We start from the raw sequence: 110,298 nt of genomic DNA on the forward strand, positions 1-110,298 counted from the left end.
CTTCAAAACCTACTCCCAGTCCTAGAGGTTCACTGCCAAAACAATCAGATGATGAGCTTCCACAAGAATTAGATCTTGCACCAGAACCAATAACAGAATCTGATGATGAGGCAACTCCAGAGCAAATAGCTAGACTAGAACAATTAGAAAAACAACTTCAAGAATTAGAATCACTTTCTGTAGAGACACCAGAACCAGCAACTCCTTCAAAACCTACTCCCAGTCCTAGAGGTTCACTGCCAAAACAATCAGATGATGAGCTTCCACAAGAATTAGATCTTGCACCAGAACCAATAACAGAATCTGATGATGAGGCAACTCCAGAGCAAATTGCACAATTAAATGATCTTCAAGAACAAATTAATGAATTAGAAGATATGTTATCATCCATTATTTTCCCAGAAACAAAACCCTACGAAGACGATGAGGCAACTCCAGAGCAAATTGCACAATTAAATGATCTTCAAGAACAAATTAATGAATTAGAAGATATACTTTCTACAAAATTAAATCCTGATTCAATGAAATCTACAAAAAAAATTACTAAAAAACAATCAAAAAAAGTCAAACCACAAGTTGACACTTTTGAAGTTAGAAAGAAAATTATCCCTAGAATAAAAAAACAAAATAAAAAACTTGATTCTTTGGAGAAAAAACTACATAGTTCAACAATACAAGATAATGTATTAACAAATAATTCTCCTGAGGCTTATTGTGTAAAATGTAAAACTAAGAGAAAGATTAACACTCCTCGAGAAACTATTATGAAAAATGGAAGAGCTGCTACTACGGGATTTTGTTCTGAATGTGGATGTAAAGTTTTTAGAATTGGAAAAATGAAAAAATAATTCTAACTGTTTGGATTACATTTGACCAGATTGCCAGGCTTGGTTGAATTTTTTAATTGCTTCTTGATATGCCTTTATTGAATCGTCACCAGACGTTTTGAGAAATTTTTCCCACTGTTCATTGAATTTTTTGATTGATTCAATATTGGTTTCTTTGAAAATACTCTCTATCATCTTTGTTTGTTGTTTGATATATTCTGGTCCTATTTCTTGCCAAGTATTTTCCCAACTTGAACTAACTTTTTTTAATAATTCAGCATCTGATTCAATAGCTTTTTGGCAGGCATCATGATAAGTCATTAGTGTTTCATTAGTGGCTTTTTGCCATTGTGCTAGAGATTCTTTCCATCCCGTCAAGGCAGAATTATATTCTTTCCATGCTTTTTCAAATTCTGGTTTTTTTGATGGATTGCTAGTTTGTTTTTTTGGTTTTGATGTGGTCTTTTTTACTGGTTTCTTTTTTGTAGTGCTCTTTTTCTTAGCCATAATATTCTCTTAAAATAGTAGATGTTAAATCTTTCAAAAAGATTCAGTGTGAAATAACTTTTGAATATTTACTAAAATTTTGACGCCCGTGTAAAATTCACTCTGTGTTCTAGATCTTTTCCTTTGAATAATTTATAGTGGTTTTTACAAAGTTTTCTCGTTTCCCTAAAACTTATTTTTACAATTTCTATGGCTTGTTGTTTACACTCTGAAATACTACATTGCATCATTACAACTTTATTTTATTTCTTAATAAAACTTTGAAATTATGTAATTACCTGTGCTAACTTTTTATCTGTGATTTGAATGAAAAAATTATGAATGATGATGAGAAGGGTAAACGATTTTTAGAATTAATTGACGAACAAAATAATATCCAATGGGGCATAGTTGCTAAATTATCTTCTTTAATTACGTCTAATTGGAATTCCGAAGAAAGAAAAAAAGAACTTGAAGAATTAGTTGAACAACATTCTGTTATAACTAAAGAACTAAACAGTCTTGATGAGAAAAACAGTATTTTATAATGCAGAGTCTATCATTAATGCAATAAATAATACTGCTAAATATGGACTAGAAAACTTAAACAATGTCCATGAGGCCTTCTCCATTGGTTTTGCAATTACCCAAACAGAAAGTGCTATCATTAATGCCCCTGATGCAATTGCAGTCCACAAATAAACTCCTCCTACCATAGCTTCCCCGTTTTCTGTAGTGATAAAGAATGGAGCTAAAGAAAATAATACCATGACAACAGTTGAGCCGGCAATTGCTCTTGCAGATGTTTTCTCTGATTGTACTGCAGTTAACATTGGAACATTGACTTTATTGTAATCTTCTTTGAAATGTAATGTTAAAGCCCAAATGTGCATTGGAATCCAAATAAACACTAATCCTGCCATAGCTAATCCCATTGTCCATAAATCTGACATACTTACTGCAACCCATCCAATCATTGGGGGTGAACCTCCGCATAATCCTCCTAAAATTATATTTGTTCTTGAATTTCTTTTTAATGCATATGAATAAACAAGAATGTTATTTATCAATCCAAATGCAATGAATGTTGTAGCCCACAAACCCTGTTCTAATGTAGTGGTAAAAGAAATTGCAAAAGCTAAAACTAATGATATTCCTGCCAATGCTAATCCAAAGTTTCTTGCCTTCTCAGCAGGATGAATTCTTTTAGATGGTAGAGGTCTTCCCTTTGTTCTTTCCATTATTGCATCAATGTCTCTATCATGATAGTTAGTCAATGTGTTTGCTGCAGCAGAACCGGCAGCTACTGAAAATAACATCAAAACCCAAGTCGCTGGAGATATTTCAATTTCATAAATATTTGAGGCAGTTAAAGCTGCTCCAAATGCAGTAAAAACTAGTAAATACCAGATTTTTGGCTTTGTTAATTCATAGTATACTGCAACCCTGGACTCTGATTTTTGTTTCTGCACCGTTATTCACTATCCTTTGATGGCATATATGGCATTGCTTTCATTCGTGATTTCATTTCAATAAATGATTCTGAAGACTGAATTCCATTAATCCTACCTATTTTTTCAGAGATCATCTTATGCATCTGATCTAAGGATTTTGAATACATTGTTACTAAAATATCGAATCTTCCTGTAACTTCTGCTACTTCTCTGACTCCATCTATCTTAAACAACTCCTCAATAATGTGATCTCTTTTTTTTGTATCCATATTAATTCCAGTTAATGCTTTAACATTATATCCAAGCTCTACATCGTTTACCACAATTGTAAATCGTTCAATTAATTTTCTTTTAACTAGTCTTTTGATTCGTGAATATACTACAGATGAATTTACATTGATTTTTTTTGATAATCTTGGAACTGAAATTGAGGCATCATTTGATAATTCGGATAAAATCTGTAAATCTAATTCATCCACTTTTGCCGTTCAAAACACCTGAGTCGATCTAGATTTCTGGTTCTTATAAAGTTATTATTGAAAAAATTGCAAAAAAAATCTAAATCTTTCCTTTTTTGTATAACATTTCTGCTAATAGAACAGCACCTTTAGCTGAACCCATTTTTTTGTTATGTGAGAACAACATGTACTTTAATCCATGATCAAATAGTTCTTCAGTCTCCACTCTTCCAATTGTTGTCGTCATTCCATCCCCAACTGTTCTCTCCATTCTAGGTTGAGGTCTTGTAGGATCATCATGAAATGCATAATATTGTGCAGGAGCAGATGGTAATCCTACCACTGAACTATCCTTGTTATATTGATTGTATGTTTCTTTAGCCATTATGGGATCAATCTGTTGCGTTGTTTCAACAAAAACTGATTCTGTATGTCCATCAATTACTGGGACTCTTGTACAAGTACAACTAACTCTAATATCTGCATCAACAATTTTTCCATCTACTAATTTTCCCAAAATTTTTCTTGTTTCAAGTCGTACTTTTCCCTCTTCTTTTGGGATATATGGAATAATGTTATCTGTTATTCCCATAGCTGACACACCCGATTTTCCACCCCCTGATATGGCTTGCATTGAGGTCATCATTACTTTTTTTGCACCGTATTTTTCAAGTAATGGCTTTAGAGTGATAGCTAATCCAGTTGTAGTACAGTTTGGAAGTGGTGCAATCCAGCCTTTCCAATTTCTGTTCTTTTTTTGAATATCTAGTAAATCAGATTGTTCATCGTTAATTCCTGGAATAAGAATTGGAACATCATCTTCATATCTATATGCTGAACTAGTTGAGATTACTGGAAGATCTGCAGCCATTTTTGTTTCAATAGCTCTAGCTGCTTCAGATTCTACTGCAGAAAATACTAAATCCAATTTAGATACATCTAATTCATCAATTCTTTTTACAGTCATTTCTTTGATATATTCAGGAATTTCTCCACTTACATCCCAAGCAACAATTCCACTTGGATCTCTAATTGCATCAAGATATTTTTTCCCGGCAGAACGCTCAGATGCAGCAATTTGTGTTACTTCAAACCATGGATGGTTATTTAATGACTGAACAAATTCTTGCCCAACAGAACCTGTAACACCAATTATTGCAACTCTTTTTTTATCCATATTTTGATGAATGATCGCTTTCAATTAATAATCCTTTACTGATTTTACCAAAACATACTAAATCGGCTAATTCTATTTGGAACTGTGAAAATAACATCAAAATCTTCAATTCTCAATCATATTCCAGTCGAACATGGTGCCAGAATTCCATTAAATAATTCAAATTCTGTAATAGATTTTAGTTCAAATATCAATCCACTAGGAATGCCAAAATCTGTAAAAATGATTCTTCAAAAAAATTTGGAAAATATTCAAAATTATCCCGATTTTGGCTCTTCAATTGTTTTCTCAAGCCTAGAAAAATACACTCATTTACCCAGATCCAATCTTACGGTAGGAAATGGCGCAATCGAGATCATCTATAATTTTTGTTTCGCATTTTTATCCAAAAAAACATCTGTCTTAATTCCTATTCCAACATTTCAAGAATATGAAACTGCCTCAAAACTACATAATTCAAAAATTTTATTTTTAAAAACTATGAATCTTGCAGAAAATCTTGATTTATTTATTTCAAAAATTCCAAAAAATGGATGTGTGTTTTTATGTAATCCCAATAATCCAACAGGCAATCTCTTATCAAAAAACAAAGTACTTAAAATAATCAAATCTGCAAAAAAACTTTCTTCAATAGTATTTGTTGATGAATGTTTTATTGAATTAGTTCCAAATTATAATGAATCTGTAATATCTTATGTAAAGAAATATGATAATTTGATAGTTTTACGTTCCTTGACAAAATCTTATGGACTTCCAGGTATTAGAATTGGTTATGCAGCAGGATCTAAAAAAATTATTGATATATTGGAAAAAATAAAAATTCCATGGAGTGTAAATTCTTTAGCACAACAAGCCGCTAGTAATGCTCTGAGAAATAAACAACATCTAAAAAAATCTAAGATTCTAATTCAAAAAGAATTGAACTATCTTAATGATCAATTCTCAAAATTAAAGGGTTTTGAATATGTTGATTCATATACAAATTTTATTTTAATAAAAACAATTTATGATTCAACTAAATTACAATCAAAACTACTTAAACACAAAATCTTGATTAGAGATTGTAAAAATTTTAGAGGATTAAATAACCACTATATCCGAATTGCAGTTAAGTCACATAAGGAGAATCTAAAACTAATTCAAGCTTTGGAGAAAATAATATGAAATCATTAATGATACAGGGAACTTCTTCAGGTACTGGAAAAACCACACTAGTTGCAGGACTATGTAGAATTTTTTCTGATAAAGGATATTCTGTTGCTCCATTCAAATCTCAAAATATGTCTAATTTTGCCTATCTCACGCCTGATTTTGAGATATCTCGTGCTCAAGCAATCCAGGCTATTGGAGCTAGATGCAAAATAACTCCTGACTTGAATCCAATATTGCTCAAGCCCTTGGGGAATTACAACAGTATGGTGTATCTTAATGGAAAACGCTACAAGAAGATGCATGCCAAAGAATATTATGAAAAATTTGTCAATTCTAATGGAATTAAAATTGCAACTAAATCTTTGAAGATACTTCAGAAGAATTATGATTTAGTAATATTGGAAGGAGCAGGTTCTCCTGCAGAAGTAAATTTACAAAAATATGATATTGCAAATATGAAAATTGCAAAGGAAGCTAACGCTTCTGTTTTATTGGTTTCGGATATTGATAAGGGTGGTTCTTTTGCAAGTTTAGTAGGAACTATGGCATTGCTTGAGAAAAAATATCAAAAATTTGTTAAAGGATTTGTGTTTAACAAGTTTAGAGGAGACATTAATGTACTAAAACCTGGATATCAAAAATTAAAAAAAATTACAGGAATACCTGTAATAGGTACAATTCCATTAATTTCATTGAATTTACCAGAAGAAGATTCTCTAAATTGCAATCCTAAAGAATTTTCATGGAGTGATAAAAATATTTCAAAAATTGATAAAGAATTAGATGATTTGGCAAAAATTGTTAAATTAAATCTAAATATCAAATCTATTGAGGCAATGCTAAAATGATTATAGAATCAATATTGGTAATCTCTCTTGCATTACTTCTTGATATGAATTTAGGTGATCCAAAAAATAAATATCATCCAACGGCTTGGATTGGGAAACTTATTTCTGTTCTGACACCACTTGCAAAAAACCAATATTCTAAATTAGAAATTCTTGGAGGAATTGTCATTATTGTAATTAGTTCAGGCATTGTAATTCTATTAACATCGACATTAACAGTTGGGTTATCATTACTCTCACCAGATATTTTCTCATTAATACTAACTATAGTAATTAGTGGATTGCTTCTCAAAACAACAATTGCAATTCATGGAATGGAAAAACATGCTAATGCGGTACTAGAATCACTTGGTAAGAATAACCTTGATCAAGCAAGGGAGTGTCTATCTATGATTGTCAAACGTAATACTAAGAATTTAGACAAAAATCATGTAATTTCAGGCGTACTTGAGAGTATTAGTGAAAATACTGTGGATGGAATAACAGGCCCCTTGTTCTATTATGCGCTTTTTGGTTTACCTGGTGCGTTTATGTATCGAGTAGTAAATACTGCTGATTCTATGATTGGATACAAATCTCAAATTTTTAAAAATATAGGCTGGTTTGCAGCTTCCTGTGATACTATTCTTAATTATATTCCTGCACGACTTACAGGATTAGTTATGATTCTATCAGCAGCAATTTTACAAAACGATTGGAAAAAATCATTTAAAACTATGATTAGAGATGGTAAAAAAACTGAAAGTCCAAATGCTGGATATCCTATGGCTGCATTGGCAGGAGCTCTTCAAACTAAATTTGAAAAAATTAATCATTATCAATTAGGAAATGACGAAATTACATTGACAGAAGAGCATATCTATTCTGCAATTAAAATAATGAAGCTTACTTCGATTCTATTCTTTGGAATAATTACTATTCCGATAATTTCTATTTTATCTATTCTTGGATGGTGGATTCATGCTTAAGGAAATAGGATCAGTATTTTCTTTTTTGACAATATTTCCATCATCAAATGCAACATTAGAAACAATTGCAAAATACATGTTTGTATTTCCAATTGTTGGGATTGTAATTGGATTAATTATAGGTTCAATTGGATTAGGATTGTCATTCTTTTTAGATCCTTTACTTGTTAGCTTGTTAGTGGTAGCATCCATTGCAATTGTCACTGGAATTCATCATGCAGATGGTCTAGCTGATTTTGCAGATGGTCTTATGGTAAAAGATACTAAAGAAAAAAAATTACAAGCAATGAAAGATCTTTCTACCGGATCTGCAGGAATAGTCAGTATTGTTTTGTATTTACTTGGATTAATTATTACAATTTCATTAACAAGTGGATTTGAACTTTTTCGTGCAATCTTGATTAGTGAAATTTTAGCAAAATTTTCTATGGTGTTAATGGCAAGCCTAGGAAATTCTGCCTCTCCAGGCTCAAATTCTCCATTTGTAGCAATTATGAAGGATAAGAAAAAATTAGCTGCGGCATTTTTCATTATGATAATTCCAGTTATACTACTTGGAGAAACAACTGGTTTTGTAATGTTAGGTGTGACTGTGACTCTAACACTATTCATACTTGTATTATCTACTCGTAGTTTTGGAGGAATAACCGGTGATGTTCTTGGTGCAACAAATGAACTTACAAGACTAGCTTCTCTTATGGTGTTTGTTTCAATATGATCGGTCTTGTGATGGCCGGTGGTAAAGGCACACGTATGAAATCATCTGAGGAAAAATTATTACTCAAATACAAAAAACCAATAATTCTTCATGTATTTGATTCACTAAAAAATTCAAACTGTTTTTCAAAAATTATTGCAGTTACCAGTTCTAATTCACCTAAAACTAAAAGACTTCTTCAAGAAAATAATGTTGAGACATTTGACACGTCTGGAATAGGATATGTTGAAGATCTAAATTCAGTTTTAAAAATTTTTAATGATTTGATATTTGTTACATCTGGAGATTTACCATTGTTAGATAAAGAAATAATTCAAGGAATTGTAAATAGATGTGATTCTCAAAATGTTTGGATCAGTATTCTTGTTACAAATAAATTTCTTAACTCTCTAGGTATTACTTCAGATTATTCTGTAAATTTTAACGGTGAGAAATGTCATTACTCAGGAATATCTTTAGTGGATGCCAAAAAAATCTCATCATTAGATAAGGTTGATGAAAAATATGTTGTAATTGATGACAAGAGAATTGCTTTTAATCTAAATACTAAAAGTGATTATGATTTACTCAGCACTGCCTGAGACTTTACCATTTATTTGTGCTTTTGAGCCTGTTGGTTCTGCAATTGCATTTCCACATGAATTACATGATACTTGTGTTGATGCATGAGAGTATACTACTTGTAATTCACCACATTCATTACAATTGACTTTTTGGAATTTACTTGCTGGTTTTGGAATTTCGATATGATCTTTCTTCATGCTGCCACCAACTCAAATTTCTTAATTCTAACACCTTGTTTATTGTATTTCTTTTTGCAAACTGTACATGTCATAATGGGGGTAACTTTCTTGGTAACTTTTGCTGGCTTTGCTAATTTTGGGAATTTTTGTCCACCATACCCTTTTTTACGTTCTGCGTGCCTTCTTTCTCCTCTTGCAGAACCTCGTCTTTTTCCAGCTTTGTAAATGGAGACCTTTTGTTCAGTATGTGTTTTACATTTAGCACAATACTTTCGGATCACCTTTGGTATGTTCATATCAACAAAACCTTTTCAACCGTAATTTAAGCATTGAATCTATAATAGGTTCAAAATTTAATTAATTATCGTGATGTCGAGCCTAGCACATTCGATCTCTTCATTGAATTCTGTAGCAATGGGAGACAAAAAAGCCGATCTTGTTTTCAAAAACTGCAGTTTATTATCCGTTTACACAAGAGAAATTATCCCAAAAATTCAGATTGCAATAATCAAAGATAGAATTGCATATGTTGGACCAGATGCATCTCACACAATTAATTCTAAAACTATAGTCATTGATATAAAAGACAAGTATGTTTCTCCAGGATTTGCTGATCCTCATCTACATATTGATCAATTTGTTTTACCATCTGAATTTGCAAAAAAATCACTCCTATGTGGTGTGACTTCTCTATTCTCTGATCCTATTGATATTGTTAGTGCAACAGGTTTCAAAGGATTTCAGGAATTTCTTAAACTTGGAGAAGATCTACCAATCAGAATTTTTCAAGTTGTTCCTGGTGGTCTTCCTGTTGATGCAAAATTTAGTAATTGTAAAACTTTATCACCTTCACAAGAAAAATCTGCTATAAAACATCCACATGTTCTTGGAATGGGTGAAGTTTTTTCATGGACAAAAGTAACTCTTAGAGAACCTAAAACAATGAGATCACTTTCTACAATGCTAGAGTGTGATTGTATAATTAATGGACACACCGCAGGGGCTAGTGAAAAAAAACTTAATGCATATGTTTCATCAGGAATTCTCTCATGTCATGAGCCAATAAATTTTGATCAAGTTTTGGAAAGATTGCGTCTTGGAATGTGGATAATGATCAGAGAGGGTTCTATTAGACGTGATTTAAAAGAAATAATCCCACGTGTTTTATCTCATGGAACTTATCTTGATCGATTAATGTTTTGCTCTGATGGACTTGATCCACTAGATATTTTACATTTTGGTCACATTGATCATTGCATACGAAAATCAATTAACCTTGGATTATCTCCAATTGATGCAGTAACAATGGCCTCAAAGAATAATTTTGATTATTACAATATGGGTAAAGATCTTGGAGGAATTGCACCTGGAAAATTAGCTGATATTTTAATTTTTGATGATTTGAAATCATTCAAGCCAAACAAAGTCTTTGTTGGCGGAAAATTAGTAGTATCAAATGGAAAAATAGTAACTAAAATTAAGAAAAAACCTATCTCTCCTTGGATTAAAAAAACAGTAAAATTAAAAAAATTTTCAGAAAATGATTTTGAAATTAAATCAAAAAAGGACCAAGTTACAGCAAACACAATTTTTATGCAAACTGAAATTATCACTAAACTTGGATCAGCTAATTTACAATCTAAAGAAGGAAGCATTTCTGCATCTTTAGATTCTGATATTTGGAAAGTTGCTGCATTTGATAGAACTCAAGGAACCAATCATCATGCAATAGGATTTCTTGAAAATTTTGGTGCTGATATTGGCGCATTTGCTTCATCTTGGAGTTTTCATGAGAATAATTTGATCGTTATTGGTTCAAGTGATTCTGATATGGCACTTGCTTCTAATCATATTATAAAGAATCAGGGAGGTCTTGTAGTAGTAAAATCTGGAAAAATTCTTGCATCAATGCCATTGCAATTTGGAGGAATCATATCAACAGATTCTTTTGAAACTGTTTCGTCAAATTTTGAAAATATTACAAACTCAATTGTTGATTCAGGATGTAAATTCACAAGACCTCACTTAATTCCATTATTCTTGCCATTTTTGGCATTACCATCAGTAAGAATTCTAGCAGGCGGAATTGTTGATGTGAAAAAACGTTGTTACATTCCACCGATCATCTAAGTAATGTTAAAAAGGGGGATTCAGGGGATTGTAGCTGAACCTAAATGGCATCAATTCAACAAGGCCCAAATGGACCTGTATTAGTTCTCAAAGAGAGTGCATTACAGCAAAAAGGCAAAGATGCTCAACATAACAATATAGCTGCTGCAAAACTTGTAGCAGAATTGGTAAAAAGCAGTCTTGGCCCAAGAGGTCTTGATAAAATGCTAGTTGATTCTCTAGGTGATGTTACTATTACAAATGATGGTGCAACAATTCTCAAAGAAATTGATGTTCAACACCCAGCTGCTAAAATGATGGTTGAAATTTCAAAAACTGTTGATAATGAAGTTGGAGATGGAACTACTTCATCTGTGGTGTTTGGTGGTGCTCTTTTAGCTAAAGCAGAAGACCTGCTCAAAAAAGATGTTCATTCTTCAACAATTATTGATGGTTATCAAGCAGCTGCAGAAAAAACTCTAGAAATTTACTCTGAATTATCCAAGAAAATTAAACCTGATGATAAAGAATCTCTTCTTAAAATTGCCACAACAAGTATGCAATCTAAATTAATCTCTGAAGATAGTGACACGCTATCAAAAATTGTAGTTGATGCAATTCTAAGAATTGCAGTAAAGAAAGGAGAAGAATACACAGTTGATCTTGAAAACATTAAAGTTGAAAAGAAGGCTGGCGGTTCAATCCAAGACACCCAAATTGTTCAGGGAATTGTTTTGGATAAAGAAATTGTACATAGTGGAATGCCTACAAAAATTGAGAAAGCACAGATAGCATTAATCAATTCAGCATTAGAAATTGAAAAAACAGAAATGAGTTCTGAAATTCGAATTACTGATCCTACCCAAATGCAGATGTTCCTAGAGGAAGAAAATAGAATGCTAAAGTCTATGGTTGAGAAATTACATGATGTTGGTGTCAATGTTTTGATTTGTCAAAAAGGAATTGATGATATTGCACAGCACTATCTTGCAAAACATGGTATTATGGCAGTTAGACGTGTAAAAGAAAGTGACATGATCAAACTATCCAAAGCAACAGGTGGACGTGTTATTAATAATCTAGATGATCTTTCGGAAAAAGATCTTGGTACTGCAGATTTAGTTCATCAAAAGAAAGTAGAATCTGACAAATGGGTATTCATTGAGGGGTGTAAACATCCACAATCTGTAACTTTGTTGATTCGTGGTGGTTCTCAAAGAGTAATCGATGAAGTTGATCGTTCTATTCATGATTCATTAATGGTTGTAAAAGACGTAATTGAAAAACCAGAAATTGTAGCTGGTGGTGGAGCTCCAGAATCTTATGCTGCATCATTGCTAAAAGATTGGGCAGATAATTTTGATGGAAGAGAACAACTTGCCATTAAAAAATATGCTGAAGCACTTGAAACAATTCCATTGACAATTGCTGAAAATGCTGGAATGGATCCAATTGATACTATGGCAAATCTGAGAGCAAAACAATCTCAAGGTCGTAAATGGACTGGAATTGATGCACGAAACACAAAGATTGCAGATATGATGACCATAAACGTAGTGGAACCAATTGTAGTTAAAGAACAAATTATCAAATCTGCAACTGAAGCTGCATGCATGATTCTTAGAATTGATGATGTGATAGCCGTATCTGGTGGTTCAGGTGGCGGCGGTATGCCTTCAATGGGTTAAAGCAATTAACTTAAGCAATATTATTTTAATAATTATTTGATGACTAAGGTTGGAATAGATTTAGGTGGAACAAAAACTGAAGTAATTGTTCTAGATGATGCACTCAATGTTATAGAAAGAAAAAGAGTTTCAACTCCAAAAAATGATTATCAAGAAATTATCAAAACTATTTCAACACTAATTTCAGATGTAACAAAAAATATTTCTGATTTTACAATTGGTGTATGTACACCTGGTGCAATATCTAAAAAGACTGGGCTAATAAAAAATAGTAATACTCAATGTTTAATTGATAAACCTCTCAAAGAAGATTTAGAAAATATTTTAGGAAAAAGAATCTCCATGGGAAATGATGCTAATTGTTTTACAATTGCTGAATCTAACATGGGATCTGCAAAGGGCTTTGGTTTAGTCTTTGGAGTAATCATGGGAACAGGGATAGGTGGTGGTATTGTGTTTAATGGAAATTTGCATACTGGTCCAACAAATATTGCTGGAGAATGGGGACATCATACTCTACATCGAAATGGAAATGCTTGCTATTGTGGGAAAAATGGATGTGTAGAAACTTACATCAGTGGACCATCTTTGGAAAATCAATGGACCAAACTTACCGGAAAATCGTTAACACTCACAGAAATCCTTGGAAATATTGATGATGATGTTGGTAGAAAATGGAAAAATGAGTTTTTAGAAAATTTTGGATATGGATTAGCTAATGTAATTGATATCTTAGATCCCGATGTAATTGTTTTAGGTGGTGGATTATCAAACATAGATTTTCTTTACACTGAAGGAAAAGAATCTGTTTATTCTAAAGTTTTTTCAGATTCAATTGAAACCCCCATTTTAAAAAACAAACTAGGTGATTCTGCAGGTGTTTTTGGAGCATGCCTACTTTAAATAATTAATTCCATTTTGGAATCATTTTAACGTAAAAATGTCGATTATAGATATATCTTAACTAATCTTTAAAAAATTGACATATTGATTTCAAAGATTATTGGATTATTTTCCATTTTGATGTTATTGCAAATATCCTCAGTTTATGCAGCAGAGGATTTACCAATCATAACAATAGATTTTATTTCAGGAAATGTTATTGATTTAGATAAAGGCTCAACAATGATTAGAGCTAATATTCAAATTGAAAATTATGACCCTCAAGATGGATATCACTTTATGCAAATAATTAGATTAAGTGATGGAAAAATCATCAAGGATACTGAAATTCTACCCAAAGTAATTGAAGATGACTTATTTGGAGTTCAAATTTTACACTATCTTGATCCTGATCAAAATGAAGAAGAAATTTTAGGTGACTATGGCTTTAGAATTTACTCTGAATATGGAAGTAGTGAAACTGTATCGACATTTTCTATTATTAAATCAAGTATGCCATTAACTGTAACTCAAAATACTATTGAAGAATTAGAAATTCCTGAAGAAATAGTAGAATCAAATACTATTGAAGAACTAGAAATTCCTGAAGAGCCTGAATCTAAAATTCCTAGTTGGGTTCATGATGTTTTCATCTGGTATGCTGATAAAACCATTACCGAAAATGAACTACTTACTGCACTAGAGTATCTAATTTCACAAGGAATTCTTGATGTTAATTCTGATTAATTAAATATACCTGCAAATTACATATTTTAAGTTGGAAAATTCAAAAAACAATAATCCCTTACGTACGGTAGAGTGGAAAAACAATAAAGTAATAATGATTGATCAAACTAAATTACCAAATGACTTGGTATTTGTAGAATATGATGATTTTAATCAGGTAGCTAACGCAATCAAAACTTTGATAGTAAGAGGTGCACCTGCAATTGGTGTATCTGGTGCATTTGGATTGGGTTTAGCTGCCTTACAAAGCAAAGCGACAACAAAAGAAGAATTACTCTCAGATTTGGAGAATGCAAGAAAAATTCTCTTTGCAACAAGACCAACTGCAGTAAATCTTGGATGGGGATTAGAAAAAATTATGAATGTCGCTAAAACTGGCGAAACAGTTGAACAAATAAGAGAACTAGTAATCTCTACTGCCAAAAAAATGGCAGATGAAGATATTGAAATTAACAAAACCATGGGAAAAAATGGTTCTATTCTTTTTGATAATAATGATACCATAATGACTCATTGCAATGCAGGAGCATTAGCTACTGTTGCATATGGAACGGCATTAGGTGTAATTAGAGCAACAAGAGAAAGCGGAAAAAATATCAAAGTAATTGCAACTGAAACTAGACCTATTCAACAAGGTTCTAGATTAACTGCATTTGAGCTAAAACATGATGGATTTGATGTAAGTTTGATTCCTGATACTGCAGTTGGGTATTCAATGGCAAATGGTCTTGTAAATAAAGTAGTAGTTGGTGCTGATAGAATTGTCAAAACTGGTCATGTATTTAATAAAATTGGAACATATCAGGTAGCAACAATGGCCAAACAACACGGAATTCCATTTTATGTTGCAGCTCCATTATCAACAATTGATCTCAAAACAAAGGCTGAAGATGTTATTATTGAGATGCGTAAGGGAACAGAAGTTACGGGAATTGGTGATAAAAAAACTGCACCAGATGATATTGGAGTTATTAATCCTGCATTTGATATGACTCCTCCAGAATTAATTTCTGGAATAATTACTGAAAAAGGTGTGGCTACAGCCCCCTATGAGAAATCAATCCCAAAATTATTTGAAGCTAATAATTAGAAAGTTTTTATTGTTTTTCAAACTGCATTATACAATATGAGTACTGTTTCTGCACAAGCAATTGAAGATTCACTAAAACAATGCATGGATCCTGAAGTTCCACTAAACATTGTAGAAATGGGATTAATCTATGGAATTGATGTGGCAGAAAACAATGATGTTAATATCAAAATGACAATGACTACACAAGGATGCCCACTTCATGAAACCTTGGTTTCAGATGCAACCAGATATGTCAAAAAAGTTCCAGGAGTAAATAATGTCAAAATAGATATTGTATGGGAGCCTGCATGGTCGATGGATAAAATGTCTGAAGAAGCGAAAATGAAAATAAAGAATATGGGTGCTGCGATGAATACTCCTGCACCAATTAACTATGAAACTGCAATGCCACAAGGAGTTGGAAAACTAGTCCAACAGGAAGATGGTTCTATGGTATTAGCAAATGAACATGAGCAAGGATTCATGGTTAATCAGGCAATTGTAGACTTTTGGAAATCTTGTAATGGACAACGTAAAGTAACAGATCTCGTTGAAGTGTTTGCTCAGCAAACAGGACTACAAAGAAATCAAGTTGAAAAAGAAGTAATGCAATTACTACAGCAACTACGTGATGGAGGATTAATTGCTATTGCAGGTCAACCAGACACTCCAAATGTAGAATTTAAAAAATAATACTAAAAAATATAGTTTGAGTTTGCACCATCAAAGTTTATTGTAACACCTGATAGATACTTTATATTATTTTCAATTATTGATTTTACAAAGTTTCCTATCTCTTGAGGCTCTCCTAGTCTTTTCATTGGCAGCGATTCCTTGAATTGATCAACATTATCAATTAATTCTCTAGTTCTATCTGTATTAATTGGACCTGGTGCAATGTTTATGCAACTAATATTTTTTTGGGCATATTCTTTACTTAATACTTTGAATACCTCACTAAATGCCGCACGATACGCTGATGATATTATTAGTTTAGCATTTGGCTCTTTTATGACATTTGAGCTAATCAAAAAAATGTATCCTCCATCATTAACTTTGATATTTTGTAGTATGGTGCAAAATCCTAAAAATAATTGATTGTGATATAATTTCCAATCCTCTTCAGTAATTGTTGCAAATGGTTTTGGAGCAGGACCACCAGTGTTTAGCACAAGAATGTCTGTTTGATTGTGATTTTTTACAAACTCTCTAACACTGTTCAAATCCGAAGTATCAATGTCGCTTTTAGAGGCTGCAAAAACATCAATCTCGATTGATTTTAGTGAATCTGAAATTGCTTTTCCTATTCCTCTAGAACCACCAAGAATTATTGCTTTCATATTAGTTTCACAATAACACTTGATAATTAATTTTCTTTATTGAATTAAATTGAAATTCTGAAAATCTTTTCTTATACCTATTACTTTGCAATACTACTGATCTTTTCTGCCTGATGGTTATATACAATTTTGAGATTTCTCAATCATGCAAAAACTTTCAGGATTGTTCTTGTTTGCAGTATTGATCTCAGGAACATTCTCATCTGGGTTGGCTTTTGCTCAAGATCCAATAGCTAATGATGATTCTATTACTATTTTAGAAAATACACCAATCATCATTCCTGTATTAGCAAATGATGTTGATGTTGATGGGGATTTATTGACAATTATCTCTGTTATTCAACCATTTTCAGGCTCTGTTCTAATTTTGTCTAGCTCAACTCAGGTAGAATACACACCTAACAACAACTTTGTTGGAAATGATACTTTCTCTTATGTTGTATCAGATGGACAAGGTGGAAATGATACTGCAACTGTCACGGTAAATGTAGAACCAAATAATGATACTATAATTGAACAACTCTTAGCACAAATTCAAGATTTACTGGATAAAATTCTAAACTTGGAAAATGAAATTACAACACTACAAGAAGAGAACACTGCACTTGCTTTGAGAAATGCAGAACTTGAAGATATTATTGCTAATGGAACATCAACTAATGATGACAGTAATGATAAAGTAATTTTATGTCACAAAGGAAAGAACACTCTTTCAGTCTCTCAGAATGCAGTATCTGCACACCTCAAACATGGAGATGAGATTGGAAAATGTGATGATACAGAAATCTCTCCAAAAAAAGTGATTAAAAATGAGATTAAAGAATTAAAGTTCGAGTATAAAATTGCAGCAAAGGAACTAAAGAACGACTTTAAGGAACAAGAAAAAGACCTCAAAAAACAGTACAAAGATCTAAAGAAGGATAAAAAATCCGAAGACAAAAACCATGACGAAGATGATGAAGATTAGTCTGACACTTCATATCTAGAATCATTTTTAATTAGAAATTTTTTACTAAGGTATCTTGATAGTCTAAATACCACTCATCTAAACATACTAGTCAATTACCTGATCATCTGTTGATCACAAACTTTGAGTCACAGAATTATGAATCCACTTTATAATCACCCTCAGAATGAAATCCTACCTAGTTTTCTTATTGCCTTTTTTCTTACTCATGTTTAACCAAACCGTTTTTGGCTTAGATTCTTCTGTTCAAAACTCTACTGCTAATAATTCAACTTTAAACATCCCAATAGATTTAGCCCCTCACCAAATCACCAAATCATTTAATGAATTTACAGTGTTGATTAATGATCAAATCAGCAATAATCCATTATCTCTATTTATTTTACAAAACATGGAAAAGCAAAAACTAGAACAGTCACAACCCCAAAAAATCTCTCCAAAGGTTGATCCATTAAGTAATACAAGAAAACTTGCCAATGAAAATCTACAAAATGATCTTAGATCAATGGAAAAAGAATCAGTCTATAATTCTCCACAAGTAGCATTTTCACGATTTATCAATACTGTAGATAGTTCAGTAAAACCAATTTTTTGGGGACAATTTAATTTTACATCAAATTTACATGATGAGGGATTAAAAGCAAAATCTGTATCTCTCAAAAATGGGGGAACTTCCCTTGATGCTACAAAAGAATTTCAACGAAAGGCATCTAGTTCTAGATCTGAAATAATCCAGATTAATCAGGATTTAAACATGAAATATTCAAACTCATCAAAAATTATCCAAAGCCAATTTGATAAAAATGGAAAACTTCCTAGACCTAATGGTTAGATTCTACACTAAAATTTTGATTTAATTAGAAATTTTTTACTACTTAGATTTCTTTTATTTCTGTAATAGTTCCCAGAACTGAATCCATTTTGATTATTGCTCTCTTTTCATCCCAACCAAGTGCAACATACCAATCTCCAGCAGCATCATCATACTTTGTCTCTAATGTTTTAGTTTCTTCAGGTTTAATGTTGTATTTTTTAGCAATTCCAGATATTGCTAATGCAATTGCATCTTTTTCTTTCTCAAGACGTCTCTTCATTAATCCTATACCTGGACTCATAATTACTGTTAATTTTATCATCTAATATAGTTAATTCACAAAATTAGCCTTAATGTTGAATTTTTCTAATTGATATGCTTTACAATATTTCAAATAACCCAATCATTGTGAAATTAACATGAAATTAATTCAAAGAATTTCAAATTCGTCATTTGTAAAACCAAACTTTCTACTTTCATTTGTAATCATTCTAGCAGTGATTGGACCAGTTGTAGTGGTATCTGCTGGATTTTGGGATGCAATATCTCATTTACAAAAAGAACCTGAATTATTTTGGAGTCCATCACACATTGTAGTGTATACAGGAGTTTCAATGACTGCAATTGCTGCAATAATGGGTACCATTCTTTTGATTCAAAAATCAGTTCATGGTTCTCTTAAAACTGGAATTAAACTAGTGATGGTGGGTTCTATTCTTCAGATAATTTCAGGATTTGGCGATTCGCTATCTCATGAAGTTTTTGGAATTGATGGATTGATATCTTGGTCTCACCAACCACTTGAATTGGGTCTAGTTTTAGCATCATTAGGTGGAGTTTTAATTTTAAAAAATAGAGAAAACACCAAACTAAGAATTTTACTCCCCCTCTCAATTATAACATTTTTGTTCTTTACAACTTGGCTTGTCTTTAATTTGGTTCTAATTTTTGGACATACCATTCAATGTATTCCAGTCTATGAGATATTCTCATCAGGCTGCTCTATATTGTAATTTTTAATTTTAAAAAAGGCTATCACAATTACTGTTATTGCTCCAACAAATAACAAAACTCCTGCAGGAATCATTTGTTTTGAATTTGTATCTCCAAACTCTATTTGCAAATAAATTGGATTCTTTGAAATATTTGTTAGTTTTATAGTATAACTTCCATCTTTATCAAAGTCAAAATATCCTACTGACATCTTTGTTTGAATAGATTGTTCTTCTATTACATTATCATTAGTGTCAAGAATTTGCACAAATACCTCTTCTCCTACAAATTCAGGCATATAGACTTTGTAAAATCCAATATCTGCACCCATAAATTCTGATTTTAATTCAAATGAATTTGATTCTTTTAGAATTATTTCATCGTGAATCTTTTCAGTTTCTACAAAAATAACTCCTATCCAAATTGCACTAACTAAAACTAATGTAAATCCAATTTTTAATAGTGAAACCTTCAATGAATGAATTAGAAATTTTTTGCCTAATAAGATAATCTAAAGGGCTCGGAGGGCTTCGATCCCTCGACCTAGCGGTTCGAAGCCGCTCGCACTATCCAGGCTGTGCAACGAGTCCAAACAAGTAAGAATTTAACAGGCCTAAATATTTGTCTAGATACTTTGAAAGTATCAAAAAAAGTAGCAGGTGTAGAGTATGCAATTAGAGATATTGTTCTTGCTGCAAGAAAAGTTCAACAAAAAGGAATGCAAGTTGATTATCTAAATATTGGTGATCCTGTACAATTTGGATTTCAACCACCTGATAATGTACGACAAGCTTTGATTGATGCAATCAATAACGGTGAAAATTATTATTCATCCTCTGAAGGATTACTTGAATTACGTCAAGAGATTGCAAAAAAAGAAAATTCTAAAGGACTCTCAATTGGGGCTGACGAGATTTTAGTTACAAACGGAGTCTCTGAAGGACTAGACATGGTAATATCCTCAATTGTTGAAGAAGGCGACGAGGTACTACTTCCAGGTCCATACTATCCACCATATGCCTCATACGTTCGACTACACGGTGGAATTCCTGTAGAGTTTGCAGTTGATTTGAATAATTCAACTCCTGACATTGAGGATATTAAATCAAAGATTACTCCAAAAACTGTTGCAATTTGTTTGATTAGTCCTAACAATCCTACAGGTGTTGTATTTAATGAAAAATCACTAAAGCAATTAGTTGATATTGCAAATCAAAATAATCTATACATTATTTGTGATGAGATTTATGATCAAATAATTTTTGATGAGAAATTTGTAGGTATTGGTAAAGTTGCAGGAGATTCACCTGTAATTGTTTTGAATGGTTTCTCAAAAGTCCATCTAATGTCTGGCTGGAGAATTGGATACATTGCATTTAATCAATCTCCACAACTAGATGCGCTACGTGAGAATCTTCCAAAACTAGCTAGAGTAAGAATTGCAACTAGTTTGCCTGTTCAATATGCTGCCTTGGAATCGCTTCGTGGCCCACAAGACTACATTCATGACTTTGTATCAGAGGTAAAAAAGCGAAGAGACTTGGTTGTTAAACGTCTCAATGACATTCCAGGACTGTCTTGTCCTAATCCAAAAGGTGCATTTTATGCATTTCCAAAGATTGAAGACAAAAAATTTGGAACAGACAAAGAATTTGTCACCAATTTATTAGAATCAAAAGGTGTACTGACAGTTCACGGGTCTGGATTTGGAGAAAAATATGGAAGTGGACATTTTAGATTGGTGTATCTTCCAAGTCTACAAGTTTTAGATTCAGCAATGAATAAAATTGAAGACTTTGTTAGTAATTCCAAATAGAATACTTTGTTGGAGTAATCTCTATGATACAATCAGTATCATCTAGTAACTCTTTTGCTGATTTATTCTCTAGAGAATCAAAGTATCTTGCAAGTATTTTTTTTGCAATTCTTTTTACCTTAGAGTTTTCTAAAATTAATTTTGCATCTCCTTGACCCATGACACCATAGATATCAGGTGCATTGATTCCAACATCAATACAAAATGCTACTCTCTTTGATTTTTTTGCATTTTTTGCCTTTGTTGTCTTAGAATTTGTTCCTACATAGAACCTTTTTGTACTATACAAATACCAAACAGGCACAATATGTGGAGTTTTGTCTTTGCCGACTGTTGCAAGACGCAATACTTTTTGTGATTTTAAAAATTCATCTTTTTTGTTCATGCTTTCTAAATCCTAATGCTATCATAAATAACCCAAATGCAAGCATTGCCATTGAGACTTTTTCATTTGTAATTTCTCCATTAAACAAAAATTCCTCAAAAAAATCAATCCCCCAAACCAATAACTGCTGAATAATTACTATGCTGGCCATTACACAAAACAAAACACCTATTGCTGTAAACCAATTCTTGCCCCGTCTATAATATTCGTGACTCATGATAAATGAAAATACAGACTTAGATAATTTTGATTCCAGGATTTTTTATCTTGTTTTGAATCATTGCATTTAGCAATAATGGTGTGGACATTTCAGCAAGATAAGACAACTCAATTGGTCCCAAGTAAATTGATCTTAAACCCTTAATTTCATCAATCAAAGTGTTTACTTTGGCAACTGAATCTTTATCATCACCACAAACAAAAATATCATAATCTAATTCTAGTGTAGGATTCACTAGCTTTTTCTCAGAAATTACATGAAATGCTGATACTAGTTTTGATTTGTCTTTCATGTGGTTTGATACAAGCTTGTATGAGAATGGTTTGTTATCTTTAATTGCTACACATTCAAAGCCAACATCTGTCTTTATCATTGGAACTATTGGAGATACAACAACACAACTATCACTAACTTCTGGTAAAATTCCTGAGCATACTGAATCAATATTCTCATATGGAATTGATAAAATTAAAACATCACTTTGTTTTGCAACTGAAACATTATCATTTCCAGTTACACTTCCATTTATTTTTCCAAATGCTTCTTTTGCAAGATTTGTATATTCTGCTGCTGATTCAGATGCTCTTGCAGCATCTCTAGATCCAATAATAACATCATGATTTTGAGACCATCTAAGTGCAAATCCTTTACCCATTCCACCTGTTCCGCCAATTATTCCAACTTTCATGATATCTATCTGACAATCTTATTATTATCTCTATTTGAATTTCGATCAAGTTGGGACAGATCATTTTTCTAAGGCACGGTCAGGCCAAAAATAATACTGAAAGAATTTTAGCTGGAAGAACAGATGGTATACCATTAACTGAAACTGGAATTCAACAAGCAGAGCATACTGCTGAATTAGTTAAACACATGAATATCTCTGCAATTTATTCCAGTCCAATTCAGAGAGCAAAACACACTGCTGAAATTGTTGGAAAACATAATTCAATTGATGTTAAAATTGATGAAAGACTAATTGAACTTGATATGGGAAAATTTACCGGAATGCCATATGATGAAATTTTTAACAGCCATGGAAATGTCTTTATGAAATTCTATAATGGTGAGCTAGAAATTGCTCATAATGGTGTTGAGACCTTCGCTGAAGTCAAAAAGCGAGTTTTAGGAATAGTTGATCATGTAGTTGAAAAACATCCCGATGAAAATGTACTACTTGTTACACACATGGATCCAATCAAAGCAATGATATCTACAATAGTTGATCTATCACCGACAAATCTCTTTGAATTAATCATTGCAAATGCATCACTTAACATCTTCAGAGAAAAAGAACGAAAGTTCTCCCTTTCAGGACTTAACGTAATGCATCCGTCAAGATTCGATCAAGGTTGGTAGCTAATAATCTTGAAAACCCTTAAATAGAAATTATTGACCACGTCAGTCAATCGCTAATGAAGGGTATTGTAGGATTATTCTTAGTATTGGCAGTTTTAGTATTAATTCCAGCTTTAGATTCTGTATTTGCAGCAGGTGATGAACCAGGCGAATACCTTGATCGTAGAGTTATCATTTGGAATTTGTTTTTTAGAATGATGACAGTGGCTTTTACTGTGGGTGCAGTAGTTTCTGGAACAATTATCTGGCTTGTATGGAGATTCCGTGAATCCCATCCAAAAGCAAAACCAACACCATATGAGGGGACTGACTGGTAGACATGGGTGGACACTCAAATTGGCCTGAATGGATTTACGTTGCAGTAGTTATTGCATTAATGACTTGGGTTGGTGCAGAAGCTTGGGAAGCAGAAAGATTAGTTGAACATGTTCCTGAAGATGCTGAAGTAATCAAAGTAACAGGCCAACAATGGTTCTGGACTTTTGAACATGAGGATGGAACAAAAGAGATTGGTGAGCTACATGTTGAAGTTGGCAAGGCATACAAATTTGAAGTAATGTCAAAAGATGTCAATCACTCTTTTAACATTCATGATTATGTTGTTTTAATGGATGCAATTCCTGGTAGAGTAAACACAGTTTGGTTTGCACCAGATGCACCAGGTGTTCATGACATTCAATGCAGAGAGTATTGTGGTTTAATTCACTATAACATGCGTGGAACACTCTATGTGGAGGATCACAGTTGATAACGCTTTTATCACAACTCTCAATTGCTTTTTGTGAGGAGATTAACTAATGGTTCTAGAATTACAAAAGCCACGACCAATCTGGCAAATTATGTTCTCAACACACCACACTGATGTTGGTTTACTATATCTAATTACATCACTAGCATTCTTATTCTTAGGTGGAACTCTTGCACTAGCAATCAGAGCAGAACTGTTCTTGCCAGGATCACAAATCATTGCAGATTCTATGACCTTTAACAGAATCTTTACAGTTCATGGAACTACTTTGATCTTTTTGTTTATCATTCCATTTGCATCTGCAGTTGGAAACTATTACGTTCCAATCATGGTCAGATACAAAGACATGGCATATCCAAAACTTAATGCAATTGCATTTTGGATGATTCCACCTGCAGGTGCTCTTATCTGGTTAGGCTTTGCAGACTTTACATGGTATGCAACTCCACCATACTCTATTATCAGTGCTCCTGGTCCTGCTGCTGACATGTGGATATTTGGACTAAAGATTTTAGGAATTTCATCAGTACTTGGCGCAATTAATTTTATAGTAACTATTCTCAAATGTAAACATCCAGACATGTCCATTGGACAAGTGCCATTATTAGCTTGGTCATTTTTATCATCATCTTTGATTATCATTGTTGCAATTCCAACATTTGCAGCAGCACTACTCATGCTACTTACAGATAGACTTGGAGTTAGTGGGTTCTTCAATCCTGCAATGGGTGGAGATCCAATTGCATATGCTCACCTATTCTGGTTTACATTCCATCCTGAAGTGTATGTTTTGGTAATTCCAGCAATTGGTATGATGTATGAGATAATTCCAAGATTCTCAAGAAAACCAATCTTTAGCTACAACTCTGGAGTATTTGCATTTGTATTGTTATCTATTGTAGGATTCTCATCATGGGCTCATCATATGTATGCAACAGGAATGTCATTTACTGAGAAAACAGTCTTTATGGTAGGAACTCTTGCAGCAGTTCCAGCATCTGCAATGCACGTCTTTAACTTTATTGCAACAATGTGGAATGGCAGAATTAAATTCCTAACCCCAATGATGTGGTCAGTTGGAGGAATTGCTTTATTCTTTTCAGCAGGAGCCGGTGGTGTGGTTAACAGTGCAATGCCATTAGACTTTACAACACACGATACCTATTGGGTAGTTGGTCACTTCCATCTATTTGTGATGGGAACAATTGCATTTGGATCAATTGGTTATCTTTACTACATGTTCCCATATGTAACTGGAAGAATGTACAATGAAACTATGGGCAAGATTCACTTTATTTTATCATTTATTGGAACAGTACTGGTATTCTTCACACAACACGTACTAGGACTATATGGAATGCCAAGAAGAATTTTTGATTATCCACCAATCCCAGAATGGATTGCAATGAACCAAATCGCATCTGTAGGTGCAATGATTATTGGTGTAAGCATGGCGATATTCTTAGCAAACATGATCCACAGTTCTGGAAAAGGAAAACTTGCAGACATTCACGACCCATTTGGTCTTGGAGGCAAGTACTACTATCCATTTGAGGCAAAGAACCCATCCCACTAGGAGAAAAATGAAATGAGTCACGATAATTCCCAAACAGTTTACAGAACAACTACTACCAGAACCGGAAAGATGATGGCAATCATGCTTGGAATCTGTATTGTTGGTGGAGTGATCTTCTTTTCAATGTGGGACTATTGGATTTCACAACCAGCCCCAGTTGTGGGAATGATGAGTGAAACCATTGAGCATGATGTACAAGCAGCTTTTACTGGAGTTCATATTCCAGTTGAACTTTCATTTATAGAATCTCCGGACTTTAGAACTTTAGCGTTTAATGCATTACCTGGTGAACCAAATCACAATCCAACCATTACAATGGATGTTGGTGATGAAATTAATTTCTCTGTTGTTAATGAAGGTAAATCATTTCATGCATTTGGTGTTACAGCCGCAGATGAAGGGTTTGGAGGAATTATTCCAGGAAGTGAAATTGCAGCACCCTCTAATCCATTAAAACCAGGAGAAGGTGGAGAATCTAAATTTATTGCGGGTGAAGAAGGAGTATACTATTACATTTGTACAGTTCCTGGTCATAGAGAACAAGGAATGGTTGGTAGAATCGTTGTTGGAGGTGCTTCAGTTGAAGATCTAGTAGAGACCGCACCAACACCAGAAGTAATGAAAGAAATTGCAGCACCAGAAGTAATGAAAGAAATTACAGCATCAGTACCTGTAACATATGATGGAGTAATTTCTATTCCAGATGGTTCAGGAATTCCTGGTTGTGATGAAACAAACGAATGTTATCTTCCAAGTCATGTTGTAGTTTCAGCAGGTGAGGAAATTACTTGGTCCAATGATGACACAGCAGCTCATACGGTAACCAGTGGAACCCCTGCAGATGGTGCTGATGGAAAATTTGACAGCAGTTTGTTTATGGCAGGTGGTACATTTTCAGTAACATTAGATGAAGCAGGTGACTATCCATATTTTTGTATGGTACATCCTTGGATGACTGGTGTCATTACAGTTAACTAGAATCGAAAAATTTTGGCAATCCAATACTTAGCACTGGCAACAATGATAGTTTTGTATTCATTGATGTTTATTGGTGGATATATATCAGCAGCTGGACTTGGATTGACTTGTCCTGAATGGCCTTTATGTCCAAACGGTGTGATGCCTTCTGAAGAATATCTTATTGAATGGATTCATAGAACAACTGCTGCAACAACTGGAATACTAGTTGTTTCAACAATGATTGCAAGCTTGATAAACAAAAACTCTGATCTGAAAATAAAAATTACTAGCTCCCTTGCAACTGCCTTAGTAATTACACAAATTACACTTGGCGCTCTAGTCATTGATACAAAACTTCACGCAGTACTAGTTGCAGTTCATTTGGGAATTGGAATTTGGTTATTTGCAATGGTGTTGCTTACAACATTGTTTGCATTTAGAATCTCAAGAATTCCTCTAAAGACTAAAGTTTAGATTTTTTAAACATCTTTGGTAGGTAAATGTATATCATCATTCCTCCAAAACATAGAGCACCTACTGTAATTGCTGCAATGAAAATCATTCCAAATGGACTTTGAGTTCCCATGTTAAATGTATAAGTTAAAACTCCTGACTTTCCTCCCATATCATACAAATCTATCTTTACAATATGGTTTCCTTGATTTCTCCACACATAATCAAAATCCCAATGACCACCTTCAATTGATTTTGGTGGAATTGTATCTACTTGTTGTTCATTGAAAAAAACTCTGATTCCCATTGTAAATCTGTCAACTTCTTTAAAATCTGAATCAGTGACTCTTACCAAAAATTGTGATGGCTCGCCAATCTGTGGAAATTCTGGAGCAGTAGCTACCTGAACTCTATACCCTGCATAGAACTCTTCAGCTGAATTAAACATTGAATGAGCATATACATCATGAAATAATGGAATCAATAGTAGCAAAAACAAGATCAGAAATATTGATCGCTTTTTTGTCATCTCAATAATGTTGATTTTCGATGAATATATTGTAAATCAATTTCCTTTGGAAAATCTTCAAAACCTTTAAATCCTAATTGGCAAGACACAGAAACGTTGACACTCGTTTCAAAATCAATCGATATTAAAACACCTGTCGAGAATGTATTTACTTATTTTGCAAGACCAGAACACGTTTCTGACCAGATAAAATCTGATGCTGTAGGCATGACTGTCGTTCCTATGGATATTAAGGAAGGAATGGGCGTAGGTACAACCTTTAGAATTATCGGTGACTTTAGTGGTAAACGATTAGAGTGGGATTGTGAGACAACTGAATTTGTTAGAAACGAAAAGATTTCTGCAAAACAAATTGAGGGTCCATTTAAGAAATGGCAAATCACAAATGAATTCAAGGCATTAGGTGGTAATCTTACCAGAGTAACAATGTCCGTAGATTATGAGATGCCATTTGGCCCACTAGGTGCAATCTTAGATAAAGCAAAGTTTGCAAAATCAGCTGAGAAAGGAATGGAGACTGCTCTTTACAACGTTAGAGGGTTACTAGAAGGCAATGGTTCAATTCCAGTTTACATCACACTAGATGCATACCAAAAACTTTTAGCTGAAAAGAAAAAGATGAATGATGTTCCAGTTTCAACTGCACTTACTGCAATCTTAGAAAAATACAGCGAAATCGAAGCTAAAGCACAAAACTAGATTTTCTTTTATTTTATAATCTTAAGATTAATAACAACTCTGGGCATAGCTCCGTTGGTGGGTCTATGGCGCAGCCAGGTAGCGCACCGGACTCTTAATCCGGTTGTCGAGGGTCCGAATCCCTCTAGACCCGCTTAAAAATAATATCAAACTAATCTAAAATGTTTTGAGAAAAAACTAGTGTTTAACTTCTGTATACTTTTTTGCAAGAACAAGCAATTCATCAACACCTAATGGTTTTGAAATTACTTTGATTAATCCCTGTTTGACTGCTTCTTGATTTTTTGGTTCAAACTCTGAGAAACCAGTTACAATCACAACATTAGCATTTTTGTCAATCTCTTTGATTTGTTTGAATGCTTCATATCCATCAAGAATTGGCATATCTCCATCCATAATTACTAGGGATGGTTTTGACTGTCTGAATTTTTCAACGCCTTCTTGACCATTCATTGCAGTTTCAACATTAAACTCATGTAATTCCAAGATTTCTTTGTAAATTCCAATTAAATCCTCATCGTCCTCTACCACCAGTACCAATCTTTTCATGCCCAAATAATACTCTCATACTATCCTATTAAAGACTCCGTCTGTAGAAAATATTACGTATTGATGATTATGTATTATTTTTGTCAAGAATTTTTGAGGCAATAAGCGATTGAAGATTGATGAGAAGATATATCCATCTATAATAATAAAAAATATGATGTTAAGAGGTTTAGAAATTGCGTACTGATCTTGTAAGAAAAACTTCTGGAAATGAGAATAGATCAATTCTCATTGGTTTAGTTATTGTTTTGCTGATCTTTACTGCAATTTATCAACTAAGACCATTTTTGGATGATGAAGAATTCATGTGGATCTCTATTCCTACATATGCAATTACTCCTGCAGTGCTAACTGCATACTCTTCAATTCTTGCAGTAAAATTATTTAAACAAAAACATTTTCAGGCAAAAGCCTTTGCGCTATTTGCTATAGGGGCAGCATTTTGGTTTGTTGCTGAACAAATTTGGCAAGCATATGATCATGTTTGGGAAGGAGAACCATTCCCATCTGAAGCTGATATTTTCTATGTTGGCGCTTATCCGTTAATGATCGCATTTTTGTTCATGTCGTTAAAGCCTGCAATGAAATCTATCAAAAAACCTGTCTGGCTGTTTGCTATCGGATTATCATTTTCATTTTTAATTCCATCTATAATGGCTGCATATGATGATATGGAAGGAGAAGATCTATTTCCAACATCAATAGCTCTTGCATATCCAATTTTAGCTTCCATTCAGCTTGTTCCGGCAATTGTTGGAATAATGTTTCTAACTAAAAGAGGAGCAAACTTTTCTTGGATGCTTATTTTATTTGGATTTATAGTATACAATATCTCTGATACTTTCTTTTTATTCGCAGAATTAGATGGAAGCTACTATGATGGTCATCCAGTTGATCTAATGTATGTCTATAGCTTTGTTTTACTAATTTTTGCTTTTCATATACGTCTCCAAATTGCAAATAATCCAACTGAAGAAAATAGGGCAATGTTTTTTTCAGAAAATATTCAATTTGAGACAATTAGTAGATTTGGAATTCCGTTGACTTTGGCAATTGTTTGTATGGTGATTCTTATCTCTTTAGTTAATGCAATATTTCTAGAAACAGATGAGGATATCTCTGCTCAAAATTTGATGGTTGGAGTTGTAGCTATGTTAGCTGTTTTTGCAGTAATTGTAATTACAATTAACAAAAATCTTTCTCGTCTAGTTAGAATGAGAACTCAAGAGTTAATTGAACAAAGAGATAATCTTGAGGATCTTGTGGAAGAAAAAACTCATGAAATTCTCAAATCGGAAAGATTATCTGCTATAGGTGAATTATCTGGGCGTCTAGCACATGATTTGAGAAATCCATTATCTGTAATGAAAATGTCAATTGATCTTCTCAAACAAAATCCTGCTGATACTAAAATATCTGATGAAAAAGTAACTAAGAGAATTGATTTAATTGAGAAGAGCATTGATAGAATATCTCATCAAGTCGATGATGTTTTAGAATATGTTAGAAATTCTCCGTTAAAATTAATCTCACTTAATGTTAAAGAATTGATCCAAAGTTCTGCTGAAAAAGTTAACATACCTGATGATGTAACATTGAATATTTCTGGAAACGATGTAAAGATAAACTGTGATCCAATAAAACTCGATGCTGTATTCATTAATCTCATCATTAATTCGATTCAGGCAATGCATGAAGGTGGTAAAATTGACATAAAAATCTCTGAAAAAGAAAAATATGCAATAATTCAGGTTATTGATTCTGGGGAAGGAATATCTGAAGAGAACATGGCAAAAATATTTGAACCTCTATTTACCACAAAACAAAAGGGAACTGGTCTTGGATTGGCAAGCTGCAAAAATATTGTTGAGCAGCATGATGGTGAAATATCTGTAACAAACAACCCAACTACATTTACAATAAAAATCCCAACTACTCTTTCAGTATCAATTCCAAAACCTAAAACAACCTAAATTCTATAATTTTCTTAATAAGGTGAATCTACTCTTATCGGGATCAATTTCCTCATGCATATCCACATTGCTAACAATTTTTACGTTATAATCAAGCCACCTCTGTTTCATATTACGAAATTTATGGAACTCGTCAATTTGTTTTTCTGATTCTTCAAATTTTTCACAATTCATAATGTATTTTCTTGCAACTCTATGCATCTCTGAAACTCCTTTCTTTAGAGTCTCATCGTCAAGATAATTCAATAACTGGTGTGTAAAAACAAAATCTATTGATGAATCTTCAAATGGCAACTCTGCAATATTTCCAATTCTAAAAGTTGCATTTGGTTGCTTTTCTCTTGCAATTTCTAACGCGTTCTCATTTAGATCTATTCCATTTACATCAAAAGAATCAGGAAATAATCTTAGATCTATTCCTGTTCCACATCCAATCTCTAAAACACTAATGCATCGAAGTGATACTGCTAAATCTTTTGTAAATTTTGCAAATTCTTCATTATATCTTTCTTCATTTGCATTTGTATACTTGTCCCAAAATTCTTTGTTGTAAGTCATAAGATATTTTGATTATAGATGTATTTGATATTAGATGTTTAGTGCGTACATTTGCATGGCACAAGCTTTGTATCAAATGTACAATCGTGTGGGCCATCTGATTTTCCTTGGGTTGGAATCTCTTTCATACACTCATCATGTCTGCCTTTTCTGCAAAACCAGCAGATCTCCTCTGTATCCCCTGTTGCACAAGAGTCCATGAATAATTATCGTTATTTGGAGGTAAAAAACTTCGTGAATTAGACAAATGTCAACCATGGCAAGAATCTTTCATCTTTTGCCATTACTACATCTGTAAATGATTTTTGTAGTTGCTTTGTTATATTTCCCATATTTCCTGTTCCAATCTTTACCTTGTCAACTTGAGTCACTGATTTTACCTCAGCTGCAGTTCCCGTCATGAAAATCTCATCTGCTGTATAGAGATCATCTCGTTCCAAGTCTCGTTCAATTACAAAGCCACCATTTTCTTCTATTAATTGGATTATACTGTCTCTTGTAATTCCCTCTAGTCCTCCAGCTGATAGAGGTGGTGTTTGAATAATGTCATCTTTTACAACAAAGATATTTTCTGCACTTCCTTCTGCGATCTTTCCATGTGAGTTTAACATAATTGCCTCATCATACCCATTCTCTAATGCCTCCATTCTTGCAAGTGCTGCATTAGCATAGTTTGATGCAGCTTTTGCTTGCATTGGTTGAGATCTTGAATCAATTTTGATCCAACTTGAAACTTTGCATTTTGCACCAGAGAACTTTCCTGCCTTTGATTCTCCCATTTTCCATTCCCAACATGCAATGGAGACATCTACTTTATTCTCTGTAGGAGTAAGACCCATTGTTCCATATCCATAATATGCTAGTGGTCTGATGTAACACTCTTTGAGACCACTTGTCTTTACGGTTTTAATTATTGCATCTGAAATTTGTTTTTTTGTAAATTGCATTTTCATTGAATATAATTTTGCAGACTTGAAGAATCTGTCCACATGTTCTGGTAATCTGAAAATAACTGATCCTTTTGGAGTATTGTAACATCTAATTCCTTCAAAGATTGATGTGGAATAATGTAATGCATGTGTCAATACGTGAACTTTGGCATCTTTGAATGGTACTAGTTTTCCATTCATCCAAATTTTACCAATCTCCTTCATAGGAGAGGAAAAAAAACATGCTAATTTAAAGAATTATCTTTTGCAGGAATATCTTGGATGATTTGTAAAGTAAATAACTGATGAATGGGAAATTCTAACATGGAATGGATATTAGGCTTTGTAGCAATTGCATTACTAGTTGTAGGCTTGGTTGGACAGGCTTTTGAGATGAGAAAGATTCGAAAGTCAACATACAAAGACGATGAGCTAGCCTCAGCTAATATTTTTATGAATAAGAAGAATCTCAAGTGGTACGCATTACTTGGAGTTGGAATTGTTTTGTGGTACGCAGCTGAGCGTATGTAAAATGATCTATATAGATCAGGTCTAAATACTAGAAATTCTAACATATAATATCGCGTGTTTTGGGTAACGCCCGGACTAAATCTAGATAACGGTCCAAGAACAAACCCTTAGTGGTGATACTGGTGAAAACCGGTAAAACCACACTTATCCTAAATAAAATTAATCTCTAAAACTTCTTTGTGTACTGCACTGATTGCTTTTCTAATGTTGTCATTAGTATCTTCTACTACGATAATTATTCTTGATGTCTCTTCTTGTGCATCCATGTTTAGTATGTTTAATCCAGCTTGGCCAATCTTTGCACTAGTCCTTGATGCAACCTGCTGAACTCTCCACATCTCATCACCAATTAATGTAATTACTCCTCTGTTGTAGGTAATTGTAGCTAGAGAATCAAAACCTAGGAGATATTTTTCATTTCTCTTTACATATTCTCCATCAAGAAATAGAATTCTTGAGAAATCTATTCCGTCTTTTGCAAATGGTGATAGTATGATAAACTCGCTGTATCTCTTATCTTTCTCAAGTGATGTAAGTAGTCTTTGAATGCAATTAGTTTCAATTCTAAATATTGCGCAATTCTCTTTTCCTGTAACGATCTTAATTGGATGACCCTTTTGCTCATCTAAGACTCTCTTAATTGTTGTAGTCTTTGATGGATCTTTCATATTTGTAATCGTAATTGGCATGTCTACTCCGTTTTCAACTATCTCTTTGATAGCAATTGGATCTAGGATTTTCATTCCAAACATCCCAGCTAGTCTTGCCTCATTGTATGAGAGCTGCTCAACTTCGGTTAATCCTGACTCTACTATCTTTGGATCAGCTGATACTACTGAGCTATCCTTCTCAAAGTCTATGCTTGTTTGATATTTTTTGTAAAATAATATTCCAAGATCAGCTGCTGTTCTATCAGAGCCTCCACGCTCATATGTAGTCGTAACATTATCTACTGTCTTTCCGATAAATCCTCCAATTGTAACCACCTCGTTATTCTCAACCATTTCTGCCATCTTGCCAATCTTCTCACGTGATTCAGAAATTTTAAAATTCGTTGATTCTATGTTGTTATCCGTAATAATTGGCCAATCCTCAAAACTTACAGCATCACTCTTTCTGCCATTGCTTCTTAGAATGTAGTTCATAACATGAGACATCAATATCTCACCAGAGAATGCTAATGCCCTTGAGCGTACCTCGTCAGCAAATTCTTTGTTTGATAATGCCTCATCAAGTGCCTTTTGTGCATTTTGTAGATATGATTCAACTGTTTTTTTGCACTGGCTTATGTTCTCAGCATTTACCATTTCTAGAATTTTCTGATATGTTGCCTTGACATCATCTAATGATGGTGTGATACCATTCTCAGCATTTTGCCCTTGTTTTATTATAACATCAGTTAGTGAGCGCTTTTTTCCATCAATGATAGTTAGTGGTGCAGAAAACACCGCAATTACTTTGGAGTCTTTTTTTAAATCATTAATTCTAGATACAATTTCTGGAATTGATGTTCCGTTTGGGCCAATAGCACTTCCTCCAAACTTTGCAACTACTAACTTAGTCATGGTATTTTTTCAAAGCTTTATGGCCTTCTATTAAGCATTTGATTGGATTATCTCTGAAATGATATGAGCTGTTTTTTCTGCACCATTTGTATTGATCTGATTTCTTTTTTCTTCAAGTTTTTCTAAAATTAAAGAGTCTAGTCTGTTTATATCCTCAAAGACAAATCCTTGTTCTTTTGCATTGTCTTCTTGCTCAAAATGACCCTTTATTGGAATGAATATTGAGGGTGTTCCATAATATCTGGCCTCATCTATGGTTGATTTTCCTGCAAGAGATATCAAAACATCTGCAGCATAGATGTATTCATGTAGGTTATTTACAAATCCTTCATTTCGTACATTTTCAAATTTTCTACTAACGGCAGGACCTGCTACTAGAATAATTTCAAAATCTTGATTGATCTTTGAGATTGCATCTAGGGCTTTTTGTATGAGAAAAATTCCTGAACTTGTTCCACCAATAGATATGAGAATTGTTTTTTTTACAAATGAGAACTTTTCTCTTAATTGTTCTCTTGTTGAATTTGTTTGTCTAACTATTGGTCCGACTCTTCTGATATTATCATGATTATCACCAACTTCTGGAAGAATAACTATGTCGCATTTTTTGATTAAATCTCTCATTGATTTGTTCATCTTTTTCTCAATTAGCGATGCTAATCCTTTGGTGAATCTAGTCTCTAAAATATCTGTGATTAGAACAGTTGGAATTTTTTTATGTTGTGCATTGCTTAGGGATGCAAAATCCTCGTCACTAACTACCAAATCCGGTTTGTCATGCTCTAGAATCTTTTGAGAAGTGCTTTTGCAGTCTTTATAGTATTGATAATAATTCCACAACCACTTTGCTGTACTTTGCAGTGTTCCATTATTAATAATAAAATCTGGTGGATTGTATACGTCTTGTACATTAAAATCTAAATTCTTTAAAATTTTAGCAGCTCCACTACCTGTAACAAAATTTATTGAAATGTTTTGGAAATTATTTACAATTGCAATATCTCTTGTTACATGACCTAATCCAATTGGACTAGAAAAAAAATTCAAAGCATTCATGAATTTCTTTGAAATTTAATCAAATTTCTAGATTCTGACTTGTCTCAAAGTTTAAATGGTTTTTAGAAAGGTAGGTTTCTGGGCTCATAGTCCAGGTCGGTTATGACGTCGCCCTTACACGGCGAAGATCCGGGGTTCAAATCCCCGTGGGCCCATATTAACTTCATAAAGTAATACTTTTTAGTGATTTTTATGCTTAGAATTACTCAATTTGTAACATTGATCGCATTACACTTTACTGCAAATAAATTACATTTAATTAATTTCATCATTTCATACTCTTAATGACTAAAACAACGCAAATAACTACCGTAATGATCGCAGTACTCTTACTTGGAAGTACAACAGGACTTTCATTTGCACAAAATGATTTTTCTGTAACAAAAACTGCAAACCCTATTGATATCAATGTGTTAGGTTCTGGAATTGATGAAACCACTACAATCACTATTACCGTTACTGGTTTTGGTGGAGAAACTATCAATGAGATAGATGGAGACATTATGTTGGTCTTAGATGAATCTGGAAGCTTAGACTCAAATGAGTTTAACCAAATGAGAAACTTTGCAATAGCACTTGTAAATGCATTTGATTTCACTAACACCAATACTCAAATGGGGGTTGCATTGTTCTCTGGAAATTCAATTTCAAGCACTGATGGAAAACTTTCTAGAGTTCTTGTATCTTTAACTGATGATAAAACTACTCTTCTTAATGCACTCAATGGTATGACCTCTCAAGGGGGATTCACATGCATTGGATGTGGTCTTGAAAGAGCAGTAGATGAGTTTACAGCTAATGGAATTCCTGGTAATGTTCCAATCACAATAGTCTTGACTGATGGTCAAAACAACAGACCTATCTCAAATCCTTCGACATTTCTTAATCAACAAGTACAAAGCTTAGCTAATCTTGGTTCTGTAAATGTTGCAATAGGTATAGGTAATGGTGTGGACCAATCTGAACTCCTAACTATCGCTGGAGATCCTTCAAGAGTATTCCTGAGTCCTAATTTTGCAGAACTACAGGCACTTATTGATACCATTCTTGAAGATGTTGTTGTTAACAATGCACCTTCACAAGTTTCACTTGTAGAAACGACCAATGAGTATATTGTTAACCATTCAACTATTGTGCCAAGTCCAGATTCACAAACCACTTTAGTTGGTGGTCAAGTTCAACTTGTCTGGAATGATATTGGTTCTAAAACTGATGTTGGTGACACTGATGGATTATTAGAAGAAGGTGAAACATTTACAGTTTCATTTGATGTTCAGTCTAATCAAATCGGAGACAATCTTGATGTAAATGATCTAACCAATTCTGAAATTACTTTTGTAAGTGCAGATAGTACACCTGGTTCATCTCCTCTTGTTCAGACAACCATTAATGTCAATGGAGCACCAATTGCAGATCCACAGTTTGTTTCTATAGATGAAGACACACCAAAAGACATTGTACTTACAGGAAGTGACCCAAATGGTGATGTGTTAACATTTACGATCGATACAAATCCAATGTTTGGAACACTATCTGATTTCAATGCAAATACCGGACAAGTAAAGTATACTCCAGATGAGAACTTTTGGGGTTTTGATTCATTTACTTTTACTGTAAATGATGGAACTCTTACTAGTATTCTAGCTACTGTTGATATTGAGGTAATTGCAGTAAATGATCCACCAACATGTGATGATGCAACAGCTTCTGTTGTGTCACTGTGGCCACCAAATCATAAATTCAGTGATGTTACTGTCAATATGAGTACTACAGATGTGGATGGTGATTCAGTACTTGTAATGATCTCAAGCATATTCCAAGATGAACCAGTTGACGGTACCGGTTCTGGTGATACTGCACCTGATGCAGAATTTTCTGATGATGATATGTTGTCAGTAAAATTGAGAGCAGAACGTTCTGGTAATGAAAACGGAAGAGTTTACACCATTTCAGTAATAGCTGATGATGGTCATGGAGGTAGTTGTACTGGTCAAGTTCTAGTTGGTGTACCACATGACAAGAAGGATATTCCTTTCAATGATGGTGCAACATACGACTCGACACAAATCCCATAACCTTTTTTTCTTTTTTTGAATTTTTAGAAAAACAATTTCAAAGATCATTTCACGCCTAAATGCGTCCATTTTAATCCCCAAAACAGTAGGTGAATCCCCGTGGGCCCACTTTTTTAGGAATAAAATTAGACGCAAATTCTTGACTTTTGTTATATGTGTTGCCAGTGGAACTTTCAAAAATGGTTCAGGCCTTTGTTGATTTATGATCCCAATTGGTGGTTGAAGACCAACACAGACTGATGAAATTGTTGTAATTGATACAAATAGCCTGGAAATTATTGATAGATTATCTCTTGATAAAATTCCTTTTTGGATTGAAGTTCCAGGAAATCAATAATATGAATTAAAAATAAAAAAGAAATTATTTTGTAAGTACTATGGAGTAGCTTACAGTGAATGGTTCTGAGTTCATTGTATGAAGTGCCAAAGCATTTCCTGAGAACATTGTAGAGCCAGCAGCCTTTGATGGTACCAATATTAGAGCATAATATGTTTCTCCATCAGGAGTCCAATATGGAAGTCCCATTAGCTGAGCTTTTGACATTGGTCCGAGTAATGTAACAATTTGAACAGGCTCAGATGCATCGTATGTCAGATGTCCTGCATATGATTTCTCATTAGGCCCTAACAGAACTGCAAGTTGATGAGTTTCATGTCCAACACCAGGATCTTGTTTTGATGTCATAGTTCCTTTTACCACTCTCTCACCTGAAGTAGAATGCTCAGTGTATGTTACAGAGTAGCTTACAGTGAATGGCTCAGTGTTCTTTGTATGAAGTGCTATTGCATTTCCTGAGAACTGCCATACACCTGAAGAAGTTTCTCTATCTACAAATGTTAAACCAAACTTTGTTTTACCATCAGTAGACCAAATTGCTTGTCCTTTATCCATTCCTTTTTTCAGTGGACCATGCAGTGCTACAAGCTGAACATTTTCAGATGCAGTATATGTAATGAATCCACGATAAGTGTTCTCACTTGGGGGAAGAATTATTGCAAGTTGATGATTCTCATGCCCTTGACCAGGATCTTGTACTGATGTGATAATACCATTTACAGTCTTTGGTACTTTTAATTGGGCTTCTTGTTTAGCTTTCTCCATTGTTTCAGCTTTTGCGTCTTTCTTTGGTACTTCTTTAGCTTTTTCAGCAGATTCTGTTTTCTTTTCAGATTTTACCTCTTCTTTCTTTTTTACCTCAGATTTCACTTCTTTTTGAGGTTCAGAACAGAGTCTATCACCGCAGACCTTTTTTGAGTTAATTACACTTGATGAAGTTCCTTTGCTTTTTAGAGCATCTGCAGAACCAATTAATCCCATTGGGGCGGCAATTGTACCTGTAAGTAATACAGCAACTGTGAAAATTGCTAAAAGTATTATTTTTGTCATTATGCTATGATTTTTCATACCTTATAAAAAAGATCAAAAACTAATCAAAATTCATTTTCAAAAAGCATACCACAAACTGTCCGTTATAGCCAAATATTTTTTTCCTGTTGATTAATTATGCAAACTGCTACCCAGTGCAAAATCGTCCAAAAGTCATTCCTGCAATCAACTCTAGTTAGAAGAGAGAATCAAACCTCTTTTCTATCTAGAGGTCAAATGAATTTTGATGATATTATGGGATTCTCCGATATCGATAACCCTTTGAGAAATTTTACTTATCAAATTAAGAGGAGGTGTATTTGATAATAATGAAAACAATCATGGCAATATCTGTAATGACAATCTTGGCTGCAGGAATGATTACTCCTGTTTTGCAAGACGTCTATGCATATCCAACTAAAGCACAACTAAGTGATGAAAAACTCAAAGCAAAATCATATGGTATTAAAACAAAAGATAAGATACCATTCAATGATCCACACACTCTAAAGCATGATGCATTTGGAAATGTAAAGAAAGAAGAAGTAAAGACATACAAGAAAATAGTTGAACAATACAATGCAAAACAGATTCTCAAAAATCTATACAAACTAGGATAATTTTTTTCCTATCTTCATCCTTTTTCCCCAGAAATGATCAATTTGTTCCATTTGGAACTCATAATATGTAAAAAATTGTCAAACACCATAAAAAAAATTCCTATTTAGTTATCCTACCGTCTTTACGCTTGAATCAGCAAAATCCTGAAATTTGATTAATTATAAAAAAATTTTTTGTTGCTAGCCTAGTAAACCGCTAGCAACAAAATATGCACCAGCACCCATTCCAATTACAGCACCAATTGCCATACAAATAAGATCAAACTTTACGACCTTCTTGAATGGGGCATGTACCATTTTATCCCATGTTGAGATTTGTTTTGTGTTCATGATTAGTAATACTCACAGTAATTCATCAAATTTGGTAAAATCCCTAAATGACTGGTAAGCTAATTTGTTGACTGGGGTTAATGATACAAAAAAACATACCATATTCATGAATACCTCATGTAGAAAATGTGGATCAGAGCTTGAGCCAATAAAGAATTGTCTTGTATGTGATCAGAGCACGCAATTTGAATGCAGAAAATGCCAAACACAGACTGAGGTTCAAATTCACTCATTGTGTGCATATGACAAGCCAAAGATGAGCATAGCCTAGTGATTTCTTAGTTTTAGCTTATTTTCCACTAGTTTTTTAGTAAAAACCACCGGTACATCTTGTTGACAGACTTAATTGATGAGACTGCAGATTATGTTTTGGAGCTTGCAAGCCCTCAAAGATTAAACATTCTATTTGGACTCTTAAGCAAAAATCTGACACCAACTGCTTTTGCAAAAGAGATCAAGGCAACAAAACAAGAAGTTCATAGAAATTTTGTTAGATTAGAAGAGAGTGGATTGATAAAAAAGAATGTTAATGGTACCTATTCTCTGACTACCTTTGGACAAACTGTTTGCACACAAGTTCCATCGCTAGTATTTTTGTTGCAGAACAGAAAATACTTTGAAGAGCATAACTTTGGAGACGTTCCTCAGAAATTTCAGATGCGTTGTGGTCAACTTGCAGTTAATCAACACATCAAAGGATTCTCAAAAGTTCTAGAACAGTGGAAGACTGTCTACAAAAACTCCAAGGAATACATCTATGAGATACTAGCTGAAGTTCCACTTGACTTGATTGAACCTCTTGTAAAACAAGTAAAAAAGGGAATCAAATTCAATTACATTTTCTCTGAATCATCTATTGTTCCAAAAGGAAGAAAGGCTTTGTTAAAAAAACTTGGATATGATAAACTTGTGGAGAAGGGATTAATTGAGAGAAAGATGGCAAAAAATGTTCAAACAATGCTAGTGATGAATGAAAAAGAAGTTTGCATCATGTTTCCAAACACTGATGGTGAAGCAGATCTTAGTGAGATGTTTTACTCTGATGATTCAATGTTTCATGAATGGTGTTTGGATTATTTCAGATATTGCTGGTATGGCTCTGATGTGTTTTTGGAAAGCAAGCTAAAAGAGTAATTTTATTCCTAAATACTGATAATCTGAAAAATAAAACTCTAATTACTTTGAAATTTAGTAATTCCTAATGGACTATGAAAAGTTCTGCTCTGAGATTCTAGCAAAGGATCCTAAGATTAGATTTGCAGCAGTCTATGATGAATGGGCTGAAAAGGTAGCTGGTGGAATGAGAGATGGTGTAAAAAGTATGCTCTCTGATCATGCAGAGAATCAATTGGTTAATCAATCAATTCTTGATTGGAAATCAAGAAAAGAGATGGCGAAATATCTTGGAAAAACAATCTACACGTTATCTGATTATGAAAACATCAAACGATTCTCATTTTATCTAGGTGATGATTTTTTACTTCTAGTCAGTACTGCAAAAGATGCCGAAACTAAAGTTGTAGTTGATCAAGTAATCAAACTTTACTATGAAAATCAATAGTAACTGTCTAAAATTTCTATTTGATCTCGGATTAAATATTTGATACCGCCATTATTGACATGTCAGTACAACTAGCACCAAAAAAATTACTAATTTTTGCTCTATTTGTAATGTTTTCACTAATCTTTATTGGTGGAATATTTTATGCCACTAATGAAATTGCTATTGGCGCAGGTCATGAATTATCGTATCCTTCTTGGTTGATTATAGCATATCTTGCTGGGCTATCTATGATTATTCTACCATGTACACTTCCTCTAGTCTTTATCATAATTCCACTTAGTATGGGAAAAGGAGGAAAGAAGGGCCTTTCAATGGCATTATTGTTTGGAGCAGGATTGACAATTACTATTGCACTTTATGGTATAGGAATTGGCGCATTAGGCGAATCTACAAATCTAGATCAAATTTCAATTTACATGTTTTTGATTGCAGGTATTGCAGCTTTTATTTTTGGATTATCACAGTTGAAAATCTTTGAATTAAAACTGCCAACATATTCTGGTACTCCAAAATTTATTCAGAATCGCGGAGACTATTCAAAATCATTTTTCATGGGACTGCTTTTAGGTAATGCTGGAGTTGGATGTCCAAACCCAATGTTTTATTGGCTTTTAATTTATGTTGCAAGTACTGGTAGTATAGAAATTGGAGCAAGTCTTGGTGCAGTCCATGGTGTGGGAAGAGCAATTCCACTAATTTTACTATCAGTTCTTGCAATTCTTGGAATAAATTACACAAAAGTAATAACCACAAATAGAGAAAACATTGAAAAAATTACTGGTTGGATGCTAATAATTTTAGGTGCATTTTTAATTATTCAAGGAATTCCTGGAGGTCATGAATGGTATGAGAGTACCATGATACACATTGCATGGAACAATCTAGTATCCATGACTTCGCTTCCACCTGAATTTCATATAAGTCAGCATACTCATGATTATAAAATTTGGATATCCGAAGAGTTTGTTCCAATATTATTTGGAGCATTAATTATATTCCCAATAGTATGGTATTTTACTAAACGGAGAAAGATTACATCATGAAGGATCCTGTTTGTGGAATGGATGTAGGAGAGAAAGGAGAATCGTTAATACATGATGGTAAGGAATATCGTTTCTGTTGTGCCTCATGTAGATGGGCCTTTGAGAAGAATCCGGAACAATTTTCAGAGAAATGAAAGTACAAGTTCTGACCACTCCTGGATGTTCTAATTGCAATGTTTTAGAAAAAATGTTAAAAAAACTTGGAGTGTCTTTTGAATTAATTGATGTTACAGAAAAACCAGAATTTCTAGAAAAATATCCTATATTTACAGCGCCTGGATTGGTGATTAATGAGAAATTAGAGTTTACAGGTATTCCAAAACTTGAAGAACTTGAAAAGAAACTTTTCCATAACAGGTAATGTTTTTTACTCTGCAAAAATCTGTATTCTCAAATGACGGATTATTCGATGAATGAAAAAATGGTAATTGTTCAATATGGTATTAAAAAATATGAAAAAGAAGAGGAACTAATTGAGAAATTACAATCTATTTTGTCAGAAAAAGACATTCATCAAAGTATTGACACCTTAATTGGAACACAAAAGGTTCGACGTATTGGCCCTGAAATCCTCCAAAACAATGAAAGCCATACTGAGCTGCCTGAATTGCCAGAAAACCTTAAACCAGTAATTGATAATCTTTAAACTACTAAATTCTTAAATTACTCCAGCGAATTCTTGTGATATGAGCAAGTTTGTTTTGTTTTCAAGTTTATTGACAGTTAGTATTCTTCTATCTCTTTCAGTTGGTTTTGCATATGCACATCCACATATTGGGCAAGTAATGATCAATGGGCACACTCATGAGCCACAAACCGAAATCTATCCATTAAATGACATGATAGCACTTGAAAAATCGACTATTTTCTTTCATGCTTCTCCATCAAACACTCTTCCATGGGGATTTGTTGAAGGAAACGTTGCAAATCATGTAGCAGGATATCCGGTAATAATTCAAATCTTCCAAGATGATTTAGCAGTTCACTTTGCTCAAACCAATGTTGCCGAGGATGGTGACTATGAATACAAGTTCAGAGTTCTAAATGCTGATAATGAAAAAACCACTAAAATCTTTGAAGGAGATTACTCAGTTAGAATTTTCAAAGTTGTTTATTTAGATCAGGATAACTTAGAATCCACGTAGTCCCTGTGGTCGCATAATTTCTGGATGCTGCTTCATCCAATCTATTTTGTCTAACATCTCTTGTTTATCTTGAGGAAAAGTTCCTTTGATTGTGTATGCATTAGAGCCATGGTTTGCCCTAAAGATAATTTCTTCTTTTGTGTCTATTTGATTGATTAATTCGCGTAACTCTTCTAGTGATTCATCATCATCAATTCTAACAAACTCTCCTTGGTATTTCTCCAAAAACTCTTGTTTTATTCCATTTTCCAGATACAGCGTTAATGCTCCCACATAATTTGGTGAGCATGCACTGATCACTTCAGCTGTGCCCTTGATGTGCTCTTTTGAATATTTTTTTCCTCCAAGTCCCAAAATTACCATGCATGACATGATATATCCTGCATCCTTTGCTTTGTTGACTGACTTTATGATAGTTTTAGCTAGTGCACCCTTTGTGACTTTTTTTAGAACAATATCTGAACCACTCTCTATTCCCAAATAGAACATGTCTAATCCAGCCTCATTCATTTTTTTAAGTTCTTCAGGTGTCTTCTTTAGAATGTTCATTGGCATTGCATAGCAAGAAATTCGCTCAATATTTGCAAATTTTTCTCTAATATACTTTACAATTTTAATCATATATTCTGCATCGAGATTTAATGCATCACCGTCTGCAAGAAATACTCGTCTAGTTTCTGGGAGATATTTTGCCATCATGTCAATCTCTTCTTTTACTTGTTCCCATGGTCTCTCAGAGTATTCTTTGGATCTGTACATGTCACAAAAAGAGCACTCATTAAATGAGCAACCAAGAGTAACTTGGAAAATCAGTGATCTAGCTTCTGATGGTGGTCTATACAGCGGTGCATCATAGTTTAACATCATTTTAATTCAATGAAAATGGTTTGATTTGTTTTTTATACTTTCTATTTTTATCTACACACAAAATACCTTTTAGGAGTAAATGAGAACAATTTTCATTACTCATGGCAAATGATCCTGATGCAAAAAGACTGCTTTGGTTTGTTTTTGCAGGTTCACGTGGAGGATTAAATCGATTAAAGATTATCTCTGAATTAAAGCAAAACCCAAAAAATACTAATCAATTAGCAAATGATATTGGTCTTGATTACAAGGCAATTCAACATCACATCAAAGTATTAGAAAAAAATAATTTGATTACTAGAGTTGGAGAAAAGTATGGTGTAATGTACTTTATCTCTACATATCTTGAGGTAAACATGGAGACATTAGAAGAAATTGAAGAAAAATTGGATAAAAGTAAATAAAAGCTCAAGAGGTGTTTTTGTCTAAATGGAGTCTACTTCACTAATTTTGTCTATTGTATCTATTGCAAATATGGGAATTCTTGGAATTTTAATTTGCATTTTTGGCAAAATGTATGGCAAAACTAGAGCACAACTTCCATTGGGCATGATTGTAGTGGCAGCAATGCTGTTTTTGCATAATGTCATTGGCGCATTTGCTTACTTTTCTATGGAAGAGATATTCTCACATGAAATTTTCCCATATATGTTGGGAGTTGGAATTGCAGAACTTGCAGGTTTGTTGATATTCCTAAAGATTACATTGGACTAATCTTAGTTTATTTGGAACAACAATAATTTTCTGATGTGCTTCAAGAATATTTGAGATTAAATAAAAATATTCTAATTGCATTTGCTGCATCAATTACAATTTCAGCAGTTATTGCACAGCTTCTAGCTGAGCAGGCAGCCTATCTTAACACAACTTATACTACAATTGTTGATTATGTGATTTACTTTTCTGTGTTTAGTGGATTATTCTATCTTGATAATAGAAAGAAATATCGACTTGAATCAGGTGGAATTGACTCAGCTAAACTAAAACATGATCTTAAAAAATTAATTACATCACTTGGAATTGCAGAAATAGTATATACTGCAGTAAGATGGATTCTGCAATATTATTTTTTAACAATCAACTACGATCCATACCTGGCATCAATTGTATCACAAGGATTATCTACAATCATTTACATGTTAGTAGTGAATTTTATTGTTAAGATAACGAGGCTGTACAAAGATGGGAATTAGTGTTTATGTTGATGGCTCTGGAGGCCCTGGTGGTGGATTTGGTTACTTTGTTAAAGAGACTGGTGAATCATTTTATAAAAAAAAACCTGAGATAACAAACAATCAAGCAGAATACATGGCAATTATTTCTGCACTAAACAAGTTTGCAAATTCTTCTGAAGAGATTACCATTTACAGTGATTCAAAAAATACTGTAAACCAACTTAATCATGAATTTGCAATTAATAATGAACAACTTCGTGACTTGGCACGTGAAGCTTGGTCAATTATGGGTAAAATTTCAAACCTTTCAATTGTTTGGGTTCCAAGAAAAGATAATCTTGCAGGGAAAATGCTGGGAAGCTAGAAAAATAGAGATCAGAAATTTCTATGAATAACTTTATTATACAAATTCCTTTGATCCAACATAACTATGGCTGAATCTGTAATTTTATCGCCAAAATCAATTGCAGTTATCGGTGCATCTGACAAACGTGGAAGTGTTGGAGCTACTATTACATCAAACATTATGAATGGATTCAAAGGAACTGTTTATCCAATTAGTCCATCACGTGATATTGTATTTTACAAAAAAGCATACAAGAGTGTCTTGGATGTTCCTAAACCAATTGATCTTGCTGTGATTGTTATTAAAAACACTCTAGTTGCACCAGTTCTAGAAGAATGTGGAAAGAAAAAGATCAAAGGTGTTGTAATCATTACAGCAGGATTCAAAGAAGTTGATGAAGAAGGAGCTAAACGTGAACAAGAAATTAAAGATATTGCAAAAAAATACAAAATCCAAATCATTGGCCCAAACTGTCTTGGAGTCATGAATCTTGATCCAAAGACAATGATGAATTCTACTTTTCTTAAAGTTACACCAAAATCTGGAAAGATTGCACTTGTATCACAAAGCGGTGCAATTTGTGCAGCATTAGTTGAGGATGCAAGTGCTCAGGGAATTGGATTCTCTGCAGTTGTAAGTCTTGGAAACAAAGCTGTAATGAGCGAAGTTGATATTCTAAAAGTTCTTGCAAATCACAAGCAAACAAGAGTTATTGTAATGTATCTAGAAGACATGGGGGATGGACAAGAATTCCTCAAAGTTTGCAAAAATATTACTAAAAAACTCAAAAAACCAATACTTGTATTAAAATCCGGAAGAAGTCCAGAAGGTGCAAAGGCTGCAATGTCTCATACTGGTGCCCTGATGGGCTCAGATGAAATCTACGATGCCCTACTAAAGCAATCAGGTGCAATACGTGTTGATACTATGGAAGAATTATTTGATTATGCTACAGCATTTTCAAAACAACCACTACCATCAACTGGTGATCTTGTAATTGTTTCAAATGCAGGCGGTCCTGCAATTATTTCAACTGATGCATGCTCTAAGATGAAGATAAAGATGGCTGATATTACAAGTATTAGGAAAAAAATTGATGAGGTGATTCCACCTTGGGGAAGCTCTAGAAATCCTGTTGATATTGTAGGAGATGCTGATTTTAATCGATTCCATAACGTACTTGATAGAGTACTAAAACACCCAAAAGTTGGCTCTGTAATCTCAATGTGTACTCCTTCTGGAACCCTGAACTATGACAAACTAGCAGAAGTAATTGTTGAGATGTCAAAAAAATACAAAAAGACAATGCTTGCAAGTCTGATGGGACTAGATGAGGGAATTACAAATAGGGAAATTTTAGCAGAAGGGAACATTCCATACTATACATATGCAGAAGGTGCAATCAGAACTCTTGCCTCTATGATTAGATTTTCTAATTGGATTAAAGCCCCTGATGGAAAAATTACAAAATTCAAAGTAAACAAAGCAAAGGCAAAGAAAATTTTTGATAAAGTAAAAAAAGAAAAGAGACCAAATCTTCTAGAAGAAGAAGGACAAGAGGTTCTCAAAGCATATGGGTTACCATTACCAACAAGTGCATTAGCTAAAACAGAAGATGAAGCAGTCAAAATTGCAAAGAAGATTGGATATCCTGTTGTAATGAAGATTGCATCACCGCAAATCATCCACAAATCTGATGCAGGCGGTGTCAAAGTTAACTTGACAAATGATTCTGAAGTAAGAGATGCATTCAAAACAATAATCAAAAATGCAAAAAATTACAACAAGAAAGCCGAGATCAAAGGTGTACTAATTGTAGAGATGGTAAAAGGAGGAAAAGAACTAATCATAGGCTCAAAACTTGAACCTGGATTTGGTCCCGTCATCATGCTTGGAATGGGGGGAATCTATGTTGAAGTTCTCAAAGATGTTACATTCAAGCTTGCACCTGTAACTAATCTAGAAGCTGATGATATGATAGCCTCAATTAAAACACAAAAACTACTTCAAGGAGTTAGAGGAGAAAAGCCTTCAGATATTGCAAAACTTTCTGAATGCATTCAAAGACTATCACAACTAGTTACCGACTTTAAAGAGATCAAGGAACTTGACATGAATCCTGTACTAGTCATGGAAAAAGGAAAGGGCTGTCGCATTTTAGATGTCAGAATTGGCCTTTAATTGCGAATAAACCTAATTTTTTCCTTGTTCCTAATTTAGAATATTTATACCCGAGAAAGGTGGATAAAGTTACATGGCTAATGTCTTAAAGACAATTAGATCAGGGGAAGATTACATTGAGAGCTTGAGAGGACGTGATCTCAAAGTTTACTTGTTTGGAGAATTAGTAAAAGAGCCAGTCGATCATCCTATGATTAGACCATCAATTAACGCAGTTGCAGAAACTTATGATCTTGCAATGCGCGAAGAAGAATTGGCTTCTGCTGATTCATCACTTACTGGACTTAGAGTTAACCGATTTTTGCACATTGCAGAGAGTGCACAGGACTTAGTAATGCAAAATAAGATGCAGAGAAAACTAGGACAAAATACTGGTACATGTTTCCAGAGATGTGTTGGAATGGATGCACTCAATTCATTGCATTCAACTACTTTTGAGATTGATGAGAAACATGGAACTGATTATCATAAACGATTCTTAGAATTTGTAAAGATGGTTCAAAAAGAAAATCTTGTAATCGGTGGTGCCATGACTGATCCAAAAGGAGACAGAAGCAAAGGACCCGCAGAACAAGACGATCCTGATTTGTTTACTAGAATAGTTGACAGAGACGAAAAAGGAATCTATGTATCTGGTGCAAAGGCGCACCAAACTGGTTGTATCAACTCACACTGGATTATTTTAATGCCAACAGTTAGACTAACTGAAAACGATAAAGATTGGGCAGTAGTTGGAGCAATTCCAGCTGATGCACCAGGAGTTACTTACATCTATGGAAGACAATCTTGTGACACACGAAGTATGGAAGAAGGAAACATCGATGTTGGAAATGAAAAGTATGGTGGACAAGAAGCATTGATGATTCTAGATAGAGTGTTTATTCCATGGGACAAAGTTTTCATGCATGGAGAATTTGAATTTGCATCTATGTTAATTGAGAGATTTACTTGCTATCACCGACGCAGCTACGTTTGCAAAACTGGTCTTGGAGATGTACTAATTGGTGCAGCAGCAACAATTGCTGATTACAATGGTGTTCCAAAAGTCTCTCACATTAAAGACAAAATTATTGAAATGACTCATCTTAATGAAACAATATTTGCAGCAGGAATTGCATCATCGCATCAGGGACAAAAAATGAAGTCAGGTGTATATCTAAATGATGACATGCTAGCACAAGTATGTAAACACAATGTAACAAGATTCCCATATGAGATTAGCCGACTTGCACAAGACATTGCAGGTGGTCTAGTAGTTACTTTGCCATCTGAGAAGGACTTTAGACATCCAGTTGCTGGTCCATTACTCAAAAAATACTTGGCAGGAAGAAAGGGAGCAGATGTTGAAAATAGAATGAGAATATTGAGATTAATTGAAAATATGACTCTTGGAAGAAATGCTGTAGGATATCTTACTGAATCTATGCATGGTGCAGGCTCACCACAAGCACAAAGAATTCAGATTCAGCGACAAATGCAGGTCGGTTACAAAAAAAATCTTGCAAAACATTTAGCTGGTATTACAAATGATGTGGAAGAGCCAAAAGAGCCATCTGAATATTTTAAACGAGTATTCAAAACCAAAGATTCTGTTCTATAATCATAGAATAAGTTTTAATTTTGTTATCTGTTCGATTTTGATTAGTACTTTTTCAAAGTGACTGTTATTTTTCTAACTAACAGGCTTTTAAGTAATAAAAAAATTTGTTTTAAACAATGACGACATCAAAGAAAATCTTCCGAATGACAACTTTGATTCCCTTGCTGATCGCAATTGGATTGATGATTACTGTTCCTATGACAGTATCTGCAGCAAAACCAAATCAAATTCCAAGCGAGGCACTGCTTCCTGAATTGCAGGCAGTTGTTCCAGATGGAGTTCAAGTTGTTCATAAGCAACAATCTGATACGCTTAGATTTACCAATGGTATTGCAAATACCGGAGAAGGTCACTGGCAGATGGCACCAACTTTTCCAACAAATCCTGATGATGATGTAATTGCTACACAACAATTACTTGATGCTGATGGAAATATTGTATACGAACAAGTTGTAAGCATATTTGAATTCCATGAGGAACACAATCATTGGCACATTGCTGATGTAACTGAATTTAGTGTTCATCAAGGTTCTCCAGATGGACCACTTGTTGGTGATTCAAACAAAGTTACATTCTGTATTGAAGATGTATACAATATGATTGAAAATACCAACACTGCCGATAGAATATTTTGGGACTGTACAGTTAGTCTCCAAGGAGTACAAGCAGGTTGGGCTGATCAATATCACCAATCAACTCCAGGAAATCAAGTTGATATCACAGGAATTACTCCAGGAATATACTATCTGGTACACAATGTAAATCCTGATGGCACATTCATAGAGAGAGACTCTACAAACAACAAAGCATGGACTGAGTTACTTGTTTTTGAGAAAAACAATGGTCAAATCGATGTAGTTGAAACTGGAATTACTTCTTGTTCTCTACTTGATCCAACTGATCCTTATACACCAGCTCTATGTGGAGAAGTAACTGCTAATCGCGGTTAATCCTATCTTTTCTTTTATTTTTTATTTGATAGATTAGCATAGCTGGTGCTATACCGTACATTCCAATGTTGAGCAGTATTACTCCAATTCCTAATGATACAATTTCAAATTCTGAATCGGCAAGTGACATTATTGATAGTGATGATAGCATTGGTGTGATTCCAATCTTTACCATTTCCTTGAATGCTGGATTTTCTCGCTCCAAATCTGCAATGTATGGTGAGAATGAATAATACAATTGGTTAAAGCCGCTCATAAATGAAGCTCCAGATTCTGTATTCATTAATTGATTGTCCCTGATTTCTCTGAGGAGTTGTACTTGTGGTGCCATCTCAGAGCCATATGTTGCAGTTGCAATTAGACAACCTCCGCCTTCATCATTTTGGTTTATGTTCACTTGAATATTTTCAACTTCGACAATTTCTGATTCTGTTTCTTCGTTAAATTTTTCTTGTTCCTTTTGTTGTGCCTCGATTTTCTGCTGTTCAATCACTTGTGGAATCTCTTTAATGTTAACTGATTTAGGATCAATTATTCCTTGTTTTGATTCATCCATACTTTCTTGAATCTCTAAATTATAGTATACTCTGCTTTGCTCAATTAGTTTTTGATATCTGTCAGGACCATCATATAACCAAATTTCGTCGTTATACAAATTACCACACAATCTTGATTCAATTGAATGCTTGTGATGCTCAAAGAAATCATTTCCCATGAAATAATATAGTTGATAGTTTTCTTCACACCACTCTATTCCATTTTGTGTAAGTCCTGCCATGTCTCTAAATGGTGTTTGTGCATATACAGTACTAACTAGTAATACCATAGAAAGCATTGCAAAATATTTCACGCATGGATTATTTTTATCCAATTCTTAAGTTATTCTACTGATAGAACTGATAATTTCTGAGAATGCTTTTTTAGGAAAAAAGATGTAATTATACTACCAAGCAAGTAGGACGATCTATTGCTTTTATAAAAAGAGCATATGTGAACCTGCTTGCCTGAATTTAACTGAATTTACTTTTGTCATTATCTGTTGACATATCTGATTCTTCATGTTTGTTTTCAGATTCATCAATATCTAATTTTCCTAAATTCTCTGAATACTCCAAGTCTTTTTCTACTTTGGAAATATCTGACAACTCTTCAATTGTATCTGGATTGTCTTTTTCAAGTGGATCCGATAGTGAAAGTACTTTCTCGTTTTTTCTCTTTGCCATCTGTTTTACTACCATTATTCCAATTACAATTGCAATTATGACATAGTTGATTGGTGGCTTTAGCAATTGAGTGACATATCCAATTTGTGGAATAGTATAGGCTACTTTCCCAATGTATTCTTCTTGAGTAATTGGAAAGTCAGTTCCTGGAATTGATGCTGGATTTGCATCACCTTTTGTTCTAATTGTTTTAGGATCCTCATTTAGAATCGAGGCAACTCTGTGAACTATTACTCTGTCATGATCTGAGGGTCGATTAAATACAATGATATCTCCCACATCAATTTCCTCAAAAGTCACATGGCCTGATACTATCAAAACATCATAAACTTGTAAAACTGGAATCATACTTCCACTTGCAACCACATAGAAAGGATTTTGAGTTCCAAATGCTACCTGCAAACCAATCCAAATTACTAGTACTCCTACACCGACAATTATGATATCTTTGATGACGCCTTTGGAGATGGATTTTTTTGCCAATTACATAATCGCCTATAGTGTCATTGATTAAATTTGCTAGCTATTAGAGCTTGGATCCACATTCTTCGCAGAATTTAGAGCCTACTTTGTTTCCAAACCCACAATTAGAGCATTTTCCTGGTTGATTTTGTTCAACTGTAGTTTCAGGATTTCCTAATAGGATAACTTCGCCAACTTTTTTGATATTACTCCAAGGAATACTTCCTTCTGTTCCATCATTTTTAGTGATAACTAAAACCATTGATTGTGTTGAATCAATTCCAACTTGTTTTGCAATTCCAATCTTGTTTGCATTCTCATCAAATACTGTTCTTCCTTCAATAGAACTAACTGAAGTTGTAGTACTTGGTTGGGCTGTCTCTTCTTTTGGTGTTTCAGGTGTTGCTTGTGGAGGTGCTACTTGTTCTGGTGCAGTTTGTACAGCAGGGTCTAATGGTTTTGCACTTCCAACATCACCTGCTTCATCTTGTTTTTTGAATTCCCTGTATTCTGCTATTGTTGAATTACATGAATTACAGATGTATTGTCCTTTTTCTGCAAGAATAAGATTTTCTGCAACTTCTTCATTTGGATTCTCAAATTCTATCTTTGGAGAACCCTCAAACTCTTTTTCACAAGTATTGCAAAAATGCTTTGAAATTTTATCATCAGTTAATCTGCCAATTGGCGCTAAAAACAGATCAGGGCCTCCTAGGTTTCCCTTCATCTGTTGCTCATCAGTTACACTGGCCATTACATAGCCACCAGAACCTCGTAATTTTTTTAGTCTAAGTTCTGAACTCATATCTGAGATTTGAGAAAACGTCATTTAAGTATATATCAAAATTATTTTTCCCACAAAAACTAGGGTGCTAATTCTGGTGAACGTTTTTAGGTACGGATGATAAAATAACATTACAATGGGAATAACACAAGTTTCAGATGCAAAGTCTTGGGAAGTCGACGTGATAAATTCTGACATTCCTGTATTTGTAGACTTTTGGGCCGAATGGTGTGGTCCATGTAGAATGGTAGGTCCTGTAGTTGAAGAATTGGCAAGTGACTATGAAGGCAAAGTAAAATTTGTCAAGGTTAATGTTGATGAGGCCAATGAATTGGCATCAAAATACAATGTATTTAGTATTCCAACCTTAATCCTCCTTAACAAAGGCGAGATAGTTAGCCAACAAGTAGGTGCTGCTTCAAAAGAATCATACAAAAATATGATTGATAGAGCACTTGCATAAACTCAAACACGTTTTCCTTCTTTTTTGATCCTAAAGTAATTAATATTCCAAAAGATTAAGCTATCACATGTCATTTGGTGAAGTAGACACACTTAACATGCTCTTTGACAAACTTCAGAGTTTGTTTGATGAATCCCAAGGATACTATGAATCCTTTCTTGATACCAATAACATGTACAAAAAAGGTCAACTAAGTGATAAAGAATTCTTCCAAAAGTTAGGTGATTATGTAGTTGCATACTCTGCATTAGAATTTCTAGCTATCAAAGTAATGTTTGAATTAAAAAAATCTATAGGAAAAGGTTCTGGAGGTACACAGTCTCCTGGATTGATGCCTGGTATGGGAAATCCTGGAATGATGGCAGGAGGAATGGCAGGAATGCCAAGAGCTGGTTCTGCAGAAAACCCTGTTGGGGGACCCCCTGGAATTGTTTCAGCTAAAGAAGCATTTGGGGATGTTGGAACTTTACCATCACCTGATCCATCTTTAATGCCAAGACAAAGAGTTTCACCACAATCTGAAAACGGATGTTCTTCATGTGGTGCAGAATTAAGAGCTAATGCAAAGTTTTGCACAAAGTGTGGAGCTAAAGCATTATAAAATTTAAGAAATTTCTAATGAGCATTTATCAGAGCAAATTCTTCTGTTAAACACATCTTCAAATTCCCTACCACAATGTGCACAATTTCTAAATGACATACATTCAATAGGAATTTTTTGTATTTAACCCTGATTAAATGAAAACTATTCTTGTGTGGTGCCACATTCAGGACAGAACTTTGCAGTTGCTGAAAGACTGGTTCCGCATTCTGAGCAAAACTTTCCGTCTGACTTTACTTCCTTGTATGCATTTCCATATGGTGCAGATGCTCTAACTGCACCTGATGGTTCGTATTTGTCATCATCAATTAAGACTGGCTCAAAGTCTTGTTCTGTCAAAAAGGTCATCATTCTTGGGATTCCTTTTCCCTCATTTTTTGGATCTGGAACAGAATCTCCTAACCAAAATGCAAATCTCATTAGAGTAAGCTCTGGTGTAGAAAATGCTAGTGTGTGCTTTGACATGTATTCCTGTGCGGCTTTTTTACCGTCAAAAACTTCCATGACAATGGTATTTTTTTATTTATGTATAATAGTTTCTGGGAAAGATGGACCGGGGGGGAATCGAACCCCCGACATCCTCGTTGCGAACGAGGCATTATACCCCTAAACCACCGGCCCTTGAATTACCTGATTGGTTGTGTTTTTATTCATTTTCTCAACGCATAATAGACTGCAAACTATGTAATTTCGTGATGACGTATGATACTGTGATTACTGATTCCCATGTTGTTCTACCACAAGGAATGGTTGAGAAAAATATTCTAATTGATGAAGGACAAATTGTAGGGTTTTCTAGCGATGTTCCATCTTGTGATCACAAAATTAATGGTCGTGGATTAGTTTCAATTCCAGGTCCTATAGATACTCATGTTCACTATGGAGTTTATTCTCCAATTAATGAAGCAGCAAAAACAGAATCACATGCAGCAGCAATTGGAGGAATCACAACAATGATGAGGATGCTTCGATTAAAAGATCCATTTACGAAATCATTACAAGAACAATTAGAATCTTCAGCTCAAAATCATTATGTTGATTATACAATTCATGCATCTATTTTTACACCAGAACAAATTAGTGAAATGAATTACTGTATAGAAAATTCAATTACATCATTCAAAATTTACATGAATCTTGGAGGTGAAGTTGGACATGTATATATGGACATGCCCCCGAACTCTCCTGCTCTTGTTGAAGCAAATGTTAATGTAACTAATGACATAGTAGAGCAAACAGTAAAGAACGCAGCTTTACTTGGATGTCCAGTACTTGTACATGCAGAAGACTATGAATCCTGTGGATGTGGAATCAAAACTGCAAAGGAGAAAAATCAAGATGGTTTGTCTGCCTGGTCTGAAAGTCGTTCTCCTGAATTTGAAGCTAAAGCAATAAAGACAGTATGTAAGTTTGGACGTGATTATGATTGCGTAATTTACTTTGTACATGTTGGATCAGAGCGTGCCTTAAAACAGATTGAAGAAGAAAAAATTCTTGGAACAAAAATTTTTGTAGAAACCTGTCCTCATTATCTTACACTATCTTATGAGAAGCAGGAGGGATATCTTGCCAAAGTCATGCCTCCAATTCGAACAGAAAGAGACAGGCAGGCAGTCTGGAATGCATTGTCAAATAATCTAATAGATACTATAGGCACAGATCATGTGGCCAATCAGCTTAAACTCAAGTTAGGAGGTGAAAATGTTTGGGGTGCACTAGCCGGCTTTCCAGGAATTGGAACCGTTTTACCAATTCTACTCAATGATGGAGTAAATCAAAATAAAATAACACTAGAACAATTTGTAAATTTTACTAGTTGCAACGCATCTCAAATATTTGGAATGTATCCGCAAAAAGGAACACTAGAAAAAAACTCTGATGCTGATATTACAATGATTGATTTGAAAAAAGAAAAAACTGTTACATCAGAATTGTTTGGTGGATTCTCCGATTATATTGTTTATGAAGGAAGAAATCTCAAAGGCTGGCCCGTTAAAACAATTGTTAGGGGAGAAATAGTGGCTGAAGACTTTGAAGTGATTGGTAAACTTGGTCATGGAAAACTAGTTGAGAGAAATATCAACCTGTTTTCAAAATAAATTAATTATTTTTGAAATTATACGATTCCTTTTTATGAGAAAAAATTCAATTACTTGTATTGCAGATTTTGTTAATTTTACTACTAACAAGTTTAGCATTATTTTCACTTTTCACTATTTTTGAAGATACATTTGCACAAGAAATGTCTATACATCAACAATGGAAAAAATTTTCAGATCTTGATTTACTAAAATGTAATCAAGGACATATTTTACTGCAAAAAAATGATGGAACTCCTGCATGTGTGTTGCCTTATACCTATGAAAAACTAATTGATCGTGGGTATACAAAATTTGATTTATCTCTAATGAGTAAACGTCCAGACATGATGAATCAATTAATGGATCATATGATATCAAATGAAAGCTTGATGCACCATTGGCATAATATGCTACAAAAAAACCCATCACTAATGATGCAAACTATGAATGATTTTACAATTCATATGAAAGAAAATCCAGAACTACTCAAAAATATGCTAGGACCCATGACTAGTGTGCCTGAATTACGGGAAAAAATGATTCAAACAATGAAACATCATTCACAGATGGAATCTTCGCTAAAACAAAATTCCATGTGGATGAATTCTGTTCATCAGCCCATGATGAGCTCAGGAATGGGTAATCAAGGCGATTCTGTCATGAATTGTCAGATGTGCCAAAACATGGACAAAACTAGTTGTTCTTGGTGTCCAGAATATCAAATGCATTCAATGTCTAAAATAACTGTATTTTCACACTCAGAGAGAATGATGGATATGATGCATGAGATTTGGATTAATTCAGATATGACCAGTGAAATTCATAGAGAGATGTTAAAGAATCCATCCCATATGGCTTTAATGTCCCAAGATATGATGGAGCCATTACTTAATGCAGTGATGGATGATGATCAATTACGTCAGCAAATGATTGCTCTAATGCTTGAACATGAGAATTTTATGAATACAATACGACATGAAAATCCATCTGATCAACATTAAAAATATTTGTTATACGAATTTTATTGCTGCATATCCAACAACTGATGAATTATTTCCAGATACATCTCCACTAGTTGAATAACTGAGAAGTTCTCCCCTTGTAGCTCCTAATTTTTTACATGCTATCATTGTAGATGCAATTGCACCATATCCACATGCAGTAATTTTCTTTTCTTTGAGTACTTTATAGAATTCTTTAACATCTAATTTCAAAATTGGCTCAATCAACGCTTTGTCCTGACTATGTGCAAAAGAATTTTTTTCATAGTGTGTAAAGTCTGATGAACCAATAATTATGGCATTTCTATTTTTTGCAATCTCTGAGACTGCATCTCCAACTATTTCTGCAGTATTCATATCTTGTGCTCTCAGTATTATTGGAAGAATTTTAAATTCAGTAGTTAAAAATGATTGAAGCATTGGAATTTGTACTTCTAGACTATGATCTTGTGAATGCGAATACGAATCAATCTCAATTAATTTTGACTGTTCTGATACTTGTTTTGTCAATTCAGTATCTACTGGAACCAAACCCAAAGGGGTTGACCATTTGACATCTGCAGAAATTGCAGCATCTCTTCCAATTCCATAATGATTTGGTCCAATTACTATTGCAAGTTCTGGATTTAGTGGTGATATTGCCTTAAACGAGTGACATGCAGTTGGACCAGAGTAAACATATCCTGCATGAGGAACAATCACTCCAAAAATTTTCTCTTCTTTTACTTTTGTAGTGCTAGGACCGAACTTGCTTTCAATGCATGATTTTATCATTTTTTCAAGATCATCTTTCTCTTCAGGATAAAATTGACCTGCTACTACTGGTTCTCTTATCATAATCACACAAAAACCGTCATTTTATAAAAAATTGTTATGTGATTTTCATATGAAATTTTAACAAACTATTCTTTAAAGATAATTCCCTGAAATCTTGAAATTTTTGTAGACTTGTCTTTCCAAGCATCTTTTGGAAGTCCTGCCTTTTGACATGTGTATTCTAGGAATTCTCTAGTATTCCAACCATATTCAGTTGGAACTTGTGGCAATAGCAAACCTGAGGCATATTGGTTCTCTACAATTAATCCATCTTTTCCTATCTTAATTATTGATAGATACTGCTCTGGATCATCTACTTTAATCTCTACTGGAGGAGTCAATACTGTCACCTCAAAGACAAGCTCATCCAACTCATCAATCTCTACCGGCGAAAATCTAGTATCTCTTGTTGCTGCAGAAATTGCAGCATCAACTAATCCTTCTGATAATTTCTTGATAGGAAGTGGATAACCGATACATCCTCTAAGTGAACCTTTTTTGTTAATAGTTACAAATACTCCTGAACTAAAATCAAATTTAGAATTAAACTCTGAATCATTAATCTTTGAATTTGTTCTAAGAAATTCTGTAACTGCTTTTCTTGCCATTCTGACTAGTTCTACTCCATCAGAATTTGAAATCTGGGTTTTTGTCATACGTGTTAAATATGTTAAAACGCAATAAAAAACATTGACAGCTATTCTTGGCAAAGAAGCAGAATTGTATGAGAAATTACCAAATGATAAGGTAAAGTGTACTGCATGTGCAAGATACTGCGAAATTGGAAGAAACCAAATTGGTTTGTGTGGCATTCGTGGAAACGAAGGTGGTAAATTACAATTGTATGCCTATGGAAAAGTAATCTCAGGCCATGTTGATCCAATAGAGAAAAAACCACTAATTCATTATTGGCCAGGCAGTAAAATCTATTCTATTGCAACAACTGGATGCAATTGGCTTTGCAGATATTGTCAAAACTCTGACATTAGTCAGAGACGTAAAGTTGAAGGAATAGATATGACTCCTGAAGATGTAGCAAACACTGCTGTAAAATATGGAGCGCATGGAATTGCTTACACATACAATGAACCATCAATCTTCATTGAATTTGCAAGAGACTGTGGATTGGCTGCAAGAAAAAAAGGATTGTTTAATGTATTTGTCTCAAATGGATACGATACTCCTGAATCTGTTTCAATGATGAATCAATTCCTAGATGGAATTACTGTAGACTTTAAAGGAAATGCCGAGAAAGAATTTACAAGAAAATACATTGGAGTGCCCGATCCACAACCAATCTTTGATACTCTTTTAGAGATTAGAGACAAGACAAAGATCCATGTAGAGATCACTGATCTTATTGTTCCACAAGTAGGAGATGATTTGGGACATGCAAAAAAACTCTCCAAATTCATTTATGATGAGTTTGGACCAGAGATGCCAATTCATTTTTTGAGATTCCATGCAGATTACAAAATGATGGAGTTTCCTAGCACTCCAGTTGAAACACTAGAGAAGCATTATCAGGTTGCAAAAGATGTAGGTCTAAAGTATGTGTACTTGGGAAATGTTCCAGGACACAAGTGGGAGCACACTTACTGTTCTGGATGCAATGAGATTGTGGTTAATCGCTATGGGTTTAACATTAGAGAATGGCATTTGGATAAAAATAACTGCTGCAGTTTCTGTGGAAACAAAATTCCTATAGAAGGTAAATTACAAAAAGGATACAAACAAGATCGATTTCAAATGGTATCCTAAATCGATCACACATGAAATTCTTAAATCTCAAAATCGCGTATAATACCCCATGGCAACAAGGGATGATCTGAGAAATGATATTCTCAAGGCCACCGAAGAGCAGCAAAAATTAATGGAGCAAAGAAAGCCGTATTTGGGTTCAAAAAACAATGAGGATCAAATGAACGCATTCAGACTAACTACAATGATAATGAAATATGAGGATTTTATCCGTGATACTGAAAGACAGCTAAGAACTATGGCTTGAGGCTAAATTATATCGAATTTACCGCCAGTCTTTGCTTTGTAAATGACATCCGGTTTTCTGAGAAAAATACCAGATTCTAAAACGCCAGCCGTCTGCTTTATTTTATGAGATAGATTCTTGGGATTCTTGATTACTCCAAAATCACAATCCAAGATTATGTTGCCATTTTCTGTAAAGAATGGGTATCCTCTATCAAGTGATCTTATCTGTGGTTTTCCACCAAGTTTTTGAAGTGATTGTATGACTGAACTTCTAGCTAGTGGATGTATTTCTACTGGAACTGTTCTTGTGAAATTTTTTACAAATTTTGTCTTGTCTGCCATCACAACAACTTTTTTTGCAAGACTAAACAAAATGTTCTCTCTAAGCAATGCACCTCCACCACCTTTGATTACATATTTTTGTGAATCAATTTGATCTGCACCATCAAATACTACATCAATGTGATTTACTTGATCAGCTTCAATCAGTGGTATTCCAACTTTTTCAGCAATCAATTTTATTTGCATTGATGTTGGAACTCCAACTATTTTGTAATCTTTAAGTTTGATTAGTTTTCCAAGTGATTCTACAAGAGCAGTAGCTGCTCTGCCACTTCCTAAACCTACAATATAATTATTCTTAACACACTTGAGTGCATCACTTGATAATGCCGAAATGGCATCATCATAAGACAATTACTCTACCTCTGCTTGGTCTAGCTTTGATAGAACTCTCATGATGTCTCCTTTGATCTTATCTAAATCATCAGAGTCTTCGTCAAAGTCATCATCTGCAGATGTTGGCTTTGGTTGTTGTTTTGGTTCTGGAAGTGCCTTGTGTTCTGTAATCTTTGCAACTTCTTTGTTAATGTCAGGTTTTGTATCAAGTGTTTGTTTTGATTCTACTGTTTTTGGACTAACTGACTGAATGATTTCAATTTTGTCTTCCACTTTTGGTTTAGGCTGAATTATTTCTTTGACAATTTCTTCTTTAGGTTCGATTAGTTGTGTTTGCACAACTTTAGGCTTTGGAATCTCTTGTTTTGTTTCTTTTTCAAATAATGGGAATTTGGGTTCTATTCTTGAAGAACTAGTTAGTGTTGTAAATTCAAATGATCTTCTGTGTCTTGTTGGTGGAATAATGATTGATTCAGCAGATTCTTTTGGTTTATCAAAAGAAAATGTCTGCTTGATTGATTGTGAGATTGGTTTTGATTCTTTCTTTGGAATCTCTTTCTCTTGTGTCTTTGGTGTTGGAACTTCTGGTGTTTGAGGTTTAGAGCTTACAATCTTTGATGATAACTCGTAGAGTCTGTCATCTAATTTTGATAGTTTTTGATCCATCAAAGTGATCAAGCCATCTCCAACTGGTCCCAAGTCTGGATGTTTACTTGCTTGCTCTAGTTTTTCTAATCTAGCCAAGATAACTCCAAGTTGATGTTGATATTTCAGTAATAATTTGTCTTTTTGAATTTTAGAAAACTCAGATTCTGATTGGTATAGTCTTGTAATTGTTTTAGTAAGGATATCTTTTTCAATTTTTAGTGCACTTATCTGACTTTTGATATGTGAACTTGCACCAAGACTAAGTAATTGATTTTTGTCTCGTGGCATTTTACGTACGGCAGCGGCCGTAGCAACGCCGGCTAATGAACTAAGAATAAGGGCAATTTCTTGCATCTATGTATACCATTTAATCCAGGAATACTTTCTGCGTTTAGCCTCTGGGAATCCACAACTTGCACATTGGTGATGTCGCTTGTGAAGTGAGTTCTTACCACATCTTCTACATCTGATGTGAACTTTCTTCTTTGTAAAACCACCCATAGAAGTTGTGCCTTTAGTCATCTCAAATCACCTAATGCTGTGCTGGTGGAGGGGATATCATAACCACATTGTCTCCTCTAACTACAATGGATCCAAGGCTTTTAGAATCGCCTTCAGTAGGAATCTCCTCTGAAGAATCGAGTAGCAGGTTCATGTGTTGGTCAAACCCTAAGAGATTACCTCTGATGGTCTTTCCACCTTTGAGTTTTATCAATACAACTTGATTGATACTCTCATCCAATACTTTTACTGCCATATCAACGGACATCTATTTCACTTATTGGCTTTGATATTGAGGGATTATATTAAAATTTCATTGGTGTAACTATGAGCTATGCCCAGTAAGGCAAGTTTGACACTTTTTTGCAAGATTTTCAATGATTTCAGCTAAAAATCGATTACCTTGACTCTTTGTTGCATCTCTTGGATCACCCCAAACTCCGTTTTTAGTTACTTTTGGAAATGATTTACTAGCTAGTTTTCCTAGTTTTGCAACTTCTTGTTTTGACATAGAATCAGTGATTAGTCCTTTTTGAGCAAATTTCATTTTGACATTCTTTGATATTGCAAGCATTAGAGACGTTTCTACAAATCCTGCATGATCAAAATCTCTTTTCATAAAATGCCAATAAGATAATGGAAAAACTTTGAGTTTGTTTTTTGATAATTTTCCAAGTTTTACATCAATATCCTTTATTGCATTTTGATTTCCATGATGTCCATTAATTATGAAAACAGTTTTGATATTATTTTTCAACAATGATTCACACAAATCAATTAGAATTTTTTGCAGAGTTGATTTTGATATACTCAATTGAAAATATGGGGCATGCTCATATGAGACTCCGTACGAAATAGTTGGCAAAAGTAGGTAGCCATTCTTTTCTGCTAGTCTTTTTGAGACTTCAGTCACGATATCTGTATCAGTTGAAATTGGTAGATGTGCTCCGTGCTGCTCAATTGAGCCGACAGGAATGATTGCAATTTGTTTTTTCTTGACAATTGATTCTCTTATAATGGGATCAAATTGGTCTTGGATTTTTGTCATTTGATTCACTTGGATTTTATGTGAACCTTTCTCCAACGAACTTCTAGCTTGTTATCAAGATGCATCTTCATTGCTTTGACTAGTGTGTCTGCTTCAAGCTTCTGTCCCTTTGTTTTTATTTTCTCTAGTGTATCATTTGGATCTACTTTAAAGGAGTCCTGAAAAATAATTGGTCCTTGGTCTAAGTTTTCAGTTACATAGTGAGATGTTACTCCCACAATTTTTGTTCCTCTCTCATATGCTTGTGCATATGCCAAAGCCCCTGGAAATGCCGGAAGCAATGAGGGATGAATGTTAATTATTCTATTTGGATATCTCCAAACAAAGTTAGGACTAAGTATTCTCATGTATCTAGCTAGTGCGATCAAATCAATATCATACTTTTTGCAGATCTGAATTATTTTCTCTTCTGCTTTTTGCTGGTCCTTATCATCAACTAAAACAAATGGGATCTTTGCTTTCTTTGCCAATAACTCTAGCGTCTTTTCAGTTCCAACAATTACTGATATTCTTCCTTTCAGTGATTTTGAGTTTGCAAGTATTGTTTGAAGACAAAGTGGCTCTTTTGTAACAAACACTGCAATATTTTTCTGCGAATTTGTCTCATGATGTGTACTTACATCCATCTTTTCTTTTTTAGCTAAGCTTTGAATCTCTGAATCAAATTTCTTTATATCGAATGATTTTGTAAATGATACTTCTAGATACATTCCAAAAAGTCCTTTAATGACATTTTGATTTACTTTCTCAATATTTCCACCCTTTGAGAATGCAAAGTTAGTAAATGCAGCTACGATTCCCTCTCTGTCTTTACCTACTACTGTAATTCCAACAACTGTTTTTTTCATGACTTTGTTTGCTGAAGATTTTCTCATTATTAATCATTCACAGAAAAATCAAAATGGTGCGGGAGGTGGGATTTGAACCCACGAACTCCTAAGAGATAGGGTCCTAAGCCCTACGCCTTTGACCAGGCTGGGCGACTCCCGCAACGACCTTGCCATTAAACACAAATTTATCTATTATTGCATAATGATGTGGCGAAATATTTTGGAACAAATGGAATTCGTGGTGTATTTGATGAAGACTTTACATTAGAATTCATTCATGATATGACATTAGCTATTGGAACATATTTTCAAAAAGGACCGATATTGATTGGATATGATGGACGAGATTCAAGTCCAATAATTTGCAAAGTAATAACATCAGCTCTTAATTCAATTGGAATTGATTGCAATGTTGCTGGACTAGTTCCAACACCATGTTTAGAATTTGCAGTAAAGACACTTGGATATTCAGGTGGAATTATGATTACAGCATCTCACAATCCTCCACAATACAATGGAATCAAACCTGTTGCAAAAGATGGGGTAGAGATTTCACGTGAAGATGAATTGGTAATTGAGGATATTTACTTTAAAAAAAGTTGGTTAACACATCCTACAAAGTGGGGAATTACAGGAAAAGAAGATCAAGCAATTGAGACATATCTTAAAGGGATTTCATCTCAAGTTGATTCTACATTGATAGAATCAAAGCATTTCAAAGTTGTTTTAGATTTAGGTAATGGTGCACAAGCTGTTACTGCTCCAGAGTTTTGTAACATGTTACAATGTGAAACATTTCTAATTAACGAAGAGATTGATGGTAATTTTCCAGGACGTGGATCAGAGCCAACACCAGAAAATTTATCAAAATTATCAAAAGCAGTTAAAAAAAATAATGCTAACTTGGGAATTGCATTTGATGGTGATGGTGATAGAAGTATCTTCTGTGATGAAAAAGGTGAGATACTTACTGGAGACAAGTCTGCTCTTGTATTAGCACAGCACATCTTAAGACAAAATCCAAACTCTACAGTAGTTACTTGTTTGAATTCAGGTTCCAACATTGAAATGCTGGCAGAAAAATTTTCATCTAAAGTTATTCGCACCAAGGTAGGAAGTGTTGAGGTATCAAGGAAGATGGTTCCAACTGATGCGCTAATTGGATATGAAGAAAATGGTGGTTTCATGTATGGAAAACACAACCAAGTACGAGATGGGTGCATGACCTTGGCATTGATGCTTGAAGTCTTAACAACTGGGCGAAGTCTTTCAGCAGAGGTTGCCAGCTTGCCGCCGTCTTTTACAACAAAAGATAAGGTCGAATGTCCTGCAGATAAGGTTGTTCAACTTATTGCCGCACTAAAAGAAGAGTTTCCAGACTCTGATACAACTGATGGCATCAAAGTTTCTATAGATACAAAAAACTGGGTAATGATTAGACCCAGTGGAACCGAACCCATTGTTAGAGTATATGCTGAATCTGAAAGTCAGGAAAAACTAGATGAATCAATGTCCGAATATCTCAAAAAGGTAAAGACAATCATTTCCCGATAACACTTTTAAAACCAAACTAAACGATTGAGAGAATGGAGAATGAACCCTAAGGGTGACGAAGTATGGGAAAAGCATATTATGTTAAATTTGAGACGCCAGAAGACCTCATAAATCCAATCTTAGAGGCTGTTAGAGTTGCATCTACCAGTGGCAAAGTTAAGAAAGGAACTAACGAAGCAACCAAAGCCATTGAACGTGGTACTAGTAAACTAATTGTAATTGCTGAAGATGTTGAACCACCTGAGGTAGTTGCACACCTTCCAATACTCTGTGAAGAGCAAGGAGCCGCATTTGCATTTGTTCCAAGTAAACAAGAATTAGGAAAATCATTAGGAATTGATATTACTTCTGCCGCTGCAGCAATTTTGGATGCTGGTGATGCACAACACATTGTAGATCAAGTTGTATCAGCAATTGCTAAAATTAAAGGTGGAAAGACTGATCAATGAGTTCTACTACTGAAGAAGTAATTCAATCTGAAATTATTCAAATTGTTGGCAGAACTGGTATTGCTGGTGAAGTAATTCAAGTTAGAGTTAAAGTTCTTACTGGAAAAGATAAAGGAAGAATTCTTACAAGAAATGTAAAAGGTTCTATTAGATTGGGAGAAATTCTAATGCTGAGAGAAACTGAGCGAGAAGCAAAGAAGATCAAATAGGTGAAATAGATGAGTCTTTTAGTTAAACCCTGTAATTTCTGTGACAGACCTGTTGCAAAAGGATCTGGTACAATGCTAGCTAAAAATGACGGAACTGTTCTCTGGTTCTGTTCTGCTAAATGCAAAAAAAACATGCTCGAACTGAAACGTGATCCAAGAAAACTAAAGTGGACCAAAAAGTACGTGAAGGGCGGAATTAGAAAGAAGTAGAATTGACTGAAAAAACTTTATTCATTGTAAAGCCTGATGCAGTAGCTAGAAACCTAGTTGGTGAAGTAATTACTAGATTTGAGAAGAAAGGATTCAAAATACTGAAACTAAAGATGTTTACATTTACACAATCACAAGCAGAAAAATTCTATGATGTGCACAAAGACAAACCATTCTTTGGTGAGCTTACATCATTTATTACATCAGGACCTGTAGTTGCTGCAATTATTGAAGGAAATAATGCAATTGCAACAACAAGAATTATGATTGGTTCGACAAAATCATTTGAAGCAGACCCAGGTTCTATTAGAGGCGACTTTGGATTAGGATTTAGTGAAAACATTATTCATGCATCAGATTCACAAGAAAGTTTTGATCACGAATCGAGGGTAGCATTTGAGTGATCTGATTTGCATATTCGTCAGCCCATAGTGGCAGTTCTTGGTCACGTAGACTCTGGAAAAACTTCACTATTAGATAAAATTCGTGGAACAGGAGTTCAAGGCAGAGAGGCAGGAGGAATTACGCAGCACATTGGTGCCAGTTTTCTTCCAACTGAAACAATCAAAGAGACATGTGGGATTTTATACAAGAAACTTGAGCAATCAGAAAATAAAGTTCCCGGAATTTTAGTCATCGATACTCCAGGACACGAAGTTTTTACAAATCTTCGTTCAAGAGGCGGATCAGCTGCTGACATTGCAATTCTTGTAGTTGATGTTAACCGTGGATTCCAACCCCAAACAAATGAGAGTTTGAAAATTCTACAGAGCAGAAAAGTGCCATTTGTTGTTGCACTAAACAAATGTGATCAGATTTCTGGATGGAGAAAATCAGATACAAAATTCATCTCACAGGCAATAAAGGAGCAAGACGCATCTATTCAAGCAGATCTTGATCAAAAGATCTATGATGTTGTAGGAACTCTGTCTATTCTTGGATATCAATCAGAGGCATTTTATCGTGTTAAGGACTTTAAATCTGAAATTGCAATTGTTCCAATATCAGCAAGATCTGGAGTTGGAATTCCTGAGCTTCTCAGTGTTTTAGTTGGGCTAACACAGCAATATCTCAAAAAGAGACTAGATCAAGATGAGAAAGAGCCACGTGGAATTGTATTGGAAGTAAATGATGAGGTTGGATTAGGACCTACTGCAAATATCATCTTAATTGATGGGATAATAAAAAAAGAAAATAGCATAGTTGTTGCAAAAAGAGATTCTGTTCTAGTTGTTAAACCAAAGGCCATATTATTGCCAAAACCACTTGATGAGATGCGTGATCCACGAGACAAGTTCAAACCAGTTCAACAAGTAGAAGCAGCAGCTGGACTCAAAATTGCATCAGCTGAGCTTGATGGCGTGCTTCCAGGTAGTACTCTTTATGTTGCATCAAATGATGAGGAGATTGCAAAATTTACTAAACTCATCGAAGCTGAAATGAAATCTGTTTTTGTAGATACTGAGACTGATGGAATTATTCTAAAATGTGATACCATAGGCTCACTTGAGGCAATAGTTGAGATGCTAAGACGCTCCCAAGTGCCAGTAGCAAAGGCAGACATTGGGCCCGTTAATCGTCGTGATGTTATGGAGGCAAAAGCAATAAAAGAAAACAACAGACATCTTGGAATAATTTTATCATTTAATGTCAAGGTACTTCCTGATGCAAGAGAAGAATCAGAGACTAGTCATATCAAAATTTTTGAGGACAAAGTAATCTACAGTTTAATTGATAACTATAATGCTTGGGTTGAAGAAGATACTGCAAACGAAGAGGATGCAATATTTTCAGAACTAACACCAATCTCAAAGTTTACTTTTCTAAAAGGTATGGTTTTCAGAAATAACAATCCTGCAGTCTTTGGAATAAGAATAGATGTTGGAACATTAAGACACAAAATTCCATTTATGAATGCCGAAGGACGAAAGGTTGGCTATATTCACCAACTGCAACTAGACAAGAAAACTGTAACATCAGCAAAAGCTGGAGATGAGGTTGCATGCTCTGTTAAAGATGTAACAATAGGAAGACAAATCTTTGAAGAAGAAGTATACTATACTTTTCCGCCATCACATGAAGCAAAACAAATTTTGAAAAAATTCATGCACAAGCTAAACCCTGAAGAACAAGAAGTGTTTAATGAAATAGTTAGAATTCAAAGAGAAAAAGAACCAGTTTATGGTTATTAGATTAAAAAAAGAAAAAAAGAATGATGTTATCTTTTATGCTGTTGGTTCTGTAACTGGTGGTTCTGGTTCAGCAACTACATTTCTTGCTAAACAATCCTCAACTGTGAAACCATCAGAGATTTTTTCATCAAAGTTTTCTCCATCAGTATGTTTTCCAACATGTGCTTTCTCAGCATTTCCACTGATATTGATAACTTTCCATTCTGCTGGAATTACTTCCTCAGTTTCTGGAATGCCATCACCATCTAGATCAACTAGAATTATTTCTTCTTCTGAGAAGTGACAAACATCAATTTTGTCCGCTTTTGCAGCCATTGCTGGTGCAAGAGCACTCATTCCCAAAATAACTGCAAACATTGCGATTGCAGCGATTGATAATGTTGTTTTCATTGAATATCTATTCTGGGTTTTAATCATAATCTTAATGCTGTATACTTTGAACATTTTTTAGAAAATCAAATGATAAAAAATGAAAAAAAATGAATTTAAATGAACAAAGTGATGTTATTGGAAATCGTATTCTAATTTTACATTGCTTAGTGACTCTTTCATCTCAGATGAACCAGTTGATGCTCTTTTGTTAATTCTTGCAAGAACTCTGTTTGCAATGTCTTCTCCGTACTGAGAACGCAAATGTTTCATCATACTAGTACGAACCCTGCCAAATCTTTGCTTGTCTGAAATAATTGCATCCTCACAGGCAAGATCAGCTTCTGCTTCATTATCCAAATTTTTTATGTTTCCTGACCTTTTCAACTATTCTTTTAGAAAAAATTTGAAGAAATACACTTAGTTGTTCAAATTGAACTACAAAAAAATGTCTCATTTAGAATATTTTTTACAGATCATATGGATTCCAGGTGCTCCTACTGCTCCCATCATCTTATCTACCACTTGTCCTGCCTTGAACATGATAAATGTTGGAATAGATTGTACTGCAAATCTCATTGAGATATTTTGATTGTTATCAACATTTACTCTGGCAAATTTTATTTTAGGATATTTTTTTGATAGACTCTCAAATACTGGATGCATAATTTTGCATGGACCGCACCATTCTGCCCAAAAATCAACTAGTGTTGGATTCTCAGAAGATATCACACTATCAAAATTAGACTCATTCAAATCAATAATTCCAGGCTCAATTCTAGGCTGATTTTGCTGCTTGAGCATCTCTTCGAGTTTTCTCTGCTTTATCTTTTCAATCTCAGGATCATCAGACAATAATTAATGAAAATTTTACTCCTCTAAAAAATCTATACAGAATTAATCATCTTTGGATCTTATTGGAACTGCCTCAAATCTTCTAGATTTACAAATTGGGCACTGATCAATGTAGTGAGTAAAACTCACAGAAGTGTATGCAATACCACACTCTCCGCAAATTCTAAGATTTCTGCTCAGTTTTCCCATGTATGATATGTACAGCTATTATGATTAAAACCTAACTTTTGATTACCAGAATTGCCACCAAGGCTTTACAACTGGTTTTTTGATTATAGTACATACACCATCAATTAGTTTTGTTCCAGGACCGCAAATTCCATATTTTTTTTCTTTTGGTTTTGGTTCATCAATAATTGGTTCTTCTAGTCCAACTGCTTGGTAAATTGACTCATACTCTGGATATGTCTTATCAAACCAATCCTTGTAGACCTTCTCGTTATTGTATCTGTCCACATAACTCTGCGGATCTTTTGTTTTATCAACAAATGGTGCAGGAATCTCTAATGGTTCTTCTAGTCCAACTGCTTGGTAAATTGACTCATACTCTGGATATGTCTTATCAAACCAATCCTTGTAGACCTTCTCGTTATTGTATCTGTCCACATAACTCTGCGGATCTTTTGTTTCATCTACAAATGGTGCAAGTCCTAAAATTGTTGGTTCATCTTCTGGTTCTGGTTCAGATTCTGGTTCAGATGAATCTATTACATCATTAACTGTAATTATGATCTCTTTTTTGTCAGTATTCCCATCTTTTTTTGCAATAATATCAAAGACGAATGTTTTTCCACCATCAGATGCTGTTGGTGTCCATATGAACATTCCTGTATTTGATATTATTTTAGAGCCCTCTGGATTCCTCTCTAATGAAAAAATTACATCCTTTACAGAAGTATCCACTAATTTTACTGAAAATGATACTAGTTTACCTTCATCAATTGTCAGTTTTCCTATAGGACTAATCTGAACATTGTTTGCTTTTGGTGTTGCTGAAAATTCATTTGATGCATCACTTGTTCCTGCTGCATTGATCGCAAAAACTTTGTAGGTATACTTTGAGTTTGTTGTAAGATTTTTGTGTAAATATGTTCTAGATGTACTCTCTGAATCTGCAACTAGTGTTGTAAAGTCACCCTCATCTTTTTTTACCTGAATCTTATAACCTGTAATCTCAGAGTTCCCATCATCTGCTGGTGGACTCCATGCCAAATTGATCTGTGTTGCAGATACAACTGTTGCAGTTAGTTTTATTGGAGGTGTTGATTTTGTAATTTCTACTTCAGTTGATGTGACTGGTTCTTCAGTTGTATCAACAGAGTCATCCCGTGGAGTAGCTGATGCTGATTCTGATTCCTGAGTTGAACCATATCCAATAAATGCACTCACTGCAAAAGAGTATGTTTTGTCTGTTTGAAGATTTGAGACCACAAATGTTGTAACATCATCATCTACATTTCCTATTGTATCATATACGCCTGAGATTACCTCACGTTTTATCTCATAACCACTAATCTCTTGTCCAAATGTCTCTGATGGTGGCAACCAACTAAGTTTGATCTGAGTAGGTGAAATTGCAGTTGCAGTTAGCGCTGCAGGAGTTGTTGTATGTTTTGGTTTCTCTGAAACAATTGATGATGATGCACTTATTCCCTCCGAATTAATTGCATAAACACGATAAGAGTAAGTATTCTCTGAATTGAGACTCTTGTGGATAAATGATGTTGATTTGCTTCCAGTATTTTGAGTAATTACAATATAGTTTCCAGTTCCAGTTTTGTATTCTATTTTATACCCTGTAATCTCTGGAACTCCTTGAGCAAGCTCTGGTTTGTCCCATGTTAAGATAATCGAGGTGGCAGATACTGGTGATGCGTCAAGATTAACAGGTGGAGTCGGCGCAAGTGATGGTGGCTCCACATCTACATTAAATGCCTGAACTCTGTCATTGTCTGAATCTGCAACAAATAACAGACCATTTACTGCATCAAATGCAATTCCCATTGGAGAATCAAACTCTCCATCATTAGAGCCAACACTTCCAAACTCATCAACAAAGCAGATACCATCTACTATCTCTTGAGTTGTTCCAGGACAAGTTGTTCCACTAATAATATTGAAAATCTGAATTCTGTTATTGTCAGTATCTGAAACATAAAGCAAGTCATTTGTTTCATCAAATGCTAGTCCTGTTGGATCATCAAATTCTCCTTCATCAGAACCAGTTGTCCCAAATTCCTTTACATAACAAATTCCATCTACTGATTCTACTGTTCCTGATGGGCATGTAGTACCAGTAACTAACTTAAAGACTACAATTCTGTCATTACCTGAATCAACTACATACAGCATATCATTATCATTATCAATTATCAATCCAGTTGGATTTTGAAAATCATCATTTCCATCAAAAGAGTCAAAACTAGTTACAAAGTTCTCAGATGAATCAAATACCGATATTGAATCCCTTTCAATATCTGATACAAAGATCTTTCTTGTACCCTCTTGAATCACAACACTATTTGCAATGCCTAAATATTCATCATCACCACTATCTGATGATCCGAACTTTGATTGGAATTCTCCATCATCATCAAAGACTTGAATTCTCTCATTGCCTGAGTCAACTACATAGAATTTACCAAGTGCATCAATTGCAATGCTGATTGGATTGTTAAATTGTCCATCCCCGTCATCATTTGCACCATCTGCATTACTGTTACAATTTTGAACTGCTGCCATATCACAAAATGAACCATATTGAAAATCATAATCGCCATCATCATCAAAGACATTGATTCTGTTGTTGTTATTATCAACGACATAGATGTTCTTGGAATTGATATCTAAAATCACATCCGTTGGATTATCAAATTCCGTGTTACCATTTCCTGTATCTCCAAATTTAAATGAGAATTCTGGTTCAGCATTTGCTATTTGAGTAAATGCTATACAAATCACAAATGATAAACTAACTATAATTTTTTTATCCAATATTGATTATTCCTGCCTATTTTTAATAACTGAAATAATAAATTTCACTACTCATTTGCTTAATTGCACTTAACTTGATCTAAATTCTGATGAATTTTCTGGTTTTTATGATTAGTATTGCAGGTAATCCTACATACATTCCAATGTTGAGCAGTATTACTCCAATTCCTAATGATACAATTTCAAATTCTGAATCGGCAAGTGACATTATTGATAGTGATGATAGCATTGGTGTGATTCCAATCTTTACCATTTCCTTGAATGCTGGATTTTCTCGCTCCAAATCTGCAATGTATGGTGAGAATGAATAATACAATTGGTTAAAGCCGCTCATAAATGAAGATCCAGATTCTGTACTCATTAATTGATTGTCTCTGATTTCTCTGAGGAATTGCACTTGTGGTGCCATCTCAGAGCCATATGTTGCAGTTGCAATTAGACAACCTCCGCCCTTTGAATTATCAACTATCATGCAAATTCCATTAACTAACTCTGTTCCTTCTCCACATTCTCCAAACTCTTCTTCTTCCACTTTGGGTTCTTCAGTTGTTGGCTCGTCTAGTCCAACTGCTTCATAAATTGTCATATCTGGATATGTCTTATCAAACCAATTCTTGTATGTGATTTCGTTATTGTATCTATCAATGTAGTATTGTGGATCCAAGTTTGGATCAACAAATGGTGCTAATACTTTTGGTTCTTCTAGTCCAACTGCTTGGTAAATTGACTCATACTCTGGATATGTCTTATCAAACCAATCCTTGTAGACCTTCTCGTTATTGTATCTGTCCACATAACTCTGCGGATCTTTTGTTTTATCAACAAATGGTGCAGGAATCTCTAATGGTTCTTCTAGTCCAACTGCTTGGTAAATTGACTCATACTCTGGATATGTCTTATCAAACCAATCCTTGTAGACCTTCTCGTTATTGTATCTGTCCACATAACTCTGCGGATCTTTTGTTTCATCTACAAATGGTGCAGGAATTTTCAACTCTTCAGATTTTGGTTCTGGCTCTGGTTCATCTTTTGGTTCTGGCTCTGGTTGAGGTTGTGGTATAGTTTTTTCCGTAACTGTTACTTTGATTGACTCTCTGTCACTTTGTGCACCTTTTGTAGCTACTATATCAAATAGATATGATGCTGGACCTTGTGATGTAGTGGGAGTCCAAACAAATTTTCCTGTCTCTGCGTTTATTGTTGCACCTGTTGGTGGATTCTTCTCCAAACTAAACACTACTCCTTCTACTGATTCAGATAACGTTACAGTAAAAGTCAAAGTCTTCCCCTCTTCAATTGTTTTATCATCAATTGATTTTAGTTGTAATACTACACTAGAAAATTCAAAAACTTGATCTCCATCATATTGTAATTGAATCGTGGTTCCATTTTCAATTTTTTCTACAAATGCGGTTGCATTGTAGATTCCTTCAAGTGAAAAAATATTGTCTACTGATTGTGGAATTGTTTCAAACTCCCCATCAGGATCTGAAAAACCACCAAGTAATTTTGATTTACCATTAGGATCTTTTACTATTACATTTACAAGTACACTTCCTTCATTTTCTGTTCCAACAAATGAGATTTTTTCTGCATTGGTGTAGAAGCTTTTCCCCATTGAAATACTAGTTACTTCCGCAAAGGCTGGAATCATCATTATCATAAATAATGAAAAAACTGCAAATAATCCTAAATTTCTTAGCACAATACTGTTTTGCTGAGTTGATTTTTAAAAAACGCGTATAACTTCTTCTTGCATATGGCGAATTATTATTCACTAATATCACAAATCAAGCAAAAATCTCATGTAAATCCCCTCCTCTTCTTTGATTTCCATGTCATAAAACGTAGGGGCCTTTATCTCTACCTTGAAGTTGTGTTTTTTAAAATCAAGTGATTCTCCAAATGCCTTTGCCTTTATTTGGTAGCCATCTAATTTTATAATTTCAAACTCTAGTCTTTTGATGGCAAATCCCTCTGTAATTAGAACAAAAACAATCTCTTCAACCCAGCTATAAAGAAGATAACGCAAGTCTTTGCCTTGAGCTGAGAATTCCATGTTGTCTTTTTCTTCAACAGTATCCTGATCTAATGTCAAATTAATCACTGCATCAGCAGTTACTGTAAATGCTTCTTTGAGATCCTTTGCGGTAACTTCAATAATTGCATCAGTTGCATGATCTAAAAACTTGTAGCTCAATTGTAGAGTAGAAGAATTTTCTAACTATTAATTTAGGTGGTAGCTGCTTTCTTGTCCATCTGAATTATTCCAAAGATATTACCTTCTGTGTCAGTGCATTGTGCAAACCAACCAATTCCTGGTATTGGCATCTTTTGAGTAATTAACTGTCCTCCATTGTCTACAATCTTTTTTGTGAATTCATCAACTGATGGAACTGTAATTGTATTTGTAATCCCCATTTGACCTGGCATTCTTTTTGCTAATCCTCCGTTAATTCCTGGTTCTTCCTTCCCAGTATCTGCCATATAGTACTCCATTGGTCCATCCCATTTGTCAAACTTCCAATCAAAAACATCTTTGTAGAATTTTTGTGCTCTTTGTAGATCATCTGCAGGAATGTCAAACCATGAAACTCTTGGCATGATAAACTATAATTTTTAAATTATTTAAAACTAAGTTTCTCAATAAATTTTAACATCATTTTACATGTCTCCAAAACTAGTACTAATTTACTATAATTGTGATAACAATGAAATAGCTACATGACTATCATACATCATGGTATCAGTTATAGTAATTCCAATAATTATTGTTGCAATAGTTGGACTAAGTGCATATTTGGTTTATCGATTTATTCTCTTTGATATGTTATGTAAAAGGTCAGTTGATAACACTCTAAAGAAATACAACATTGCAAAAACCCCGTCTCAAATTATCAAAGAATATTATGAAAACAAAGGAGAAAAGATTTCACACAAGGAAATTCAGTTAATTGAGAAAAATTACAGGCAAAACGAACCAGAACAATTTCTTGCAATGTATGATGCAATTAGGGATTCTGAGAAAGTATAATACTATTTTACTGGAATCTGAATAAATGGAGTTCCGCCTTCTCCAACAACTAGTGGTAGTTTACCATCCCATGCTTGTGTTTTAAGCCAATCCAAGTAATTTGGATTCTCAGCTAGGGCTTTGTTAATAATTGCAATTGCCTCTGCTTCACCTTTGGCTTCAGCAATGTTTGCATTTGCTTTACCAATAGCTTGAGCTTCAATCTGTCTTGCCTCTACTTCGATTCTTTTCAAATCATTTTCTGCTCTTAGGGCATATTGTTCTGCCTCTACTTTGGATTCGATGGCTTGTGCAAATAATGGTGAGAATTCAAAATCTGTAATTGAGATTACTTCTGTCACAACTTCAAATTGATTCAATCTTTCTGTAATTGCAGCTTCAATGTCATCTTTGACTAGTGGTCTTTTTGTAATTAATTCCTCAGCATTGTATTTTGCAGTTACCTGCTTTACTGTCTCTTCAATTGCTGGTTGAATTACTCTATTTTCATAATCAAGTCCTAAATTCTTGTATAATCTATGTACAGCTTCTCTGTCTGGGTGATAGTTTACTGTAACTGTAGTCTCTACAGTCTGAAGATCTCTTGATGCACTTCTTGCTTCACTAGCATATTTTAGTGTACGAACCTCTATGTTTACTACTTCATCTTGAAATGGTATAACAAAATGCAATCCTTCCTCTAATGGTGGCTTTGTAAGATCAACTGCATCCCAATGTAGTAATACTCCTCTGTGTCCTGCATCAACAATTTTTACTGATGCTGAAGCCACAACTCCAATTAAAATTAGAATAATAATACCAATTACAACTCCCTTTGCTGCACTCATATTCACATTAACTTTGGGACTTTGATACTTTGACAATTACATAATATGGCTATTTTCTACTATTATACCATTGTAATGAAGAATTCCTTTAGGCATCATAATTTGTAACACTCAACAAATTTATCATATCTATTTGCAGTATATTCATGGAACCCAACTATTCTTGGATTTATCTAGTGATATTTTTGGCAATTCCACTAGCTAGAATTATTCCTAGAGTAATTCAAAAAATGAGGGGAAAAGAAATTCCCACCCCTAGAAAAATTCAAGATAATCCATTTCGTCCAAGTTTTACAAATCCTCAAACTCAGAATCAACCAACTCAAAGTGAACCTAAAAAACCACAAACAAAGGATATGCTTGTCCTTGGAGAACTGAATCGTGGTGCTCACTCTTTTGATAAAATTCAAAAAAATACTGGATTTACAAATCAAGAATTAGAAGGAATTTTAGAAAAATTAGAAAATGATGGATTGCTCAAAGTGGTTCACAAACAAGGAATTCTTGGTCCAAAAGTTGAGCTATACCCTACTGACAAAGGATTCAAAGAATACTATACATGACAATCACAACTGCAGCTACTTGGGATACATCGATGTGTGATACAATCTCTGCAACCCTTACTTCTTCCACTCTTTACTCTTAATCGTTCCTTGTCCACTCACTAACATGACTATTCTCACTCTTAATCTTTATTGAATAACAAAATAGATATTATTGATTATTTTATACTGTATAACAATTTCATGAAATCTTCTGATCTGTTTGTCAAATGCCTTGAAAGTGAAGGTGTTGAGTATATCTTTGGTCTTCCCGGAGAAGAAAACTCTGACTTTTGTTTATCGCTGTTAAATTCTAAAATTAAATTTATTCTAGTTAGACATGAGCAATCTGCTGCATTCATGGCAGATGTTTATGGAAGAATAACTCCAAAAGTTGGAGTCTGCCTTGCAACACTTGGACCCGGAGCTACAAACCTTACAACAGGAATTGCAAATGCAAACATGGATAGATCACGTGTCCTTGCAATCACTGGACAAACTGATTCTCATCTTTTACACAAAGAGTCCCATCAAAACATGGATGCAATTACTTTATTCAAACCAATTACAAAATGGAATTGGTCAATTAGAAATAGTGATAACATTCCAGAAATTGTTAGACGTGCATTCAAAATTTCTCTTGAAGAAAAAAGTGGTGCAACCCACATTGAACTTCCTCAAGACATTGCAAAAAAAGAATCTACTATTCTTCCAATTAGGCAATCATTATCTATTCGCTCAAAACCTCATGCATCACTTGTAAATTTGGCTGCAAAACTTATCCTTGATTCAAAAAAGCCTTTGATTTTGGTAGGTAATGGTTGTATTCGTGAAGATGCCAGTTCTCGTATTCGACAATTTGCAGAAAAGACTGGAATTTGCTCCATGAACACATTCATGGCAAAGGGCGTGATCTCTGATAAATCAGAAAGACATCTTCAAACCATTGGAATCAAACAGGCAGATCATGCATTGATTGCAATGAAGGATGCTGACTTGGTAATTGCAATTGGATATGATCTAGTAGAATATAGTCCAAAAAACTGGAACAGTGATTTAAGTAAAAAGATTATTCACATTGATTTTACTCCGGCTGAGATTGACACTTACTATCCTCCTGATGTGGAAATTGACGCAGATGTAGAGTATACAATTGATGCAATACTAGAAGAACTTGAAAAAGAAAAGAAGGAAAACCCATCAATTGATTATCCTAAAAAAGAGTTTCCTGAATTATTTAAAAAAATCAAACAACAGGTAGTAGATAGAATAGAGCGCCACAAAAATCATACGTCTTATCCAATAGAGCCAGAAAAACTAGTAACTGATGTCAGAACTGCTCTTGATGATAATGACATAGTGTTATCTGATGTTGGTGCACACAAGATGTGGATTGCAAAAACCTACAATACCTATGTTCCAAATACTTGTCTTATACCTAATGGATTTTGTTCAATGGGGTTCTCAGTTCCTGGAGCAATAGCATCTCAATTAATTCATCCTCAGAGAAAGGTTGTTGCCATGTGTGGGGATGGTGCATTTTTGATGAGTGTTCATGAGATAGAGACAGCTGTTAGACTGAAACTTCCAATTATTGTTGTAGTTTGGGTTGATGGTGGATATGGTTTGATATCTCTAAAAGAAATGGATGAATATGGTAGAGATGCATACACTAGATTTAACAACCCAGATTTTGTAAAACTTGCAGAAAGTTTTGGCGCAATTGGATACCACATTAAATCTTCAGAGGAATTTCCAAAAATCCTCGAGGAGGCTAAAAAATCAAAAGACAAGCCTGTAATTATTGCAGTAGATGTTGATTATTCTAGAAATAAACTTCTACTTCATGATGACTTTGAAAGTTAGATTATATGCAAATAGTCGAAGCTTGCAATTTTACTGATTTTTCAGAAATTGTAGAGTATGTGTTTGATAGTACGATATAGTAATCACCTGGCTTGAGTAAGATGTCAAATTCTCCTGATTCTACCTTGTCACTATTATATATTGAGAAAATTCCTTGACTATTTTGGAATTTCAGATAATTATGCTCATCAAAAACATACAAGAAAATGTTATTTCCTAGTGGGGAACTTGCAGAAAATGCAACATGAAGATTTGCATTACAATCAACTGATATTGGAATACTCTGATATTTTCCTGGACTAACCATGTATGTAGAATCTATTATTGGTTCTCCAAGAAATGATGATTCCTCATCATCTGTTCCAAAGATTTGAGCAACAATGGAATCAATTACATTTCCAATGGTTTTCCCAAGTGAATCAACTGCTGATGATGTTTCTACTTGATTTTTTTGAATTTCTGCAGCTAACTTGTTTCTAATCTCAGTGTACACTGATACTTCCTTTGATGATTCAAATGGAATTGGAACATCAATCCAAAGTATATTAAAAATTGCAACTCCTCGTATCTTTAATTCCATTATTCCTTGAGATTCAACAATAGATTTTATTGCAGGTTCTAGTCCACTCTTTTGTAAATTCTGAAATGAGACAATCTCAATTGTCTGACCTGGATAAATTATTGTGTTGATCTTGCTTTCTCCAGTTCCAATATGAATATCATTAATTATGACATCATATGTCAAATTTGGAATGTGTACTGGCAAAAATCCGTTGTTTGTGAGGCTAAAAATTAGATTTAGGTTAATTGCTTCAATCAAACCAAATGCTGCATCAAGCCAATTTCCGGTAAGCGCATCAAGACCCACACTACTCAGAATATCCCAAGATAGTGTCTTCCAATCAATGCTGAGCAGTTTTACGTCATTGAGTTCAACAAAAAGATTGATGTAAGAATAAGCAAATAGCCCCCCAAATACTATGAATATAGAAATTATGATTATAGTTATTGCAATTTTTTTGCTCATGATTCTAAAATTACTACATAGAATTTAGACCTTATCTGCAAATGACTATTATCTTCTTGTAATCCAAACCAAAACTGATAGTCCTGTTGTTTGGATTATGTTGATTGCAAACAAGTAATGAGATACCATATCAGCTGACATCATCAAGGATTTATCATCCATGTATAGAGTAGACCAGAATAGTACAATCACTATATTTTGAATCATTAAAAGAACTGCAACAAGTACTAGACCCGATGTATAATACGATCTTATCACTCTCATGTTTTGAACATATGTTGTAATAGTTACAAGGAGTAATGCAATGTTTAGAAATGCAGATATGACTGCAGCAAGCATAAAGTCTACCATGATGCATATTTCCTAAAATTTGTTAATTTACTTTGTTCCAATTTTTTGCATAATCTCCTCTAGTGCACTCTGATTGTCTTTCATAATCTGCGTTAAATGAAATTCTGCCCCGTATTCTTTTTCAGCCTTTACAACAAGTTCATTTTTTGATAAAATTTTTACATGATGTACTACTGTTTTGTGATCCAAATTCAAAACTGTAGCTATTTTGTTTGCATTCATTGGGGTGTCTTTGATTAGATTGAGAATCTTTGCTCTGTTGATTCCTCCTCTTGTACCTGCAATTATTGACCATAGTATCATTTTGAACCTAGGATTGGGCATGGATTGGCCAATATCTGTCCCTGAAAAAGAGAATAGATTCTTGGGAATAATATTTGAAAATGAAAAACTTGGTAAAACTAGAGTTTGTGTAAACACTGATTGCTCAGAATCAGTATGGGATATAAAAAATTCCTTTTGAGATTTAAAAAAATTATTGGGAAGATAACTCTGCACTTCCAAACAAAACACCAAATGATTTGCACCAGATCAGAACATTACTGTATTTGCTAAGATCAGTTCCATCAGGAATCTCATAATTTTGATTCCCTTTGTTTGCTTTGAGTTCTCCAAGATTTACAAACTCGGATGCCTTCTCATCAGTTGACAAATAAACAAACAAGTCAGGCCCATTAGTTGACTTAAAGTTCTCTAATCTCAGAACACTAGTACCATCTTCTAATGAAATTGTATATGTGTCCCCCTGTGCATCATGGATTCCATCTCCAACACCTACAAATGTCCCTCTGTACATAATTGGTATCTTATCTTCCATCATAGTTTCTTCCATCATAGTTTCTTCCATCATGGATTCATCTTCCATCATAGTTTCTTCCATCATAGTTTCTTCCATCATAGTTTCTTCCATCATGATTTTTTGATTTATCGCTCCAGCTGGAATTGCTTCATCAATAGTTGATTCAGTAAAATATGGTGATATTGCATATGCTGATACTGAACCAACTATAATTACCACTATTGCTGCAAGCAAAGATTTGTTCATGATAAAATGATTGATTTTTGGTATAAATCCAATTTTCCATTTTTGACCCCAATCTTTAGGCATAAAATGACCAAATTATGTGAAAAGATACTCGTAAAGTAATTTAGTTAGATTTTATTGCCAGAATCAAATGGAACCATTTGATTCATTTCTAATTTGGGTCACTGAATTTCTGGGTCAGCATCTCTATGAGGGCATTTTTCTAGCTGCATTACTTGAGACAATAGTTCCTCCAATTCCAACACTTGCCGTATTTCCCACAGCAGGATTTTTAGCATCACAACAAGGAATTCCATTAATTGGATTAATCCCTATGATTATTCTTGGTGCAATTGGTGCAACTATAGGGACATCGGCAATCTATCTGATAGCATTGAAGCTTGGAAGAGTTGTTTTACTTCGTTATCTAAAATACGTCAAAGTTTCTGAGAAAAAATTAGAACGTGTTGAAGTCTGGTTTGAAAAGTATGGTGACAAGGCAGTGTTTTTGGGAAGGATGGTTCCAGTGATGAGGGAAATGATTTCAGTTCCTGCCGGTTTGCTAAAGATGAGAATTCCAAAATTTGTGATCTATACATTTGCAGGATCTTGTGTTTGGTCTACTGGAACTATATTGTCTGGGTATTATTTTGGAGAGGCAATAGGTCTTGGCACTAGTAATTTAGCATCATTGCCTTAAATACTGAAAACTATCTATGAACATTATTCGTCCAATTGTTTGGCTGGATGTTGACAGGGATTCTTCAATGCTCCCCTAAATCATTGGAGATCTCTGAAATGATAAATTGGTTTTTAAGAAATTTTTATAATCTAACATTAAAGTTTAGACATTCATAAATTCATAATCTTTTTAACTTATCCTAAACTAAACTTCGTGAAATGAGTTCTACCTCATTATTAGTAAAATTTAGATTTGAGGGTGATAAAAAATCAGAAGTTGCAAATCTTTCTTATGAACAATATTCTAACCTAAAGGAACTTCCAATGACGGTAGAATGTAAAATAGTAAAAAACCAAAAACCAACCCTATCAAAAGCAGATACAGAGGCACTAAACAAGAAAATAGCCCAAGCATTCAAAAAATCTAAATCTCACACTAGAACTTTAACTGAAAATTAAATTTATGTTGAATTAGCTTTTTATTATTTTAAAAAAATTCTGCAAATTTATAATGACGATTTATGTTTGTATAATGAGTATAAAATCAAAATATATCCACCATACCAAAAAAGATTTACTGGATGAGATAATGTATACCCTTCAAATAATTCAATATAGTAATACCAAGTATCACCTCCTACTATCACCAAAATTCCTATAACTAGAATTAGCCATGAAGTTCCAAGTATCCCTCCTCTGAAAATACTTGCTGCATAAACTGCTATTCCTAATGCTAATGACGTAGCTGAAATAAAGACCATGCCATAGTAAAAATCAAAACTTAATTCATTTGATAATGTTATTGCTAAATAGATAGTAGTAATCGTAACTGGAATAATTCCAATACTGATTTTTTTTGCAATGTGTGTGTTTGGCGAAAAAAACTTGATGTTACGAATCAAGTAAATTATAATCATCGGATAAAACAGGAAAAAGAAAACATCTGCAATAGATGGATATGGATCTAAATCTAAGAACTGTTCATAAATTAAATAAGTAATCTCTCCAAAAAATATTCCCAAAAAACCTATTCCTAATGCTACATATGCTTTAGAAAATATTTCTGCCCCTGTGTATCTTTTTGCAGCCAGAAAACTAAAAACTGCTACAGCTCCTGGAATCCCAATCGAGAAAGCATAGATAATTTCATCCGAATTTTCTAAATAATTTACAAGAACGTGAAACCCAATAATTCCTGCAATAATTAATCCAACAACCTTGAAATTAATTGGATTTTTCAGATTTTCAGGAACTATGCTTACTTTAGATATGATTATCGCCTCTGTAAATGATCATGATCTATTATATTCATATGTTGCTAGGTAAACGAACTTGTCTTAGAATTTTATATTCATATGATTTATCTGATTTTTCTAGTCTTCCTAAATCCGTAAATGCTTCTAGATGTTTAATTACATCATCTGTGAATAAATCTCTCTCCATTGTTTCCAATATTTTTTCAGACCACGTCCAATCTGTATCCTGATTACAAGAATATACAATCCAAGTATATTTTCCATCAATTTTGTAAATATCAAAGGGAAATACCTTGCAATCAAATGGTCTTTCTGAATAAACAGTACATCCTTTTTCAGTATCCCAAAAAACACACTGATCTGATCCCTCTTTTTTATCTAATTCATAACCTGAAATGTTGTTTATTTTTATTTTTTTAGCGAAATTACCTTTTCCTAATTTTTGAATACTCAAAAATTCTTTTGGAGATAAAAATGGTGTTACATAATCATTACAACATGATTTATGCTTACATTTATCACAAAGATTTGCCCATATGTTAGAACTCATTTTTCAATTACACCAATAACATTGAGAATTTATTAAAAAAATTGACATTATATTACAAATATTGTGAAGGTTTGTATTCTCCTGAACCTTGGAGTCTTGCAAATCTTTTTAAAACAAACTGAGCTGTTTCTCTGACATCTTTGCTTGGATCATTTAATGATTTTCTGATGAGTTCCTTTACCTCAAATGCCCTCATTAATCCAAGCGCTTCAATTGCTTCATGTTTTGATAAAATACTATCGTCATTTAATGAGATGTCAACTAAAACAGGAATCTTATCTCTTAGATTTCTAGCAGCAATTTGAAAACTTGCCTCATGTTTTACAACACCATTTTCATCATTTCGAAGAGTCCATTCTAACAAGTCCGCAATTTTTTGCTTCATCTCTTTGTTGATGTCGCGCTCTTCTATCATTTCACCTACTAACCATACTGCATCCCAGCGTTTTGATTCGTCAGGATCATTTTTCAAAGTATTTTCACAATACACAAATCTTTCTAAATCTGACATTTCTCTGACATTGTTTTCATCAATGAGTTGTACTGGCAAATTACCAAATTTGGGACTCACATGTTAATAAAAATAGCTCTAATTCCCAAAATATTAATAAATATGAAATTCTTAATAATAACATGCCTGGATTAGATCATTTACTAGCAAAGTCTCTAAATGATGTTATTGAAAAAAATCTTGGCGCAAAAACTGCTAAAAAAATTGATGATAGATTATTTGAAAAATTTGGAATTTCTCTAACTCAGGCAATGGAAGAATTTGACAAACTTGATTTGGTGTTAAGAGAATTTTTTGGAAAAGGTGCAGATGGTATTGAAAGAAAGTTCTTTGAAAATGTCTTTCAGACAAAATCTAAAAAATCAAATGATAATTGGTATACTTTATCTGATTCTGCAATAAACTCAATCATACTTCAAACATATGGTGATCCTGAAAAGAAAAAAATCCTAGAATCAGTTTCAGATGACGCAAAAATTATTGCTGACATCTTAAAAGAATGTAATTTGCCAAGAACATCTGGTTATAGAAAAATTAACAATTTGATTGATGAAGGACTATTATCAGTAGACGGGCAAATTATAGTTGATAATAAAAAAATAAACAAGTATGTTTGTGTATTTAAAAATCTTAGAATTAATATTATTAAAAATAAAGTTCAAGTTGACATTCAACTAAATAATTCTGATAAACTACAGAGTACCATTCTTCATACTCTTCAAATTTAATAATAATTTAAGATCATATTCATAAAGCATAACATGATCCCAAATATGGGATCCATGAATCTGCAAATTTCTAAATCAAAATCCTATTTGGGATGTATTTTTATTATTTTAGCAGCAATTCTCTCCTCTCTACTACATGTTGTATCAAAACCCATGTTGGGATTAGAAGGTATGATGGAGATTAATCCAATTCTGCTTACCTTTCTGATTTACATGATTTGTACGGCCTTTTTTACTCCTATAGCCAGAAAAACTGATCCAATTAGAAAATTCTCTCAAAGAGACTTGATGTTTATGTTTTTGATTGGTGCATCTGAAGTAGCAGCACTTGCTACTTACTTTTTTGGATTGCAAACAGCTTCAGCAGTTAATGCATCTATTTTTAGCAACAGTGAAATTATTTTCTCTCTAGTTATTGCAATGACTGTTTTTAAGGAAAGACTGAACATCAAAGAATGCATTCCATTTTCAATGATTATTGTTGGCATGATGATTATTCCTATAGGAAATGATTTGTATCAAAATGGTATGAGTATTGAGCATATTGCATCAGGAGATATCCTGATTATTCTTGCTGGATTTTTTTATGCAGTAGACATTACACTTTGCAAATACATTGGAGACAGATACAATCCTAGAAGAGTTACACAGATTACATCATTTTTTTGTGCTATAGTTGCATTAGCATTACTAGTACTACTTGGTATTCCAATACAGTTTGATCTAAACTATGTTCCTAACCTAGTAGTTCTATCTGTCTTTGGAACTGGAATGTCTACTTTGTTATTTCTTGCTGGCTTGAAGTTAATTGGTGCAGTTAGAACTATTTTGCTTTATTCTACAACTTCTATTTTTGGGATTCTTTTTGCAGGAATATTTCTTGCCGAAGAAATTACATCACTAGATATCATATGTCTTGTAATTACATTAACTGGTATTTTCTTTTTGCGTAACAAATTGGCAGAATCTGAATCAGAGCCAGAAAATTCTAAAGAACACATTTGCAGTATTGATGAGAAACAAGGGGTTAAAGTGACTACGATGAAATTCTGATAGTCATATTATAATATGACTAAATTGCGTAATTTTAAGAATATTTTAATATTATACATCAATACCAAAATTGGGATTAATGTTGATTAGTGTAAATTCCAAATTCCATATTGGGGGTACCTTTCTGTGATTGAAAAGACTGCAATAATTATTGATGATGATGAGGCAATAAACTCACTTTTGGGCGAACTCTTGACTCTATATGGATATGATGTTGTTGGAAGTGGATTTGATGGAAATGATGCGATCTCACTATACACGAAACACAATCCAAGTATTGTTTTACTTGATGTAAGAATGCCTAAAAAAAATGGATTTGAAGCACTAGGTGAAATCAAAAAAATTGATCCATCATCTACTGTAATAATGATTACTGGCGAAGTTGAGTCTCAAACTAATGACAGGTTACAATCACTTGGTGCATCAGCTATAGTCTACAAACCATTTGAAGTTGAAAAACTGATCAAAGTTATCAACAAAGCCATAAAATCCAATAAAATGATAGTTCAATAATTGTTTTAAAAATTACCTAGTGTATTTTGCTTTTTTTCTTCCCAAATTAATTCTCTTAATCCTAGTTCCATCCTTAATGAATTTGCAGTTGCTGGTCCAAACCCTTCATAGTGATTGTTAGTCATTACCATAGCTAATGGAATGTCTTGAATGTCTTTTAGTTTATTTGCCCAATCTTTTATCATGTTTAATCTGTCTTTTGATACCTTGCCAAATTCTGAATCAGCAATTGAGCGATCCCCTATTAATCTAACATAAAGATAGTTTGTTGTAATTGGCATTGGATTGTTTACTCCTGCAATATCATTCCAAACAAGACAGTGTTTGTTTTGTTTTAGATATGATATTGCATCTTCAGAGAACCACGATTCATGTCTTCCCTCTATTGGATAAACAAAATCGTCTGGTAGAATTTCAAATAGTTCCTGCAATCTTGGCTTTGCTTCTTCAAATGATAATGATGGTGGTAATTGCAAAACTAGTGCCGAGATTTTTTCATAAATTGGAGATAATGATGAGAGAAAAGAGAATACTTCGGAATTTACTTTTTCAAGTCTCTTTTCATGTGTGATTGATGATGGAAATTTTGCTGTAAATCTAAAATGTCGTGGGGTATCAGCATCCCATCGCCTCACTATTTCCTGGGTAGGAATTCGATAAAAAGTGGAATTTATCTCTGTGATATCAAAAATCTGGGCATAATATTTGAGCCATTCAGAACTCTTTATGCTCTTTGGATAAAATGTGCCAGACCAACCATGATAGCTCCAGCCAGTACATCCTATCTTGATATTCATAATAAATTAGGAATTGTTGTTGTCTTAAAAATTTGAAAGCTGACTATTGCGGTTCAACCTTTACACAGTCCTGCTTGTATGCTCAGACAGGTAAACAATCGCCTGCATTGACAATAGGGCATTGTGTCAGCTTTCTATTCATAATACGCGTTTCTCAGATAAAAAGAACACCGATATTTTCTTCTAGTTTTATTTTTTTGCGATCAGAAATAGTCTGATGGATAAGTCCTACTTGATGTTTATATCAAAAATATTTAAATTCACTCTATGTTCCGCTTTAGAAAGAAAAAAGAATTCGTGTATATCTATATCCCTCCAATTCCCAAAAGAGAATCCTCAGACTAATTTTTATTAAATACAAAAAGAGAGATTTGTGATTTTCATCATGTCTCCAAAACAAAAAATATCGATAATTGTGGGTTTTCAAATTCTGCTAATTGCTGGAAGTTTTATGACAATGGTATATCTAGAATCTAAATGGACAACTCTTGGAAACACAATTGATCAAGCAGGACTAAACAGATTACTAACACTTAGAACTATATTAGAAATTCATAACTTTGAAGATCGTGGATTAAATTTTGACACTCAAACTATGCCAAAAGTTGTATCACTAGAGTCTCTTAAAGAAAATCTGTATTTGATTAAAGAAGGAGGAATTAAAGATGGCATTTCACTAGTAAAACTTCCTGAAAAACTCCAAGACACATGGTATCTTGTGGAACAAGACTATGTTATTTTTGAAAGCAGCATTAAAAATTATTTTAATTCTGATTCCAACGAACGTCATGAATTACTAATTCAAATTGATACATATGGTGAAAATCTTATTCAAAGTTCAGATAATCTAGTCTCTGATATTGCATTGTTCCAAGTTGAAATAGAGTTTTTGATAATTAGTCTTCAAATAATTTTCTTGATTGTTAATGTAATTGCACATGTGCTACTAGTGTATCTTATCTTTAAAATTCTTAATAATTTTTCAAATGAGAAAATAAAGTTAGAAAAATTTGCAGTAATTGGGGAGATTGGTGCAAACATTGCACATGACCTTAGAAATCCATTAGCTGCAATCAAAGGATCCTTTGATATACTAAAAATGAAAAAGAAAGATCTTGATGATGAATTTGCAGAAAAACAATTTAAAAAGATTGAAACTTCAATTAACAAGATACAGTACTTAACAAGAGATATTTTGGATTTTGCAAGAAACCAAGAAATTCAAAAAGAGGAATTTAGTCTTTTAGAATCAATTAAAGACACAATGAATGAAATTCCTATCTCCAAACAAGTACAAATCAAATTACCAGAAAATGATTATAAAATTATTGGAGATAAAGTCAAGATTGGTTCAGTGATTTCAAATTTAATAAAAAATTCTGTTGATGAAGTAGGAAATACTGGAAGTATTCGAATTGATCTAAAGGAGAATCCACAAAGTGTAGTCATTACAATTGAGGACTCTGGAAAAAGACTAACAGAAAAGGATGTAAAGAAAATTTTTGATCCTCTATATACGACAAAACAACACGGTACTGGTTTGGGACTTACAATATGTCAAAAAATCATAGAGCAGCATGAAGGTACTATTAATGTAAAGGTTAATCCTACCAGATTCATAATTTCATTACCCAAAAAATAGGATTATTTTTTTGGATAGAATTTTTTTGCAAGTTCTCTTAGCTTTTCTGCTGAGAAGGGTTTTTCGATTAATTCTAAGGCTTTTTTAGCCTTGACTTCCTTCCATTTTGTGTAATCTGCATGTGCTGTCATGAAAATTATCTTTGACATTGAAAATCTCTTTTCAAGCTCAAAAAAAGTTTCATATCCATCGAGTTTTGGCATTTTGATATCAAGGAAAATTAATCTTGGTTTATACTCTTTGTATTTTGCAATGGCGTCAAGTCCATCTTTTGCTTGAATCACATCATATCCAAACAACTCCAACAAAGTACTTACAGTATCTAGTACTTCAGAGTCATCATCTGCTACCATTATTGTTTTTTTATTCATTAATTATCATCTTAACATACATAAAATTAAGTAATTGAAATTCTCTCAATTGTTCTTAGACGATCTTTGTAAAATTCTTGTGCTTCTGTCATGAAATCTGAAAACCATTTTTTTAGTTTGGGATCATTGTCTAACACTTTTTTTAGATAATTTTGACTTCTTTTTATTTTTTTCAACAAAATGGGAAAATACAGTAATGTAATAAAAAACCATAATGAAATCATCTCTCCAATTTTTTCCTCATTAAATGAATGTGATAGTGTATTTGATTTGATGTTAAAAAAAGAAATAAGCTCGTAAAACTCTTTGTTTTCAATTTTTAATATGTTCAAATTATCAAATAGTAATCCTTTTCCTAACAATGAAATATTGTAAACAGAATCTCTGATTTGTGATTTTAACATTTCCCAGTTCCCAAAAACTAAAGGAAGTAAATTCTCATAGTTTCTTACCAATGTATCAATTTGCTTTTCTGTAAAATCCATCACATCTAAACAGTACAAAATGCCATAAAGCGACAAACGATATTTGTTACCTGGATTTCTTTTTGTGGATATACTGTCAACTACAACAAGATGCAGATCTAAAATTCCCTCTGAACGTTTTCCCTTGTCAACTCTGCCAACTAATAATCTACGATATTCTTTTTCCTTTGTGCGAATCTTATCCATTTCTGATGAAAATCTTACTTTTGCCATTTCCCATGTAGTCATTGGTCCATTTAATGCAAGAATTTTGAGAATTCTCTGAACATTTTCTTGATGCTTTGATTTTAGGCTCGATTTTCCGTATAATTGATGGGCTATTGGTCTAATGTAATACTTGTATGAAAGCAACCCTGGAATTTTTTTCTCTCTAAAAATAACCATACCGTAACTGGTATGTTACATTAATATAAAAATTCGTATCTGAGTAAGTTAGGTAGTTAAGAAATGGTTGAACGAATAACAATAATGCTTGATGATGATCTGCTAAAAAAGCTTAGATTAAAGCAATCACAAATCATTCAAAAGTCTTTATCTAGTGTGAGTTTCTCACGTGTTGTAAATGATTCACTTCGAACTTGTTTGAAGATAAAATAATTATTTTATGTTATTGTTGAATTTTTAAAAATCCTTTATCTATCATCCACTGAATGCTTTGAACAAAAGTTACATTGTTAATTTGATCTGTTGTCCACCATTTGACAGTATTTTTAATCCATTTGGGAATTTTATTTTCTGAATCTGGTTGTGAATTCTTTAAAATTTCACTATTTACTAGTTCATTTAATATCTCCACAAATGTTTCATCACCAATTACATCGTTAGACCACAGTATTGCTGAGTCTTTTATCCATTGTGGAATAATTATAATATGCTCAACAAAGTTTTTACCATCTTTTGTTCTGCACTGTCTTGGATATGACTCCATAATTGGTAATTCTGCTGCAAGACAATCCTCAAAACTATTAATTTCATTTAATGGAATAATTCGTAAAATTTTGTCATCATTGAGTTGAGGTGATCCCCTTCCGTCTTGATTGCTAGTTAAAATGTACAGATATCCATCAGGACCAGTTGCAACATCTCTTAATCTGCCAAAACTATCCTGGAATAATTTTTCATGTGCAACCACTTTGTTTTGTTTCAAGTCAAAATCAATCATGTGAAGGTGTTCTCCCCTCAATGTTGCAACAAAATATTTTCCACTCCATTGCGGAATTTTATCTCCACTGTAAAATTCTGCGCCTGATGGTGCCCACGTATCATCACCAGAATGCAAGATTGGATTTTGCATTCCTTGCATTGTCTCATCGCCAATTATATCGGGCCAACCATAATTTGTGCCTGGAGTAATTACATTAATCTCATCATGTGCTATCCCTCTCCATCCTGAAGGTCCATGCTCAGTGGCTACTAAATTTCCAAAATCATCCCAATCCATTCCCTGTGGATTTCTATGACCTATGCTGTAAATTGCAGAATTCTTCCATGGATTATCTTCTGGTATTGTTCCGTCTGAATTAATTCTGAGTATCTTTCCACCAAGTGAGTCTAAATCTTGGGAGAATGGTGGATTTCCAGCTTCACCTGTTGTTATGTAGAGTTTTCCATCTGGCCCAAACTTTATTCTTCCACCATCATGAAATGGACCTCCTGGAATTCCATCTAATAGTACTTTGTCTTCTGTGACTTTGTCTTCAGATATTACATATCGAACTATTTTGTTAGTTGTGCTAAGAAATTCATTGTAAGTATAATAGAGATAGATGTAATGGTTTTCATCATAATTTGGATCAACTGCAATCCCTAATAACCCCCCTTCAACACCACCGACACCAATAGTCAGTAAGGGCGCTTGCAAAACACCATTCTCAATTAATCGAAGGTTTCCAGTTCTTTCTGTAAAAAAGATTTTTCCGTCTGAAGTCCAATCAATACTCCAAGGAATCTTGAGATTATCAGCTACTACTTCAACTTTGACATTATACTCGGGAAACTCTTGAGCAGAAACTATTGGTATTAACCCAAGTAAAATTATGCTAATAATGATCTCTTTCACAAAATACAATCTACCTTTTTAGAATTAAGTATTGTTCATAAAAATTAATATTGGAACTTAAGACCAATAACGATTTGTTATTTGGTGACAATTCCAATTGAATATAATTTTGCAATTTAGTATTTAGAACATACTGATGATTTCTACGTGTTGGTTATATTCAAAACATTTTCTGATCCCACCATTGAGAAACGTGTAGGCGCTTTTGATGGTTTAAAGTCCGTTTATTATAACATCTAGTCTTTTTTTGGAATATGTGGTAATTCAATCACAAACCTCTTTGGATTATTATAAGCTGAAATTGTTCCGTGATGCTGTTCAACTATTGATTTACAACTAGCCAGTCCAAGTCCAGTCCCCTCTTGCTTTGTTGTATATAATGGCTCAAAGATATTTTCAATATCTGAATCGGGAATTTTTGGTCCGCTGTCATACACTGTAATAATTACCTTGTCATCTTTTACTTCTGAAGAAATAATGATTACTCCATTATTTTCAATTGATTGTATTGCATTAACCACTAAATTAATCAGAACAATTTTCATAGCCTCTACATCACATTCTATCTCAATATCTGTATTCTTTGATTCAATGATAATGTTCTCTGGCTTTGAAATATCCAGGAGTGCAGAATCGATAATTTCTTGTAACGGCTGACTTGATAATTTCAATGGCTTTCCTTTGATAAAATCTAAAATATTGTCAATTTGATGCGTCATTCTATATATTGCATTATCGATTCTATCAAATTTCTCAATATCTTCACGAGTCAAATTCTGGTTTTTCATCTTGATAAAATCTAGCGTTCCTTTGATTACAGTTAGAGGATTCCTAATATCATGTGCAAGTCTTGATGATAACTCTCCAATAGATGATAGTTTTTCTTGTTTAAGAATTTTTGATTTATATTTTTCCAAGTTTTCAGACATCATGTTTAGTGATTCTAAAATTTGATTGACATCAGAATTACTATGTCTCTTTTCAAGTCTTACAAAATCTCCTTTTGAAATTTTATTTGTCATATCTATTAACTCATTGATTGGTTTTGAAACAAATCTTGAGATTAAAATTACTACTATTACTGCAATAACAATTGCAAAAATTGTTGATACGATAAAGACACTTCTAATTTTTTCCTCGATATCTGTAATGTTATTTTGAATATTTTCAATTCCTTTAATCTCCATAATTGTATTTTCTTCTATAATCTGATGGAAGTTTTTTTCAAGTAATTCAAGCTTCTCAAAGGCCTCTTTTTTTGAAATTTCTTCATTTTTGACTTGTTGGTAAACTTTGTCATGATTCTCAATTGCTTTTTTGTATAATACAACATAATTTCGCATTTGTTCTTGCATCATTTGTGGTGCAAGAAAGATATCTGAAACTTTTACAAATGCCAAAGAATTATACTCTTCAAGATGAACGTACAGTTTTTCTAATTGTTTTTGGTATTTTGCATCTAGTTCTTGATTTTTAATTTCGTTTTGTAGACTCTGAATTACTGTAAAATGCATTATTTGATAATCTGATTTGATTTCCTGAAGATACGTGATTACTGGAATGCTCATATGTTTATGATATTGAGAAATATGTTCAATATCTTGAGATAATTGCCATTGCATGATACTTGCGACTCCAAACACAGATAATAATATGATAAATCCAACTATTATTACAGATGTGGTCTTCATTTGATTTTTTTTGAGATTGTGGGATTAAAGCACTTCTTCTACACTTAATGTGACAAAACAGAAATTATTTTATGATCTTCTTGGCTTTTGCAAATACTGCTGACCACTGAGCCCATGTGAGCCTACCTGTTTGGGTGTTTTGCTTTGATGGATGGTACGATGTGAGAATCATGATGTTGTCATATTTGAATAACTTGTTGTGACCAAACTTTTCAGGCTTGATTCCATATAATTTGCAAGCCGCATCATAGGCAATCCTTCCTAGACATAGTACTATTTTGATATTTTTTAGAATGTTACGCTCTTGCTCTAGAAATCCAAAACATTGCTTCATCTCCTCTTTAGATGGTTTGTTTTGAGGTGGGGCACATCTTACTGCTGCTGTGATGTAGGCATTATTTAACACAAGTCCATCGTCTTTAGTTTGACTAGTTGGAATTGATGCAAATCCATTTTTGTGCATTACTTTTGCAACCCAGTCACCAGATGAATCCCCTGTAAACATTCTTCCTGTTCTGTTTCCTCCATGAGCTGCTGGAGCTAAACCTACAATGAGTAATTCTGCATTAACATCACCAAATCCTGAGAGTGGTTTGCCGTAATAGTTTTGATCTCTAAACCTTCTGACCTTATTTTTTGCAACGTCTCGTATATACGCTGCAAGTCTTGGACATTTTTTACATCTTGTGATCTTTTTGTTTAGAGATTCAATTGATCTCAACAAATGCTTTGCTTTTTTGTCTCAATAAAAATACTCTTTTCTTCTTCAACAAAGTTAGATTCTATGTTTCCACAACTATTCATGTAATGGAAGACTGTTCCATGTAGTAGTTTTGTTTGTCCGATGTATTTCATGATTTGCCTCTCTGATTTTTTACTTAATACAATGTGTGTTCAAAAACTACACCTGCTCAGGATCTCTATCTAGGTTAATCCCAATTGATTGTGCCCATCTGGCAAACTCTTCTATTATCTTGTTATCTTTTTGTGTAAACATGATACCATGACATAATTTGCAATAAAAGCAATTACTAATCACTTATCTTTTATCCACAAGTTAAGTCTAATAGAGAGAACTTTCACATATCAATAATGCCATCTACTGGAAAGGTAAGTTTGACTAGACAGACAATCTATTGCTTTATTCCAATTCTAGATTTGTATTCAGCTTACAAAATTAAAAAACTTCGTTGGTTTCTACTAATTATACTTGGGCTAGGATTGACATTAAGTACAATCTTTGGAAATCTAAATCCCATTGAAGATGATGAAGAGTATGCAAAAAAATTACTTACACCGAAGATGGAGATAAACTGGGAGTATGCAATTTTAGGTGAGAATCCACTGTTATCTATAATATCTATAATTATAATGGATGGGGCAATCTATGGCACTAAGGTGTATGTGATTAGACGCTGGTCTAAATCATGGAATGCCAACTTTGAGATATAATCGTGCCTCCAGGCGTGAAATTTACTAAAAATTGTCTCATTTGATATAATACTTACGATGATCTTGACCGATATTCTTTATATTCAAATTTCAAAAATGCATGCAATGAAAAACAAACAACTTCTAAGCGTTGTATTTTCGCTGATTCTGGTAATGGGCCTATCTGCAGGTTCTGCATTTGCCCAGACAGATGATGACATTGATGATACATCAATGGAAGACGAAAGTGTAGATGCTCAAAACACTGAAGCAAAAGAAGAAGAATATGATGATTTTGACGATTACGATGATGACACAGAAGAAGATGATGATATTTGGGATGGTAAACATTACGATCTTGATGATAGACTAGAATTTTTCTGTGACATGACTGATGTCGAGAAACGTCAACTATATGCAGATCATCCAAGACTAACTCAATTCAAAGACAGATTGATGAAGTTCTGTGAGTTAGATGACGATGAAAGAGAAGATGCAATTGATGAATTTATCGAGAGACATTTTCCTGAAATAGAATATGACGAAGATCATCGTAAGATGCTAGATAGATACTGTGCAATGTCTGATGAGGACAAGCGAGTCTATATAGCAAAACATGACAAGACATCAGACAGTGTTGATAAAATGAATCGTTATTGTTCATTAGATGAAGACCAAAGACGTGACTTTATCATAGAATACAGAGACGAATACATTGCAAACATGAAAGACAAAATCAAAGATCATATGGGTGATGTAAAAGATCACATGAAAGACAAAGTCCGAGACCATATGACTGATAGATTCTCAACAATGGAATTTGATAGATTTTGTGCAATGACTGACACTGAATTATCTGTTGCAACATTTGAAATGGATTTTGTAGAGCGAGCCTCTAAATGGTGTGATATGACACCTGATGAGAGAAAGTCCTACATCAAAGACCACATGAAAGATATTGTAATTGACAAAGTCAAAGATCACATGAAGGATAGATTATCTCATATGGATTATGATAGATATTGTGCTCTAACTGATGCAGAATTGGCTGCCTCTACCTTTGATGCAGAATTTGTAGCAAAGGCATCTTTGTGGTGTGATATGACACCTGAAGAGAGAAAGGCATCCATGATGGAACGCATGAAAGATATGGTTCATGATAAAGTGAGTGATGCTTCTCCACGTCTCAAAGCAATGATTATGGCAGATTCTCTCACCAATGAGGAGAAAATGGAGATTAAAGCAAAATTCATGGAAAAGTTTGGAGACAAAGCTGACAAGATAAAATCTGATCTTAAAATGAAGTACAAGAACCATGTTGATAAAGTCAAATCTAAAATTTCTGATGAGCGAAGATCTGCCATTCATGACAGACTAGCTGAGATGAAGGCCTTCAAGGCAGAGCTTCGCACAAGTGCAGCAGACTTGAGTGTTGAGGAAAAACAACTACTTAGAGCAGATTTCATTGAAAAGGCAAAAGACATGCAGCTTGCATGGATTTCCCCACGCGCTCAGATGAATGCAGGTGTTGACATTGGAGAAATTGAATGTCGTGAAGGATTTAGCCTTGTAATGAAAGCAACAAATGGAGTTGCAATGTGTCTCAAATCAGATACTGCACTCAAATTGATTGACAAAGGTATTGTAGTTCCTGCAAACTAACCCTTTTTCTTCTTTTTATTTTATATTTTCAATAATACTTCATCTAAAATCTGAGTTCTAAAATTACTATTCTTCTAATTCCTTAATGATTGATTCACGTTTTTTCTGAAGTTTCTCCAAATTTTTCTCTAATCTTCTCAAAGTCTCATTAGTGGAATCATCATTTGATTTACAGTCTTTTAGCTCTTTTGTAACTGAATCTTTATGTTCTTGTAGTTTTTTGATTCTATTTTCTGTATCCTCTAATGTCTCTCTTAGTGCGTGTATGTCTTTTTCAAATTCCAAAATTCAAATATTCTGAATTAATAATTAACTTAAAGATTTTGAGTTAGAATGATTTATTCTCATAAGACTGCAAACTCTAAAGATACTCTATCAATTATAAATTTCAAAAATGAAGATAATGGTTTTTCCTTCCTATTTGCATTCCATTCCTCTACAAGTTTATCATAAAACTTCCATTCATATTCATCTTTTTTGAGATGCTTACTCATCATAGCTTCAAATTCTCCACTATCCCAATCTACAGGACACATCTTGCTGTCTATCTGGATTAATCTTCCATTTTTCATTTGGAATGGATATGATTTGCAAACGCTTGGCTTGAAATCATTTACAGTACATCTGAAAACATCTTTTGATTCTTCAAGAAATATACATGCGTCATCTTTTTGTTTTAAGGCAAGATCTATCAATCCTTCTTTCACCTTTATTCCAAGATCATAATCCTTTGCACCAATAATTTGCAGAAAACTCTTTGGTAACAAATTTAGTCCAACTGAGAGTCGGTAAATATCATGAGCATTAAGAAATATCACATATTCTTTACAGCAGTTTGTATGACAAGAGTCACAAGGAAATTCTCCGATATTTGAATTCTCTGGGATTACTTTTAGTGTCATAAATCATTAACTGGATTTTAGCTATAAGTAGTCTCTAGAATTTTTACAATCCTTCTTCATTAACATCGGGTTCAGCATTTATCTTCTCAAAAATCATATCTGATTTTTGACAAGACTCGCATTTCTCCATTATTCCAAACTGATTTTTGTAATGGCCTTTTCCATCACATCTAAAGCAAACCATGAACTTTCTACACTAATTTTGAACTTAAGAGTTTTGTAATTTAGAACTAAGATTCCTTGTCTTCGATTTTTTTAATTTCTTTTTCTATTTTTTGAATATTCTTGGTCCAAATTCCAATATATTTTTCAAGTTTTTCAATCTCTTGTTTAGAGTCAGAATTTGAATTAATCAAGCAATCTCTTTTTTCTACATGCTGATTCAATCTCTTTTTAGAATCCTCTAACTTTTTGTATTGAAATTCCAAGACTTTTTTTGTGATAAAATTCATAAATATTCAAGTATTCTTTAAATTAGAATTTGAACTTTAGCATATTGCAGTTTAGAATCTAACGGTAATACATTCCCATTAAAACTAAAAAGCCTAAAAGTACGGAAAGACCAATTACTCTAATTAGTATTGATTTTATCATTTAGATTCTAAGGATGAGAATACCTCATTTCCCATTGCCGTTTTTGCTCATCAGTGCCAAATGTATTAATTGATTTACCAATACATTCATCACGTTCTGATCCTTCTGAGAATAGTCTTTTACAATCATCAATGGTGATCTGTAGATTCCTATGATCTCGGGCTTTGTATATCTCGTCATAGTTTGAACTTCCCATTATTCCAACAACGATAGCTACTACAATTACAACTGAAACAATAATGAGATTATTCATTTATGGAAATTAAATTCGTCTAGAGTCCTTGAGTGCCGATGGCCTCTTCATTGTTGTGAATTTTATCAATATGTTTTGATAGCTCCTCATTGTCTTTGAATTCTGAACCACAATAAGCGCATTTTGCCATAATCTTATCTGTTATCCAATCTATTTAATCATTCATAATTGCCACAGCAAACTCATTGTTCCATAAAATACAGCTATGGCAATTGCAATAACTATCACACCTATTGTAGATCTTTTCATTTTCTATCTACCTGGACGTTTGAATCCTGGTTTTATCAACCCTTTTTTCTTTGATGCATTTTGAAATTGCTTTCCTGTCTCTTCTTTTGATTTTACAGAATTGTTTTCTTTTATTTTGAAAATTGTTTTTACAGGTTTTTTTACTTTGATCTTCTTAGGAACTCGAGTTGGAGGTGGAGTCTTTTTTGCCTTTTTTGGTTTTGAAGTGATGTTTTGTCTCTTCTTTGTCCATCTAATATTATTAATATCTGCAGTTGATGATTGCTCAATGTTATATTCTCCTAGAGATTTTTTCATAATCTGAATTTACGTACAGTCAACTTAAGGGTTTTAATTTTGAATTCAAAATTATTGCTTCAAAGATGCGAAATTCAAGGCTAGCAATGCAGTTAAAAATTCCATGTATGAAGAAAATTTAGAAATGTCCCAGTTCAATCACATCCCAATCCCATTTGAGCCAGCCCGACTAATCGAAAAAGAAGATGGACATTACTACCAGACACCAAAGGGAAACATCTACCCTTCAATTACCACAATGCTTCACAAAACAATGCCGCTTGAAAAATTGCAAAGCCTTGAGAACTGGAAGATCCAAGAAGTAGCAGCTGATTACATTACCCAAGAATCAGCAACGATTGGAACTCAAACTCACGAGATGATTGAGAACTATCTTAATGGAGTTCCATTTACAGAGCAGTACCGATTACTATCAGTTGCACATTTTAACAATCTCTTGCCCTTTATTCAGAAAATAAATGACATTCATGGGACTGAGCTTAGATTGTACAGTGATGCAATGAAGCTAGCTGGAACATCTGACTGTATTGCAAAATATGATGGAGAACTCTCAATTATCGACTACAAGACAAAGAGAAGCAATCAGCAAGAAGAATGGATGACTGATCACTTTATTCAAGGAACTGCATATGCCCAGATGTTCAAAGAGATTACTGGAATTGAGATTAAACAAGTTGTGATTTTAGTTAGCAGTGAGAAAAATACTAGAATGGAATTTGTCAAAAACACTGATGATTACATTGATCCACTAGTTGAGCGATTAACAAAATTCTACGATACACTGCCGTAGTAATTTACTTCTAACCTTTCCATTTCCTGTTAAACTAAATCTAATTGATCTTTTCATCTATTTTGGTTAGTTGTTTAATTACAGCATCTAGTTCATCGATTATTTTAGAAATTTAATCCAATTCTAAACTTAAGCATATTAGTTTTTTTACTTCTTTTCTCAAATTATATCATTGAACTTCAACTGTGTATTTCCCACTTGTAATTTTAAAAAAAATGACATTGAAGAAGAGCAGTTCCTAAAACATCTCAAAGAGAATCATAATGATGAGATGATAGAGATTTCAAAAAAAGAGAACATGTCAATAAATGCAGTAGAGATGATAACCATATCAAACTCCAAAGTATTCATCAATTCTGGCTAATCCTAATCTACTCTAATCCTTTTTCAAGCTTTATCTTTCTGATTACTTCTTGTACTAGTTGCTCATCTTTTATTACTAGTTCTTGTAGTTTTTTCTTATATTCTTCATCGCCCCACTTATCAAGCCTAAACATCTCTTTGACCAGATTTACAATATCTGATTTATTTTTCTGATGATCTCTTTTTGCAATATCTGCACCTTCCATGAATTTTCTAAAATAATTTTAAACTTAAGCGTTTACTGTTTTTGCTGCTCTATCTCGTTTACAGAAACTACAATATTCTTCTTTTGAATTGCTATTAATTGGAGTAAGACAATCATGACAATACTTCATACCTATTAAAATTGAACCAAGTATATTAGGAAACTATTGGAGAATCTAGTCTACTCATGTGGATACAACCATTGTTTTTTAAAAATAATCAAAACAATTCAAAAACATTAATCCGATTGTATGCTGATTTCACAGATTTTGATTCTTTTGATGACTAGTTACCACTATTAGGAATTGAAGATCATTGTTAAATATCATTTTAACATAATAGATATAACGAGAAAGCCGTTGTTTTGCGTAGTAAAATGATGGTATGGAAAACACCTCATGTTAGAGAAAACGTCCTAGAGTCATGTTTTCCATGTGTCTCGTTATAAAAAAATAAAAATACTATTGTTACCAATCATTATCATGACTAAAAGTATCAGCTGTGCAGACGCAGGCAAGGATTGTGGTTGGTCTGCTACGGCAAATACGGAAGATGAATTACTTGCCAAAGTTACAGAGCATGTCAAGGCAGATCACAAAGAGATTGAACTAAATGATAAGAATATCTCAAACATCAAATCCCTGATAAAAGAAATTTAATATCTTTTTTTATTGTATATAAAATTAATTCATTTCATTTTACATTTGTCACATTAATAGAAATATTTTAAATGAATTTTTAGAATCTAATCATATCGACTTAAATTTCATTTTGCCATATAATGTATGACGAGGCGCTATCATACCAACTAAATCAAAGAATTGTTTTGAGGAAGTTGACAGATAGATAGGAAAACACGAAGAAAGATGGAAACATCTAACGATTCGTTTCATAGTTTTCCACTATACCTCGTCTCCTAATTCGTTTATACACCAAAGGATTGGGATTTTTTTTCACATTTAGGACATCTAAGACCTCGAGTCTCAGTACCACATCTTTTGCAAAACGAATCAATGCCTACAACCTCTCTAGAACCTGTTCTTTTTGCCTTTACAATAAGTATAGCAACAATTAGTATTCCTACTGCTATTCCAATCCATAAAAGTACCATGTGGATTAACTACGACTCCATTGTATATAGACTATCGATGATCTGGGCTTAAATACAATTTTTGCAATACGGCTCATGGGAAATTTCATCGATAAATTCCTTGACTTTATTACATCTCTTTTAGGATAATCACAATTATCCAAATTTCCTTTTTTATTTTCTACGTCTTTTAGGATTCTTTTCATAGAACTTTTCTATGTTTTCAATCCATTGTTTTGATTCTGAAAGTCTAGAGCGAGCATGTGGTCTTTTACCATTTCTTGATAGAACATCACTATTATCCTCATAGAATCTATCAATCTCATTTACTAGGACATCTAAAAATTCTGAAGCATCTTTTGCCTCTTGGCTCTTTGGATCTCTGTGTCTGATTATTGAATTTGCCAGCGTATCAACTTTAGCAACTTTTAGTCTGAATTCACTTAGGACTCTGTGCTCAAAAGAAATCATAATCTAAATCCATTGAATCCACTAATGTATGTTCATATTGATTTCTCACAGAAATATCTAAATCACAACTATTCTTCAAGTAATTAACTTGGAATTACCTCGAGGAATGAAGGACTTTGAAGAGCAAGAGAATGCAAACATTGAGCATATACGATACCACTTTAAGAAACTATCAAATCTGTATGGTTTCTCATTTATGGATCCATCCCCAATTGAATTGCTTTCAGTTCTGGAAACAAAGTCTGGTCCTGCAATCAAAGATGAGATTTATTATTTCAAAGACAAAGGAGACAGAGAAGTTGCACTGCGATTTGATTTTACAGTTGGACTAACAAGATACATCTCATCACAAAAATCAATTAAGCTTCCTGCAAAGATTTCTAGTTTTGGAGGTGTATTTAGATACGATGAACCACAAAAGGGCAGATATCGATACTTTCACCAATGGGATATAGAAGTCTATGGCAAGGCAAATCTAGAATCAGAGGCCGAAATCATTGAATTAACATCTAGACTGTTTGATTCACTACTACTCAAAGATATCACAGTTGATATCAATCACAGAAATCTTGTAGAGTCTTATATCAACCAATTATTTGACTCAAAGGATCCACAACTGGTAGGGGATATTCTAAGGGCAGTAGATAAGATTGCAAAAAAATCAAAACAAGAAATCATTGAGGAATTTAAAGACAGATACGATACTGAAAAACTCGAAAAGATTCTAGAGTTCTCGCAAATCAAAGGAACAATAGCAGAAGTTGAAAAACAATTTGACACATCAACACTTGCATCTTGGGATGATCTAAAGAAATTATTTGAATCCCTTGAGAATAGAGGAGTATCAAATATTAGAATTAATTTTGGAATTGTAAGAGGATTAGATTACTATTCTGGAATGGTCTTTGAAGTTTTTGATAAAAATTCTACACTTGGTGCACTTGCAGGTGGGGGTCGTTATGATTCGCTGACCAAAGCATTTGGTAGAGAAGACTTGGGAGCTGCTGGCGTTGCAGGTGGTGTTGAAAGAATAATTCTTACAATGCAAGAGCAAAAAATTCTTGCAGAAGCAAAACCAAACAGAGTTGCAGTACTTTACATAAATGATGAAATGCAAAAAGTTGCAATGTCTATCGCATCACTGTTAAGACTAAACAACATTCCAACTGATATTGATTTAGCAGGACGTAATCTAAAAAAACAGATGGATATTGCAAACAATGCAAGAATCTCAATTATTGTTGGACCACAAGAGCTTGAAGAAGGAAATGTTGTGATGCGAGATATGCAAAATGGAACTGAAGGAACTATTTCACTTGAAAAACTAACCGAAGATCCAAACTCTGTTCTTAATTTAGAAAAGCTCTAGTTAGCATCATAATCTCAGGGCCAGTAGTTAATGATCCAACTACTACGCTGTGATTATTTACCAAAATTCCAGATGTGACATATGGAACTCCGTTATTAATTGAACACTGCTCTATTTTTACGCCTAAAAGATTGGCAAATGTCTTCATATCTTCCTCATCAGCTTCTGGATGAATTGCAGCACCTGAATTGTTGGCAACCATTACTACTCCTGTCTGATTATAACCTGCAATCTTTTTCTGAATGACTTCCACTCCCAAAACATCTCTAACGGTTTGACAGTCCTGTGGTGATAACCAAGGTGACACTACTGCTCCTTTGTCATTTGCACAAATAATGTTTCCAAGTGCAGATAGTTTAGAATCTAAAACTCCAACCTCTAAATCCGTTTCTTGTTTTAGAATTTCATATTCATTTTCGTATGCTGTCTTTGGAAGTAAGATTCCTTTGTTGTTCATTACAGATAGTGCACCAATCAATCTAGTGTTTGCCATTGATGTGTAAATATAATCAACTTCAAGATATTTTGAAAGTTTTTCAGCTTTGGTTTTTGCAAAACCCATTGGAAGTAAAACTACGCTATCGTTTACACTAAGGTATACTCCTAGGTTTGGACCTCTATACACGTCATACTTGAAAATATCCATATCCACCAATTTGATCCTTGATCGTTATGAACGTAAGGAAATTACTCATTCCTATTTGATTCAAAAAACTACTTTATTCGTATTCTATTCTATCTATCTTTAAATAAAGTCTGAGAGAAAGTGTAATCATGCCAATAGCAGAAAATTTCCCAGAAGGTCTAAAACCAATTGGGAAAATTATGAATGCCGATGGACAATTCCATTTTATGTGGGGTCCAGGCAAAAAGACAAACACAGATGGCTCACCAGCCGAAGTGTTTGCAGATGCTGATGTTGTAGCTGCATATGCTGCAAGAGGTGAAGAACAAGTTCCTCTTGGTGTAAGTGGTACAATGGTTGCAGTTGACTGGGATTCTTGTGTTGCAGACGGTGCATGCATTGAGGCTTGTCCTGTACAAGTTTTTCAATGGTATAGAACCGAAAAAGATATTCCGGCAAAAGATGTTGTTGGTCAAACTTTTGAAGGTACAGGAAGCTCAGTAAAAGATGAACGAAAAGATCTTACAGACAAAGCAGATCCAATCAGAGAACATGATTGTATTTGGTGTATGGCATGTGTTTCTGTTTGTCCTCCACAAGCAATCAAGGTAGATCAATCAAACTTGGAAGCTCATGAAAAAGCAGCTGGAACTTACACAAAGATGGAAGCTGGTTCTGAGAATCCTCACGCACACGATTAGAAAATTATTTTCTTTTCTTTATTTATTGCAAATTTTTTTGTTCCCAAATCAACGATCTATTTTGTTTAGTCGTGACTAATTTTGTTTAGCTTTAAATATTATTTGAAACTAGTTCCAACATGCCAATAGATGAGAAATTTGTTGAAAATCTAGAAGTTGTTGGAAAAACAAGCCACAGTGACGGTGAAAATAAACACTTTATCTGGGGTAAAGGCAGAACCGATGGTAATGCATTTTCAAATGCTGAAGTAAAAGCAGCATATGAGGCACGCGGTGAAGAACAAGTTCCACTTGGAATTCACGGAACAACTGTCGCAGTAGACTGGGATGATTGTACCGCACAAGGTTCTTGCATGAGTGTTTGTCCAGTACAAACTTTCCAATGGTATAGAACAGAAAAAGACATTCCAGCAGCAGACTGCTTGAATGCAACTTTTGATGGAACTGGAAAGACTGAACAAGACGAACGTCTAGATTATACAGATAAGTCACAACCAATTAGAGAACACGATTGTACACAATGTATGGCTTGCCAAGAGGCATGTCCTGAAAAGGCAATCTTGATTGAACCATCTTACTTAGAGTACCACGAAAAAGCAGATGGTAGCTATGTAAAAATGGAATCTGGTTCTGCAAATCCACACGCACACGATTAAAGAAATTTTTTCTTTTTTCTTCTTTTTAATTTTTTATTTAGGGAATCCTCAACAAATTTTAATCAGTTATCTTCAACAATTTTCGCAGAGGTCGCCTAGCTCGGTAGGGCGCGGGCCTTGAGAGCCTGTGTGCGCAAGCATACGGGGGTTCAAATCCCTCTCTCTGCGCTTTTACTTTTCTATTCTTGCTAATTCTGCTAACATTGCAGATAGTTGAATTTCTGAATTTGCTCCAACTAAAATTCTATAATCATATTTTGCAATTATTTCTAAAATATCAGCTAGTTTTTCATGCTTTGATTTGAAAACTGCAGAATTGATGTATTTGAGAAAATCTGATTCTGACATTCCATATACTTTGATTAGTTCTATCATCTTCTCTCTTGCTTCTGGAACTTTTCCAGCTAGTGCTATCTTTAGAACTTCATCAACATCGCTAGTTTTTGTAAGCCCAGCTGATGCTTTGACATGCTCTTCTGTGATAGCACCAAGACTTGCAGTTGCTTGCAATAAATTAATGGCATGTCTCAAATCTCCTTCTGAATAATCATAAATTGCCTTCAATCCCTTTTTATCTGACTTTACTTTCTCTTTTTTTGCAATCTCTTCTAGTCTGGTAATGACATCCTCTTGAGGAATTGATGTAAATTTGAAGGTTGCACACCTACTCTGAATAGGATCTATTATTTTTGAGATATTGTTTGCAATTAAAATAAATCTGCAAATCTTTGCAGTGTCTTCAATAATTCTTCTTAATGCAGTCTGCGCGTCTGCAGTCATCTCGTCGGCTTCATCTAAAATTATAATCTTAAATGGAACATCACCCATTCCTGCAAATCTTGAAAATTTCTTTACTTTTTCTCTGACCATTCCGATTCCCCTCTCATCAGATGCATTTAGCTCAAGTGTGTAGTCCTTGGCATTCTCACCAAGAATCTGCCTTGAAATACACATTGCTGCAGTTGTCTTTCCAACTCCTGCAGATCCTGAAAACATAAGATGAGGCATATCTGTTGGATCTTTTATCAAAGATTCTAAACTTCCAATAATTTCTGTTTGATTAACGATCTCAGAAAGTTTTGTTGGTCGATACTTTTCTACCCACATACCTGTTACAGACATGAGTACCTAAGGCTCAATCCCCATTAATAAATCCGAATTGGTTATTGTGCAATACCTAGTAGTACATAACAGAAATTATCGTAATCTTATTAGCGATCAGCCTGAAATTAATTAGGATCAATTGATCTCACTAAATGGTTAACAGAATTGATCGATCCGATACTTGTGGATCTAATGAAAAAAAGTGATCTCGAATGGAAATTGACAAAGTAGAAAAAGTGCATTCTATAGGATACCGTCTAAAGGATGCTAAAGTCACCTTAAAACAAGATATCAAATTCAATGTTGCTGGAGTCAAGACTGAAGGTACGCAAGGTGAGGTAAATAATGTGCCTCAATATGTCGGAAAAATTTTAGCTGATAATGATTTAGGAATTTTGGATTCGCCTGATATGGTTACAGAACTAAAACAGGCATTATCAAAAGAGAAGATGGTTGGAGAATATCAAATCTCAACACTTGATCCACATTTTTACATTAAACTAAAAGAGTCAATCAGAGAATTAGAGGGAAATGATTTTGATAAAGTAGAAAGCATGATGCTAGAATTATTTAGAATGAGAAGAGGAAAACTGGTAAAACTTGCAGACTCTATCAAACTAAATTCAGAATTATATAACAAACTAACAGTTGAAGAAGTAATTTTCTACAAAACGATTTATGAAAACAGTGTGGAGTTTGAAAAACAAATTAGAGGAGATCTAAATGAGTAACGCTCAAACAAGTACATTTACAGATTCAGCATTATCTGATAGAGTAAAGGATTTTCTAACTAGATTCAAAAACAAAGAAGGCGTCTACAAATATGTAGAAGCAATCGATGAGATGATGCCCAAGAATACCAAATTCATTAACGTTGATTACAATGACTTGGTAGTAGAACCAGAAATTACAGTAATATTTGCTCAGAATCCAGATAGAATCTTTGATGCATTTGCTAGAGCAATCAAGGAAGCACTCCAAACAAGGTTTCCTGATTATGCAGAGAAAATAAAAGATGAAGTAAGAGTCAGATTAGTTAATTTTCCATTAGAACGAAGTCTCAGACAAATCAATGCCGAAACAATTGGACATCTTACAAGTGTTTCAGGAATGGTTGTTAGAGCTTCAGAAGTAAAACCGCTTGCAAAAGAGCTTGTCTTTGTATGTCCTGATGAACATCCAACTAAAGTAATTCAACTAAAAGGTATGGATGTAAAAATTCCAGTTGTATGTGATAATCCAAATTGTAAACATAGAGACTTTGAGCTAAAACCAGAAGCTAGTAAGTTTATTGATTTTCAAATTCTAAGATTGCAAGAATTGCCTGAGGATTTGCCTCCAGGACAATTACCTCATTATATTGATGTCACAATTAGGCAGGATTTAGTAGATAATGCAAGGCCAGGAGATAGAATTATTCTTACTGGTATTGTAAGAATTGAGCAAGAATCAGTTGCTGGAATTCAGAGAGGCCATAGTGGATTATACCGATTAAGAATTGAAGGAAATAATATTGAATTTTTGGGTGGACGTGGAAACAAGTCTGATAGAAAAATTGAGAGGGAAGAAATTTCTCCTGATGAAGAAAAGATGATCAAAGCATTAGCTCAGACCTCAGATGTTTATCAGAGATTAATTGATTCATTTGCACCACATATTCAGGGTCAATCATTAATCAAAGAAGCTATCTTGTTACTAATTGTAGGTTCAAACCAAAGATTGCTTGGTGATGGGAGTAAGATTAGAGGAGACATCAATGTCTTTCTAGTTGGAGATCCTGGTACTGCAAAAAGTGAAATGCTAAAGTTTTGTGCAAGAATTGCACCAAGAGGTTTGTATACATCTGGTAGAGGTTCTACTGCTGCAGGTTTGACTGCTGCTGTAGTTAGAGATAAAACTGGAATAATGATGCTCGAAGCTGGCGCTGTTGTTTTAGGTGATCAAGGACTAGTCAGTATAGACGAATTTGACAAGATGAAACCTGAAGACAGAAGTGCATTACACGAAGTTATGGAACAACAGTCTGCAAGTATTGCAAAAGGTGGAATTGTTGCAACACTTAATGCTAGAACATCCATCTTGGCTGCTGCAAACCCCATGTACGGAAAATATGATCCATTCAAAAATATTACAGAAAATGTAAACTTGCCAATCCCATTACTTACAAGATTTGACTTGATATTTGTTGTAAGAGATATTCCAACTAAAGAAAAAGATGAAAAGATTGCAAGACACATCATTCAATTACACACCCCGCAAGGAACTGACAAACGTTCTGTAATTGATGTTGATTTACTTACAAAATATCTTGCATATGCAAAACGTTCAGCTCCAGATTTAACAAAAGAAGCAGAAGAGAAAATTCTATCTTATTATCTTCAGATGAGAAACGTAGAATCTGAAGAAATGATTACAGTTACGCCTAGACAATTAGAGGGAATCATCAGATTATCTACTGCTAGAGCAAGATTGCTCATGAAAGACAAGGTAGAAGAGGAAGACGCAGATCGTGCCATTTTCCTAATTGAGAGTATGCTCCAGGATGCTGGCGTTGATGTTAATACTGGTAAAGTCGATCTTGGAGTTCTCCAAGGAAGACCAAGAAGTGAAGTATCAAAGATGCAACTATTCATGGATATACTCAAAGGACTAGAAGGAGACAACAAAGTGCCAGTAGAAGAGAAGACATTTGTCAAAGAACTAGAAAAGAGCGAGAAATTCACTGAAGAAGAGGCAAGAAATTACATTAGAAGAATGCTCAGAGAAGCATCTATTTATGAATCAAAACCCGGTCACTATAACCGAGTATGAAGATAGAGAAACTAAAACTTCCTGAATCAGCAATTGAATTTCTAAAATCTCAAGGTTTTGAAAAACTATATCCACCACAAGAAGATAGTGTAAAGTCTGGATTATTAGATGGAAAAAGCATTCTGGTTTCTGCACCAACTGCAAGTGGTAAGACACTCATTGCAATGATTGGCATTCTTAATTATCTGTCAAAGAATACTGGTAAAGTAATCTACCTTAGTCCCTTGCGAGCATTAGCTGCTGAAAAGTTTTCAGAATTTAAAAAATTAGAAAAAGTCACACTAGGAAAAAAAATCAAAGTAAGTATCTCTACAGGAGATTTTGAAAATATTGAAAAGAATCTGGAGAAAAGTGATGTCCTAGTTTTAACAAATGAAAAAATGGATTCAATTATTCGTCACGGAGCTGAATGGGTTGACGAGATTGGATTGGTGATTGCCGATGAAGTTCATTTGATTGGAGATGAAAGTCGAGGACCAACACTGGAGATGATATTAACACAACTAAAACTATTAGAATCAAAACCACAAATTGTTGGACTCTCTGCAACTATTACTAATTCTGATGAGCTTGCAGATTGGCTTGGATGCAAACTAGTCAAAAATGACTGGAGACCTGTTCCACTAACTGAAGGAGTATGTGATGGAGGCAAGGTAATAATGAATAATGGAAAATCTTTTGAAGTTGAGCGTAGTTTGTGTGGAACACCCATTGATTTAGGCGTGCAATCAGTAAAACAAGGGGGACAATCCCTAGTATTTGCTGAAACTAGAACTCGCTCAAAATCACTTGCAACGAAGGCAGCAGATATCATCTCTGAAATGCTACAGAAAAAAGAAATTACAGAATTAGAAAGAATATCAAAAAAAATTCTATCAGAGAATGAACATACTGAACTAGTCAAAACCTTAGCATTTTTGGTAAAAAAAGGAGTTGCATTTCATCATGCAGGACTCAATCAGAATTGCAGAGAAGCAGTAGAGACAGAATTTCGAAAAGGAACAATAAAACTATTATCATCTACCCCAACACTAGCTGCAGGAGTTAATCTTCCAGCAAGACGAGTAGTGATATCTAATATCAATAGGTATAATGCTAAAGTTGGTGCAAACAGACCAATTAGTATATTGGAATACAAACAACTCTG

At 33.9% G+C, this 110,298-nt stretch carries 145 protein-coding genes and 6 tRNA genes (1 of these 151 only partly in view); 80 read left to right on the forward strand and 71 right to left on the reverse strand.

All coding sequences use genetic code 11. The features are described 5' to 3' along the window. Nucleotides 1–848: DUF5679 domain-containing protein (locus K5790_RS06675; RefSeq protein ID WP_297593549.1), on the forward strand; the 848-nt coding region annotated here is incomplete at its 5' end. Between the two features lie 15 nt (nucleotides 849–863). On the opposite strand, the gene K5790_RS06680 is transcribed toward K5790_RS06675, so the two are convergent. Continuing rightward, nucleotides 864–1,337: a hypothetical protein gene (locus K5790_RS06680; protein WP_297594062.1), complete on the reverse strand. Its 474-nt coding sequence runs from the start codon at nucleotides 1,335–1,337 to the stop codon at nucleotides 864–866. Between the two features lie 314 nt (nucleotides 1,338–1,651). Here K5790_RS06680 and K5790_RS06685 point away from each other — a divergent pair, with 314 nt between their 5' ends. Then, complete coding sequence (locus tag K5790_RS06685) at nucleotides 1,652–1,861, forward strand: hypothetical protein (RefSeq protein WP_297593551.1); 210 nt, start codon at nucleotides 1,652–1,654, stop codon at nucleotides 1,859–1,861. Here K5790_RS06685 and cyoE read toward each other — a convergent pair. The 3 genes from cyoE to asd all read right to left on the reverse strand — a co-directional run bounded on the left by cyoE (nucleotide 1,856) and on the right by asd (nucleotide 4,402). Next, nucleotides 1,856–2,785, reverse strand: a complete 930-nt coding sequence (gene cyoE / locus K5790_RS06690) for a heme o synthase (protein WP_297593553.1) — start codon at nucleotides 2,783–2,785, stop codon at nucleotides 1,856–1,858. The two genes, K5790_RS06685 and cyoE, sit on opposite strands and share 6 nt — an antisense overlap. A gap of 2 nt (nucleotides 2,786–2,787) precedes the next feature. Beyond that, nucleotides 2,788–3,246, reverse strand: coding sequence for an Lrp/AsnC family transcriptional regulator (locus tag K5790_RS06695; RefSeq protein WP_297593555.1), 459 nt, complete (start codon nucleotides 3,244–3,246; stop codon nucleotides 2,788–2,790). Between the two features lie 79 nt (nucleotides 3,247–3,325). Further along, nucleotides 3,326–4,402 (reverse strand): aspartate-semialdehyde dehydrogenase, encoded by a 1,077-nt coding sequence (gene asd / locus K5790_RS06700; protein WP_297593557.1) that lies wholly within the window; start codon nucleotides 4,400–4,402, stop codon nucleotides 3,326–3,328. Nucleotides 4,403–4,486: 84 nt separating this feature from the next. On the opposite strand from asd, the gene hisC reads away from it, so the two are divergent. The 5 genes from hisC to K5790_RS06725 are packed head-to-tail and all read left to right on the forward strand — an operon-like array spanning nucleotide 4,487 to nucleotide 8,669. After that, entirely contained in the window at nucleotides 4,487–5,566 is a 1,080-nt protein-coding gene (gene hisC, locus K5790_RS06705; RefSeq protein WP_297593559.1) for a histidinol-phosphate transaminase, read from the forward strand. Next, nucleotides 5,563–6,402, forward strand: a complete 840-nt coding sequence (locus tag K5790_RS06710; RefSeq protein ID WP_297593561.1) for a cobyric acid synthase — start codon at nucleotides 5,563–5,565, stop codon at nucleotides 6,400–6,402. The genes hisC and K5790_RS06710 overlap by 4 nt, the downstream gene beginning before the upstream one ends. Further along, complete coding sequence (locus K5790_RS06715; protein WP_297593563.1) at nucleotides 6,399–7,370, forward strand: cobalamin biosynthesis protein; 972 nt, start codon at nucleotides 6,399–6,401, stop codon at nucleotides 7,368–7,370. The genes K5790_RS06710 and K5790_RS06715 overlap by 4 nt, the downstream gene beginning before the upstream one ends. Next, entirely contained in the window at nucleotides 7,363–8,088 is a 726-nt protein-coding gene (gene cobS / locus K5790_RS06720) for an adenosylcobinamide-GDP ribazoletransferase (protein WP_297593565.1), read from the forward strand. The genes K5790_RS06715 and cobS overlap by 8 nt, the downstream gene beginning before the upstream one ends. Continuing rightward, the gene (locus K5790_RS06725) at nucleotides 8,085–8,669 is read left to right on the forward strand and encodes an NTP transferase domain-containing protein (RefSeq protein ID WP_297593567.1); all 585 of its coding nucleotides are present in this window, start codon (nucleotides 8,085–8,087) and stop codon (nucleotides 8,667–8,669) included. The genes cobS and K5790_RS06725 overlap by 4 nt, the downstream gene beginning before the upstream one ends. Here the strand turns inward: K5790_RS06725 and K5790_RS06730 are convergent. Further along, on the reverse strand, nucleotides 8,652–8,849 hold the full coding sequence (locus tag K5790_RS06730) for a 30S ribosomal protein S27e (protein ID WP_297593569.1): 198 nt from the start codon (nucleotides 8,847–8,849) through the stop codon (nucleotides 8,652–8,654). The two genes, K5790_RS06725 and K5790_RS06730, sit on opposite strands and share 18 nt — an antisense overlap. Continuing rightward, a complete protein-coding gene (locus K5790_RS06735; RefSeq protein WP_297593571.1) occupies nucleotides 8,846–9,127 on the reverse strand; it encodes a 50S ribosomal protein L44e in 282 nt (93 codons plus the stop codon). Before K5790_RS06735 ends, K5790_RS06730 begins: the two co-directional genes overlap by 4 nt. Before the next feature lie 118 nt (nucleotides 9,128–9,245). On the opposite strand from K5790_RS06735, the gene K5790_RS06740 reads away from it, so the two are divergent. From K5790_RS06740 to K5790_RS06765, 6 genes are all read left to right on the forward strand, one after another. Beyond that, a complete protein-coding gene (locus tag K5790_RS06740; protein WP_297594064.1) occupies nucleotides 9,246–10,961 on the forward strand; it encodes an adenine deaminase in 1,716 nt (571 codons plus the stop codon). Nucleotides 10,962–11,005: 44 nt separating this feature from the next. Next, nucleotides 11,006–12,628: a thermosome subunit beta gene (gene thsB, locus K5790_RS06745; RefSeq protein WP_297593573.1), complete on the forward strand. Its 1,623-nt coding sequence runs from the start codon at nucleotides 11,006–11,008 to the stop codon at nucleotides 12,626–12,628. A gap of 39 nt (nucleotides 12,629–12,667) precedes the next feature. Beyond that, complete coding sequence (locus K5790_RS06750) at nucleotides 12,668–13,531, forward strand: ROK family protein (protein WP_297593575.1); 864 nt, start codon at nucleotides 12,668–12,670, stop codon at nucleotides 13,529–13,531. Between the two features lie 126 nt (nucleotides 13,532–13,657). Beyond that, nucleotides 13,658–14,257, forward strand: coding sequence for a hypothetical protein (locus K5790_RS06755; RefSeq protein ID WP_297593576.1), 600 nt, complete (start codon nucleotides 13,658–13,660; stop codon nucleotides 14,255–14,257). Between the two features lie 31 nt (nucleotides 14,258–14,288). Continuing rightward, entirely contained in the window at nucleotides 14,289–15,347 is a 1,059-nt protein-coding gene (mtnA, locus tag K5790_RS06760; protein WP_297593578.1) for an S-methyl-5-thioribose-1-phosphate isomerase, read from the forward strand. A gap of 36 nt (nucleotides 15,348–15,383) precedes the next feature. After that, the gene (locus K5790_RS06765) at nucleotides 15,384–16,022 is read left to right on the forward strand and encodes a PqqD family peptide modification chaperone (RefSeq protein WP_297593580.1); all 639 of its coding nucleotides are present in this window, start codon (nucleotides 15,384–15,386) and stop codon (nucleotides 16,020–16,022) included. A gap of 2 nt (nucleotides 16,023–16,024) precedes the next feature. Here the strand turns inward: K5790_RS06765 and K5790_RS06770 are convergent, their stop codons facing one another. Continuing rightward, complete coding sequence (locus K5790_RS06770) at nucleotides 16,025–16,669, reverse strand: SDR family NAD(P)-dependent oxidoreductase (RefSeq protein ID WP_297593583.1); 645 nt, start codon at nucleotides 16,667–16,669, stop codon at nucleotides 16,025–16,027. A 145-nt stretch (nucleotides 16,670–16,814) separates the two neighbouring features. Here K5790_RS06770 and K5790_RS06775 point away from each other — a divergent pair, with 145 nt between their 5' ends. Together K5790_RS06775 and K5790_RS06780 are read left to right on the forward strand one after the other, a co-directional pair. After that, entirely contained in the window at nucleotides 16,815–17,636 is an 822-nt protein-coding gene (locus K5790_RS06775; protein WP_297593585.1) for an Ig-like domain-containing protein, read from the forward strand. 208 nt (nucleotides 17,637–17,844) lie between these two features. Continuing rightward, entirely contained in the window at nucleotides 17,845–18,468 is a 624-nt protein-coding gene (locus tag K5790_RS06780; protein ID WP_297593587.1) for a hypothetical protein, read from the forward strand. Between the two features lie 43 nt (nucleotides 18,469–18,511). On the opposite strand, the gene K5790_RS06785 is transcribed toward K5790_RS06780, so the two are convergent. After that, nucleotides 18,512–18,751 (reverse strand): hypothetical protein, encoded by a 240-nt coding sequence (locus K5790_RS06785; protein ID WP_297593589.1) that lies wholly within the window; start codon nucleotides 18,749–18,751, stop codon nucleotides 18,512–18,514. Between the two features lie 118 nt (nucleotides 18,752–18,869). Here K5790_RS06785 and K5790_RS06790 point away from each other — a divergent pair, with 118 nt between their 5' ends. Beyond that, a complete protein-coding gene (locus tag K5790_RS06790) occupies nucleotides 18,870–19,463 on the forward strand; it encodes a hypothetical protein (RefSeq protein WP_297593591.1) in 594 nt (197 codons plus the stop codon). On the opposite strand, the gene K5790_RS06795 is transcribed toward K5790_RS06790, so the two are convergent. Together K5790_RS06795 and K5790_RS06800 are read right to left on the reverse strand one after the other, a co-directional pair. Continuing rightward, nucleotides 19,427–19,918, reverse strand: coding sequence for a hypothetical protein (locus K5790_RS06795; RefSeq protein WP_297593593.1), 492 nt, complete (start codon nucleotides 19,916–19,918; stop codon nucleotides 19,427–19,429). The two genes, K5790_RS06790 and K5790_RS06795, sit on opposite strands and share 37 nt — an antisense overlap. Before the next feature lie 40 nt (nucleotides 19,919–19,958). Beyond that, nucleotides 19,959–20,033, reverse strand: a tRNA-Arg gene (locus tag K5790_RS06800). A 44-nt stretch (nucleotides 20,034–20,077) separates the two neighbouring features. On the opposite strand from K5790_RS06800, the gene K5790_RS06805 reads away from it, so the two are divergent. Then, nucleotides 20,078–21,259, forward strand: a complete 1,182-nt coding sequence (locus tag K5790_RS06805; RefSeq protein ID WP_297593595.1) for an aminotransferase class I/II-fold pyridoxal phosphate-dependent enzyme — start codon at nucleotides 20,078–20,080, stop codon at nucleotides 21,257–21,259. Here the strand turns inward: K5790_RS06805 and K5790_RS06810 are convergent. Genes K5790_RS06810 through npdG form a run of 3 tightly spaced genes read right to left on the reverse strand, consistent with a single transcriptional unit; the run spans nucleotide 21,243 to nucleotide 22,552 of the window. After that, on the reverse strand, nucleotides 21,243–21,644 hold the full coding sequence (locus K5790_RS06810) for a pyridoxamine 5'-phosphate oxidase family protein (RefSeq protein WP_297593597.1): 402 nt from the start codon (nucleotides 21,642–21,644) through the stop codon (nucleotides 21,243–21,245). The two genes, K5790_RS06805 and K5790_RS06810, sit on opposite strands and share 17 nt — an antisense overlap. Continuing rightward, the gene (locus K5790_RS06815) at nucleotides 21,628–21,861 is read right to left on the reverse strand and encodes a hypothetical protein (protein ID WP_297593599.1); all 234 of its coding nucleotides are present in this window, start codon (nucleotides 21,859–21,861) and stop codon (nucleotides 21,628–21,630) included. The genes K5790_RS06810 and K5790_RS06815 overlap by 17 nt, the downstream gene beginning before the upstream one ends. Nucleotides 21,862–21,880: 19 nt before the next feature. Next, nucleotides 21,881–22,552 carry an NADPH-dependent F420 reductase gene (gene npdG / locus K5790_RS06820; RefSeq protein WP_297593601.1) on the reverse strand — a complete coding sequence of 224 codons (672 nt, stop codon included), beginning with the start codon at nucleotides 22,550–22,552 and terminating at the stop codon, nucleotides 21,881–21,883. 50 nt (nucleotides 22,553–22,602) lie between these two features. On the opposite strand from npdG, the gene K5790_RS06825 reads away from it, so the two are divergent. From K5790_RS06825 to K5790_RS06850, 6 genes are read left to right on the forward strand one after another with little or no spacing between them, the layout of a single operon-like run. Then, complete coding sequence (locus K5790_RS06825; protein ID WP_297593603.1) at nucleotides 22,603–23,226, forward strand: histidine phosphatase family protein; 624 nt, start codon at nucleotides 22,603–22,605, stop codon at nucleotides 23,224–23,226. 56 nt (nucleotides 23,227–23,282) lie between these two features. Then, nucleotides 23,283–23,543: a heme transporter CcmC gene (locus K5790_RS06830; protein WP_297593605.1), complete on the forward strand. Its 261-nt coding sequence runs from the start codon at nucleotides 23,283–23,285 to the stop codon at nucleotides 23,541–23,543. A 2-nt stretch (nucleotides 23,544–23,545) separates the two neighbouring features. Then, the gene (locus tag K5790_RS06835; protein ID WP_297593607.1) at nucleotides 23,546–23,974 is read left to right on the forward strand and encodes a hypothetical protein; all 429 of its coding nucleotides are present in this window, start codon (nucleotides 23,546–23,548) and stop codon (nucleotides 23,972–23,974) included. Between the two features lie 49 nt (nucleotides 23,975–24,023). Beyond that, nucleotides 24,024–25,550, forward strand: coding sequence for a cbb3-type cytochrome c oxidase subunit I (locus K5790_RS06840; protein WP_297593609.1), 1,527 nt, complete (start codon nucleotides 24,024–24,026; stop codon nucleotides 25,548–25,550). Nucleotides 25,551–25,562: 12 nt separating this feature from the next. Then, nucleotides 25,563–26,528: a plastocyanin/azurin family copper-binding protein gene (locus K5790_RS06845; protein ID WP_297593611.1), complete on the forward strand. Its 966-nt coding sequence runs from the start codon at nucleotides 25,563–25,565 to the stop codon at nucleotides 26,526–26,528. 12 nt (nucleotides 26,529–26,540) lie between these two features. Beyond that, the gene (locus tag K5790_RS06850; RefSeq protein ID WP_297593612.1) at nucleotides 26,541–26,984 is read left to right on the forward strand and encodes a COX15/CtaA family protein; all 444 of its coding nucleotides are present in this window, start codon (nucleotides 26,541–26,543) and stop codon (nucleotides 26,982–26,984) included. Here the strand turns inward: K5790_RS06850 and K5790_RS06855 are convergent. Next, the gene (locus K5790_RS06855) at nucleotides 26,974–27,492 is read right to left on the reverse strand and encodes a hypothetical protein (RefSeq protein ID WP_297593613.1); all 519 of its coding nucleotides are present in this window, start codon (nucleotides 27,490–27,492) and stop codon (nucleotides 26,974–26,976) included. The two genes, K5790_RS06850 and K5790_RS06855, sit on opposite strands and share 11 nt — an antisense overlap. A 96-nt stretch (nucleotides 27,493–27,588) precedes the next feature. Here K5790_RS06855 and K5790_RS06860 point away from each other — a divergent pair, with 96 nt between their 5' ends. Continuing rightward, nucleotides 27,589–28,191 (forward strand): SRPBCC family protein, encoded by a 603-nt coding sequence (locus tag K5790_RS06860; protein ID WP_297593614.1) that lies wholly within the window; start codon nucleotides 27,589–27,591, stop codon nucleotides 28,189–28,191. Nucleotides 28,192–28,250: 59 nt separating this feature from the next. Next, nucleotides 28,251–28,324: transfer RNA gene (locus K5790_RS06865), tRNA-Lys, on the forward strand. 44 nt (nucleotides 28,325–28,368) lie between these two features. Here the strand turns inward: K5790_RS06865 and K5790_RS06870 are convergent. Further along, nucleotides 28,369–28,722 (reverse strand): response regulator, encoded by a 354-nt coding sequence (locus tag K5790_RS06870; RefSeq protein ID WP_297593615.1) that lies wholly within the window; start codon nucleotides 28,720–28,722, stop codon nucleotides 28,369–28,371. Nucleotides 28,723–28,916: 194 nt separating this feature from the next. Here K5790_RS06870 and K5790_RS06875 point away from each other — a divergent pair, with 194 nt between their 5' ends. After that, complete coding sequence (locus K5790_RS06875; protein ID WP_367182872.1) at nucleotides 28,917–30,713, forward strand: sensor histidine kinase; 1,797 nt, start codon at nucleotides 28,917–28,919, stop codon at nucleotides 30,711–30,713. 3 nt (nucleotides 30,714–30,716) lie between these two features. On the opposite strand, the gene K5790_RS06880 is transcribed toward K5790_RS06875, so the two are convergent. The 3 genes from K5790_RS06880 to K5790_RS06890 are packed head-to-tail and all read right to left on the reverse strand — an operon-like array spanning nucleotide 30,717 to nucleotide 32,425. After that, the gene (locus K5790_RS06880) at nucleotides 30,717–31,271 is read right to left on the reverse strand and encodes a class I SAM-dependent methyltransferase (RefSeq protein WP_297593617.1); all 555 of its coding nucleotides are present in this window, start codon (nucleotides 31,269–31,271) and stop codon (nucleotides 30,717–30,719) included. A 38-nt stretch (nucleotides 31,272–31,309) separates the two neighbouring features. After that, on the reverse strand, nucleotides 31,310–31,471 hold the full coding sequence (locus K5790_RS06885; RefSeq protein ID WP_297593619.1) for a hypothetical protein: 162 nt from the start codon (nucleotides 31,469–31,471) through the stop codon (nucleotides 31,310–31,312). A gap of 39 nt (nucleotides 31,472–31,510) precedes the next feature. Further along, nucleotides 31,511–32,425 carry a branched-chain amino acid transaminase gene (locus K5790_RS06890; RefSeq protein WP_297593620.1) on the reverse strand — a complete coding sequence of 305 codons (915 nt, stop codon included), beginning with the start codon at nucleotides 32,423–32,425 and terminating at the stop codon, nucleotides 31,511–31,513. A gap of 99 nt (nucleotides 32,426–32,524) precedes the next feature. Between K5790_RS06890 and K5790_RS06895 the strand changes: the two genes are divergently transcribed. Then, the gene (locus K5790_RS06895; protein WP_297593621.1) at nucleotides 32,525–32,731 is read left to right on the forward strand and encodes a hypothetical protein; all 207 of its coding nucleotides are present in this window, start codon (nucleotides 32,525–32,527) and stop codon (nucleotides 32,729–32,731) included. 149 nt (nucleotides 32,732–32,880) lie between these two features. Here the strand turns inward: K5790_RS06895 and K5790_RS06900 are convergent, their stop codons facing one another. Together K5790_RS06900 and K5790_RS06905 are read right to left on the reverse strand one after the other, a co-directional pair. Then, complete coding sequence (locus K5790_RS06900) at nucleotides 32,881–34,296, reverse strand: aspartate kinase (protein ID WP_297593622.1); 1,416 nt, start codon at nucleotides 34,294–34,296, stop codon at nucleotides 32,881–32,883. Between the two features lie 30 nt (nucleotides 34,297–34,326). After that, nucleotides 34,327–35,352 carry a glycosyltransferase gene (locus K5790_RS06905; RefSeq protein WP_297593623.1) on the reverse strand — a complete coding sequence of 342 codons (1,026 nt, stop codon included), beginning with the start codon at nucleotides 35,350–35,352 and terminating at the stop codon, nucleotides 34,327–34,329. Nucleotides 35,353–35,432: 80 nt separating this feature from the next. Here K5790_RS06905 and K5790_RS06910 point away from each other — a divergent pair. Together K5790_RS06910 and K5790_RS06915 are read left to right on the forward strand one after the other, a co-directional pair. Then, a tRNA-Val gene (locus K5790_RS06910) sits at nucleotides 35,433–35,507 on the forward strand. 129 nt (nucleotides 35,508–35,636) lie between these two features. Next, complete coding sequence (locus tag K5790_RS06915) at nucleotides 35,637–37,427, forward strand: VWA domain-containing protein (protein WP_297593624.1); 1,791 nt, start codon at nucleotides 35,637–35,639, stop codon at nucleotides 37,425–37,427. Between the two features lie 361 nt (nucleotides 37,428–37,788). Here the strand turns inward: K5790_RS06915 and K5790_RS06920 are convergent, their stop codons facing one another. Further along, nucleotides 37,789–38,814, reverse strand: coding sequence for a hypothetical protein (locus K5790_RS06920; protein ID WP_297593625.1), 1,026 nt, complete (start codon nucleotides 38,812–38,814; stop codon nucleotides 37,789–37,791). Between the two features lie 308 nt (nucleotides 38,815–39,122). Between K5790_RS06920 and K5790_RS06925 the strand changes: the two genes are divergently transcribed. Continuing rightward, on the forward strand, nucleotides 39,123–39,413 hold the full coding sequence (locus tag K5790_RS06925) for a hypothetical protein (protein WP_297593627.1): 291 nt from the start codon (nucleotides 39,123–39,125) through the stop codon (nucleotides 39,411–39,413). A 180-nt stretch (nucleotides 39,414–39,593) separates the two neighbouring features. On the opposite strand, the gene K5790_RS06930 is transcribed toward K5790_RS06925, so the two are convergent. After that, nucleotides 39,594–39,743, reverse strand: coding sequence for a hypothetical protein (locus tag K5790_RS06930; RefSeq protein WP_297593629.1), 150 nt, complete (start codon nucleotides 39,741–39,743; stop codon nucleotides 39,594–39,596). A gap of 106 nt (nucleotides 39,744–39,849) precedes the next feature. On the opposite strand from K5790_RS06930, the gene K5790_RS06935 reads away from it, so the two are divergent. The 8 genes from K5790_RS06935 to K5790_RS06970 all read left to right on the forward strand — a co-directional run bounded on the left by K5790_RS06935 (nucleotide 39,850) and on the right by K5790_RS06970 (nucleotide 43,495). Continuing rightward, complete coding sequence (locus tag K5790_RS06935) at nucleotides 39,850–40,014, forward strand: hypothetical protein (RefSeq protein WP_297593631.1); 165 nt, start codon at nucleotides 39,850–39,852, stop codon at nucleotides 40,012–40,014. A 62-nt stretch (nucleotides 40,015–40,076) separates the two neighbouring features. Further along, nucleotides 40,077–40,877, forward strand: a complete 801-nt coding sequence (locus K5790_RS06940; RefSeq protein WP_297593633.1) for a transcriptional regulator — start codon at nucleotides 40,077–40,079, stop codon at nucleotides 40,875–40,877. A 67-nt stretch (nucleotides 40,878–40,944) separates the two neighbouring features. Continuing rightward, nucleotides 40,945–41,304: a DUF6659 family protein gene (locus K5790_RS06945; protein ID WP_297593635.1), complete on the forward strand. Its 360-nt coding sequence runs from the start codon at nucleotides 40,945–40,947 to the stop codon at nucleotides 41,302–41,304. Between the two features lie 59 nt (nucleotides 41,305–41,363). Next, the gene (locus K5790_RS06950; RefSeq protein ID WP_297593637.1) at nucleotides 41,364–42,350 is read left to right on the forward strand and encodes a cytochrome c biogenesis protein CcdA; all 987 of its coding nucleotides are present in this window, start codon (nucleotides 41,364–41,366) and stop codon (nucleotides 42,348–42,350) included. Continuing rightward, nucleotides 42,347–42,484, forward strand: a complete 138-nt coding sequence (locus K5790_RS06955) for a YHS domain-containing protein (protein ID WP_297593639.1) — start codon at nucleotides 42,347–42,349, stop codon at nucleotides 42,482–42,484. Before K5790_RS06950 ends, K5790_RS06955 begins: the two co-directional genes overlap by 4 nt. Beyond that, nucleotides 42,481–42,711, forward strand: coding sequence for a thioredoxin family protein (locus K5790_RS06960; protein WP_297593641.1), 231 nt, complete (start codon nucleotides 42,481–42,483; stop codon nucleotides 42,709–42,711). The genes K5790_RS06955 and K5790_RS06960 overlap by 4 nt, the downstream gene beginning before the upstream one ends. Nucleotides 42,712–42,744: 33 nt before the next feature. Continuing rightward, nucleotides 42,745–42,996, forward strand: a complete 252-nt coding sequence (locus tag K5790_RS06965; RefSeq protein ID WP_297593643.1) for a hypothetical protein — start codon at nucleotides 42,745–42,747, stop codon at nucleotides 42,994–42,996. 40 nt (nucleotides 42,997–43,036) lie between these two features. Then, the gene (locus K5790_RS06970; protein WP_297593644.1) at nucleotides 43,037–43,495 is read left to right on the forward strand and encodes a hypothetical protein; all 459 of its coding nucleotides are present in this window, start codon (nucleotides 43,037–43,039) and stop codon (nucleotides 43,493–43,495) included. Here the strand turns inward: K5790_RS06970 and K5790_RS06975 are convergent. Then, nucleotides 43,481–44,362, reverse strand: a complete 882-nt coding sequence (locus tag K5790_RS06975) for a radical SAM protein (protein WP_297593646.1) — start codon at nucleotides 44,360–44,362, stop codon at nucleotides 43,481–43,483. The two genes, K5790_RS06970 and K5790_RS06975, sit on opposite strands and share 15 nt — an antisense overlap. Nucleotides 44,363–44,463: 101 nt before the next feature. Here K5790_RS06975 and K5790_RS06980 point away from each other — a divergent pair, with 101 nt between their 5' ends. From K5790_RS06980 to K5790_RS07010, 7 genes are all read left to right on the forward strand, one after another. Further along, nucleotides 44,464–44,766 (forward strand): winged helix-turn-helix domain-containing protein, encoded by a 303-nt coding sequence (locus tag K5790_RS06980; RefSeq protein WP_297593648.1) that lies wholly within the window; start codon nucleotides 44,464–44,466, stop codon nucleotides 44,764–44,766. A gap of 25 nt (nucleotides 44,767–44,791) precedes the next feature. Continuing rightward, nucleotides 44,792–45,076 (forward strand): hypothetical protein, encoded by a 285-nt coding sequence (locus K5790_RS06985; protein WP_297593650.1) that lies wholly within the window; start codon nucleotides 44,792–44,794, stop codon nucleotides 45,074–45,076. Nucleotides 45,077–45,111: 35 nt separating this feature from the next. Next, nucleotides 45,112–45,555, forward strand: a complete 444-nt coding sequence (locus tag K5790_RS06990) for a hypothetical protein (RefSeq protein ID WP_297593652.1) — start codon at nucleotides 45,112–45,114, stop codon at nucleotides 45,553–45,555. Next, complete coding sequence (locus tag K5790_RS06995; RefSeq protein ID WP_297593654.1) at nucleotides 45,545–45,901, forward strand: reverse transcriptase-like protein; 357 nt, start codon at nucleotides 45,545–45,547, stop codon at nucleotides 45,899–45,901. The genes K5790_RS06990 and K5790_RS06995 overlap by 11 nt, the downstream gene beginning before the upstream one ends. Nucleotides 45,902–45,967: 66 nt before the next feature. Next, the gene (locus K5790_RS07000; RefSeq protein WP_297593656.1) at nucleotides 45,968–48,064 is read left to right on the forward strand and encodes a 4-hydroxybutyrate--CoA ligase; all 2,097 of its coding nucleotides are present in this window, start codon (nucleotides 45,968–45,970) and stop codon (nucleotides 48,062–48,064) included. A 73-nt stretch (nucleotides 48,065–48,137) separates the two neighbouring features. After that, on the forward strand, nucleotides 48,138–49,664 hold the full coding sequence (locus K5790_RS07005; protein WP_297593658.1) for a 4-hydroxyphenylacetate 3-hydroxylase N-terminal domain-containing protein: 1,527 nt from the start codon (nucleotides 48,138–48,140) through the stop codon (nucleotides 49,662–49,664). Between the two features lie 116 nt (nucleotides 49,665–49,780). Further along, nucleotides 49,781–50,614 (forward strand): lysyl oxidase family protein, encoded by an 834-nt coding sequence (locus tag K5790_RS07010; protein WP_297593660.1) that lies wholly within the window; start codon nucleotides 49,781–49,783, stop codon nucleotides 50,612–50,614. Here K5790_RS07010 and K5790_RS07015 read toward each other — a convergent pair. From K5790_RS07015 to K5790_RS07025, 3 genes are all read right to left on the reverse strand, one after another. After that, entirely contained in the window at nucleotides 50,601–51,464 is an 864-nt protein-coding gene (locus K5790_RS07015) for a CFI-box-CTERM domain-containing protein (protein ID WP_297593662.1), read from the reverse strand. The genes K5790_RS07010 and K5790_RS07015 overlap by 14 nt on opposite strands. A gap of 160 nt (nucleotides 51,465–51,624) precedes the next feature. Beyond that, nucleotides 51,625–52,320, reverse strand: coding sequence for a signal peptidase I (locus K5790_RS07020; protein WP_297593664.1), 696 nt, complete (start codon nucleotides 52,318–52,320; stop codon nucleotides 51,625–51,627). A gap of 43 nt (nucleotides 52,321–52,363) precedes the next feature. Continuing rightward, a complete protein-coding gene (locus K5790_RS07025; protein ID WP_297593666.1) occupies nucleotides 52,364–53,104 on the reverse strand; it encodes a hypothetical protein in 741 nt (246 codons plus the stop codon). Nucleotides 53,105–53,219: 115 nt separating this feature from the next. Between K5790_RS07025 and trxA (K5790_RS07030) the strand changes: the two genes are divergently transcribed. Further along, entirely contained in the window at nucleotides 53,220–53,546 is a 327-nt protein-coding gene (gene trxA / locus K5790_RS07030; RefSeq protein ID WP_297593668.1) for a thioredoxin, read from the forward strand. A gap of 67 nt (nucleotides 53,547–53,613) precedes the next feature. After that, nucleotides 53,614–54,147, forward strand: coding sequence for a zinc ribbon domain-containing protein (locus K5790_RS07035; RefSeq protein ID WP_297593670.1), 534 nt, complete (start codon nucleotides 53,614–53,616; stop codon nucleotides 54,145–54,147). Nucleotides 54,148–54,291: 144 nt separating this feature from the next. Here K5790_RS07035 and K5790_RS07040 read toward each other — a convergent pair whose 3' ends face one another. Next, the gene (locus tag K5790_RS07040; protein ID WP_297593672.1) at nucleotides 54,292–54,651 is read right to left on the reverse strand and encodes a zinc ribbon domain-containing protein; all 360 of its coding nucleotides are present in this window, start codon (nucleotides 54,649–54,651) and stop codon (nucleotides 54,292–54,294) included. Nucleotides 54,652–54,696: 45 nt separating this feature from the next. Next, nucleotides 54,697–54,768: transfer RNA gene (locus tag K5790_RS07045), tRNA-Ala, on the reverse strand. Between the two features lie 74 nt (nucleotides 54,769–54,842). Between K5790_RS07045 and K5790_RS07050 the strand changes: the two genes are divergently transcribed. Further along, nucleotides 54,843–56,246: a dihydroorotase family protein gene (locus K5790_RS07050; protein ID WP_297593674.1), complete on the forward strand. Its 1,404-nt coding sequence runs from the start codon at nucleotides 54,843–54,845 to the stop codon at nucleotides 56,244–56,246. A 59-nt stretch (nucleotides 56,247–56,305) separates the two neighbouring features. Further along, nucleotides 56,306–57,229, forward strand: a complete 924-nt coding sequence (locus K5790_RS07055) for a hypothetical protein (protein ID WP_297593676.1) — start codon at nucleotides 56,306–56,308, stop codon at nucleotides 57,227–57,229. 9 nt (nucleotides 57,230–57,238) lie between these two features. On the opposite strand, the gene K5790_RS07060 is transcribed toward K5790_RS07055, so the two are convergent. Together K5790_RS07060 and K5790_RS07065 are read right to left on the reverse strand one after the other, a co-directional pair. Beyond that, nucleotides 57,239–58,066 carry an MEMO1 family protein gene (locus tag K5790_RS07060; protein ID WP_297593678.1) on the reverse strand — a complete coding sequence of 276 codons (828 nt, stop codon included), beginning with the start codon at nucleotides 58,064–58,066 and terminating at the stop codon, nucleotides 57,239–57,241. Nucleotides 58,067–58,131: 65 nt separating this feature from the next. Then, nucleotides 58,132–58,701, reverse strand: a complete 570-nt coding sequence (locus tag K5790_RS07065) for a TIGR00296 family protein (RefSeq protein ID WP_297593680.1) — start codon at nucleotides 58,699–58,701, stop codon at nucleotides 58,132–58,134. A gap of 34 nt (nucleotides 58,702–58,735) precedes the next feature. Between K5790_RS07065 and amrS the strand changes: the two genes are divergently transcribed. Together amrS and K5790_RS07075 are read left to right on the forward strand one after the other, a co-directional pair. Then, a complete protein-coding gene (amrS, locus tag K5790_RS07070) occupies nucleotides 58,736–59,806 on the forward strand; it encodes an AmmeMemoRadiSam system radical SAM enzyme (protein WP_297593682.1) in 1,071 nt (356 codons plus the stop codon). A gap of 49 nt (nucleotides 59,807–59,855) precedes the next feature. Continuing rightward, complete coding sequence (locus K5790_RS07075) at nucleotides 59,856–60,053, forward strand: hypothetical protein (protein WP_297593684.1); 198 nt, start codon at nucleotides 59,856–59,858, stop codon at nucleotides 60,051–60,053. Nucleotides 60,054–60,055: 2 nt separating this feature from the next. On the opposite strand, the gene rpiA is transcribed toward K5790_RS07075, so the two are convergent. The 7 genes from rpiA to K5790_RS07110 all read right to left on the reverse strand — a co-directional run bounded on the left by rpiA (nucleotide 60,056) and on the right by K5790_RS07110 (nucleotide 63,899). Then, entirely contained in the window at nucleotides 60,056–60,730 is a 675-nt protein-coding gene (rpiA, locus tag K5790_RS07080; protein ID WP_297593686.1) for a ribose-5-phosphate isomerase RpiA, read from the reverse strand. Further along, nucleotides 60,731–61,714, reverse strand: coding sequence for a hypothetical protein (locus K5790_RS07085; RefSeq protein ID WP_297593688.1), 984 nt, complete (start codon nucleotides 61,712–61,714; stop codon nucleotides 60,731–60,733). Continuing rightward, nucleotides 61,715–61,882: a 50S ribosomal protein L37e gene (locus K5790_RS07090; RefSeq protein WP_008297772.1), complete on the reverse strand. Its 168-nt coding sequence runs from the start codon at nucleotides 61,880–61,882 to the stop codon at nucleotides 61,715–61,717. It abuts the gene before it with no gap. Between the two features lie 10 nt (nucleotides 61,883–61,892). Beyond that, nucleotides 61,893–62,129 (reverse strand): LSm family protein, encoded by a 237-nt coding sequence (locus K5790_RS07095; protein WP_297593690.1) that lies wholly within the window; start codon nucleotides 62,127–62,129, stop codon nucleotides 61,893–61,895. Nucleotides 62,130–62,186: 57 nt separating this feature from the next. Next, nucleotides 62,187–62,909, reverse strand: coding sequence for a creatininase family protein (locus K5790_RS07100; RefSeq protein WP_297593692.1), 723 nt, complete (start codon nucleotides 62,907–62,909; stop codon nucleotides 62,187–62,189). Nucleotides 62,910–62,914: 5 nt separating this feature from the next. Beyond that, the gene (locus K5790_RS07105) at nucleotides 62,915–63,757 is read right to left on the reverse strand and encodes a formyltetrahydrofolate deformylase (RefSeq protein ID WP_367182876.1); all 843 of its coding nucleotides are present in this window, start codon (nucleotides 63,755–63,757) and stop codon (nucleotides 62,915–62,917) included. A gap of 54 nt (nucleotides 63,758–63,811) precedes the next feature. After that, nucleotides 63,812–63,899, reverse strand: a tRNA-Leu gene (locus K5790_RS07110). 47 nt (nucleotides 63,900–63,946) lie between these two features. Here K5790_RS07110 and glmM point away from each other — a divergent pair. From glmM to infB, 6 genes are all read left to right on the forward strand, one after another. Continuing rightward, the gene (gene glmM / locus K5790_RS07115) at nucleotides 63,947–65,293 is read left to right on the forward strand and encodes a phosphoglucosamine mutase (RefSeq protein ID WP_297593694.1); all 1,347 of its coding nucleotides are present in this window, start codon (nucleotides 63,947–63,949) and stop codon (nucleotides 65,291–65,293) included. A 62-nt stretch (nucleotides 65,294–65,355) separates the two neighbouring features. Beyond that, nucleotides 65,356–65,742 (forward strand): 50S ribosomal protein L7Ae, encoded by a 387-nt coding sequence (gene rpl7ae, locus K5790_RS07120; protein WP_297593695.1) that lies wholly within the window; start codon nucleotides 65,356–65,358, stop codon nucleotides 65,740–65,742. Next, on the forward strand, nucleotides 65,739–65,951 hold the full coding sequence (locus K5790_RS07125; protein ID WP_297593696.1) for a 30S ribosomal protein S28e: 213 nt from the start codon (nucleotides 65,739–65,741) through the stop codon (nucleotides 65,949–65,951). Before rpl7ae ends, K5790_RS07125 begins: the two co-directional genes overlap by 4 nt. 9 nt (nucleotides 65,952–65,960) lie before the next feature. Then, nucleotides 65,961–66,161 (forward strand): 50S ribosomal protein L24e, encoded by a 201-nt coding sequence (locus K5790_RS07130; RefSeq protein ID WP_297593698.1) that lies wholly within the window; start codon nucleotides 65,961–65,963, stop codon nucleotides 66,159–66,161. 2 nt (nucleotides 66,162–66,163) lie between these two features. Further along, a complete protein-coding gene (ndk, locus tag K5790_RS07135) occupies nucleotides 66,164–66,565 on the forward strand; it encodes a nucleoside-diphosphate kinase (RefSeq protein ID WP_297593700.1) in 402 nt (133 codons plus the stop codon). Between the two features lie 6 nt (nucleotides 66,566–66,571). Continuing rightward, nucleotides 66,572–68,353 carry a translation initiation factor IF-2 gene (infB, locus tag K5790_RS07140; protein WP_297593702.1) on the forward strand — a complete coding sequence of 594 codons (1,782 nt, stop codon included), beginning with the start codon at nucleotides 66,572–66,574 and terminating at the stop codon, nucleotides 68,351–68,353. A gap of 33 nt (nucleotides 68,354–68,386) precedes the next feature. Here infB and K5790_RS07145 read toward each other — a convergent pair whose 3' ends face one another. From K5790_RS07145 to K5790_RS07180, 8 genes are all read right to left on the reverse strand, one after another. Continuing rightward, nucleotides 68,387–68,743 carry a hypothetical protein gene (locus K5790_RS07145; protein WP_297593704.1) on the reverse strand — a complete coding sequence of 119 codons (357 nt, stop codon included), beginning with the start codon at nucleotides 68,741–68,743 and terminating at the stop codon, nucleotides 68,387–68,389. A gap of 114 nt (nucleotides 68,744–68,857) precedes the next feature. Then, a complete protein-coding gene (locus tag K5790_RS07150) occupies nucleotides 68,858–69,082 on the reverse strand; it encodes a hypothetical protein (protein ID WP_297593706.1) in 225 nt (74 codons plus the stop codon). A 93-nt stretch (nucleotides 69,083–69,175) separates the two neighbouring features. Then, nucleotides 69,176–69,577, reverse strand: coding sequence for a thioredoxin (gene trxA / locus K5790_RS07155; RefSeq protein ID WP_297593708.1), 402 nt, complete (start codon nucleotides 69,575–69,577; stop codon nucleotides 69,176–69,178). Nucleotides 69,578–69,619: 42 nt separating this feature from the next. Continuing rightward, nucleotides 69,620–69,766 carry a hypothetical protein gene (locus K5790_RS07160; RefSeq protein ID WP_297593710.1) on the reverse strand — a complete coding sequence of 49 codons (147 nt, stop codon included), beginning with the start codon at nucleotides 69,764–69,766 and terminating at the stop codon, nucleotides 69,620–69,622. A 42-nt stretch (nucleotides 69,767–69,808) separates the two neighbouring features. After that, nucleotides 69,809–72,571: a fibronectin type III domain-containing protein gene (locus K5790_RS07165; protein WP_297593712.1), complete on the reverse strand. Its 2,763-nt coding sequence runs from the start codon at nucleotides 72,569–72,571 to the stop codon at nucleotides 69,809–69,811. A gap of 79 nt (nucleotides 72,572–72,650) precedes the next feature. Next, a complete protein-coding gene (locus tag K5790_RS07170; RefSeq protein WP_297593714.1) occupies nucleotides 72,651–74,228 on the reverse strand; it encodes a CFI-box-CTERM domain-containing protein in 1,578 nt (525 codons plus the stop codon). Nucleotides 74,229–74,354: 126 nt separating this feature from the next. Next, on the reverse strand, nucleotides 74,355–74,771 hold the full coding sequence (locus tag K5790_RS07175; RefSeq protein ID WP_297593716.1) for an archease: 417 nt from the start codon (nucleotides 74,769–74,771) through the stop codon (nucleotides 74,355–74,357). 32 nt (nucleotides 74,772–74,803) lie between these two features. Beyond that, nucleotides 74,804–75,175, reverse strand: a complete 372-nt coding sequence (locus K5790_RS07180) for a VOC family protein (protein WP_297593718.1) — start codon at nucleotides 75,173–75,175, stop codon at nucleotides 74,804–74,806. A 136-nt stretch (nucleotides 75,176–75,311) separates the two neighbouring features. Here K5790_RS07180 and K5790_RS07185 point away from each other — a divergent pair, with 136 nt between their 5' ends. Continuing rightward, entirely contained in the window at nucleotides 75,312–75,605 is a 294-nt protein-coding gene (locus K5790_RS07185; RefSeq protein WP_297593720.1) for a hypothetical protein, read from the forward strand. Between the two features lie 2 nt (nucleotides 75,606–75,607). Here K5790_RS07185 and K5790_RS07190 read toward each other — a convergent pair whose 3' ends face one another. Next, nucleotides 75,608–76,468, reverse strand: coding sequence for a prohibitin family protein (locus tag K5790_RS07190; protein WP_297593722.1), 861 nt, complete (start codon nucleotides 76,466–76,468; stop codon nucleotides 75,608–75,610). A gap of 110 nt (nucleotides 76,469–76,578) precedes the next feature. Here K5790_RS07190 and K5790_RS07195 point away from each other — a divergent pair, with 110 nt between their 5' ends. Together K5790_RS07195 and K5790_RS07200 are read left to right on the forward strand one after the other, a co-directional pair. Continuing rightward, entirely contained in the window at nucleotides 76,579–76,995 is a 417-nt protein-coding gene (locus K5790_RS07195) for a hypothetical protein (protein ID WP_297593724.1), read from the forward strand. 183 nt (nucleotides 76,996–77,178) lie between these two features. After that, nucleotides 77,179–78,840, forward strand: coding sequence for an acetolactate synthase large subunit (locus tag K5790_RS07200; protein ID WP_297593726.1), 1,662 nt, complete (start codon nucleotides 77,179–77,181; stop codon nucleotides 78,838–78,840). A gap of 1 nt (nucleotide 78,841) precedes the next feature. Here K5790_RS07200 and K5790_RS07205 read toward each other — a convergent pair whose 3' ends face one another. From K5790_RS07205 to K5790_RS07215, 3 genes are read right to left on the reverse strand one after another with little or no spacing between them, the layout of a single operon-like run. Continuing rightward, nucleotides 78,842–79,867: a hypothetical protein gene (locus tag K5790_RS07205; protein ID WP_297593728.1), complete on the reverse strand. Its 1,026-nt coding sequence runs from the start codon at nucleotides 79,865–79,867 to the stop codon at nucleotides 78,842–78,844. Nucleotides 79,868–79,915: 48 nt separating this feature from the next. Beyond that, complete coding sequence (locus tag K5790_RS07210; protein ID WP_297593730.1) at nucleotides 79,916–80,218, reverse strand: hypothetical protein; 303 nt, start codon at nucleotides 80,216–80,218, stop codon at nucleotides 79,916–79,918. 27 nt (nucleotides 80,219–80,245) lie between these two features. Next, nucleotides 80,246–80,521: a winged helix-turn-helix domain-containing protein gene (locus K5790_RS07215; protein ID WP_297593732.1), complete on the reverse strand. Its 276-nt coding sequence runs from the start codon at nucleotides 80,519–80,521 to the stop codon at nucleotides 80,246–80,248. Between the two features lie 19 nt (nucleotides 80,522–80,540). Here K5790_RS07215 and K5790_RS07220 point away from each other — a divergent pair, with 19 nt between their 5' ends. Beyond that, on the forward strand, nucleotides 80,541–80,681 hold the full coding sequence (locus K5790_RS07220) for a hypothetical protein (RefSeq protein WP_297593734.1): 141 nt from the start codon (nucleotides 80,541–80,543) through the stop codon (nucleotides 80,679–80,681). A 12-nt stretch (nucleotides 80,682–80,693) separates the two neighbouring features. Here the strand turns inward: K5790_RS07220 and K5790_RS07225 are convergent, their stop codons facing one another. Further along, entirely contained in the window at nucleotides 80,694–81,326 is a 633-nt protein-coding gene (locus tag K5790_RS07225; RefSeq protein WP_297593736.1) for a DM13 domain-containing protein, read from the reverse strand. Nucleotides 81,327–81,393: 67 nt separating this feature from the next. On the opposite strand from K5790_RS07225, the gene K5790_RS07230 reads away from it, so the two are divergent. After that, a complete protein-coding gene (locus tag K5790_RS07230; protein ID WP_297593738.1) occupies nucleotides 81,394–81,942 on the forward strand; it encodes a DedA family protein in 549 nt (182 codons plus the stop codon). 200 nt (nucleotides 81,943–82,142) lie between these two features. Then, the gene (locus K5790_RS07235) at nucleotides 82,143–82,382 is read left to right on the forward strand and encodes a hypothetical protein (protein ID WP_297593740.1); all 240 of its coding nucleotides are present in this window, start codon (nucleotides 82,143–82,145) and stop codon (nucleotides 82,380–82,382) included. A gap of 47 nt (nucleotides 82,383–82,429) precedes the next feature. Here the strand turns inward: K5790_RS07235 and K5790_RS07240 are convergent, their stop codons facing one another. From K5790_RS07240 to K5790_RS07250, 3 genes are all read right to left on the reverse strand, one after another. Continuing rightward, complete coding sequence (locus tag K5790_RS07240) at nucleotides 82,430–82,945, reverse strand: hypothetical protein (protein ID WP_297593742.1); 516 nt, start codon at nucleotides 82,943–82,945, stop codon at nucleotides 82,430–82,432. A 286-nt stretch (nucleotides 82,946–83,231) separates the two neighbouring features. Beyond that, a complete protein-coding gene (locus K5790_RS07245) occupies nucleotides 83,232–83,729 on the reverse strand; it encodes a YkgJ family cysteine cluster protein (protein ID WP_297593744.1) in 498 nt (165 codons plus the stop codon). A gap of 52 nt (nucleotides 83,730–83,781) precedes the next feature. Then, on the reverse strand, nucleotides 83,782–84,279 hold the full coding sequence (locus K5790_RS07250) for a HEAT repeat domain-containing protein (RefSeq protein WP_297593745.1): 498 nt from the start codon (nucleotides 84,277–84,279) through the stop codon (nucleotides 83,782–83,784). Between the two features lie 83 nt (nucleotides 84,280–84,362). Here K5790_RS07250 and K5790_RS07255 point away from each other — a divergent pair, with 83 nt between their 5' ends. The 3 genes from K5790_RS07255 (at nucleotide 84,363) to K5790_RS07265 (ending at nucleotide 86,534) form a co-directional block, all read left to right on the forward strand. Continuing rightward, entirely contained in the window at nucleotides 84,363–84,968 is a 606-nt protein-coding gene (locus K5790_RS07255) for a hypothetical protein (RefSeq protein WP_297593746.1), read from the forward strand. Nucleotides 84,969–85,013: 45 nt separating this feature from the next. After that, on the forward strand, nucleotides 85,014–86,021 hold the full coding sequence (locus K5790_RS07260) for a DMT family transporter (RefSeq protein WP_297593748.1): 1,008 nt from the start codon (nucleotides 85,014–85,016) through the stop codon (nucleotides 86,019–86,021). Nucleotides 86,022–86,147: 126 nt separating this feature from the next. Next, nucleotides 86,148–86,534, forward strand: coding sequence for a response regulator (locus K5790_RS07265; protein WP_297593750.1), 387 nt, complete (start codon nucleotides 86,148–86,150; stop codon nucleotides 86,532–86,534). A 5-nt stretch (nucleotides 86,535–86,539) separates the two neighbouring features. On the opposite strand, the gene K5790_RS07270 is transcribed toward K5790_RS07265, so the two are convergent. Beyond that, a complete protein-coding gene (locus tag K5790_RS07270) occupies nucleotides 86,540–87,331 on the reverse strand; it encodes a DUF72 domain-containing protein (protein WP_297593752.1) in 792 nt (263 codons plus the stop codon). 385 nt (nucleotides 87,332–87,716) lie between these two features. Here K5790_RS07270 and K5790_RS07275 point away from each other — a divergent pair, with 385 nt between their 5' ends. Beyond that, complete coding sequence (locus K5790_RS07275; protein WP_297593753.1) at nucleotides 87,717–88,973, forward strand: HAMP domain-containing sensor histidine kinase; 1,257 nt, start codon at nucleotides 87,717–87,719, stop codon at nucleotides 88,971–88,973. Between the two features lie 2 nt (nucleotides 88,974–88,975). On the opposite strand, the gene K5790_RS07280 is transcribed toward K5790_RS07275, so the two are convergent. Both K5790_RS07280 and K5790_RS07285 read right to left on the reverse strand, forming a co-directional pair. Next, nucleotides 88,976–89,344, reverse strand: a complete 369-nt coding sequence (locus K5790_RS07280) for a response regulator (RefSeq protein WP_297593754.1) — start codon at nucleotides 89,342–89,344, stop codon at nucleotides 88,976–88,978. Nucleotides 89,345–89,370: 26 nt separating this feature from the next. Continuing rightward, nucleotides 89,371–90,213, reverse strand: coding sequence for a hypothetical protein (locus K5790_RS07285; protein WP_297593755.1), 843 nt, complete (start codon nucleotides 90,211–90,213; stop codon nucleotides 89,371–89,373). 63 nt (nucleotides 90,214–90,276) lie between these two features. Here K5790_RS07285 and K5790_RS07290 point away from each other — a divergent pair, with 63 nt between their 5' ends. Beyond that, nucleotides 90,277–90,426, forward strand: a complete 150-nt coding sequence (locus tag K5790_RS07290) for a hypothetical protein (RefSeq protein ID WP_297593756.1) — start codon at nucleotides 90,277–90,279, stop codon at nucleotides 90,424–90,426. Nucleotides 90,427–90,436: 10 nt separating this feature from the next. Here the strand turns inward: K5790_RS07290 and K5790_RS07295 are convergent, their stop codons facing one another. The 4 genes from K5790_RS07295 to K5790_RS07310 form a co-directional block, all read right to left on the reverse strand. Next, a complete protein-coding gene (locus K5790_RS07295; protein WP_297593758.1) occupies nucleotides 90,437–91,888 on the reverse strand; it encodes a sorbosone dehydrogenase family protein in 1,452 nt (483 codons plus the stop codon). Between the two features lie 236 nt (nucleotides 91,889–92,124). Continuing rightward, nucleotides 92,125–93,579 (reverse strand): HAMP domain-containing sensor histidine kinase, encoded by a 1,455-nt coding sequence (locus K5790_RS07300; protein WP_297593760.1) that lies wholly within the window; start codon nucleotides 93,577–93,579, stop codon nucleotides 92,125–92,127. Between the two features lie 64 nt (nucleotides 93,580–93,643). Then, nucleotides 93,644–94,300: a uracil-DNA glycosylase gene (locus tag K5790_RS07305; protein ID WP_297593762.1), complete on the reverse strand. Its 657-nt coding sequence runs from the start codon at nucleotides 94,298–94,300 to the stop codon at nucleotides 93,644–93,646. Next, a complete protein-coding gene (locus tag K5790_RS07310) occupies nucleotides 94,297–94,434 on the reverse strand; it encodes a hypothetical protein (protein ID WP_297593764.1) in 138 nt (45 codons plus the stop codon). The genes K5790_RS07305 and K5790_RS07310 overlap by 4 nt, the downstream gene beginning before the upstream one ends. 237 nt (nucleotides 94,435–94,671) lie before the next feature. Between K5790_RS07310 and K5790_RS07315 the strand changes: the two genes are divergently transcribed. Then, complete coding sequence (locus tag K5790_RS07315) at nucleotides 94,672–95,031, forward strand: hypothetical protein (RefSeq protein WP_297593766.1); 360 nt, start codon at nucleotides 94,672–94,674, stop codon at nucleotides 95,029–95,031. A gap of 105 nt (nucleotides 95,032–95,136) precedes the next feature. Beyond that, nucleotides 95,137–96,672 carry an ABC transporter substrate-binding protein gene (locus tag K5790_RS07320; RefSeq protein ID WP_297593768.1) on the forward strand — a complete coding sequence of 512 codons (1,536 nt, stop codon included), beginning with the start codon at nucleotides 95,137–95,139 and terminating at the stop codon, nucleotides 96,670–96,672. A 66-nt stretch (nucleotides 96,673–96,738) separates the two neighbouring features. On the opposite strand, the gene K5790_RS07325 is transcribed toward K5790_RS07320, so the two are convergent. The 6 genes from K5790_RS07325 to K5790_RS07350 form a co-directional block, all read right to left on the reverse strand. Continuing rightward, nucleotides 96,739–96,957 (reverse strand): hypothetical protein, encoded by a 219-nt coding sequence (locus K5790_RS07325; protein WP_297593770.1) that lies wholly within the window; start codon nucleotides 96,955–96,957, stop codon nucleotides 96,739–96,741. Between the two features lie 59 nt (nucleotides 96,958–97,016). Continuing rightward, nucleotides 97,017–97,574 carry a YkgJ family cysteine cluster protein gene (locus K5790_RS07330; RefSeq protein WP_297593772.1) on the reverse strand — a complete coding sequence of 186 codons (558 nt, stop codon included), beginning with the start codon at nucleotides 97,572–97,574 and terminating at the stop codon, nucleotides 97,017–97,019. Between the two features lie 43 nt (nucleotides 97,575–97,617). Continuing rightward, nucleotides 97,618–97,758 carry a hypothetical protein gene (locus K5790_RS07335; protein ID WP_297593774.1) on the reverse strand — a complete coding sequence of 47 codons (141 nt, stop codon included), beginning with the start codon at nucleotides 97,756–97,758 and terminating at the stop codon, nucleotides 97,618–97,620. A 46-nt stretch (nucleotides 97,759–97,804) separates the two neighbouring features. Beyond that, nucleotides 97,805–98,026, reverse strand: coding sequence for a hypothetical protein (locus K5790_RS07340; protein WP_297593775.1), 222 nt, complete (start codon nucleotides 98,024–98,026; stop codon nucleotides 97,805–97,807). Nucleotides 98,027–98,175: 149 nt separating this feature from the next. After that, nucleotides 98,176–98,421, reverse strand: coding sequence for a hypothetical protein (locus K5790_RS07345; protein ID WP_297593776.1), 246 nt, complete (start codon nucleotides 98,419–98,421; stop codon nucleotides 98,176–98,178). A 252-nt stretch (nucleotides 98,422–98,673) separates the two neighbouring features. Further along, nucleotides 98,674–98,967: a hypothetical protein gene (locus K5790_RS07350; RefSeq protein WP_297593777.1), complete on the reverse strand. Its 294-nt coding sequence runs from the start codon at nucleotides 98,965–98,967 to the stop codon at nucleotides 98,674–98,676. 103 nt (nucleotides 98,968–99,070) lie between these two features. On the opposite strand from K5790_RS07350, the gene K5790_RS07355 reads away from it, so the two are divergent. Together K5790_RS07355 and K5790_RS07360 are read left to right on the forward strand one after the other, a co-directional pair. Continuing rightward, the gene (locus K5790_RS07355) at nucleotides 99,071–99,757 is read left to right on the forward strand and encodes a PD-(D/E)XK nuclease family protein (RefSeq protein ID WP_297593778.1); all 687 of its coding nucleotides are present in this window, start codon (nucleotides 99,071–99,073) and stop codon (nucleotides 99,755–99,757) included. Between the two features lie 172 nt (nucleotides 99,758–99,929). Then, complete coding sequence (locus K5790_RS07360) at nucleotides 99,930–100,121, forward strand: hypothetical protein (protein WP_297593779.1); 192 nt, start codon at nucleotides 99,930–99,932, stop codon at nucleotides 100,119–100,121. 7 nt (nucleotides 100,122–100,128) lie between these two features. Here K5790_RS07360 and K5790_RS07365 read toward each other — a convergent pair whose 3' ends face one another. Continuing rightward, the gene (locus tag K5790_RS07365) at nucleotides 100,129–100,326 is read right to left on the reverse strand and encodes a hypothetical protein (protein ID WP_297593780.1); all 198 of its coding nucleotides are present in this window, start codon (nucleotides 100,324–100,326) and stop codon (nucleotides 100,129–100,131) included. 480 nt (nucleotides 100,327–100,806) lie between these two features. Here K5790_RS07365 and K5790_RS07370 point away from each other — a divergent pair, with 480 nt between their 5' ends. Continuing rightward, nucleotides 100,807–100,983 carry a DUF1059 domain-containing protein gene (locus K5790_RS07370; RefSeq protein WP_297593781.1) on the forward strand — a complete coding sequence of 59 codons (177 nt, stop codon included), beginning with the start codon at nucleotides 100,807–100,809 and terminating at the stop codon, nucleotides 100,981–100,983. Between the two features lie 266 nt (nucleotides 100,984–101,249). Here K5790_RS07370 and K5790_RS07375 read toward each other — a convergent pair whose 3' ends face one another. Together K5790_RS07375 and K5790_RS07380 are read right to left on the reverse strand one after the other, a co-directional pair. Then, nucleotides 101,250–101,435: a hypothetical protein gene (locus K5790_RS07375; RefSeq protein WP_297593782.1), complete on the reverse strand. Its 186-nt coding sequence runs from the start codon at nucleotides 101,433–101,435 to the stop codon at nucleotides 101,250–101,252. A gap of 153 nt (nucleotides 101,436–101,588) precedes the next feature. After that, nucleotides 101,589–101,885 carry a hypothetical protein gene (locus tag K5790_RS07380; RefSeq protein WP_297593783.1) on the reverse strand — a complete coding sequence of 99 codons (297 nt, stop codon included), beginning with the start codon at nucleotides 101,883–101,885 and terminating at the stop codon, nucleotides 101,589–101,591. Between the two features lie 88 nt (nucleotides 101,886–101,973). On the opposite strand from K5790_RS07380, the gene hisS reads away from it, so the two are divergent. After that, nucleotides 101,974–103,254 carry a histidine--tRNA ligase gene (gene hisS, locus K5790_RS07385; RefSeq protein WP_297593784.1) on the forward strand — a complete coding sequence of 427 codons (1,281 nt, stop codon included), beginning with the start codon at nucleotides 101,974–101,976 and terminating at the stop codon, nucleotides 103,252–103,254. Here the strand turns inward: hisS and K5790_RS07390 are convergent. Further along, entirely contained in the window at nucleotides 103,235–103,900 is a 666-nt protein-coding gene (locus K5790_RS07390) for a translation initiation factor IF-6 (protein WP_297593785.1), read from the reverse strand. The two genes, hisS and K5790_RS07390, sit on opposite strands and share 20 nt — an antisense overlap. A 128-nt stretch (nucleotides 103,901–104,028) precedes the next feature. On the opposite strand from K5790_RS07390, the gene K5790_RS07395 reads away from it, so the two are divergent. From K5790_RS07395 to K5790_RS07405, 3 genes are all read left to right on the forward strand, one after another. Continuing rightward, nucleotides 104,029–104,580 (forward strand): ferredoxin family protein, encoded by a 552-nt coding sequence (locus tag K5790_RS07395; protein WP_297593786.1) that lies wholly within the window; start codon nucleotides 104,029–104,031, stop codon nucleotides 104,578–104,580. A gap of 119 nt (nucleotides 104,581–104,699) precedes the next feature. Next, complete coding sequence (locus K5790_RS07400; RefSeq protein WP_297593787.1) at nucleotides 104,700–105,236, forward strand: ferredoxin family protein; 537 nt, start codon at nucleotides 104,700–104,702, stop codon at nucleotides 105,234–105,236. A gap of 84 nt (nucleotides 105,237–105,320) precedes the next feature. Continuing rightward, a tRNA-Ser gene (locus K5790_RS07405) sits at nucleotides 105,321–105,404 on the forward strand. Nucleotides 105,405–105,407: 3 nt separating this feature from the next. Here the strand turns inward: K5790_RS07405 and K5790_RS07410 are convergent. Then, a complete protein-coding gene (locus K5790_RS07410; protein ID WP_297593788.1) occupies nucleotides 105,408–106,358 on the reverse strand; it encodes a replication factor C small subunit in 951 nt (316 codons plus the stop codon). Between the two features lie 194 nt (nucleotides 106,359–106,552). Between K5790_RS07410 and K5790_RS07415 the strand changes: the two genes are divergently transcribed. The 3 genes in view from K5790_RS07415 to K5790_RS07425 are tightly spaced (each overlapping or abutting the next) and all read left to right on the forward strand, a layout consistent with a single transcriptional unit that may run on beyond the window. Further along, nucleotides 106,553–107,071, forward strand: coding sequence for a DNA replication complex GINS family protein (locus tag K5790_RS07415; protein WP_297593789.1), 519 nt, complete (start codon nucleotides 106,553–106,555; stop codon nucleotides 107,069–107,071). Continuing rightward, on the forward strand, nucleotides 107,064–109,151 hold the full coding sequence (locus K5790_RS07420) for a minichromosome maintenance protein MCM (RefSeq protein ID WP_297593791.1): 2,088 nt from the start codon (nucleotides 107,064–107,066) through the stop codon (nucleotides 109,149–109,151). Before K5790_RS07415 ends, K5790_RS07420 begins: the two co-directional genes overlap by 8 nt. Next, a protein-coding gene (locus K5790_RS07425) for a DEAD/DEAH box helicase (RefSeq protein WP_297593793.1) crosses the window boundary here: on the forward strand, nucleotides 109,148–110,298 show its 5' portion. It continues 979 nt past the right edge of the window; the window shows 1,151 of its 2,130 coding nt (coding positions 1–1,151); its start codon is at nucleotides 109,148–109,150; its stop codon lies off the right edge, out of view. Before K5790_RS07420 ends, K5790_RS07425 begins: the two co-directional genes overlap by 4 nt.

This window comes from Nitrosopumilus sp. (genome assembly GCF_025698945.1).
GTDB lineage: Archaea > Thermoproteota > Nitrososphaeria > Nitrososphaerales > Nitrosopumilaceae > Nitrosopumilus.

What these genes read in the sequence shown, in the direction of transcription:
- K5790_RS06730 (WP_297593569.1), bottom strand. Translation starts at nt 8,849, where the DNA reads ATGAAGAAAGATCATATCGAAATTCCAAAACCAGCAAGTAAATTCCAA.
- K5790_RS07035 (WP_297593670.1), top strand. Translation starts at nt 53,614, where the DNA reads ATGTCATTTGGTGAAGTAGACACACTTAACATGCTCTTTGACAAACTT.
- K5790_RS06965 (WP_297593643.1), top strand. Translation starts at nt 42,745, where the DNA reads ATGACGGATTATTCGATGAATGAAAAAATGGTAATTGTTCAATATGGT.
- K5790_RS07320 (WP_297593768.1), top strand. Translation starts at nt 95,137, where the DNA reads ATGAAAAACAAACAACTTCTAAGCGTTGTATTTTCGCTGATTCTGGTA.
- K5790_RS07310 (WP_297593764.1), bottom strand. Translation starts at nt 94,434, where the DNA reads ATGAAATACATCGGACAAACAAAACTACTACATGGAACAGTCTTCCAT.
- K5790_RS06915 (WP_297593624.1), top strand. Translation starts at nt 35,637, where the DNA reads ATGACTAAAACAACGCAAATAACTACCGTAATGATCGCAGTACTCTTA.
- K5790_RS06725 (WP_297593567.1), top strand. Translation starts at nt 8,085, where the DNA reads ATGATCGGTCTTGTGATGGCCGGTGGTAAAGGCACACGTATGAAATCA.
- K5790_RS07245 (WP_297593744.1), bottom strand. Translation starts at nt 83,729, where the DNA reads ATGAGTTCTAACATATGGGCAAATCTTTGTGATAAATGTAAGCATAAA.
- K5790_RS07370 (WP_297593781.1), top strand. Translation starts at nt 100,807, where the DNA reads ATGACTAAAAGTATCAGCTGTGCAGACGCAGGCAAGGATTGTGGTTGG.
- K5790_RS06830 (WP_297593605.1), top strand. Translation starts at nt 23,283, where the DNA reads ATGAAGGGTATTGTAGGATTATTCTTAGTATTGGCAGTTTTAGTATTA.
- K5790_RS06970 (WP_297593644.1), top strand. Translation starts at nt 43,037, where the DNA reads ATGAGCAAGTTTGTTTTGTTTTCAAGTTTATTGACAGTTAGTATTCTT.
- K5790_RS06985 (WP_297593650.1), top strand. Translation starts at nt 44,792, where the DNA reads ATGGAGTCTACTTCACTAATTTTGTCTATTGTATCTATTGCAAATATG.
- K5790_RS07000 (WP_297593656.1), top strand. Translation starts at nt 45,968, where the DNA reads ATGGCTGAATCTGTAATTTTATCGCCAAAATCAATTGCAGTTATCGGT.
- K5790_RS07330 (WP_297593772.1), bottom strand. Translation starts at nt 97,574, where the DNA reads ATGACACTAAAAGTAATCCCAGAGAATTCAAATATCGGAGAATTTCCT.
- K5790_RS07085 (WP_297593688.1), bottom strand. Translation starts at nt 61,714, where the DNA reads ATGCAAGAAATTGCCCTTATTCTTAGTTCATTAGCCGGCGTTGCTACG.
- npdG (WP_297593601.1), bottom strand. Translation starts at nt 22,552, where the DNA reads ATGAAAGTTGGAATAATTGGCGGAACAGGTGGAATGGGTAAAGGATTT.
- K5790_RS07105 (WP_367182876.1), bottom strand. Translation starts at nt 63,757, where the DNA reads ATGAAAAAAACAGTTGTTGGAATTACAGTAGTAGGTAAAGACAGAGAG.
- K5790_RS06810 (WP_297593597.1), bottom strand. Translation starts at nt 21,644, where the DNA reads ATGAACAAAAAAGATGAATTTTTAAAATCACAAAAAGTATTGCGTCTT.
- K5790_RS06770 (WP_297593583.1), bottom strand. Translation starts at nt 16,669, where the DNA reads ATGAAAGCAATAATTCTTGGTGGTTCTAGAGGAATAGGAAAAGCAATT.
- K5790_RS07415 (WP_297593789.1), top strand. Translation starts at nt 106,553, where the DNA reads ATGGAAATTGACAAAGTAGAAAAAGTGCATTCTATAGGATACCGTCTA.
- K5790_RS07075 (WP_297593684.1), top strand. Translation starts at nt 59,856, where the DNA reads ATGGCAACAAGGGATGATCTGAGAAATGATATTCTCAAGGCCACCGAA.
- K5790_RS06960 (WP_297593641.1), top strand. Translation starts at nt 42,481, where the DNA reads ATGAAAGTACAAGTTCTGACCACTCCTGGATGTTCTAATTGCAATGTT.
- K5790_RS07285 (WP_297593755.1), bottom strand. Translation starts at nt 90,213, where the DNA reads ATGGTTATTTTTAGAGAGAAAAAAATTCCAGGGTTGCTTTCATACAAG.
- K5790_RS06890 (WP_297593620.1), bottom strand. Translation starts at nt 32,425, where the DNA reads ATGAAGGAGATTGGTAAAATTTGGATGAATGGAAAACTAGTACCATTC.
- K5790_RS07125 (WP_297593696.1), top strand. Translation starts at nt 65,739, where the DNA reads ATGAGTTCTACTACTGAAGAAGTAATTCAATCTGAAATTATTCAAATT.
- K5790_RS07040 (WP_297593672.1), bottom strand. Translation starts at nt 54,651, where the DNA reads ATGGAAGTTTTTGACGGTAAAAAAGCCGCACAGGAATACATGTCAAAG.
- K5790_RS07395 (WP_297593786.1), top strand. Translation starts at nt 104,029, where the DNA reads ATGCCAATAGCAGAAAATTTCCCAGAAGGTCTAAAACCAATTGGGAAA.
- K5790_RS07400 (WP_297593787.1), top strand. Translation starts at nt 104,700, where the DNA reads ATGCCAATAGATGAGAAATTTGTTGAAAATCTAGAAGTTGTTGGAAAA.
- K5790_RS07025 (WP_297593666.1), bottom strand. Translation starts at nt 53,104, where the DNA reads ATGAGTTCAGAACTTAGACTAAAAAAATTACGAGGTTCTGGTGGCTAT.
- K5790_RS07005 (WP_297593658.1), top strand. Translation starts at nt 48,138, where the DNA reads ATGGCTAATGTCTTAAAGACAATTAGATCAGGGGAAGATTACATTGAG.
- K5790_RS07060 (WP_297593678.1), bottom strand. Translation starts at nt 58,066, where the DNA reads ATGATAAGAGAACCAGTAGTAGCAGGTCAATTTTATCCTGAAGAGAAA.
- K5790_RS06885 (WP_297593619.1), bottom strand. Translation starts at nt 31,471, where the DNA reads ATGGACTCTTGTGCAACAGGGGATACAGAGGAGATCTGCTGGTTTTGC.
- K5790_RS07100 (WP_297593692.1), bottom strand. Translation starts at nt 62,909, where the DNA reads ATGACAAAAATCCAAGACCAATTTGATCCCATTATAAGAGAATCAATT.
- K5790_RS06995 (WP_297593654.1), top strand. Translation starts at nt 45,545, where the DNA reads ATGGGAATTAGTGTTTATGTTGATGGCTCTGGAGGCCCTGGTGGTGGA.
- K5790_RS07350 (WP_297593777.1), bottom strand. Translation starts at nt 98,967, where the DNA reads ATGAAAAAATCTCTAGGAGAATATAACATTGAGCAATCATCAACTGCA.
- K5790_RS07010 (WP_297593660.1), top strand. Translation starts at nt 49,781, where the DNA reads ATGACGACATCAAAGAAAATCTTCCGAATGACAACTTTGATTCCCTTG.
- K5790_RS06840 (WP_297593609.1), top strand. Translation starts at nt 24,024, where the DNA reads ATGGTTCTAGAATTACAAAAGCCACGACCAATCTGGCAAATTATGTTC.
- thsB (WP_297593573.1), top strand. Translation starts at nt 11,006, where the DNA reads ATGGCATCAATTCAACAAGGCCCAAATGGACCTGTATTAGTTCTCAAA.
- K5790_RS06845 (WP_297593611.1), top strand. Translation starts at nt 25,563, where the DNA reads ATGAGTCACGATAATTCCCAAACAGTTTACAGAACAACTACTACCAGA.
- K5790_RS07300 (WP_297593760.1), bottom strand. Translation starts at nt 93,579, where the DNA reads ATGAAGACCACATCTGTAATAATAGTTGGATTTATCATATTATTATCT.
- K5790_RS07220 (WP_297593734.1), top strand. Translation starts at nt 80,541, where the DNA reads ATGGATTGGCCAATATCTGTCCCTGAAAAAGAGAATAGATTCTTGGGA.
- K5790_RS07345 (WP_297593776.1), bottom strand. Translation starts at nt 98,421, where the DNA reads ATGAATAATCTCATTATTGTTTCAGTTGTAATTGTAGTAGCTATCGTT.
- K5790_RS06930 (WP_297593629.1), bottom strand. Translation starts at nt 39,743, where the DNA reads ATGAACACAAAACAAATCTCAACATGGGATAAAATGGTACATGCCCCA.
- K5790_RS07280 (WP_297593754.1), bottom strand. Translation starts at nt 89,344, where the DNA reads ATGAATAAAAAAACAATAATGGTAGCAGATGATGACTCTGAAGTACTA.
- K5790_RS07160 (WP_297593710.1), bottom strand. Translation starts at nt 69,766, where the DNA reads ATGGGAAAACTGAGCAGAAATCTTAGAATTTGCGGAGAGTGTGGTATT.
- trxA (WP_297593668.1), top strand. Translation starts at nt 53,220, where the DNA reads ATGGGAATAACACAAGTTTCAGATGCAAAGTCTTGGGAAGTCGACGTG.
- K5790_RS06935 (WP_297593631.1), top strand. Translation starts at nt 39,850, where the DNA reads ATGAATACCTCATGTAGAAAATGTGGATCAGAGCTTGAGCCAATAAAG.
- K5790_RS07235 (WP_297593740.1), top strand. Translation starts at nt 82,143, where the DNA reads ATGAGTTCTACCTCATTATTAGTAAAATTTAGATTTGAGGGTGATAAA.
- K5790_RS07225 (WP_297593736.1), bottom strand. Translation starts at nt 81,326, where the DNA reads ATGCCTAAAGATTGGGGTCAAAAATGGAAAATTGGATTTATACCAAAA.
- K5790_RS07130 (WP_297593698.1), top strand. Translation starts at nt 65,961, where the DNA reads ATGAGTCTTTTAGTTAAACCCTGTAATTTCTGTGACAGACCTGTTGCA.
- K5790_RS07375 (WP_297593782.1), bottom strand. Translation starts at nt 101,435, where the DNA reads ATGGTACTTTTATGGATTGGAATAGCAGTAGGAATACTAATTGTTGCT.
- K5790_RS07095 (WP_297593690.1), bottom strand. Translation starts at nt 62,129, where the DNA reads ATGTCCGTTGATATGGCAGTAAAAGTATTGGATGAGAGTATCAATCAA.
- K5790_RS07270 (WP_297593752.1), bottom strand. Translation starts at nt 87,331, where the DNA reads ATGAATATCAAGATAGGATGTACTGGCTGGAGCTATCATGGTTGGTCT.
- K5790_RS07195 (WP_297593724.1), top strand. Translation starts at nt 76,579, where the DNA reads ATGGAACCCAACTATTCTTGGATTTATCTAGTGATATTTTTGGCAATT.
- K5790_RS06905 (WP_297593623.1), bottom strand. Translation starts at nt 35,352, where the DNA reads ATGAATGCTTTGAATTTTTTTTCTAGTCCAATTGGATTAGGTCATGTA.
- K5790_RS06765 (WP_297593580.1), top strand. Translation starts at nt 15,384, where the DNA reads ATGAGTACTGTTTCTGCACAAGCAATTGAAGATTCACTAAAACAATGC.
- K5790_RS07145 (WP_297593704.1), bottom strand. Translation starts at nt 68,743, where the DNA reads ATGAAAACAACATTATCAATCGCTGCAATCGCAATGTTTGCAGTTATT.
- K5790_RS07340 (WP_297593775.1), bottom strand. Translation starts at nt 98,026, where the DNA reads ATGAATTTTATCACAAAAAAAGTCTTGGAATTTCAATACAAAAAGTTA.
- K5790_RS06900 (WP_297593622.1), bottom strand. Translation starts at nt 34,296, where the DNA reads ATGACTAAGTTAGTAGTTGCAAAGTTTGGAGGAAGTGCTATTGGCCCA.
- K5790_RS07065 (WP_297593680.1), bottom strand. Translation starts at nt 58,701, where the DNA reads ATGACAAAAACCCAGATTTCAAATTCTGATGGAGTAGAACTAGTCAGA.
- K5790_RS06950 (WP_297593637.1), top strand. Translation starts at nt 41,364, where the DNA reads ATGTCAGTACAACTAGCACCAAAAAAATTACTAATTTTTGCTCTATTT.
- K5790_RS07210 (WP_297593730.1), bottom strand. Translation starts at nt 80,218, where the DNA reads ATGGTAGACTTTATGCTTGCTGCAGTCATATCTGCATTTCTAAACATT.
- K5790_RS07290 (WP_297593756.1), top strand. Translation starts at nt 90,277, where the DNA reads ATGGTTGAACGAATAACAATAATGCTTGATGATGATCTGCTAAAAAAG.
- K5790_RS06750 (WP_297593575.1), top strand. Translation starts at nt 12,668, where the DNA reads ATGACTAAGGTTGGAATAGATTTAGGTGGAACAAAAACTGAAGTAATT.
- K5790_RS06685 (WP_297593551.1), top strand. Translation starts at nt 1,652, where the DNA reads ATGAATGATGATGAGAAGGGTAAACGATTTTTAGAATTAATTGACGAA.
- K5790_RS06920 (WP_297593625.1), bottom strand. Translation starts at nt 38,814, where the DNA reads ATGACAAAAATAATACTTTTAGCAATTTTCACAGTTGCTGTATTACTT.
- K5790_RS06925 (WP_297593627.1), top strand. Translation starts at nt 39,123, where the DNA reads ATGAAAACAATCATGGCAATATCTGTAATGACAATCTTGGCTGCAGGA.
- K5790_RS07275 (WP_297593753.1), top strand. Translation starts at nt 87,717, where the DNA reads ATGTCTCCAAAACAAAAAATATCGATAATTGTGGGTTTTCAAATTCTG.
- K5790_RS06955 (WP_297593639.1), top strand. Translation starts at nt 42,347, where the DNA reads ATGAAGGATCCTGTTTGTGGAATGGATGTAGGAGAGAAAGGAGAATCG.
- K5790_RS06710 (WP_297593561.1), top strand. Translation starts at nt 5,563, where the DNA reads ATGAAATCATTAATGATACAGGGAACTTCTTCAGGTACTGGAAAAACC.
- K5790_RS06780 (WP_297593587.1), top strand. Translation starts at nt 17,845, where the DNA reads ATGTTTAACCAAACCGTTTTTGGCTTAGATTCTTCTGTTCAAAACTCT.
- K5790_RS06980 (WP_297593648.1), top strand. Translation starts at nt 44,464, where the DNA reads ATGGCAAATGATCCTGATGCAAAAAGACTGCTTTGGTTTGTTTTTGCA.
- K5790_RS06790 (WP_297593591.1), top strand. Translation starts at nt 18,870, where the DNA reads ATGAAATTAATTCAAAGAATTTCAAATTCGTCATTTGTAAAACCAAAC.
- K5790_RS06735 (WP_297593571.1), bottom strand. Translation starts at nt 9,127, where the DNA reads ATGAACATACCAAAGGTGATCCGAAAGTATTGTGCTAAATGTAAAACA.
- K5790_RS07185 (WP_297593720.1), top strand. Translation starts at nt 75,312, where the DNA reads ATGGTATCAGTTATAGTAATTCCAATAATTATTGTTGCAATAGTTGGA.
- K5790_RS06945 (WP_297593635.1), top strand. Translation starts at nt 40,945, where the DNA reads ATGGACTATGAAAAGTTCTGCTCTGAGATTCTAGCAAAGGATCCTAAG.
- K5790_RS06895 (WP_297593621.1), top strand. Translation starts at nt 32,525, where the DNA reads ATGGAATGGATATTAGGCTTTGTAGCAATTGCATTACTAGTTGTAGGC.
- K5790_RS06740 (WP_297594064.1), top strand. Translation starts at nt 9,246, where the DNA reads ATGGGAGACAAAAAAGCCGATCTTGTTTTCAAAAACTGCAGTTTATTA.
- K5790_RS07170 (WP_297593714.1), bottom strand. Translation starts at nt 74,228, where the DNA reads ATGATGATTCCAGCCTTTGCGGAAGTAACTAGTATTTCAATGGGGAAA.
- K5790_RS07230 (WP_297593738.1), top strand. Translation starts at nt 81,394, where the DNA reads ATGGAACCATTTGATTCATTTCTAATTTGGGTCACTGAATTTCTGGGT.
- K5790_RS07215 (WP_297593732.1), bottom strand. Translation starts at nt 80,521, where the DNA reads ATGATACTATGGTCAATAATTGCAGGTACAAGAGGAGGAATCAACAGA.
- K5790_RS07410 (WP_297593788.1), bottom strand. Translation starts at nt 106,358, where the DNA reads ATGTCTGTAACAGGTATGTGGGTAGAAAAGTATCGACCAACAAAACTT.
- K5790_RS07205 (WP_297593728.1), bottom strand. Translation starts at nt 79,867, where the DNA reads ATGAGCAAAAAAATTGCAATAACTATAATCATAATTTCTATATTCATA.
- K5790_RS06855 (WP_297593613.1), bottom strand. Translation starts at nt 27,492, where the DNA reads ATGACAAAAAAGCGATCAATATTTCTGATCTTGTTTTTGCTACTATTG.
- K5790_RS07180 (WP_297593718.1), bottom strand. Translation starts at nt 75,175, where the DNA reads ATGCCAAGAGTTTCATGGTTTGACATTCCTGCAGATGATCTACAAAGA.
- K5790_RS06785 (WP_297593589.1), bottom strand. Translation starts at nt 18,751, where the DNA reads ATGAGTCCAGGTATAGGATTAATGAAGAGACGTCTTGAGAAAGAAAAA.
- rpl7ae (WP_297593695.1), top strand. Translation starts at nt 65,356, where the DNA reads ATGGGAAAAGCATATTATGTTAAATTTGAGACGCCAGAAGACCTCATA.
- K5790_RS07335 (WP_297593774.1), bottom strand. Translation starts at nt 97,758, where the DNA reads ATGGTTTGCTTTAGATGTGATGGAAAAGGCCATTACAAAAATCAGTTT.
- K5790_RS07090 (WP_008297772.1), bottom strand. Translation starts at nt 61,882, where the DNA reads ATGACTAAAGGCACAACTTCTATGGGTGGTTTTACAAAGAAGAAAGTT.
- K5790_RS07380 (WP_297593783.1), bottom strand. Translation starts at nt 101,885, where the DNA reads ATGATTTCTTTTGAGCACAGAGTCCTAAGTGAATTCAGACTAAAAGTT.
- K5790_RS06975 (WP_297593646.1), bottom strand. Translation starts at nt 44,362, where the DNA reads ATGATGTTAAACTATGATGCACCGCTGTATAGACCACCATCAGAAGCT.
- K5790_RS07260 (WP_297593748.1), top strand. Translation starts at nt 85,014, where the DNA reads ATGGGATCCATGAATCTGCAAATTTCTAAATCAAAATCCTATTTGGGA.
- asd (WP_297593557.1), bottom strand. Translation starts at nt 4,402, where the DNA reads ATGGATAAAAAAAGAGTTGCAATAATTGGTGTTACAGGTTCTGTTGGG.
- K5790_RS06775 (WP_297593585.1), top strand. Translation starts at nt 16,815, where the DNA reads ATGCAAAAACTTTCAGGATTGTTCTTGTTTGCAGTATTGATCTCAGGA.
- K5790_RS07420 (WP_297593791.1), top strand. Translation starts at nt 107,064, where the DNA reads ATGAGTAACGCTCAAACAAGTACATTTACAGATTCAGCATTATCTGAT.
- K5790_RS07255 (WP_297593746.1), top strand. Translation starts at nt 84,363, where the DNA reads ATGCCTGGATTAGATCATTTACTAGCAAAGTCTCTAAATGATGTTATT.
- K5790_RS06715 (WP_297593563.1), top strand. Translation starts at nt 6,399, where the DNA reads ATGATTATAGAATCAATATTGGTAATCTCTCTTGCATTACTTCTTGAT.
- K5790_RS07355 (WP_297593778.1), top strand. Translation starts at nt 99,071, where the DNA reads ATGTATGAAGAAAATTTAGAAATGTCCCAGTTCAATCACATCCCAATC.
- K5790_RS07200 (WP_297593726.1), top strand. Translation starts at nt 77,179, where the DNA reads ATGAAATCTTCTGATCTGTTTGTCAAATGCCTTGAAAGTGAAGGTGTT.
- K5790_RS06815 (WP_297593599.1), bottom strand. Translation starts at nt 21,861, where the DNA reads ATGAGTCACGAATATTATAGACGGGGCAAGAATTGGTTTACAGCAATA.
- K5790_RS06880 (WP_297593617.1), bottom strand. Translation starts at nt 31,271, where the DNA reads ATGACTTACAACAAAGAATTTTGGGACAAGTATACAAATGCAAATGAA.
- K5790_RS07390 (WP_297593785.1), bottom strand. Translation starts at nt 103,900, where the DNA reads ATGGATATTTTCAAGTATGACGTGTATAGAGGTCCAAACCTAGGAGTA.
- cobS (WP_297593565.1), top strand. Translation starts at nt 7,363, where the DNA reads ATGCTTAAGGAAATAGGATCAGTATTTTCTTTTTTGACAATATTTCCA.
- K5790_RS07365 (WP_297593780.1), bottom strand. Translation starts at nt 100,326, where the DNA reads ATGGAAGGTGCAGATATTGCAAAAAGAGATCATCAGAAAAATAAATCA.
- K5790_RS06835 (WP_297593607.1), top strand. Translation starts at nt 23,546, where the DNA reads ATGGGTGGACACTCAAATTGGCCTGAATGGATTTACGTTGCAGTAGTT.
- K5790_RS07315 (WP_297593766.1), top strand. Translation starts at nt 94,672, where the DNA reads ATGCCATCTACTGGAAAGGTAAGTTTGACTAGACAGACAATCTATTGC.
- K5790_RS07050 (WP_297593674.1), top strand. Translation starts at nt 54,843, where the DNA reads ATGACGTATGATACTGTGATTACTGATTCCCATGTTGTTCTACCACAA.